This is a genomic window from Sunxiuqinia sp. A32 (assembly GCF_052690465.1).
Genome location: NZ_JBQYLI010000010.1, coordinates 57,672 through 173,014, shown reverse-complemented (window position 1 = coordinate 173,014; position 115,343 = coordinate 57,672). Strand labels below are relative to the sequence as shown.

The 115,343-nt window shown below is 37.5% G+C and carries 105 protein-coding genes and 1 tRNA gene (1 of these 106 only partly in view); 36 read left to right on the top strand and 70 right to left on the bottom strand.

Translation table 11 applies throughout. From position 1 onward, the window contains the following. Positions 1 to 441, top strand: the 3' portion of a protein-coding gene (locus ACUNWD_RS12250) for a TonB-dependent receptor (RefSeq protein WP_445588102.1). The gene continues 1,896 nt to the left of window position 1, outside the view; the window shows 441 of its 2,337 coding nt (coding positions 1,897–2,337); its start codon lies off the left edge, out of view; its stop codon occupies positions 439 to 441. 94 nt (positions 442 to 535) lie between these two features. On the opposite strand, the gene ACUNWD_RS12245 is transcribed toward ACUNWD_RS12250, so the two are convergent. From ACUNWD_RS12245 to ACUNWD_RS12225, 5 genes are all read right to left on the bottom strand, one after another. Beyond that, a complete protein-coding gene (locus tag ACUNWD_RS12245) occupies positions 536 to 1,240 on the bottom strand; it encodes a head GIN domain-containing protein (protein ID WP_445588101.1) in 705 nt (234 codons plus the stop codon). A gap of 32 nt (positions 1,241 to 1,272) precedes the next feature. After that, on the bottom strand, positions 1,273 to 1,992 hold the full coding sequence (locus ACUNWD_RS12240) for a head GIN domain-containing protein (protein ID WP_445588100.1): 720 nt from the start codon (positions 1,990 to 1,992) through the stop codon (positions 1,273 to 1,275). A gap of 176 nt (positions 1,993 to 2,168) precedes the next feature. Further along, a complete protein-coding gene (locus ACUNWD_RS12235) occupies positions 2,169 to 2,660 on the bottom strand; it encodes a Spy/CpxP family protein refolding chaperone (RefSeq protein WP_445588099.1) in 492 nt (163 codons plus the stop codon). Between the two features lie 103 nt (positions 2,661 to 2,763). Beyond that, on the bottom strand, positions 2,764 to 3,204 hold the full coding sequence (locus tag ACUNWD_RS12230) for a type III pantothenate kinase (RefSeq protein WP_445588098.1): 441 nt from the start codon (positions 3,202 to 3,204) through the stop codon (positions 2,764 to 2,766). A gap of 23 nt (positions 3,205 to 3,227) precedes the next feature. After that, on the bottom strand, positions 3,228 to 3,530 hold the full coding sequence (locus ACUNWD_RS12225) for a type III pantothenate kinase (protein WP_445588097.1): 303 nt from the start codon (positions 3,528 to 3,530) through the stop codon (positions 3,228 to 3,230). A gap of 195 nt (positions 3,531 to 3,725) precedes the next feature. On the opposite strand from ACUNWD_RS12225, the gene ACUNWD_RS12220 reads away from it, so the two are divergent. From ACUNWD_RS12220 to ACUNWD_RS12210, 3 genes are all read left to right on the top strand, one after another. Further along, the gene (locus tag ACUNWD_RS12220) at positions 3,726 to 4,232 is read left to right on the top strand and encodes a response regulator (RefSeq protein WP_445588096.1); all 507 of its coding nucleotides are present in this window, start codon (positions 3,726 to 3,728) and stop codon (positions 4,230 to 4,232) included. 259 nt (positions 4,233 to 4,491) lie between these two features. After that, positions 4,492 to 4,845, top strand: a complete 354-nt coding sequence (locus ACUNWD_RS12215; protein WP_445588095.1) for a carboxypeptidase-like regulatory domain-containing protein — start codon at positions 4,492 to 4,494, stop codon at positions 4,843 to 4,845. Positions 4,846 to 5,086: 241 nt separating this feature from the next. After that, positions 5,087 to 5,545: a toxin-antitoxin system YwqK family antitoxin gene (locus ACUNWD_RS12210; protein ID WP_445588094.1), complete on the top strand. Its 459-nt coding sequence runs from the start codon at positions 5,087 to 5,089 to the stop codon at positions 5,543 to 5,545. Between the two features lie 71 nt (positions 5,546 to 5,616). On the opposite strand, the gene atpG is transcribed toward ACUNWD_RS12210, so the two are convergent. The 18 genes from atpG to pyrH form a co-directional block, all read right to left on the bottom strand. Next, positions 5,617 to 6,501 carry an ATP synthase F1 subunit gamma gene (gene atpG, locus ACUNWD_RS12205; RefSeq protein WP_445588093.1) on the bottom strand — a complete coding sequence of 295 codons (885 nt, stop codon included), beginning with the start codon at positions 6,499 to 6,501 and terminating at the stop codon, positions 5,617 to 5,619. A 46-nt stretch (positions 6,502 to 6,547) separates the two neighbouring features. Then, entirely contained in the window at positions 6,548 to 8,125 is a 1,578-nt protein-coding gene (gene atpA / locus ACUNWD_RS12200) for a F0F1 ATP synthase subunit alpha (RefSeq protein WP_445588092.1), read from the bottom strand. A gap of 11 nt (positions 8,126 to 8,136) precedes the next feature. Next, positions 8,137 to 8,688: an ATP synthase F1 subunit delta gene (atpH, locus tag ACUNWD_RS12195; protein ID WP_445588091.1), complete on the bottom strand. Its 552-nt coding sequence runs from the start codon at positions 8,686 to 8,688 to the stop codon at positions 8,137 to 8,139. A 3-nt stretch (positions 8,689 to 8,691) separates the two neighbouring features. Next, entirely contained in the window at positions 8,692 to 9,186 is a 495-nt protein-coding gene (locus ACUNWD_RS12190; protein WP_445588090.1) for a F0F1 ATP synthase subunit B, read from the bottom strand. A gap of 74 nt (positions 9,187 to 9,260) precedes the next feature. Continuing rightward, positions 9,261 to 9,524 carry an ATP synthase F0 subunit C gene (gene atpE, locus ACUNWD_RS12185; protein ID WP_445588089.1) on the bottom strand — a complete coding sequence of 88 codons (264 nt, stop codon included), beginning with the start codon at positions 9,522 to 9,524 and terminating at the stop codon, positions 9,261 to 9,263. A 24-nt stretch (positions 9,525 to 9,548) separates the two neighbouring features. Beyond that, positions 9,549 to 10,667, bottom strand: coding sequence for a F0F1 ATP synthase subunit A (gene atpB, locus ACUNWD_RS12180; RefSeq protein WP_445588088.1), 1,119 nt, complete (start codon positions 10,665 to 10,667; stop codon positions 9,549 to 9,551). A gap of 69 nt (positions 10,668 to 10,736) precedes the next feature. Further along, positions 10,737 to 11,129: a hypothetical protein gene (locus tag ACUNWD_RS12175; RefSeq protein WP_445588087.1), complete on the bottom strand. Its 393-nt coding sequence runs from the start codon at positions 11,127 to 11,129 to the stop codon at positions 10,737 to 10,739. Further along, positions 11,126 to 11,350: an AtpZ/AtpI family protein gene (locus tag ACUNWD_RS12170; protein ID WP_445588086.1), complete on the bottom strand. Its 225-nt coding sequence runs from the start codon at positions 11,348 to 11,350 to the stop codon at positions 11,126 to 11,128. The genes ACUNWD_RS12175 and ACUNWD_RS12170 overlap by 4 nt, the downstream gene beginning before the upstream one ends. Beyond that, positions 11,319 to 11,702, bottom strand: coding sequence for a bactofilin family protein (locus ACUNWD_RS12165; protein ID WP_445588085.1), 384 nt, complete (start codon positions 11,700 to 11,702; stop codon positions 11,319 to 11,321). The genes ACUNWD_RS12170 and ACUNWD_RS12165 overlap by 32 nt, the downstream gene beginning before the upstream one ends. Positions 11,703 to 11,826: 124 nt before the next feature. Continuing rightward, a complete protein-coding gene (locus ACUNWD_RS12160; protein ID WP_445588084.1) occupies positions 11,827 to 12,294 on the bottom strand; it encodes a MaoC family dehydratase in 468 nt (155 codons plus the stop codon). Positions 12,295 to 12,314: 20 nt separating this feature from the next. After that, the gene (locus ACUNWD_RS12155; RefSeq protein ID WP_445588083.1) at positions 12,315 to 13,310 is read right to left on the bottom strand and encodes a beta-ketoacyl-ACP synthase III; all 996 of its coding nucleotides are present in this window, start codon (positions 13,308 to 13,310) and stop codon (positions 12,315 to 12,317) included. 248 nt (positions 13,311 to 13,558) lie between these two features. After that, on the bottom strand, positions 13,559 to 13,744 hold the full coding sequence (rpmF, locus tag ACUNWD_RS12150; RefSeq protein ID WP_445588082.1) for a 50S ribosomal protein L32: 186 nt from the start codon (positions 13,742 to 13,744) through the stop codon (positions 13,559 to 13,561). Between the two features lie 12 nt (positions 13,745 to 13,756). Continuing rightward, positions 13,757 to 14,290, bottom strand: coding sequence for a YceD family protein (locus ACUNWD_RS12145; RefSeq protein WP_445588081.1), 534 nt, complete (start codon positions 14,288 to 14,290; stop codon positions 13,757 to 13,759). Positions 14,291 to 14,428: 138 nt separating this feature from the next. Next, positions 14,429 to 15,586: a sensor histidine kinase gene (locus ACUNWD_RS12140; RefSeq protein WP_445588080.1), complete on the bottom strand. Its 1,158-nt coding sequence runs from the start codon at positions 15,584 to 15,586 to the stop codon at positions 14,429 to 14,431. 61 nt (positions 15,587 to 15,647) lie between these two features. Further along, a complete protein-coding gene (gene dxs, locus ACUNWD_RS12135; protein ID WP_445588079.1) occupies positions 15,648 to 17,558 on the bottom strand; it encodes a 1-deoxy-D-xylulose-5-phosphate synthase in 1,911 nt (636 codons plus the stop codon). A gap of 129 nt (positions 17,559 to 17,687) precedes the next feature. After that, positions 17,688 to 18,470 (bottom strand): histidinol-phosphatase, encoded by a 783-nt coding sequence (locus tag ACUNWD_RS12130; RefSeq protein ID WP_445588078.1) that lies wholly within the window; start codon positions 18,468 to 18,470, stop codon positions 17,688 to 17,690. Between the two features lie 230 nt (positions 18,471 to 18,700). Continuing rightward, the gene (gene frr / locus ACUNWD_RS12125) at positions 18,701 to 19,264 is read right to left on the bottom strand and encodes a ribosome recycling factor (RefSeq protein ID WP_445588077.1); all 564 of its coding nucleotides are present in this window, start codon (positions 19,262 to 19,264) and stop codon (positions 18,701 to 18,703) included. Positions 19,265 to 19,372: 108 nt separating this feature from the next. Beyond that, positions 19,373 to 20,083 (bottom strand): UMP kinase, encoded by a 711-nt coding sequence (gene pyrH, locus ACUNWD_RS12120; protein ID WP_445588076.1) that lies wholly within the window; start codon positions 20,081 to 20,083, stop codon positions 19,373 to 19,375. 245 nt (positions 20,084 to 20,328) lie between these two features. Between pyrH and ACUNWD_RS12115 the strand changes: the two genes are divergently transcribed. From ACUNWD_RS12115 to ACUNWD_RS12105, 3 genes are all read left to right on the top strand, one after another. Further along, positions 20,329 to 20,511: a DUF4834 family protein gene (locus ACUNWD_RS12115; RefSeq protein ID WP_445588075.1), complete on the top strand. Its 183-nt coding sequence runs from the start codon at positions 20,329 to 20,331 to the stop codon at positions 20,509 to 20,511. Positions 20,512 to 20,539: 28 nt separating this feature from the next. Further along, on the top strand, positions 20,540 to 22,093 hold the full coding sequence (locus ACUNWD_RS12110; RefSeq protein ID WP_445588074.1) for a glycine--tRNA ligase: 1,554 nt from the start codon (positions 20,540 to 20,542) through the stop codon (positions 22,091 to 22,093). Positions 22,094 to 22,535: 442 nt separating this feature from the next. Next, positions 22,536 to 23,009: a hypothetical protein gene (locus ACUNWD_RS12105; RefSeq protein ID WP_445588073.1), complete on the top strand. Its 474-nt coding sequence runs from the start codon at positions 22,536 to 22,538 to the stop codon at positions 23,007 to 23,009. A gap of 57 nt (positions 23,010 to 23,066) precedes the next feature. Here ACUNWD_RS12105 and ACUNWD_RS12100 read toward each other — a convergent pair whose 3' ends face one another. From ACUNWD_RS12100 to ACUNWD_RS12085, 4 genes are read right to left on the bottom strand one after another with little or no spacing between them, the layout of a single operon-like run. Further along, entirely contained in the window at positions 23,067 to 24,005 is a 939-nt protein-coding gene (locus ACUNWD_RS12100) for a Gfo/Idh/MocA family oxidoreductase (protein ID WP_445588072.1), read from the bottom strand. A 1-nt stretch (position 24,006) separates the two neighbouring features. Further along, entirely contained in the window at positions 24,007 to 25,317 is a 1,311-nt protein-coding gene (locus ACUNWD_RS12095; RefSeq protein WP_445588071.1) for a nucleotide sugar dehydrogenase, read from the bottom strand. Then, a complete protein-coding gene (locus tag ACUNWD_RS12090) occupies positions 25,314 to 25,880 on the bottom strand; it encodes an acyltransferase (protein WP_445588070.1) in 567 nt (188 codons plus the stop codon). Before ACUNWD_RS12090 ends, ACUNWD_RS12095 begins: the two co-directional genes overlap by 4 nt. Further along, positions 25,873 to 26,970: a DegT/DnrJ/EryC1/StrS family aminotransferase gene (locus ACUNWD_RS12085; protein WP_445588069.1), complete on the bottom strand. Its 1,098-nt coding sequence runs from the start codon at positions 26,968 to 26,970 to the stop codon at positions 25,873 to 25,875. Before ACUNWD_RS12085 ends, ACUNWD_RS12090 begins: the two co-directional genes overlap by 8 nt. A gap of 197 nt (positions 26,971 to 27,167) precedes the next feature. On the opposite strand from ACUNWD_RS12085, the gene ACUNWD_RS12080 reads away from it, so the two are divergent. The 5 genes from ACUNWD_RS12080 (at position 27,168) to ACUNWD_RS12060 (ending at position 32,383) form a co-directional block, all read left to right on the top strand. After that, positions 27,168 to 28,070 carry a glycosyltransferase gene (locus tag ACUNWD_RS12080; protein ID WP_445588068.1) on the top strand — a complete coding sequence of 301 codons (903 nt, stop codon included), beginning with the start codon at positions 27,168 to 27,170 and terminating at the stop codon, positions 28,068 to 28,070. A 73-nt stretch (positions 28,071 to 28,143) separates the two neighbouring features. Then, positions 28,144 to 28,965, top strand: a complete 822-nt coding sequence (locus ACUNWD_RS12075; protein WP_445588067.1) for a hypothetical protein — start codon at positions 28,144 to 28,146, stop codon at positions 28,963 to 28,965. Further along, a complete protein-coding gene (locus ACUNWD_RS12070; protein ID WP_445588066.1) occupies positions 28,946 to 29,824 on the top strand; it encodes an N-acetylneuraminate synthase family protein in 879 nt (292 codons plus the stop codon). The genes ACUNWD_RS12075 and ACUNWD_RS12070 overlap by 20 nt, the downstream gene beginning before the upstream one ends. Beyond that, positions 29,824 to 30,975, top strand: coding sequence for an HAD-IIIA family hydrolase (locus tag ACUNWD_RS12065; protein WP_445588065.1), 1,152 nt, complete (start codon positions 29,824 to 29,826; stop codon positions 30,973 to 30,975). The genes ACUNWD_RS12070 and ACUNWD_RS12065 overlap by 1 nt, the downstream gene beginning before the upstream one ends. A gap of 268 nt (positions 30,976 to 31,243) precedes the next feature. Continuing rightward, positions 31,244 to 32,383: a class I SAM-dependent methyltransferase gene (locus ACUNWD_RS12060; protein ID WP_445588064.1), complete on the top strand. Its 1,140-nt coding sequence runs from the start codon at positions 31,244 to 31,246 to the stop codon at positions 32,381 to 32,383. 6 nt (positions 32,384 to 32,389) lie between these two features. Here ACUNWD_RS12060 and ACUNWD_RS12055 read toward each other — a convergent pair whose 3' ends face one another. Further along, positions 32,390 to 33,868, bottom strand: a complete 1,479-nt coding sequence (locus ACUNWD_RS12055; RefSeq protein ID WP_445588063.1) for a lipopolysaccharide biosynthesis protein — start codon at positions 33,866 to 33,868, stop codon at positions 32,390 to 32,392. Positions 33,869 to 34,090: 222 nt separating this feature from the next. Between ACUNWD_RS12055 and ACUNWD_RS12050 the strand changes: the two genes are divergently transcribed. The 6 genes from ACUNWD_RS12050 to queA all read left to right on the top strand — a co-directional run bounded on the left by ACUNWD_RS12050 (position 34,091) and on the right by queA (position 40,343). Then, positions 34,091 to 36,466 (top strand): YfhO family protein, encoded by a 2,376-nt coding sequence (locus tag ACUNWD_RS12050; RefSeq protein WP_445588062.1) that lies wholly within the window; start codon positions 34,091 to 34,093, stop codon positions 36,464 to 36,466. Then, positions 36,438 to 37,316: a cell division protein FtsX gene (locus tag ACUNWD_RS12045; protein WP_445588061.1), complete on the top strand. Its 879-nt coding sequence runs from the start codon at positions 36,438 to 36,440 to the stop codon at positions 37,314 to 37,316. Before ACUNWD_RS12050 ends, ACUNWD_RS12045 begins: the two co-directional genes overlap by 29 nt. 117 nt (positions 37,317 to 37,433) lie before the next feature. Then, complete coding sequence (locus ACUNWD_RS12040) at positions 37,434 to 37,691, top strand: DUF3098 domain-containing protein (protein WP_445588060.1); 258 nt, start codon at positions 37,434 to 37,436, stop codon at positions 37,689 to 37,691. After that, positions 37,691 to 38,473, top strand: a complete 783-nt coding sequence (locus ACUNWD_RS12035) for an undecaprenyl-diphosphate phosphatase (RefSeq protein ID WP_445588059.1) — start codon at positions 37,691 to 37,693, stop codon at positions 38,471 to 38,473. Before ACUNWD_RS12040 ends, ACUNWD_RS12035 begins: the two co-directional genes overlap by 1 nt. Positions 38,474 to 38,523: 50 nt before the next feature. Then, complete coding sequence (gene truB / locus ACUNWD_RS12030) at positions 38,524 to 39,237, top strand: tRNA pseudouridine(55) synthase TruB (protein ID WP_445588058.1); 714 nt, start codon at positions 38,524 to 38,526, stop codon at positions 39,235 to 39,237. A gap of 56 nt (positions 39,238 to 39,293) precedes the next feature. Further along, on the top strand, positions 39,294 to 40,343 hold the full coding sequence (gene queA, locus ACUNWD_RS12025; RefSeq protein ID WP_445588057.1) for a tRNA preQ1(34) S-adenosylmethionine ribosyltransferase-isomerase QueA: 1,050 nt from the start codon (positions 39,294 to 39,296) through the stop codon (positions 40,341 to 40,343). A 61-nt stretch (positions 40,344 to 40,404) separates the two neighbouring features. On the opposite strand, the gene ACUNWD_RS12020 is transcribed toward queA, so the two are convergent. After that, on the bottom strand, positions 40,405 to 41,037 hold the full coding sequence (locus ACUNWD_RS12020; RefSeq protein WP_445588056.1) for a YiiX/YebB-like N1pC/P60 family cysteine hydrolase: 633 nt from the start codon (positions 41,035 to 41,037) through the stop codon (positions 40,405 to 40,407). Between the two features lie 15 nt (positions 41,038 to 41,052). Then, entirely contained in the window at positions 41,053 to 41,469 is a 417-nt protein-coding gene (gene arfB, locus ACUNWD_RS12015) for an alternative ribosome rescue aminoacyl-tRNA hydrolase ArfB (protein ID WP_445588055.1), read from the bottom strand. 172 nt (positions 41,470 to 41,641) lie between these two features. Here arfB and ACUNWD_RS12010 point away from each other — a divergent pair, with 172 nt between their 5' ends. Both ACUNWD_RS12010 and ACUNWD_RS12005 read left to right on the top strand, forming a co-directional pair. Further along, positions 41,642 to 42,409, top strand: coding sequence for a TIGR00266 family protein (locus tag ACUNWD_RS12010; protein WP_445588054.1), 768 nt, complete (start codon positions 41,642 to 41,644; stop codon positions 42,407 to 42,409). A gap of 54 nt (positions 42,410 to 42,463) precedes the next feature. Continuing rightward, entirely contained in the window at positions 42,464 to 44,167 is a 1,704-nt protein-coding gene (locus ACUNWD_RS12005) for a PNGase F N-terminal domain-containing protein (protein WP_445588053.1), read from the top strand. A gap of 54 nt (positions 44,168 to 44,221) precedes the next feature. Here ACUNWD_RS12005 and ACUNWD_RS12000 read toward each other — a convergent pair whose 3' ends face one another. From ACUNWD_RS12000 to ACUNWD_RS11955, 10 genes are all read right to left on the bottom strand, one after another. Continuing rightward, a complete protein-coding gene (locus ACUNWD_RS12000; protein ID WP_445588052.1) occupies positions 44,222 to 45,814 on the bottom strand; it encodes a SulP family inorganic anion transporter in 1,593 nt (530 codons plus the stop codon). Between the two features lie 113 nt (positions 45,815 to 45,927). Beyond that, complete coding sequence (gene der / locus ACUNWD_RS11995; protein WP_445588051.1) at positions 45,928 to 47,235, bottom strand: ribosome biogenesis GTPase Der; 1,308 nt, start codon at positions 47,233 to 47,235, stop codon at positions 45,928 to 45,930. 192 nt (positions 47,236 to 47,427) lie between these two features. Then, positions 47,428 to 48,312 carry a GTPase Era gene (gene era / locus ACUNWD_RS11990; RefSeq protein WP_445588050.1) on the bottom strand — a complete coding sequence of 295 codons (885 nt, stop codon included), beginning with the start codon at positions 48,310 to 48,312 and terminating at the stop codon, positions 47,428 to 47,430. A 117-nt stretch (positions 48,313 to 48,429) separates the two neighbouring features. Further along, positions 48,430 to 49,113 (bottom strand): hypothetical protein, encoded by a 684-nt coding sequence (locus ACUNWD_RS11985; protein WP_445588049.1) that lies wholly within the window; start codon positions 49,111 to 49,113, stop codon positions 48,430 to 48,432. Next, on the bottom strand, positions 49,113 to 49,601 hold the full coding sequence (locus ACUNWD_RS11980; RefSeq protein ID WP_445588048.1) for an RNA polymerase sigma factor: 489 nt from the start codon (positions 49,599 to 49,601) through the stop codon (positions 49,113 to 49,115). Before ACUNWD_RS11980 ends, ACUNWD_RS11985 begins: the two co-directional genes overlap by 1 nt. 40 nt (positions 49,602 to 49,641) lie before the next feature. Beyond that, the gene (locus tag ACUNWD_RS11975; RefSeq protein WP_445588047.1) at positions 49,642 to 50,460 is read right to left on the bottom strand and encodes a pseudouridine synthase; all 819 of its coding nucleotides are present in this window, start codon (positions 50,458 to 50,460) and stop codon (positions 49,642 to 49,644) included. A gap of 144 nt (positions 50,461 to 50,604) precedes the next feature. Beyond that, positions 50,605 to 51,360 (bottom strand): carboxypeptidase-like regulatory domain-containing protein, encoded by a 756-nt coding sequence (locus tag ACUNWD_RS11970; RefSeq protein ID WP_445588046.1) that lies wholly within the window; start codon positions 51,358 to 51,360, stop codon positions 50,605 to 50,607. Positions 51,361 to 51,491: 131 nt separating this feature from the next. Continuing rightward, positions 51,492 to 51,596, bottom strand: a complete 105-nt coding sequence (locus ACUNWD_RS11965; protein WP_445588045.1) for a T9SS type A sorting domain-containing protein — start codon at positions 51,594 to 51,596, stop codon at positions 51,492 to 51,494. A gap of 158 nt (positions 51,597 to 51,754) precedes the next feature. Continuing rightward, positions 51,755 to 52,984 carry an LL-diaminopimelate aminotransferase gene (locus ACUNWD_RS11960; RefSeq protein ID WP_445588044.1) on the bottom strand — a complete coding sequence of 410 codons (1,230 nt, stop codon included), beginning with the start codon at positions 52,982 to 52,984 and terminating at the stop codon, positions 51,755 to 51,757. Positions 52,985 to 53,152: 168 nt separating this feature from the next. Further along, positions 53,153 to 55,273 (bottom strand): ATP-binding protein, encoded by a 2,121-nt coding sequence (locus ACUNWD_RS11955; protein WP_445588043.1) that lies wholly within the window; start codon positions 55,271 to 55,273, stop codon positions 53,153 to 53,155. 319 nt (positions 55,274 to 55,592) lie between these two features. Here ACUNWD_RS11955 and dapF point away from each other — a divergent pair, with 319 nt between their 5' ends. The 4 genes from dapF to ACUNWD_RS11935 all read left to right on the top strand — a co-directional run bounded on the left by dapF (position 55,593) and on the right by ACUNWD_RS11935 (position 59,631). Beyond that, complete coding sequence (gene dapF / locus ACUNWD_RS11950; protein ID WP_445588042.1) at positions 55,593 to 56,453, top strand: diaminopimelate epimerase; 861 nt, start codon at positions 55,593 to 55,595, stop codon at positions 56,451 to 56,453. Positions 56,454 to 56,582: 129 nt separating this feature from the next. After that, complete coding sequence (locus ACUNWD_RS11945) at positions 56,583 to 57,845, top strand: diaminopimelate decarboxylase family protein (protein ID WP_445588041.1); 1,263 nt, start codon at positions 56,583 to 56,585, stop codon at positions 57,843 to 57,845. 102 nt (positions 57,846 to 57,947) lie between these two features. Then, positions 57,948 to 59,075, top strand: coding sequence for a glycosyltransferase family 4 protein (locus ACUNWD_RS11940; RefSeq protein ID WP_445588040.1), 1,128 nt, complete (start codon positions 57,948 to 57,950; stop codon positions 59,073 to 59,075). After that, positions 59,068 to 59,631 carry an L-threonylcarbamoyladenylate synthase gene (locus ACUNWD_RS11935; RefSeq protein WP_445588039.1) on the top strand — a complete coding sequence of 188 codons (564 nt, stop codon included), beginning with the start codon at positions 59,068 to 59,070 and terminating at the stop codon, positions 59,629 to 59,631. The genes ACUNWD_RS11940 and ACUNWD_RS11935 overlap by 8 nt, the downstream gene beginning before the upstream one ends. A 49-nt stretch (positions 59,632 to 59,680) precedes the next feature. Here the strand turns inward: ACUNWD_RS11935 and ACUNWD_RS11930 are convergent, their stop codons facing one another. The 4 genes from ACUNWD_RS11930 to ACUNWD_RS11915 form a co-directional block, all read right to left on the bottom strand. After that, positions 59,681 to 60,388 carry a head GIN domain-containing protein gene (locus ACUNWD_RS11930; protein WP_445588038.1) on the bottom strand — a complete coding sequence of 236 codons (708 nt, stop codon included), beginning with the start codon at positions 60,386 to 60,388 and terminating at the stop codon, positions 59,681 to 59,683. 72 nt (positions 60,389 to 60,460) lie between these two features. Continuing rightward, entirely contained in the window at positions 60,461 to 60,994 is a 534-nt protein-coding gene (gene rimM / locus ACUNWD_RS11925) for a ribosome maturation factor RimM (RefSeq protein WP_445588037.1), read from the bottom strand. Between the two features lie 94 nt (positions 60,995 to 61,088). Beyond that, positions 61,089 to 61,715 (bottom strand): 30S ribosomal protein S16, encoded by a 627-nt coding sequence (locus ACUNWD_RS11920; RefSeq protein WP_445588036.1) that lies wholly within the window; start codon positions 61,713 to 61,715, stop codon positions 61,089 to 61,091. A gap of 173 nt (positions 61,716 to 61,888) precedes the next feature. After that, positions 61,889 to 63,085, bottom strand: coding sequence for a phosphoglycerate kinase (locus tag ACUNWD_RS11915; RefSeq protein WP_445588035.1), 1,197 nt, complete (start codon positions 63,083 to 63,085; stop codon positions 61,889 to 61,891). 222 nt (positions 63,086 to 63,307) lie between these two features. Here ACUNWD_RS11915 and holB point away from each other — a divergent pair, with 222 nt between their 5' ends. Continuing rightward, positions 63,308 to 64,432, top strand: a complete 1,125-nt coding sequence (gene holB / locus ACUNWD_RS11910; RefSeq protein WP_445588034.1) for a DNA polymerase III subunit delta' — start codon at positions 63,308 to 63,310, stop codon at positions 64,430 to 64,432. Positions 64,433 to 64,438: 6 nt separating this feature from the next. Here holB and ACUNWD_RS11905 read toward each other — a convergent pair whose 3' ends face one another. Next, on the bottom strand, positions 64,439 to 67,246 hold the full coding sequence (locus ACUNWD_RS11905; protein WP_445588033.1) for a PAS domain S-box protein: 2,808 nt from the start codon (positions 67,244 to 67,246) through the stop codon (positions 64,439 to 64,441). Between the two features lie 225 nt (positions 67,247 to 67,471). On the opposite strand from ACUNWD_RS11905, the gene ACUNWD_RS11900 reads away from it, so the two are divergent. The 7 genes from ACUNWD_RS11900 (at position 67,472) to porX (ending at position 76,873) form a co-directional block, all read left to right on the top strand. Then, positions 67,472 to 68,638 (top strand): PSP1 domain-containing protein, encoded by a 1,167-nt coding sequence (locus ACUNWD_RS11900; protein ID WP_445588032.1) that lies wholly within the window; start codon positions 67,472 to 67,474, stop codon positions 68,636 to 68,638. After that, entirely contained in the window at positions 68,635 to 69,096 is a 462-nt protein-coding gene (locus ACUNWD_RS11895) for a gliding motility lipoprotein GldH (RefSeq protein ID WP_445588031.1), read from the top strand. The genes ACUNWD_RS11900 and ACUNWD_RS11895 overlap by 4 nt, the downstream gene beginning before the upstream one ends. A 6-nt stretch (positions 69,097 to 69,102) precedes the next feature. Continuing rightward, on the top strand, positions 69,103 to 69,843 hold the full coding sequence (trmB, locus tag ACUNWD_RS11890; RefSeq protein WP_445588030.1) for a tRNA (guanosine(46)-N7)-methyltransferase TrmB: 741 nt from the start codon (positions 69,103 to 69,105) through the stop codon (positions 69,841 to 69,843). Positions 69,844 to 69,845: 2 nt separating this feature from the next. After that, on the top strand, positions 69,846 to 70,178 hold the full coding sequence (locus tag ACUNWD_RS11885; protein WP_445588029.1) for an MGMT family protein: 333 nt from the start codon (positions 69,846 to 69,848) through the stop codon (positions 70,176 to 70,178). Positions 70,179 to 70,191: 13 nt separating this feature from the next. After that, positions 70,192 to 71,307, top strand: coding sequence for an Mrp/NBP35 family ATP-binding protein (locus ACUNWD_RS11880; protein WP_445588028.1), 1,116 nt, complete (start codon positions 70,192 to 70,194; stop codon positions 71,305 to 71,307). A gap of 243 nt (positions 71,308 to 71,550) precedes the next feature. Next, positions 71,551 to 75,237 carry a type IX secretion system periplasmic lipoprotein PorW/SprE gene (gene porW / locus ACUNWD_RS11875; RefSeq protein ID WP_445588027.1) on the top strand — a complete coding sequence of 1,229 codons (3,687 nt, stop codon included), beginning with the start codon at positions 71,551 to 71,553 and terminating at the stop codon, positions 75,235 to 75,237. Positions 75,238 to 75,319: 82 nt separating this feature from the next. Continuing rightward, on the top strand, positions 75,320 to 76,873 hold the full coding sequence (gene porX / locus ACUNWD_RS11870; protein WP_445588026.1) for a T9SS response regulator signal transducer PorX: 1,554 nt from the start codon (positions 75,320 to 75,322) through the stop codon (positions 76,871 to 76,873). Here the strand turns inward: porX and ACUNWD_RS11865 are convergent. Together ACUNWD_RS11865 and ACUNWD_RS11860 are read right to left on the bottom strand one after the other, a co-directional pair. Then, entirely contained in the window at positions 76,870 to 77,640 is a 771-nt protein-coding gene (locus ACUNWD_RS11865) for an ABC transporter ATP-binding protein (protein ID WP_445588025.1), read from the bottom strand. The genes porX and ACUNWD_RS11865 overlap by 4 nt on opposite strands. After that, positions 77,637 to 78,377, bottom strand: a complete 741-nt coding sequence (locus tag ACUNWD_RS11860; RefSeq protein WP_445588024.1) for an MlaE family ABC transporter permease — start codon at positions 78,375 to 78,377, stop codon at positions 77,637 to 77,639. The genes ACUNWD_RS11865 and ACUNWD_RS11860 overlap by 4 nt, the downstream gene beginning before the upstream one ends. A gap of 183 nt (positions 78,378 to 78,560) precedes the next feature. Between ACUNWD_RS11860 and ACUNWD_RS11855 the strand changes: the two genes are divergently transcribed. Further along, positions 78,561 to 79,649: a mannose-1-phosphate guanylyltransferase gene (locus tag ACUNWD_RS11855; protein WP_445588023.1), complete on the top strand. Its 1,089-nt coding sequence runs from the start codon at positions 78,561 to 78,563 to the stop codon at positions 79,647 to 79,649. A gap of 54 nt (positions 79,650 to 79,703) precedes the next feature. Here the strand turns inward: ACUNWD_RS11855 and porK (ACUNWD_RS11850) are convergent, their stop codons facing one another. The 8 genes from porK (ACUNWD_RS11850) to topA form a co-directional block, all read right to left on the bottom strand. Then, positions 79,704 to 81,047 carry a type IX secretion system lipoprotein PorK/GldK gene (porK, locus tag ACUNWD_RS11850; protein ID WP_445588022.1) on the bottom strand — a complete coding sequence of 448 codons (1,344 nt, stop codon included), beginning with the start codon at positions 81,045 to 81,047 and terminating at the stop codon, positions 79,704 to 79,706. Between the two features lie 112 nt (positions 81,048 to 81,159). After that, on the bottom strand, positions 81,160 to 82,014 hold the full coding sequence (gene porN / locus ACUNWD_RS11845; RefSeq protein WP_445588021.1) for a type IX secretion system ring protein PorN/GldN: 855 nt from the start codon (positions 82,012 to 82,014) through the stop codon (positions 81,160 to 81,162). A 4-nt stretch (positions 82,015 to 82,018) separates the two neighbouring features. Beyond that, positions 82,019 to 83,632 (bottom strand): type IX secretion system motor protein PorM/GldM, encoded by a 1,614-nt coding sequence (gene porM / locus ACUNWD_RS11840; protein ID WP_445588020.1) that lies wholly within the window; start codon positions 83,630 to 83,632, stop codon positions 82,019 to 82,021. Positions 83,633 to 83,653: 21 nt separating this feature from the next. Beyond that, on the bottom strand, positions 83,654 to 84,622 hold the full coding sequence (gene porL / locus ACUNWD_RS11835; protein ID WP_445588019.1) for a type IX secretion system motor protein PorL/GldL: 969 nt from the start codon (positions 84,620 to 84,622) through the stop codon (positions 83,654 to 83,656). A 20-nt stretch (positions 84,623 to 84,642) separates the two neighbouring features. Beyond that, on the bottom strand, positions 84,643 to 85,980 hold the full coding sequence (porK, locus tag ACUNWD_RS11830; protein ID WP_445588018.1) for a type IX secretion system lipoprotein PorK/GldK: 1,338 nt from the start codon (positions 85,978 to 85,980) through the stop codon (positions 84,643 to 84,645). A 33-nt stretch (positions 85,981 to 86,013) separates the two neighbouring features. Further along, the gene (locus ACUNWD_RS11825; protein WP_445588017.1) at positions 86,014 to 86,967 is read right to left on the bottom strand and encodes a PorP/SprF family type IX secretion system membrane protein; all 954 of its coding nucleotides are present in this window, start codon (positions 86,965 to 86,967) and stop codon (positions 86,014 to 86,016) included. A gap of 119 nt (positions 86,968 to 87,086) precedes the next feature. Next, positions 87,087 to 88,241, bottom strand: a complete 1,155-nt coding sequence (locus ACUNWD_RS11820; RefSeq protein WP_445588016.1) for a formimidoylglutamase — start codon at positions 88,239 to 88,241, stop codon at positions 87,087 to 87,089. 76 nt (positions 88,242 to 88,317) lie between these two features. After that, the gene (gene topA, locus ACUNWD_RS11815; RefSeq protein ID WP_445588015.1) at positions 88,318 to 90,642 is read right to left on the bottom strand and encodes a type I DNA topoisomerase; all 2,325 of its coding nucleotides are present in this window, start codon (positions 90,640 to 90,642) and stop codon (positions 88,318 to 88,320) included. Between the two features lie 320 nt (positions 90,643 to 90,962). Here topA and ACUNWD_RS11810 point away from each other — a divergent pair, with 320 nt between their 5' ends. Then, entirely contained in the window at positions 90,963 to 93,308 is a 2,346-nt protein-coding gene (locus tag ACUNWD_RS11810; protein WP_445588014.1) for a transglycosylase domain-containing protein, read from the top strand. On the opposite strand, the gene ACUNWD_RS11805 is transcribed toward ACUNWD_RS11810, so the two are convergent. Together ACUNWD_RS11805 and ACUNWD_RS11800 are read right to left on the bottom strand one after the other, a co-directional pair. Next, positions 93,305 to 94,198 carry a carbon-nitrogen hydrolase gene (locus tag ACUNWD_RS11805; protein ID WP_445588013.1) on the bottom strand — a complete coding sequence of 298 codons (894 nt, stop codon included), beginning with the start codon at positions 94,196 to 94,198 and terminating at the stop codon, positions 93,305 to 93,307. The two genes, ACUNWD_RS11810 and ACUNWD_RS11805, sit on opposite strands and share 4 nt — an antisense overlap. Before the next feature lie 11 nt (positions 94,199 to 94,209). Continuing rightward, positions 94,210 to 95,238: an agmatine deiminase family protein gene (locus ACUNWD_RS11800; RefSeq protein WP_445588012.1), complete on the bottom strand. Its 1,029-nt coding sequence runs from the start codon at positions 95,236 to 95,238 to the stop codon at positions 94,210 to 94,212. 233 nt (positions 95,239 to 95,471) lie between these two features. Here ACUNWD_RS11800 and ACUNWD_RS11795 point away from each other — a divergent pair, with 233 nt between their 5' ends. Continuing rightward, positions 95,472 to 96,050 (top strand): DUF3332 domain-containing protein, encoded by a 579-nt coding sequence (locus ACUNWD_RS11795; RefSeq protein ID WP_445588011.1) that lies wholly within the window; start codon positions 95,472 to 95,474, stop codon positions 96,048 to 96,050. Between the two features lie 73 nt (positions 96,051 to 96,123). Here ACUNWD_RS11795 and ACUNWD_RS11790 read toward each other — a convergent pair whose 3' ends face one another. The 5 genes from ACUNWD_RS11790 to ACUNWD_RS11770 form a co-directional block, all read right to left on the bottom strand. Next, positions 96,124 to 97,161: a DUF4837 family protein gene (locus tag ACUNWD_RS11790; protein WP_445588010.1), complete on the bottom strand. Its 1,038-nt coding sequence runs from the start codon at positions 97,159 to 97,161 to the stop codon at positions 96,124 to 96,126. Between the two features lie 126 nt (positions 97,162 to 97,287). Then, positions 97,288 to 97,494, bottom strand: coding sequence for a twin-arginine translocase TatA/TatE family subunit (gene tatA / locus ACUNWD_RS11785; RefSeq protein ID WP_445588009.1), 207 nt, complete (start codon positions 97,492 to 97,494; stop codon positions 97,288 to 97,290). Positions 97,495 to 97,544: 50 nt separating this feature from the next. Continuing rightward, positions 97,545 to 98,873 (bottom strand): RIP metalloprotease RseP, encoded by a 1,329-nt coding sequence (gene rseP / locus ACUNWD_RS11780; RefSeq protein WP_445588008.1) that lies wholly within the window; start codon positions 98,871 to 98,873, stop codon positions 97,545 to 97,547. Positions 98,874 to 98,889: 16 nt separating this feature from the next. After that, a complete protein-coding gene (locus ACUNWD_RS11775; RefSeq protein WP_445588007.1) occupies positions 98,890 to 100,053 on the bottom strand; it encodes a 1-deoxy-D-xylulose-5-phosphate reductoisomerase in 1,164 nt (387 codons plus the stop codon). A 9-nt stretch (positions 100,054 to 100,062) separates the two neighbouring features. Next, positions 100,063 to 100,926, bottom strand: a complete 864-nt coding sequence (locus ACUNWD_RS11770) for a M23 family metallopeptidase (protein ID WP_445588006.1) — start codon at positions 100,924 to 100,926, stop codon at positions 100,063 to 100,065. Between the two features lie 211 nt (positions 100,927 to 101,137). On the opposite strand from ACUNWD_RS11770, the gene ACUNWD_RS11765 reads away from it, so the two are divergent. Next, positions 101,138 to 101,210: transfer RNA gene (locus ACUNWD_RS11765), tRNA-Met, on the top strand. A gap of 227 nt (positions 101,211 to 101,437) precedes the next feature. Here the strand turns inward: ACUNWD_RS11765 and ACUNWD_RS11760 are convergent. The 8 genes from ACUNWD_RS11760 to ACUNWD_RS11725 form a co-directional block, all read right to left on the bottom strand. After that, positions 101,438 to 101,599 (bottom strand): hypothetical protein, encoded by a 162-nt coding sequence (locus ACUNWD_RS11760; RefSeq protein ID WP_445588005.1) that lies wholly within the window; start codon positions 101,597 to 101,599, stop codon positions 101,438 to 101,440. Between the two features lie 111 nt (positions 101,600 to 101,710). Continuing rightward, positions 101,711 to 103,951 (bottom strand): GH92 family glycosyl hydrolase, encoded by a 2,241-nt coding sequence (locus ACUNWD_RS11755; protein ID WP_445588004.1) that lies wholly within the window; start codon positions 103,949 to 103,951, stop codon positions 101,711 to 101,713. A 37-nt stretch (positions 103,952 to 103,988) separates the two neighbouring features. After that, the gene (locus ACUNWD_RS11750; protein WP_445588003.1) at positions 103,989 to 104,822 is read right to left on the bottom strand and encodes a sugar phosphate isomerase/epimerase family protein; all 834 of its coding nucleotides are present in this window, start codon (positions 104,820 to 104,822) and stop codon (positions 103,989 to 103,991) included. A gap of 75 nt (positions 104,823 to 104,897) precedes the next feature. Continuing rightward, entirely contained in the window at positions 104,898 to 107,162 is a 2,265-nt protein-coding gene (locus ACUNWD_RS11745) for a GH92 family glycosyl hydrolase (RefSeq protein WP_445588002.1), read from the bottom strand. A gap of 139 nt (positions 107,163 to 107,301) precedes the next feature. After that, positions 107,302 to 108,765, bottom strand: a complete 1,464-nt coding sequence (locus tag ACUNWD_RS11740) for a DUF4998 domain-containing protein (protein WP_445588001.1) — start codon at positions 108,763 to 108,765, stop codon at positions 107,302 to 107,304. 21 nt (positions 108,766 to 108,786) lie between these two features. Continuing rightward, positions 108,787 to 110,028 carry a DUF5000 domain-containing lipoprotein gene (locus ACUNWD_RS11735; protein ID WP_445588000.1) on the bottom strand — a complete coding sequence of 414 codons (1,242 nt, stop codon included), beginning with the start codon at positions 110,026 to 110,028 and terminating at the stop codon, positions 108,787 to 108,789. Between the two features lie 60 nt (positions 110,029 to 110,088). Then, entirely contained in the window at positions 110,089 to 112,023 is a 1,935-nt protein-coding gene (locus ACUNWD_RS11730; protein ID WP_445587999.1) for a RagB/SusD family nutrient uptake outer membrane protein, read from the bottom strand. 12 nt (positions 112,024 to 112,035) lie between these two features. Continuing rightward, complete coding sequence (locus ACUNWD_RS11725) at positions 112,036 to 115,266, bottom strand: SusC/RagA family TonB-linked outer membrane protein (RefSeq protein ID WP_445587998.1); 3,231 nt, start codon at positions 115,264 to 115,266, stop codon at positions 112,036 to 112,038. Between the last annotated feature and the right edge of the window lie 77 nt (positions 115,267 to 115,343).

Here is a 115,343-nt window from a genome sequence, read left to right as displayed (position 1 = left end):
TTTGCGATACAATCAGGATTTACTATTCAGCAAAGTACGTTTGATTCTCCACAGGAATTTGGAGAACGAAGTTTCTTTCGCACTCCTAATTCGTATGGATATTTCAGCTTAAATTATTCTCCAACAATCCGATTTAATGTTTCCCTTACTGGTAATTATACGGGTGAAATGTTGGTGCCATACTTTGGAAATCTGCTGGATGATCCTGAAGTAGGACAACTTAACAAATCGGATCAATTTTTTGATCTTGGGTTGAAAGTAAGTCAGAACCTTAGTCTTTCAAAAAATTTATCACTTCAGTTATATGGGGGTGTGAAAAATATATTTGATTCCTTTCAGGATGATTTTGACTACGGTGTTGAGAGAGATCCGGGATATGTTTACGGACCAATTAATCCGTGCACTATCTATTTTGGGGTGAAGATTGGGAATGTACTGTAAATTATAAGAATATTAGCACCCCGTTCGTATTTAGAATTGGGGTGCTAATATCTATTTCAAAATAAAAAACCCTGCAATTTGCAGGGTCAAATATTTAATATCCTTTTATATCTCCACCACTTGATTCATGAACATCTTTATATTCTGGATTTCCTCTATATCGGATGTCACCGCCACTACTTGCATTTGCTTTTAGGTTTTCCGTCACAAATACGGTAGCATCAGATCCACTGGATACGCGCACTTTGCAATATTTGCTTTCGAGGTTTCCTGCATCAATATCACTTCCACTGGAGGCACTCGCTTCAAAACTATCGGTTTGCCCAGATAATTTTGCATCGGAACCACTACTGGTTTCCAGCCAAATCTCTTTTGCTTTTAAATCGGTTAATTTTACATCAGATCCACTACTCGCATGAATCTTCAATTCGTTGAGATTAAAACTATTCTCAGAATATACATCAGAACCCGCGGACGCATTCAGAGCTTCCAGATCATCAAATGTTACATGTGCTTTTCTTGAATTATTCCATCCCCAGTTAAAATTTCTCTCAAGATAAATGTGCAATACACCATCTCTCACTTCAGTAATAATATCGTCAATAATATCGGGGTCAGCATTGATAACAACTTTTTCAGAATTTCCCTGCGTAAGGTATAAATCAATTCCGCTGCTAACTTTAATTGCGTGGAAAGATTTAACATTTCGAACCTGCTCGTCAGATTTTTCTTGCATTGCAAATGCACTGCTGCCAATAAGAAGGGCTAAAGCAATTGTAAATAGTTTAAATGTTTTCATGGACTTTGTTTTAATTATTTAAGTGTTTGTAGCTATCGTTTTCTTATTTCACCTCCTGAAGAGGTATTTATTTTGACATTTTTTGGAGTTCCAGAATAATAGATTTGTCCACCAGAAGATGCTTCCCCATTAAAGTCTTCGTCAACTTTAATGTAAATATGTGCTCCACTTGAAACATCAGCATCACAGTTTTTTGTTAAAAGCTCAGAGCCTTTCAAGTGTGCACCAGAAGATGCTTTCAGTTTAGCATTTTCAGCTTTTCCTGCGAGTGTGATATGTGATCCGCTTGAAGTCTTTGCGTCGATGTACTTACAGCTCAATTCAATACTTTGTTGACTACCAGTATTTGCACTCAGTTCAATATCTCTGGATTTTAAAACTCCGTCGGTATAAACTAATGATCCGGTAGTTGAATGTAATTGTTCCAGTTGTTCGTAATGCACGAATACTTTTTTCTTTTTAGCCCAACGAATTCGTTCATGGGTATATATTTTCAGAACATCACCAGAGATTTCAGTTTCAATAATATTATGGAGATTTTCATCTGCTTCAATTACAGCAAATGTTTTAGTGTCGGGGATTAAATAAACTTCCAATCCATTTGATGTTTTAATTCTTGAAAAGTTGTCAAGATTACGTTTTTGTCGTTCAACATCACCATTGCCTTTGATGGATGGTCCCAGGAAACAGGACGTTAATAGCAGAGTGATTGTGAGAAATGCAATGAATGGGTGAAAAAGACGTTTTTTCATGGTTTTTTCTTTAAGATAAGACGATGTAATTTTTAATTAGTTACACAAGATATAGGATCACCATGCCAAAATCATGAGTTTTTCGCTAAGTTGTTCTAATCTATCGGCGAATGATTAAAATAAAAAAGGCCGGATGTAATTCCGACCTTAATTTTAGTGTGTGTGCGATCAATTATTTACTCCATTACGCGTTGGTGAGTATCTCGTCGAGGTTGATCTTTGTGCCTGTTCTTTGATATTTCTGCGAAATAGTTCATTTTCAATTTTTGCTCATCAGTTAGCTGACTTTCCATTTCGACTTTGGATTTTACTCTGATTTTTGCCAGTTCGGTTTTTAATTTACCTATTTTCTCAATGCTTGCATAAATCTTAGCGAGGTTTGGCTGTTCTGCTGTTATCAATGTTTGATGGTGTGCTTCAAGTTCACGCAATTCGTCATGAATTGGTTTTGCATCTTTCATACTTTGAAGTCTGATTTTCTTGAAGCTTTCTTTCTGTTCTTCTGTTAATAGCTTTTGGGGCTTTTCTCCATTATGCCCTTTTTTAGAAAATCTTTCCATTCTTGGCCTTCGTTCGTTGTGTTCTTGTTTGTCAATTTGGGCATTTACTGTTGTTATACAAAAAAGCATAAGAACAGATAGACTCATTGTTAAAATTCTTTGTTTCATCGCTTTAATTTTGGGTTCGTAAATTATTGAATTGATTTTTAGACCCAACGTTCTGCCAAGCGTTTAAATTAAAGCATTGATTTTTAAAACTTTTAACAATCTTCTACCCAAAACAAATCTCGCCGATAATTTTCAAACCATCAAGGGTGAGATTCTTCTCCAAACGATGAATTTTGTTGGTTTGTTCTGCAATAGATGCTGAAAGTCCTCCCGTTGCAATTACTGTAATGTTACTATTTAAAGTTTTTTCTGTTTGCACTATTATGTGCTCCACCAATCCGGTAAAGCCAACGATTACTCCAGATTGAATTGCATGAACAGTATTTTTGCCAAGCACCGATGGGGGTGTTTCTAATTTTACATGCGGTAATTGAGCTGTATCTCCTGCAAGAGATTTAATTGCGGTTCTTAATCCGGGGGCAATAGCCACTCCCAAAATTTCCCCTTCTTCTGAAATTGTTGTAAAAGTAAGAGCAGTCCCAAAGTCAATGACCATGCAATTACCTTTACATTTTGCTTGAGCTGCAATGGCATTGGCTACCAAATCCGTTCCTATTTCATAAGGATTTAAAATTTTGAGAGGAAGTTTTTGGTAAATCTAAGAACAACGATTAGAGCTTTTTGATTGGTCAGGTTTGTTATTAGCTCAACAAAATCATTTACGAGTGACGGGACAACACTGCTTATAACTACATTTGATATATCATTTCTACAAACTTTTCCATTGGTAAATAAGGAGCGGAAGATTACTTCATATTCATCGGCTGTTTTTAAGGCATCAGTTTGAATGCGCCAAACATTATTCCATTGTTCATTTTTGTTGATCCCAAAAACAATGTTGGAATTCCCAATATCGATGGCTAATAACATATTAAAAGCTTTTTACAAAGTAAAAGAATCTGAAGTAGCTTGACTAAAAAAATATACAAAAACCTGCATTATGATATACCGAAAAGATGAAAAGTGCCGTTTTTAAATTTAGTTGTGCTATTTTTTACTAAATTTATCATGTTTTAAGAAAGCAGAATCTCGATTTCAGGATATTAAAATATTTATATTTCGATTATGCAAAACAATAAAAACCCATTGATTTTTGTCGTTGAAGACAATCACGTTTATAATAAATTAATCATAAGTTTCCTGAAAACCAACAAGTTTGAGAATGTTGAGGCTTTCTATACAGGAGAGGAAGCATTAGCAGCAATGACTAAGCAACCCAAGATTGTGATTCAGGATTATTTGTTAGAGGGAATGAATGGGATTGAGGTGCTAAAGAAGGCGAAACGCGTTGCTCCTGATGTTGAGTTTATTTTCTTGTCTGGTCAGGATAGTATTGATATTGCTATTAATACTATGAAATATGGAGCATATGATTACATCGTTAAAGATCAGATGGCACTTAAAAAAATGGTGAGTAAAATAAATAAGATTTTATCAGTTACTCAACTAGAAAAAAGTAATAAACGGTATAAAGTTGGAGTAATGTTATTCTTTATTGTGTTAATAATTTTCATTATCACAATGATTACTGTAGCGATAATGTATCCCGAAACATTTGGACTCGGACGTTAGTTGAAAAGACTTAATGTAATGTCATAAAAAAGTTGGCATTACATGCAAAATATAAAAAGGCCTTAGGCAATCATGGTGATGTTTAAGGCTTTTTTAATACCCGTAATAGACAATCCTGACCAGGTTTCAGTAAATGTGTTATTTCTTTCTTGATTATTTGCTCGTTGTATTCTATTGAATTAATCAAACTTTAATTTTATTGTAATTAGCCCCTAATCTTATCACCCTAATTTTACATTGAAATTAAAAATATAGGAAGATGAAAGCCATTTTATTTATCATGTTGTTTGTCGCATTTTCTTCAGTAGTAGATGCTGGCATAGTCGAAAAAAAGTCTTCAGTTGACACTGAAAAAGTAGAAATGACTTCAATTAATGGAAATATTTTGGATGAAGTTACAGCCGAACCATTAGTTGGGGTAAAAGTTGTTTTGGAAGGAACAAATAAGGTAGCATACACAGATTTTGATGGAAATTATCAGTTAGATAATGTGAAAACTGGAAAATATAACTTATCAGCTTCGTATGTTTCTTACCAGGCAAAATCAGTAAAGAACGTTCAGGTGAGTCTCAAAAGTAATCAGGTAAATTTGAAATTGGAAACAAAGAATTAGTTGCCTGATTAAGCATATACTTAAGATTGACAGCCGCTTCTGAGAGCAGGAGCGGCTTTTCCATGTTCAGAAAAAGTTTAATACTTTTAAAATAATTTCTATTATTAATTGGTTCGCGTATGTCAAGACTAGGAGGTGTGTTGAAAATTTAACGATAATTATTTGTTAACTGACAGCTATTGAAGTTAACCTTGGATTAAAATTAGGAGTCGAATTGATTTATATAGAAAAGGAGGTTACAATGAAAAGATTAGTATTTGTTATAGCAGTTTTATTGTTGTTTACAATTCAGGTAAAGGCACAAGATATAAAGAAGGTTGATGGTATTTATTATTCCGATTCCACTCCATATTCTGGTTCCTACGTCCAATATTACGACAACGGAAAAACAATGATGGAAATGAACCTTGTAAATGGTGAAAAGGATGGAGAAGTAAAGGTGTATTTTGAAAATGGAGAACTTCAGGAAATACGGAGTTACAAGCATAATAAGATGCATGGAAAATGGACTATTTATAATGAAAAAAAGCAAAAAGTTGGAGTTGCTAATTATAAGGATGGTTTAAAGCATGGGAAATGGATGGTTTGGGATGATGAAGGAAATTTACTTTATGAAATGAATTATGAAAATGGCGAAAAATCTGGTGTTTGGAAAAAATATAATTCTCAGGGAAAATTAGTTAGTGAACGAACTTTTTAAATAGAGAAATAATTTAAATAGAAAAGGAGCCAAATTAGCTCCTTTTTTTATGAAATGTAAAATCATTTATTTTATCCGTTTAAAGCTTCTGCTCCATTTGTTACTTCAAGAATTTCATTGGTAATTGCAGCCTGACGTGCTTTATTAAATGTCAACGTAAGTTCTTTGATCAAATCTGTCGCATTATCGGTGGCTTTATGCATTGCAGTCATTCTGGCACCGTGTTCTGCTGCATTTGAATCAAGCAATGCTTTGTAAAATTGAATCTTCAGTGATTTTGGGATCAATTCCTTGACAATATACTCCCTTGATGGTTCGTAAATGAAGTTATAATTAATTAGAGTCTTCGGACCTTCTTCCTCCTCAATTTCTACAGGGAGAAATTGCTCAGTAGTACAAATTTGAACAGCAGCATTTTTAAATTGGTTATATACCAATTCAATTCGATCGTATTTTTTTGATACGAAATCGTTCATAATTGCTTCTGCTAATTCCGCTACTGGATCAAACTTCAGATTATCAAATATGTCATTTGCATTTCCCGTAACTCCTAACTTTTTAGATTTCAAATATTTTTCGCCTTGTTTGCCAATTACAAGAAACTCTAGATTTCCCAGTCTTGTTTGCTGTTCGTATTTGGTTAAAGCCAATTCAACTGCAGTTTTTGAAATACTTGAATTAAATGCTCCACACAATCCACGATTTGAACTAATCAATACTAAAAGGACTTTCTCAGCTGCCCTGTTTTGAGTAAAAATTGAGTCTTCAGAATTTTCCAGACTTGCACTTAATGAGCTGAGTATTTCATGTAATTTATCAGCGTAGGGCCGTATTTGCATGATAGCATCCTGAGCTTTTTTTAGCTTCGCAGCAGATACCATTTTCATAGCACTGGTTACCTGTCTGGTTGTTTTTACAGATGAGATTCGGGTTCGTATTTCCTTTAAACTGGCCATTTTTTAATGATTGAGTGATTGAATTACCTATGGAATGAATCAATCTCTATTTAAATCGTTCGGCGACTTCTGCTGCTACTTTTTCAATAGTTTTAGTCGCTTCATCAGAAAGCTTTCCTATTTTAAGTTCGTCGAGAATATTGCGATATTGCATTTCCATTAATTCAATAAAATCTTTTTCAAAAGCTTTTACTTTTTCAACAGGTACATTCCTCAATAACTCATTAGCTCCACAGTAAATAATTGCAATTTGATGTTCGACTTTAATTGGTGCATATTGACCCTGTTTCAGAATTTCCACGTTTTTACGTCCTTTATCGAGTACGCGCATGGTGGCTGCATCCAAATCAGATCCAAATTTTGAGAAAGCCTCCAATTCGCGGAACTGAGCCTGGTCGAGTTTCAACGTACCAGCAATCTTTTTCATCGCTTTTACTTGTGCATTTCCACCAACACGGGATACCGAAATACCCACATTAATAGCCGGACGGACCCCAGAGTTGAATAAGTTGGATTCAAGGAAAATTTGACCATCCGTAATGGAAATTACGTTTGTTGGAATGTATGCAGAAACGTCACTTGCCTGTGTTTCAATAATTGGAAGAGCAGTTAATGAACCACCTCCTTTTACTTTATCTTTTAAACAATCTGGAAGATCGTTCATTTGAGCCGCAATATCGTCAGATGCAATAATTTTAGCAGCACGTTCCAGTAAGCGAGAGTGAAGGTAAAATACGTCTCCTGGATACGCTTCACGACCTGGTGGACGACGAAGCAACAAAGATACCTCACGATATGAAACTGCTTGTTTTGATAAGTCATCAAAAATAATCAGTGCGTCACGACCAGTATCACGGAAATATTCACCAATTGCAGCACCTGCATATGGTGCATAATATTGTAAGGCTGCCGGATCTGAAGCTGTCGCTGACACGATTGTTGTATACTCCATTGCGCCGTAACGTTCCAGGGTGTGGGCAATATTGGCGACAGTGGAACCTTTTTGACCGACAGCTACATAAATACAATAGACTGGCGTGCCCTGTTCAAAATTTTCACGTTGGTTAATAATCGTATCAATAGCTACTGCTGTTTTCCCTGTTTGGCGGTCGCCAATAATTAACTCACGTTGTCCCCGCCCAATAGGAATCATTGCGTCGATTGCCTTAATACCTGTTTGCAATGGCTGGTTTACTGGTTGACGGTAGATTACACCTGGAGCTTTTCGTTCCAAAGGCATTTCGAATTTTTCACCAAGAATTCCTCCTTTACCATCAATTGGTTCACCAATGGTATTTATAACACGTCCCAAAACGCCTTCTCCAACTTCAATCGATGCAATGCGTTGGAGGCGCTTTACAGTATCTCCTTCTTTTATGTGTTCTGAAGGACCCAGTAGTACTGCACCCACGTTATCTTCTTCAAGGTTAAGTACAATTCCTTTCATGCCATCTTCAAACTCAATCATTTCGTTTGATTCGACATTGGAAAGCCCATAAATACGAGCAATGCCATCACCAACCTGGAGCACTGTTCCAACTTCTTCCAATTCGGCTTCCGATTTAAAGCCTTCCAGTTGTTGTTTCAGTATCGCGGATACTTCAGCGGGTTTAATATCAGCCATTGTATTCTTTTTTACTTATTGATTTCGGTTTGTAATAATTGTTCTTTGACCTTACGCAATTGTGTTGCAATGCTGGCATCAATTTGCTGGTCATCAACTCGAAGCACAAATCCTCCAATGAGTTCTTCATTTACTTTTTCATCCAGCTCTACTTTGGTCTTGAAACTGGATTCGAGCTTTTTCTGTACTTGTGCTAAAATATCTTTGTTTAATGGGATTGCACTGGTTATAACAGCAGATTTTACACCTTGATCTTTCCGATATAAATCTAGAAAGTTTCTGCAAATTCCGGGAAGATGTACTTCTCGCTTGTTCTTAGTTATTAATTTTAAGAATTGCAGGGTAAGCTTTTCAATTTTCCCTTTAAAAACAGCTTCGATCAACTTCACTTTTTGAGAAGTCTTAATAACCGGACTTTCTAAAAGTAAATTGAAATCATTGCTATCTTTAGTCAGTTGAACTATAATTTCAACATCAGCTTTAAATGCATCAAGTTGATTCTTTTCTTTAGCCAGGCTGAAGAAAGCTTTTGCGTATCGAACTGTTATTTTACTTTGATCCATAAATTATTTCAATTTCAGATCTTTCAGGAGGTCTTGGACCATATTTTCCTGAACGTTCTTTTCTTTTAATTCCTTTTGGATAATCTTTTCTGCAACCATCACTGAAAGTTCCGTTACTTGCTCTTTCATTTCGTTGATAGCGGCTTTCTTCTCCGCTTCAATTTGTTGTCTTGCAGATTCAACAATCTTTTGCCCTTCTTTCGCAGCCTGAGTTTTTGCTTCAGACAAAATCTTGTCTTTTACCTCCTTGGCTTCTTTCAAAATTACATCTTTCTCTTTACGAGCTTCAGCAATAATTCTTTCATGATCAGACTTTAATCCTTCGACTTCTTTGCGCGCTTTATCAGCAGATGACAGTGCATCTGCAATAGAAACTTCTCGATCTTTTAAAGCATTGAGAATTGGTTTCCATGCAAATTTCTTCAGGATAAAAAGTACCACCCCAAAGATGATTACCATCCAAAATATGGTTCCGTAATCCGGAGTAACAAATCCCATAGTTTTTTCTTTTTTAGTTGATGCTATCCAGCCTCCCGGCAATCCCGGGAGCGGATAGCCAAAATTAAATTTCCTTAAACGAAAATTACTAAAGCACAGATGATCACAGCAAAGAAGGCAACACCTTCGATCAAAGCAGCGGATACGATCATGTTTGAACGGATATCACCGCTGGCTTCTGGTTGGCGTGCAATTGCCTCCATGGCACTGGCACCGATTTTACCGATACCCATACCTGCACCAATTGCTGCTAAACCTGCACCAAGAGCAGCTCCCATTTTACCGAGGGTAGCCCCGGCGGCTGCTTGTAAAATCACTGTTAAAATTGCTGATAACATACGATTGAATTTATTGTGTTAAAACTAGTGATGTTCTGATGTAGCCATCCCAAAATAAAGGGCTGACAATAATGTGAAAACATAAGCCTGAATGAATGAAACCAATACATCAAGCAATAAAATGAAAACCGAAAATGCGACAGAAACCGGACTGATTAATCCTCCTGCTACTGGTCCCATCATACTGGCAAATATGAAGATCAAACTAACAAATACCGTAACTATCATATGCCCGGCCATCATATTTGCAAACAAACGAACCATCAATACAAAGGGTTTGGTAATAACTCCGGATAATTCAACGATTGGCATTAATGGGATAGGGAATTTTAACCACCAAGGTACATCTGGATTATAAATTTCCTTCCAGTAATGTTTATTCCCGTTCAGACTGGTAATTACGAATGTAAATAGTGCTAGTACCATAGTAACAGCTATATTTCCAGTTACATTTGCTCCAAATGGGAAGATGGGAATTAAACCCATGAAGTTGTTTATCAGGATAAAGAAAAAAACCGTTAATAGGAATGGCATGAATTTCTCATATTTTTTATCTCCAATTGCAGGCTTCGCAACTTCGTCTCTTATAAATAGAATAATCGGCTCTACTAAATTTTGCAGTCCTTTTGGTGCTTGCCCTGCGCTTCTTTTTGCTGATTTGGCAACACTAAGGAATATCCATAAAATAAGGATTACGCTGAACATCGCGCCGGCAACTGCCTTTGTGATTGATAAATCAATCGGGAGACCTATGACTTCTCCCTGTTCATTTAATTCTTCGATTTTTCCTGTATTCTCTCCTTCATGCGAAATTCTGAAATGATTATGAACTCCGTCTGCACTATGATGAAAAGCGGAAGACATAAAGAAATTCCAACCAGTATTTTCACTGTATAGAATAATTGGAAGCGGAATGTTGATATGTGTTTCTCCAAATGAAGCAATGTGCCACTCAAAAGCATCCGAAACGTGATGGATTACAAATTCACCGGGGTTGAAACCCTCTTCTTGCATTTCGTGTTTGGCATTTGCTGAATGTTCGTTTGTGGTATGTTCTTCTGCCAGAATTGTTTGTGATGAAAATCCAACGATTAGTAAGACTAACAGAATTGAACTGATTTTTGTAAATATAGTAGGCTTCATAAAGGCTATAGCTGTCAGTATGTTAACTTTTGAAATAGTCTCCCTAAAATACTAAAAATTTCAGAAGATTCAATCTAATTTTTTTGATTTAACTACCCTCGTAATTTCATAAACTTCAAGGACAGAAAAGCAGATATACATAAATAGGAAATTTGCCAGGAACACTTTTGCTTCTTCTCTATTAAAAAGTGCAATCACGATTCCGAAAATCAAATAAACCAACATTTTTAAAAAGCTCGTTCCCATAAAGCGGGGAGCGAACTTCGGCATATCTTTGTCGGCAATTTTTAACAAATAAAAGTGAACAAGGTTTGTTACCAAATAGAAAAAAAGTAGGGCAAATGGCAATGATGAAACGTAATATTCCGGAATAATCTGAGTGTAAAGAACATACCCGCTTAAAAAAAATGTGGATGTTAAAACTGAAGTGCGTAACAAAAAGCGTTTCATTAATGGATTCATGGCAAAAATTTTTTAATCGCGTGATAAATGGCACCAATAACAGCAAGAATCATTAAAACCAGTGTAAATATTGGAAATGACAAATTAAGCCAATCATCAATTTTTATTCCAGCAAATACACCCATGACCATAATTGCTGCCATCTCGAATGCAAGACTGGAATAGCGAATAAATTGGTCAAGATTTCTCTTAGGCTTTTTTAAGTCCTTTTTGTTCTTCATTTTTGGCTTGTTCGCCCATTTGGCACGATCCAGAGAATAACGCTCCAGGTTCGATGCTTATTTTTCCGGTTGTTACTTCACCTTGAACTTTGCTTGAAGCTTTTAGACTAAGTAATTCTGCAACCTGCATTTTACCTTTTACAAAACCAGAGACATCTCCATTTTTACAACGAACTTCTCCATTGATGCTTCCTGATACTCCAACAACAGTTCTTCCTGCGCATTGAAGATTGCCCGTAAGCTCACCATCGATTCGAATGTCACCATCAGAAATAATATCTCCTTTGATTTTTGTACCCTTGCCAATCAGGTTGATTGCCTGGGATTCAGCTTCTGCATAAGTCTTTGCCATGATCTTTTTTTTGTGAAACATCAAATATAGTAAGCTTTCGTTGTAAATAGGAACGAATAAAAATGAATTTTAGTCCACCGAGTGTTAAAAAAAGATAAAAGGCTGGCAACTAACACAACCCTACTTAATTATTGAAATGATACAAGAATACTAGCTCTCCATCGAATGCTGGTTTCTTATTTCCTTCAATTTCCATAGAAACTTTTAACTGAACCTTGCTAATTCCTCGCAGGTTGGTTATTGCTTTTAACCAAACGTGTGTTCTCACATTGCTGTCAACAAGGACGGGTTGGCCAAATTTAAAGCTGTCAATACCGTAATTAACCAGCATCTTGAAGTTTTCAACTTGCACAACTTGTTCCCACATCATCGGAAGCAGGGAAAGCGTCAGGTAGCCATGAGCTATTGTTTTTCCAAATAACCCCTCGGTTTTAGCCCGCTCAGGGTCAGTATGTATCCATTGATGGTCAAGAGTTGCACTGGCAAATTGATTAATTTGTTCTTGTGTAACCGTGTGATAAGCAGAAACACCTAGTTTTTGACCAACATATTTTTCAAAATCCTGATGGCTTTTTATTAGCAGACGGCTCATGTTCGATTTTTTATATTTGTTTAAGAATTATAGGCCCATTTCAAATACACTGATCCCCACGTAAATCCTGCTCCGAAAGCAGCCAGAATAATATTATCCCCTTTTTTCAACTGCTTTTCATAGTCATATAAGCAGAGTGGGATAGTAGCTGCTGTTGTATTTCCGTATTTTTGAATGTTGATCATTACCTGCTCGGAGTCAATTTGCATACGGCGAGCAACAGCATCGATGATACGCATATTTGCCTGGTGAGGAACCAACCAAGCTAAGTTCTCCGGGGTGATGTCGTTCTTCTCCATTATTTCAACAGCGACATCAGCCATTCGTGATACCGCATATTTAAATACAGTTTTGCCATCCTGATGGACAAAATGCTCCCTGTTTTGTATCGTTTCAATTGAAGCAGGTCTTTTAGATCCTCCGGCTTTCATATGCAGATAATGTCTGCCTTTGCCATCCGTGCGATTGATGTGATCCATTACGCCAATTTCTTCTGTTGTTGGTTCCAGAAGAACTGCTCCGGCTCCATCTCCAAAAAGAGGGCACGTGCTTCGGTCTGTATAGTCAGTAATGGCTGACATCATATCAGCACCAACCACAATCACTTTTTTGTATTGACCACTTTCAACAAATTTCGCTCCCGTTGTTAGTGCAAATACAAACCCTGAGCAAGCGGCGCTTAAGTCAAAACTCCAGGCGTTGGTTAAACGGGCCTTTCTACTGATAATATTTGCAGTTGCAGGAAAGGGTCTGTCCGGGGTTATTGTGGCACAGATAACTAAATCGATCTCATCCGGACTGGTATTTGTCTTCTGCAGGAGTTGATTGATAGCTTCGACTCCCATGTCGGAAGTAGCTTTGTCACTTTCTTTTAAGATTCTTCTTTCTTTGATGCCGATACGTTGCATGATCCATTCATCAGAAGTATCGACCATCGTGCTGATCTCTTCGTTTGTTAGCCTGTATTCAGGCAAAAATGCTCCAATACCTGTAATTGCAGCATGAATATTTTGCATAGTCAAAAACTTTTATCAATCAATAAAACAGAACCTTAAACGGAATCTGTAGTTTGTTAATGAACAACTAATATTTCTTAGATAATTAAGGGCGAAAGATAGGATGAAAAATTTGAAGAACAAAGAAATTTTGGGCAAAAGAATCCTCGTAAGTCGTTTTAAAACAATCAATTAAAATGGTCGAAAATTAAACTAAATAGGCAAAAAAAGATCAGAAGCTATAAGCTTCTGATCATCTTATGAGGGTCTTAAACAGTTACGTCTTTTTCAATTGCTAGTTTTCCTCTGTAATAACCACATTCTGGGCAAACAGTGTGATATTTTACAGTGGCGCCACAATTTGAACAAGTTGCCAATGTTGCTGGCGAAGTCTTGTAATGTGTTCTTCTCTTATCCCTTCTGGATTTTGAAATTTTGTGTTTTGGATGTGCCATTTTAAAAAATCTTTATTCGTTATCTAATAATTTTTTCAATTCATCCCATCTTGAATCCGTTTCCTCTGTTGGTTTTTCAAGATAGCTCATGCCGCTAATCTTTTCAAGCATTTCCGGGTTGCAATTACTTTTCCCATTTGGTTTCTCAGGATGAACGTGTTGAATTGGAATAGATAAAATAATAAAATCGTAGATCAATTTCCCAACATTTACCTGATGATCAGTTGGACTTACCCAAATAACATCATCGCCTTCATCAAAAGTTTCTTCTCCATATTTTATGAAGATTTTATTTTCACTTTCAATTGGCTGATCAAATAAATCCAAGCAACGATCGCATTGTATGCCAACCGTTCCTTTGACCTGAAACCATAGTGCCATCAAAGAACTCTGTTTTTCGAGAGTGACTTTAACATCAACATTCCCATCTTCGGCAATCCCGCCGTCGAAATATTCAAAGAACCGTTTTCCTATCTGGAATTCAAATTCATGCTTTCCTTGTCCAAGTCCTTTGAAAGCAATGTTGTATTTAGATAATTGTGTCATTGCTTCGAAAAAAGTGTTGCAAAAGTATAAAAAATAAACAAACAGCGAAAATTTACTGATTTTTTTAACAATGAATATTTTTCAATCTCAAGGTTTCTTTTATTCAGTGAATTATACTTTATAAAATTGTTGAAAAAATCAGGCTTTTGGAATGATGATCCTGAAAGTAGTACCGCGTCCTAATTCAGATTGTTTAATGAATATTTTTCCATTGTGATAATTCTCAACTATACGCTTAGATAATGATAGCCCAAGGCCCCATCCTCGTTTTTTTGTAGTAAAACCTGGTCTGAAAATATTTTTCTGCAGACTTTTATGAATTCCTTTTCCATTATCGCTGATGTCAAGTACAATGTTTCCATTTTTTTCTGATAAATGAAGTCCAATTACACCTTCATTTTCAATTGCATCAATTGCATTTTTGCACAGATTTTCAATAACCCAACTAAACAGAGCAACATTGTGGGGCGCAAAATAATGGTGATCCTGTCCAAAATCGAGTACAAATTTAATTTTCTTGGGTGAGCGGCTTTCGAGATAACTTACGGATGATTTTATCACATCGCGTAGATCATCGGTAACTAATTCCGGAGCAGAGCCAATTTTTGAAAAACGTTCGGTTACTTTCTCTAATCGATTGATGTCTTTCTCAAATTCGGTAATCATTTCCTCTTTTACATCTTGCATTTTTAAAAGTTCGATCCATGCCATTAATGAAGAGATGGGAGTTCCTAGTTGATGAGCGGTTTCTTTTGACATTCCCACCCATACTTGGTTTTGTTCGGCTTTTCGTGAGGCGCTAAATGCCAAATATGATACGGTAATGAAAAGCATGATCACGGCAAATTGTACGATCGGGAATAATCTCAGATTTCGAAGTAAACTGGATTCTCTGTAATATAAATAGTGCGATTCTTCTTCTGATAGTTTAATTTCGATTGGGGCTTCATGTTCTTTCATCTTTTTCAACTCATTCGCAAGAACCTGTTTTTTCCTTTTTACCGGATATTCAATGTTTTTCTCTACTTTGATGCTATCATACTTGTCAGCCACTATAATTGGGATCGATGTGTTTTGCTCAATGATGTTGAGCAAGAAGGACATATTCTCATTGGCGTTAAGTTCTGGTTTTGCCATTCTTTTGGTTGCTTCTGCCCAAATAGAAACATTTTTACGTTCTTCAACAGACATTTTTTGTACCAACCAGTTGGTGTAGCTTAAACTTGCTCCACCAATCAGAATGGCCGATAACAGCAAGATAATTTTCCAACGGCGCTTTTTTGAATAAAGTTCCAAAGTTGTTTCGATTTAGTTCTGGTTGCAAAACGAAGTATAACCGGAAAAAGTATAGCACAAATTACAAATCTGATTTTAGCAAATCAATAGCTGTGTGATAAATTCCTTTTTGATCGAATCCACAATCTCTTTGAAGTTCATCCGGAGTCCCATGTTCGATAAATTGGTCAGGAACGCCTAATCTAACTACTTGTGGATTGTATTGATGATCTGCCATGAATTCTAAAATTGCCGACCCAAATCCTCCTTGTACGACTCCATCTTCAACGGTAATGATTTTTGAAAAGTTTTTGCCGACTTTGTGCAGTAATTCGGAATCCAAGGGTTTTACAAAGCGCATGTCGTAATGAGCAACGCTGTATCCTTCTTTTTCAAGCGATTTAACCGCTCTGGATGTGTGGATTCCTGTTGTTCCAATACTGAGGATTGCAAGATCACTCCCTTCGTTGATTGTTCTGGCTTTGCCAATTTCAATAGCTTCAAATTCTTGTTTCCATTCAATTTTGCATCCGCAACCTCTTGGGTATCTTATTGAAAAAGGTCCCATGTTTTCCTGTTGGGCTGTATACATTAAATTGCGCAATTCAATCTCATCCATAGGCGCAGAGACGATCATATTTGGAATATTCCTCATATAGGCAATGTCAAATACTCCATGGTGGGTTGCTCCATCGGCCCCAACAAGTCCACCTCGATCCAGGCAAAAAACTACATTTAAGTTCTGTGTGGCAACGTCATGTACAACTTGATCATATGATCGTTGCATAAATGTCGAGTATATATTACAGAATGGAATTAAACCTTGTTTGGCCATTCCTGCAGAGAAGGTAACAGCATGTTGTTCCGCAATTCCCACATCAAAGGCCCGATCTGGCATTTTTTCCATCATTATATTGAGGGAACTACCAGTTGGCATAGCAGGTGTTACGCCTACTATTTTATCGTTCATTTCGGCAAGCTCAACCAATGTATTCCCAAAAACGTTTTGAAATTTGGGAGGCTTATTTAATACGCATTCGCAATCAAGTATCTCTCCGGTTTCCTTGTCAAATTTTCCAGGAGCATGATAAACCGTCTGATTCAATTCAGCTTGTTTGAACCCTTTCCCTTTTTTTGTGATCACATGAAGTAGTTTTGGCCCCGGAATATCACGCAAATCCTTTAATACTTTTGCAAGGTAATCAACATCATGACCATCAACAGGTCCAAAATACCGAATGCCCAAGCTTTCAAAAAGGTTTGACTCTTTTAATAATGCAGCCTTTATGGCACCTTCTGTTTTTTGAACAACACGACGGGCTTTTCGACCTAACTTGTAGATTCGTCCAAGCGCATTCCATACATCTTGTTTGAGCCTGTTGTACGGTTTTGATTTGGAAATATTAAGCAAATAATTGCTGACTCCCCCAACGTTGGGGTCGATAGCCATATTGTTGTCGTTCAGGATGATTAGTAAATCTGAATTATTAACGGCAGCATTGTTTAGTCCTTCAAAAGCCATACCACCGGTCATAGACCCATCTCCAATAACAGCTACAATTTTGCGGTCATTCTCTTTTTTCAGAGAAGCTGCAACAGCCATTCCTAATGAAGCAGAAATTGACGTGCTTGCATGTCCAACTCCAAATGTGTCGTATTCACTTTCAGATGGTTTTGGAAAGCCACTGATTCCTTTATATTTCCGATTGGTATGAAAGGTGTCTCGTCTGCCGGTCAATATTTTATGGCCATAAGCCTGATGGCCGACATCCCATACCAATAAATCATAAGGAGTATTATAAGTATAGTGAAGAGCAACTGTAAGTTCAACTACGCCAAGGCTAGCACCAAGGTGGCCCGGATTGTTGGATACCTGCTCAATAATAAATTGTCTCAATTCCTCACATACAAGTGGAAGATCTTCCAATTTTAATTGTCGAAGATCAGATGGGGCATTTATTTTTTTCAGTAAGCTTTCTGCGAAATCTTCCATTAACCGAAAATTAGACGTCAAAGATACAATTTCTGATTTATCTGAGGGTACAACTTTTGTCATACCGTTCCAATCTGTGAAACATATTCGTTGAAAACGCTAATGAATCAAAAATATTTCCCTGCATTCTTATATTCGTAAGGTACCTCTTCTTCGTTGATCAAAGGTGACAATTTCTTCAACTCCAATTTCCCTGAGATAGTCAATAGCTGTTTCATAATGACGCGCAATTTGATCGACTTTGTGAGCATCCGAAGATACAGTTAGTGGAATGTGATAGTAGTGGCAACGTTTAATAATTTCTGGACTGGGAGTGAATTCAGTACAGGGCCTGTCTATTCCACCGGTGTTTAGTTCAACTACCAGGTTGTTATCTTTGATTATTTTAAGGGTGTCTTCAATTAGTTGGTCTTGATTGGTTTCTGGGTAGACGCGGAATTTTTTAATAATATCCATGTGGCCAATCGTGTCAAACAAGCCAGACTTAGCAGCTAGTTGAACTAGTTTGTAATACATTTGATATAGTTCGTCGTTTGACCATTTGCCATAAAGTGATTTGTCGGTATCAAAGTTCCAATCACCAATGAAATGAACAGATCCAATTACGTAGTCGAGTGGAAGTTTGCTGATTGCCTGTCGGATTTCATCTTCATGTTCGGGGAAGTAATCCATTTCGATTCCAAAACGAATGGTTATTTGATCAGCATATTTTTCTTTCAACTCTAATATTTGCATTTCCATTACGGGCAGGTCAATGGTTGAAATCGCCCAGTCAACTGGTTTAAGACAAAAATGATCGCTAAAACCAATCTCATCCAACCCCAATGAAATGGCTTTTTTGATCATTTCTTCGTAAGAATTCTTCCCATCTGAAAGTATGCTGTGCATGTGATAATCTACCAATCCTATCATGAAATGACTTCTTAAGTGTTTTTTTAATTATTTAAGATTAGATAGTTCTGAAAAAAAAGAAAAATCAATCAGGTTAAAAGTAACTTAAAGCGAAGAATTTTGAAAATGATTGAGGTGAAAGATTTTGGGATCTGGCGAATTTTAAGACAAAAAAAAGGCAGCTTCAACAAGCTGCCTCAAAGCCATGAAAACAATTAAACAATGTTCAGAAAACAGAAAACTAGAAACAATTATATCGTTAAAATCTCTTTATTCTTATCCTCAAGTTGCTGTTCAACTTCTTTGCTGAAGTCGTTTGTCATTTCCTGAACGTCTGCTTCTGCATCTTTTTCAAGGTCTTCTGACAAACCATTTTTCAACAACTTTTTTAAAGCATCATTTGCATCTTTTCTTGCACTTCGCAAGCTTACTTTTGCATTTTCGCCTTCCTGACTAACCTGCTTGGTTAGTGATCTTCTTCGTTCTTCAGTAAGTGGCGGAACGTTGATGCGAATGATCTCCCCGTTATTATCGGGATTAAAACCCAGATTTGCATTGATAATTGCTTTTTCAATAGGAGTAATCATTGATTTTTCCCAAGGTTGAATTGCAATTGTTCTTGCATCTGGTGTGCTAATGTTAGAAACCTGATTTAAAGCTGTCATACTACCGTAGTAATCAACCAAAACACCGTCTAACATTCGCGTAGAAGCCTTACCTGCACGTATATGAACTAATTCGTTTTCCAAATGTTCAATGGCAGCTTCCATCTTTTCTTTACAAACATCAAGTATAAATTGTACTTCTTCTTCCATAAATGTGATATGGTCAGTTCATTTTTGTGCTGAGAGCAAATATAGAAAAAATTAAAGAATCCTTAAAATTTCTCAAGTTATTTAGTGAAAAATGCTCTACAATATATTTTAAAGGTGGACTAAAGTTCCAATTTTTTCACCGCTCAAAACCTTTTTTAAATTGCCGGTTTCATCCATATTGAATACAACTATTGGCAGGTTGTTTTCTTTACACATAGTAGTAGCGGTAAGATCCATCACTTTAAGTCCACGATTGTAAATTTCGTCAAAAGAAATGCTGTCAAATTTTTCAGCCGAAGGATCTTTTTCAGGATCTGCAGTATATATTCCATCAACCCGGGTTCCTTTCAGCATGACGTCTGCTTCAATCTCAATTCCTCTTAGCGAAGAACCTGTATCGGTAGTGAAGTATGGGTTTCCGGTTCCTGCCGAAAAAATGACTACTTCGCCTTTTTCAAGCAATTCAACTGCTTTGTCCTTTGAGTAGAATTCACCAACAGGTTCCATTCGGATGGCTGTTAACACTTTTGATTTTATATCTAAAGCTTGAAGGGCGGAATTTAATGCCAGGCTATTAATTACCGTTGCCAGTATTCCCATTTGGTCACCTTTTACCCGGTCAAAGCCTTTTGCCGCTCCGCTTAAGCCCCTGAAAATGTTTCCACCACCTATTACAATTGCCACCTGAACACCCATTTGGGCAATTTCCTTAATTTGGGATGCATATTCCTGCAATCGTTGTTGGTCAATTCCATACTCCTGGCTTCCCATGAGCGATTCACCACTTAATTTTAAAAGTATCCTTTTATATTTTGGCATTACTTTAATTTTTCAGCAAAGGTAAAAATATTCTAAAATTGAATGTGCCCAATTTTTAATTGAGAGTTAAGAAATCAATATTGCTTGTATCGTAATATTTCTTTTTGAGTTTGAGCGATGTGTGTTTTGTAATTAATTGCTAATTTTACAGCCGCTGATTTTCAATCGTTATGGTTAAAATAAATGTATTACTTTTTTTAGCGAACTTCTTTCGCACTTTATTGATAATTGTCGCAATTTATTATTTGATACGATTTGTCACTAAAGTACTGATTCCTTTGTTTACCAATCAGCCAAATTCTCAAGGAAATTTTCAACGTCAAGAGAAGCAAAGAGAAGGTGATGTGACAATAGAATCTGACCGAAGAAAAGATTCCCACTTTTCGAAAGATGAAGGTGAATATGTTGACTTTGAAGAAATAGATTAATCCCGAAAATAGAATTAAACCAAAAATTATGTCGCAGGAAGATATTTTCAAGAAGCTGGTAGCTCATTGTAAAGAATATGGATATGTGTTTCAATCGAGTGAAATTTATGATGGGCTTGGAGCAGTTTACGACTATGGACAGAATGGAGTTGAATTAAAAAATAATATCAAAAAATATTGGTGGGATAGCATGGTGCTGCTTCATGAAAATGTTGTTGGGATTGACTCTGCTATTTTTATGCACCCTATTATTTGGAAAGCTTCCGGCCACGTTGATGCATTTAATGATCCTCTAATTGATAATAAAGATTCAAAAAAGAGATATCGTGCAGATGTGTTGATTGAAGAACAATTGGCGAAGTTTGAGGAAAAGATGATTAAGGAAGTTGCCAAAGCACAAAAACGTTTTGGAGATTCGTTCGATGAAAAGCAATTTCGTGAAACTAATCCTAGGGTATTGGCAAACCAACAAAAATGGGATGATTTGCATGAGCGGTTTTCAAAAGCATTGAATGACAGTAATCTTGAAGAGCTAAAGCAGATCATTATTGATCAGGAGATTGCATGTCCAATCAGTGGAAGTCGAAACTGGACAGATGTTCGCCAGTTTAATTTGATGTTTGCAACTGAAATGGGATCAACAGCTGACGGAGCACTAAAAGTTTACCTTCGTCCTGAAACAGCTCAGGGAATTTTTGTCAATTACCTAAACGTGCAAAAAACCGGTCGCATGAAGTTGCCATTTGGTATTGCTCAAATTGGTAAAGCTTTTCGTAATGAAATCGTGGCACGTCAATTTATTTTCCGTATGCGTGAATTCGAGCAAATGGAAATGCAGTTTTTTGTAAAGCCAGGGACTGAACTAGACTGGTTTAACAAATGGAAAGAAACACGAATGAGCTGGCACCGTGCTCTTGGTTTTGGTGATGACAACTACCGTTTCCATGAACACGAGAAATTGGCACACTACGCCAACGCTGCTGTTGATGTAGAATATAAATTCCCATTTGGTTTTAAGGAAGTTGAGGGAATTCACTCACGTACTGATTTTGACCTTTCGCAGCATCAGGAATTCTCAGGTAAGAAGATTCAGTATTTTGATCCGGAAGAAGGTAAATCATATGTTCCATTTGTAGTGGAAACATCGATTGGTGTTGATCGTATGTTCTTGCAGGTTATGGCTGCCAGTTATTGTGAAGAAGAAGTGACCAGTTCAAATGGGAAAGTGGATACGAGAGTTGTACTGAAATTGCCTGCTCAATTGGCACCAATTAAATTGGCCGTAATGCCATTGGTGAAAAAAGATGGCCTGCCAGAGAAAGCACGTGAGATTATCGATGACTTGAAATTTGATTTCAAATGTCAGTACGACGAGAAGGATTCGATTGGTAAGCGTTATCGCCGGATGGATGCCATTGGTACTCCATTTTGTGTAACTGTCGATCACCAAACATTGGAAGATCAAACAGTGACTATTCGTTTCCGTGATTCCATGGAGCAGGATAGAGTCGCAATTTCTGAATTGAAGGGAATTGTTTCAGATCAAATTGGATTTAAAAAGTTATTTGCAAACCTGGCATAATTTTAAATTTCAAAAAATATACTTCAAAGGCTTCCGAAAGGAAGCCTTTTTTTGTCTGTATTGTGTGTTTTAGTTTTAATTTGAAAGTCTTTTGTCTTTGATTATCGACATTTTTCGAAATATTCCATCTGTCCAGATACTATTCTAAAAAATGAAATTTGGTTAAATGGCTGTTCGTTAGGTGTGTGTGGTTGAAGCTTTGTGTTTTATGTTGTAGAAAATATTCTTGAAAAATTATAAGATAATAATTGTTTTAAGTCAATTCTTAAATGTTTTTAATCGTTTTTTATAGAAAATTTCGTTTGTAATGTCATTTTGCTTTCAATTTGAAAGTTGGTTTTTTTTAACAAAAGAAAAACCTGTTTTTTGTCAGGATATTGTATTTCCCTCTGGCATACTTTTGCCGATGTCATAAACAATCAAACAATTTAAAATAAGCATCATGAATAAAAAACAATTTTACACAGGACTGTTATTAGTTGCATTTATTGTTCTTTTTTCTTCCGTAAATGCTGGCAATAACCTCGTTTTCAACGACGATTATAAAATCTCTCCAAAAGAAGTTCAAACAAAAGGAGAAGCAATTCAAAAGACATGGGAAATCACCTATGGCGAGTCCAAAAGGCCTGTTTTGGTTACTCTCAATGAAACAAGAAATGGAATGGAGTACATTGTGCGTAACAGTTATTTTGAGGTAAAATACGTGAATGGGAAAAACGGATTTGGTATCAAGCAAATGAAACCTTCAGAGATACAAGTTCCTGAGAATCTTTGTTCACAAGTACTAAAAATTGAAGGGCTAGCCAGTCAAAAAATTATTAGTAATACTGCTATTGAGGAAAGTAAAGTGCTGGACATGATTGCAAGCTTTTTACCCGACTTGATCAATGACCAATACAAGAATATTTTAAACTAGCATAGTAATAATCAGTATCAATTTAAATAGCCGTTCTGTTGTTTCAGAGCGGCTTTTTTAATTGCTTAACAATGGATGAAAATCTCCAATCTTTCCAAGAGGTTTTGAATTTCGAATTTCATGGGTTAATAAAATACAAGGCTTAGCTTCCTCTATTCCGAATCCATTGACAGAAAGGATGTTCTGATAGGTTTGAGTATGCAAGTCAGTAAAGCCACCACTAAATTCAATTTCTTCATTTTCAATATTTATAGATCGGTAGGTGCGCATTCCGTTTCCTTTGGCTTCGTTTGGAATATCGTTATAGTCAAGGCTAAGGTACCATCGAACGTTTGCATTTTTCAATTGCAGGAAGCCGGCAGCTTTATCTTTTTCAAAAAGATGGACCTTGCTTTGTCGTGCTTCACCAAAAATCCAGCTTAGCATATCGAAAAAATGAATACCAATGTTTGTTGCTATTCCCCCTGACTTTTTCACATCACCTTTCCAGCTTTTAAAATACCACTTTCCACGAGAGGTGATGTAAGTGAGATCAACATCGTAAATTTTATCTTTTGGAGCATTCAATATCTTTTCACGCAAGGCAATGATGGACGGGTGAAGCCTTAACTGAAGGACATTAAAAACTTTTTTGCCTGTTTCTTTTTCCGTTTTTTCCAGAATCTCAATTTCATTTGGATATAAAACTAAAGGCTTTTCGCAGATTGCCGAAGTTTGATTATTCAGCGCAAGTTGAATATGTTCAGCATGTAAAAAATTAGGAGAGCAAATAGTTGTATAATCAACAGGCTGGTTGCTGCTTCGCTGCTCTTTGAGATAGTATTCGAAAGTATCTTTATTCAGGAAAAATTCAGCGTTTGGGAAATAGCTATCGATCCGGCCCATTACGTCAAATTGATCGAAAGCAACCTGTAAATTGTTTCCAGTTTCTTTAATGGCTTTTAAATGCCTTTCTGCAATGTACCCGGCAGCTCCAATAAGGGCAAAATTCTTCATGTTACAGTTTGTATACTTTTTCTGATGAATCCTTAATCACATTTCGCAGGTCAACGATCAACTTCGAGTTTTCCAGTATAAAGTCAGCTTCAAATTGATCATGATTTGTACTGATGGCCACGCAATCCATTTCTTTGAGCAAGTCTGCGGAGTAGCTCGAAGATTTGAAAACCAATCCTCCTTCAGTTTTTGTTTTGTCAACATACGGATCTGAATAGAAAACTTCTCCTCCCTTATTTGCAACTTCATCCATTATTTTCAAAGTGGGGGACTCTCTGGTATCATCAATATTTGGCTTGTAAGTGATTCCCAGGAAAAGGATTTTACTCCCATTAATCGATTTTTTATGCCGATTTAATGCTGAAGTAATTTTAATGGTCATGCGGTGTGCCATCATATTATTGATGTGTCCGGCAGTATGGATCATGCTTAAATCGAATCCAAATTTTTTAGCGATGTGTTCCAGGTAGAATGGGTCTAATGGAATGCAGTGCCCTCCAACTCCAGGGCCTGGGTAGAATGCTTGAAAACCATATGGTTTGGTATTGGCAGCATCAATGACTTCCCAAATGTTGATATCCATTTTTCCACATAACAGTGCAAGCTCGTTCACCAAACTAATGTTGACTAGCCGATACGTGTTTTCCAGGATTTTCACCATTTCTGCTACCCGAGGAGAACTAACCGTGTGAATTGAGTCGATTGCTTTTTGATAGATTGCTTTGCCAATTTCCAAACCGTCGTTGGTTAGTGCTCCCAGTACTTTTGGCGTATTGCGAGTATTGTACTCTTTATTTCCCGGGTCAACTCGTTCAGGAGAGAAGGCCAGCCAAAAATCTGCTCCCTCTTTTAGTCCCGATTTTTCGGTGAGAATAGGAAGAATGAAATGCTCGGTTGTGGTAGGGTAGGTAGTGCTTTCAAGGCATACAAACGTTCCTGTTTTCATGTACTTGCCAATTTCTTCACAAGCTTCGTGAATATGTTTCATTTCTGGCTTTTTGAAAACATCCAGAGGCGTAGGCACGCAAATCAGAATTGCATCGCAATTCGCCAATTCCCTATAATCAGATGATACTTCCAGTTTCCCGTTTGCTATAACTTCTTCTAATTCTTCATCCTTTAAATCACCAATATAATTTTCAGCACTTTTTATCTTTGAAATTTTTTCTTCCGATTTGTCGAACCCAACAACACGAACTCCGGCGAGTGCGAAATTAACTGCCAGCGGGAGTCCAACATAACCTAATCCGATTATTCCAACCTGTATGTCTGATTGGTCAATCTTTTGAAGTATTTGTTCTTTTAAATTCATGCTTCAATTATTTCAAGTTGGTCATTTTTGAATTGATACTTTTCACCGGTTTCCGGACAAACCAAGCTTTCATCCAAAACTGCTCCTGATTTGCTGACCCAGCCTTTTTGTTTGGCAGGAACACCCACCATTAAAGCAAAAGGTTTGACGTTTTCAATAATCACTGCACCTGCTCCGATAAATGCATATTCCCCAATTGTGACTCCGCAAACGATCGTTGCATTTGCACCAATTGTAGTGCCTTTTTTTACAAGTGTTTTCTGGAATTCATCCTTTCTTTCGATAAATGATCGGGGTGTGTTGACATTGGTGAAAACACAGCTGGGACCGCAGAATACGTCGTCTTCCAAGACGACAGAATCGTAGATGCTAACGTTGTTTTGTATTTTTACTCGGTTACCAATTTTTGCTTTTCCACCAACAAATGTGTTCTGCCCTAAAATACAGTTTTCCCCAATTTTAGCACCACTCATTACATGGCTGAAATGCCAAATTTTCGTTCCAATTCCGATTGAAACCGGCTCGTCAATGCAAGCAGTCTGATGTTTGAAATACTTACTCATGAGTAAAATAGGTTTTGATAGCACCAGCTACCGTTTCAATTTCTTTTTCGGTAATCAGTCCGTGTATAGGTAACGAAAGAACTGTTTCGGAAAGTTCATCAGCTATCGGGAATTTCTCAGTAGGATCAATATCATTTTTAAACGCTTCCTGTTTTGGAAGTGGTATTGGATAATGTACTATGCTTGAAATATTTTGCTTTTGCAATGCATTTTTCAACCCGTCCCGGTTTTTTGTCCGAATAGTATATTGAGCCCATGTGCTGGTTTTTTCTGGGATGATTTGTGGAGTCTCGACCAGGCTTTTCAGTATGTGACTGTAGAGTTTTGCGGCCCGATTTCGAACAGCCAGTTCTTCATTGAAATACTTCAGTTTCACCCTTAAAATAGCAGCTTGCAAAGTGTCCATCCTTCCATTAATTCCAATGTATTTATGGGCATAGCGTTTTTCCTGTCCGTGCCCTCGAAGCATTTTAATTTTTTCTGCTAACTCATCATCATTCGTAAAAAGGGCGCCTCCATCACCATAACACCCTAAAGGTTTCGCAGGGAAGAAACTAGTAGTTCCAACTTCTGTGAGATTACCTGAGAACTTACCAAAATACGACGCCCCAAATGATTGAGCACCGTCTTCAATTACCCAAAGTCCGTGTTTTTTTGCGATGGAATTGATTTCGGCAAAATTGGCACACTGTCCGAATAATGAAACTGCGATAATTCCTTTTGTTTTCGAGGTAATTTTTTCTTCAATTTTGGATGCATCAATGTTGAAATCAGACAAAGAAACGTCAACGAAGACAGGTTTCGCTTTATAGAAGCTAATCATGGATGCTGACGCAATGTAACTAAAAGCGGGACAGATAATTTCATCACCGGGTTTGATGTCGTAGGCCATTAGTGACAGAAGTAGTGCATCGGTTCCGGAACTGCAACATATGGCGTTTTTCACTCCAGTATAATTGGCCAATTCTTCTTCTAGTAGATTGATTTCACTTCCGTTAATAAACGAAGACGAATTGATTATGGATTGAATCGCAGAATCAATTTCTTTTTTATAAGCTAAGTATTGTTTTTTGAGATCGCAAAATTCCATAACGGGCTTGTCAATACTACAAATGTAAAAAATCCTTCGAAGGATATTAGCATGCAGACTACATCTGCAAACAAATAACGAAAAATTGCTTTAATCTGTATGTAGCTTTGTAATTAAGTGGCATTTGTTTGAAATAATTGTTGAAAGCTGTTTCTGAAAGGATTTGGAGTGTTACATTTGTGGAGCAACTCTGAAAAATGATTTCAGCCATAATTTCGACATATAATCGCGAACGTTTTCTAAACGGTCTTTTTGAATCTATTTTGAACCAATCAATTTCAAAAGATGATTATGAGATTGTGATCGTCAATAACAATTCGACAGATCGTACCGAGCAGATTTGCTGGCAGTTTATGGCGGATCATCCGGACGTAAAGTGTTCTTATTTTGTAGAAACGAAGCAAGGACTTTCGTATGGGCGAAACCGAGGAATAGAAGAATCAAATGGAGATTTGGTTACATTTTTGGATGATGATGCCATAATCGCTCCGGACTTTTTTGAAAAGACCAATCATTTTTTTGACGCATATCCGACCGTAAATGCGATGGGTGGCAGGATTTTACTTCGGTATATGGAAGAAAAACCAGCATGGTACAATCCTTTTATTGCCCCTATTTTAGGTTATTTTAATCCGGGAGACAAGCAAAAGGTTTTCTCCAATAACTATTTTCGTGGTTCCAATATGTCATTTCGAAAAGTTGTATTTGAGAAACACGGAGGCTTTGATGTGCGTTTAGGACGAAAGGCAGCTAGTTTGTATGGAAATGAAGAGAAAGAATTATTCTATCGTTTCAAGGAAAACGGTGAAGTGATGTGGTATGTTCCCGAAGCAGTTGTTTATCATTTGGTGCCAATTGAGCGCACAACTGATGAATTTGTGCGTCGGCAAGCCATAGGAATTGGCAAAAGCGAGCGAATTCGCACCTTGTCACTCGGAAAAGCAAAATGGTATTTCAGTGTTTTTAAAGAACTGTTAAAATGGGCAGCCAGTTTTGGAATCGCCGCATTTTATTTGGTAACATTCCGGTATGCAGCCTCTCGAATCATCGTAAAATTTAGAGCTTGGGTTTCTAAGGGTTTGATTTTTAGATATGATTAGAATTTTATTATACATACAAAATTGCATAGTTCTGTTCATGCAGATATTAGGGTCGCTATTAAAGATTATACTGATGTCTAGAAAGACAAAAATCAGTCAAATTCAAATAGGCGAGCAAGATGAAGTTGTTATTTTAGGGAATGGACCATCCTTGAAGAAAATGATTTCTGAATATCCTGATTTTCTGGATGGGAAGGATTTGGTTTGTGTAAATCATTTCCCCACAACCGATGAATATCAGAAGTTGAAACCAAAATATTTAATCGCATCGGCAGAGGATTTATTCTTAGAAGATATCGATCAACGATTTATTGACAAAAGCAAAAGGTTGTTTGATAATATTAATAAGAAGACAGATTGGCCCTTAATTTTTTTGTTTCCTGCAAAAGCAAAAAAATATAAGCGTTGGCAGGAGCAGATTAAAAATAATAAAAACATAACTGTATATTACTACAATACAACACCAATTGAAGGCTTGGCACCCGTAAGAAATTTCCTTTTTAATTTGAAAGCAGGAATGGTAAGGCCTCATAATATAATGATTCCATCCATGTTTGTGATGACTTGGTTGGGATATAAAAAAATATACATCTGGGGAGCTGACCATTCATGGTTGAAAGATATATCGGTAACCGAAAATAATGAGGCGTTGATAAATGAAAAGCATTTTTATGATGAAAATGAATCTAAATCACTTCCATTAGTTTGGAAGAAGAATAAAAATAGGAGACTTCACGAGATTTTGTATAAATTCATGACTGCTTTCAAAGGTTATTTTACTGTTCAAGAATATGCTGAATCAAAACAAGTTGATATATTGAATTGTACTAAAGGATCATTTATTGATGCGTTTAATAGAATAGACTTAGAAGACTATGAAAAATCTAAAATATGAGAAGCCTAAAGTTGTAGCAGAGATTGGATGCAATCACAAAGGCGATTTAGATATTGCTAAAGAACTCATTGTTACAGCAAGCTTGTGTGGCGCAGATTATGCGAAATTTCAGAAAAGAAATCCGAAGGAACTTTTAAGTGCTGAGCAATATCAGGCTCCACATCCTAATGTGATGCATGCTTATGGGAAAACTTATGGTGAACATCGCGAATTTTTGGAATTTACCATTGAGCAACATGCCGAATTAAAATCTTTCTGTGAATCGAAAAATATAGGCTATGCGACTTCAGTTTGGGATGTTACTTCTGCCAAAGAAATTATTTCTTTAAATCCGGATTTGATTAAGATACCATCAGCTTGTAATAACCATGAGGAGTTATTGAGATTATTATTGGATTCATATAATGGTGAAATCCACGTTTCACTTGGGATGACTACAAAGGATGAGGAGAACAGGATTATTGAAATATTTGAGGAAAGTGGAGCTGCTTTGGAAAGACTCGTTCTTTATAGCTGTACCTCAGGGTATCCGGTGCCATTTGAATCTGTGTTTTTAAGAGAGATTGAACGGCTGTGTGACCAGTATGAAGAACGTGTAAAGGCTGTTGGTTTTTCTGGCCATCATCTTGGGATTGCCATTGATATAGCGGCTTATACTTTGGGTGCAAATTGGATTGAACGCCATTTTACTAAAGACCGTACGTGGAAAGGTACAGACCACGCGGCATCATTGGAACCAGGAGGTTTACAGAAGTTGGTTCGTGATTTAAATGTTACATACAAAGCTCTACAATATAAAAACACGGATATTTTGGAAATCGAAAAGCCTCAACGTGAAAAACTTAAGTATAGAAAATAATGGGTGTAATTGCGTTTGTCCCTGCTCGATCAGGGAGTAAGGGAATTAAGAATAAAAACATAAAGGAGTTCAATTCAAAGCCTTTAATATACTGGGTTTTGAAGGCTCTGCAGGATTGCAATTCAGTTGATCAGATTTATTTGGCAACGGATGGAGACGAGATAGCCACTATCGCTACTAAATTTGGTTTTGATAAGCTCTCAATTTTTTATAGGAATCCCGAGAATGCCTCTGATAGTGCCTCGACCGAATCCGTGATGTTAGAGTTTTTGCAAAAGAAAACAATTCAATCCGAAGATACTTTTATATTGGTTCAGGCGACTTCCCCGTTCACAACTGCTGCAGATTTTGAGCAAGCTTTAGTGCTATTTGAGAAGGATGCTTCTGATAGTTTGCTTTCAGTAGCCCGCCAAAAACGATTTTATTGGAGTAAAGATGGTTCTCCAATAAATTATAACTATAAAGAGCGACCACGCAGACAAGATTTTGAGGGAACATTGCTCGAAAATGGGGCATTCTACATTTCAAAAGTTGACACTATTTTGAAATCAAAAAATCGGTTAAGTGGAGAAATTAGCCTTTACGAAATGCCAGCATACACAAGCTTAGAACTGGACGAAGAGGAAGATTGGTTAATAGGAGAAATCCTGATGAAAAAATATCACCCGGATTCTTTATCCGTTAAGGGTTCAAAAATAGAATTATTGTTGTCAGATGTTGATGGCGTACTTACAGATGCAGGGATGTATTATTCTGAAAAAGGTGATGAGATAAAAAAGTTTTCAACTTATGATGGAATGGCTTTTAAATTATTAAAAGATGCAGGTATAAAAGTTGGAATTATTACTTCCGAAGATTGTGATTTAAACAGAAGAAGAGCTGAAAAATTGAAACTGGATTATCACTTTCATGGGATCAAGAATAAATTGGAAGTGGTTGAAAGTTTGATCAAAGAGATCGGAATATCAATAGATCAGGTTGCATACATTGGTGATGATTTGAACGATATTGAAGTGCTTCAGAAAGTTGGTATTGCAGCATGCCCCGCAAATGCTCAGAAAGAAGTGAAATCGGTTGCAGGCATTATACACTTAGGTGTTGCAGGAGGTAAAGGAGTAGTCAGATGCATGTATGATAGGTTTTTTGGTTAGGTGAGATTTTGTTTGTACCATTTTACTTACAAGAATATGATTTCACCGCGGATGACTTTGCTCCTAAAAAGATTAGTTATTATTTCCATATGAGTGATGAGAAGACTTCGGTTATCTGTCCGGATGAAAAATAAGTGAAGTGCTTCGTCTAACAAATATTTACAATTTTTTTACTGAGAGTGTAGTTGTATTAAATCGCATTAAATAATAAAGAACAATTTTACGAATGATAATATTCGAATAGTTTTTGAATTCTAATATATGAGATATGGCGTTAATTGAGAAACTAAAATTACTATTAGTGGAATTAAAAAACAGGATACTGCTGTTTAAGAGTTACAAGGCTCAAATGAGTCCGGAATTATTATACTTATATCAATATCAGAATGAGAAATTGAATAGGTATGATTTAATTGTAAGGTATTTGATGATTGATTATTTGTTGGGAAAAAATGATTCTGGGAGAGATCTTTATATAAAAATGCAAATGAGCAGGGCAGGGGGAAATAAAAAGTTTGAATTAGATTTCCTAAATAAGGAAAAGGGGCTTAAAGATTTGGTCGTTACGATGCAGCAAGAAGGCTATAGAGACAAATCACCCATAATATCCAATAAAGATAATAGGTTGTTTGATGGGGCGCATAGACTGGCAGCCGCATTGTATTTCAAAGTTCCTACAGTAACTGTTGTCCGGTCACAGGATTCTAACCCCAGTTATGGGATGGAATTTTTTGCAAAATATTTTGATGATAATGAAATCAGGCTAATTCAACAAACAGAAAAAAAAATACTTGATGAAATAAAGCCCAAGGAAGTATTGACAGAGATTCTCAATTCACAGAAGCAGGAGTTTGGCAGGGGGATTTTTTACCAATCATTTGAGGAAATTGACATTGTTGGACAACGCCCTACGGAAGAAAGGTTTAAAATTTACGGACTTGCACAGTATCTTACACCATCAATGAAAGTATTAGATATTGGCAGTAATTGCGGCTTCTTTGCTACATACATATCAAGGCATGTGAAATATGTAGAAGGTTTGGAAATTAATCAGTCGTTAGTTGATATCTCTAATATGACAAAATTACTTTTGGGTAGGAAGAATATAAATTTTCAGCAAGGTGATTTTAGTAAAGCGAAGTTTAATAATACTTATGATTTTATATTGTCATTCGCTGTCCATTACTGGATTGGCCTTGATATTGAAACTTACGCACGAAGATTATGGAACATGCTTAATGCGAATGGATATGTGTTGTTTGAGTCGCAAAATATTGAAGTGCAAGATGTTGATTGGGATGAAAAAATTGCATCTTTCTTGGGGGGTGGATTTGTTGAAATTGAGTCAGGATCATTGTGTGATGATAATAAAATAAAAAGGAAATTTTCACTTTTGAAGAAAATCTAACGTTTGTTAAGATTTTAATTTTCTGATAATTACAGCAAGCTGATCATTTACTTGATCTGAGATTTTAAAAATTACAACACCTAATCCAAAAACAATTCCAACGACTGAACTTCTTAGAATAGTATCAATAATCCAATTTAACTGCTCAGGAATCAGATAAGTGGATGAATATGCGGCAACCGTAATTAAAATTAGTTTGAGATGTTGACTATTGTACGGAAATAAGTTCATTTTCCTTTTCAGGTAGAGGATTCGTATTATAGTGTAGACAACCATCGAAATTAAAGATGCCAATGCAGCCCCATTAATTCCCATGATAGGAATTAGAATTAGGTTGGTGATAATAGTCAAGATTATTAGTATACCAAGCTGGAGTGCCAGTATCTTGTATTTTTCAGAAGTTCCTAATATTTGTAAACTTACTCCTGAAGAAACAGCAATCAGGTTTCCCAGTGAGATATATAAAATAACCATTTCGCCACCGGTATACTCAGCTGGTAATATCTGAAAAATATTGTGCAGATTTGCAATCAATAATATAAACAAGATGCATCCGGCAACGGATTGATTAATGCTGCTTTGATAGTATATACTATTAATTGTTTTTAGATCGTTTTCTTTCCATGAGTCAGCCAGAATAGGTGAGGATATCTTTGCAAGTGCTCGACTTGGTATCAATATGATGGTGCCGAAGAAGAAGCTAATGGAGTATATTCCAGTATTATTCAAGTCAAGAAACCCATTAACCATTATTTTGTCAATACTTTGTAAAGCAACTCCACTTAATCCACCAATAATACCAAAAGCGGCAACTGAAATCATTTCATTGCGAAGTGATTTGCTGATAAATTGAAGTTGTGGTTTTAGGCTGAATTGTCCTCGTACGATTAATAAAATTGCCAGATATATTGCAGGGAAACATAGAGCAAAAGTATATCCCATTACATATTGAGGAAAGTTTATCCATTTAAGAAAATAAGCTCCAAGTAACAAAAGGTTGATGAGTCGATAGGCAAAATCACTTAGTAAAGTACCTGTTGTTGCATCATACATTACTTTATTGTAATTGTCGAGCAATAAAAAGAAACTTCTGAAAAAGATTAGAGGTACTAAAAACCAGATATATTCAACAAGCAGAGGTGATTTTTCTATATTATTTTCAATTAAATATGGCTTTAAAATGAAAAAGAATGCAAGGGCTAAAAGGAATCCAATAGTTCCAACCATAACCGTGATAAATGCATATCCATTATGGTTTTTATCTGCATTTCGAAAATATGGAAATAGTCTGATCGTAACAGTTGCAAATCCCAAACTTGAAAATTGCGCATAAATAGCAGAAATGGCCACAAGAATGTTGATTAGCCCATATTCTTCAGTGGAAAGAAGCATGGGCATAATCAATGCTGAATTTAAAAAGCCAACGGCAACTCCAAGATACGAATAGACAGATCCCTTAATTGTTTGCTTTTGAATGATGCCCATACTTTTTAATTAGCATATGATTTAAAATGGTTTATTTTTGTAGTTAAACTGTAAAAGTAATCATTTAACTGCATTCTTTTTATGAAGAAATCTTCGTCATCCAATAAATTGATTTCATATCTAATTCCGATAGTTCTATTCTTGGTAATTTCTTTGAGTTATATGTCCCCAGTGTTAAATGGGAAGAAACTGCAGGCTCATGATGTGTCAAACTTTAAAGGGATGTCTAAAGAAATTCAAGATTTCAGAGATTCAACAGGAGAAGAAACTTTATGGACGAATAGCATGTTTGGTGGAATGCCGGCCTATTTAATAAGCGCAAAGTTTCCTGGGAATATACTTGCTAAAATTCAAAAATCAGTCAATTTCATCCCTGTGTCTGTACGATTACTGATGTTGCACTTTGTGTTCTTCTATGTTCTCTGTTTGGTTTTAGGAATCAATCCATGGGTGAGTTTTGCTGGTGGAGTCGCGTACAGTTTTTTCTCTGTTCTTTTCATTTTATTAGTTGGAGGGCATATTACCAAAGTGCATACATTGGCCTACATGTCACTGGTAGTGGCTGGAGTTATCATCTCGTATAAGAAGAAACCTATTGGTGGGAGTGTTCTTGCGGGAATAGGCATAGGGTGGATGATAAGTGCAAATCACCCTCAGATGACTTACTATGCAGGCATTATGGTTGCAATACTTGCTATTACCTATTTTGTTTTTGCAGTAAAAGATAAATTATTGATGCCATTTTTAAAAACCTCAGGCCTTCTTATAGTTGCAGCTATTCTGGCTTTAGGCGCTAATTATAGTAGACTTTACACAACAGTTGAATATGGTAAATATTCCACTCGAGGAAAGTCTGAGCTCACTCCTACGGATGACAAAACTGATGGTCTTGATAAGAGTTATATCCTATCCTATAGTTACGATTTTGGGGAAGCAATGACAGCATTTATCCCACGTTTTAAAGGTGGGGGAATGAGCGAGCCTTTAGGTGAAAAGTCAGAAGTTTACCAATTTTTAGAGAAAAGTAATGGGAAAGCTTCAGCTAAGCGGATCAGCCAAAATCTACCTTTATATTGGGGAAGTCAGCCAATCTCAAATGCTCCTTTCTATTTTGGAGCAGTATTAATTTTTCTTTTTGTGTTTGGTTTATTTACGGTTAAGAGTAGGGATAAATGGTGGATTGCTGCCGTTGTGCTCATATCATTTCTAATGTCATTGGGGAAGAATTTTCCTTTATTAAGTGATTTCCTAATCGATTATTTGCCAGGTTATAACAAATTCAGGGATGTAAAGAATATTATTGTGATCCAGCAATTTGCGATGGCATTGTTGGGAGTTTTAGCTGTAAAAGAACTTCTAAAGAAAGAGATGGACAAGCAGCAATTGCTTAAGGGACTGAAATATTCATTTATTATTACAGGTGGACTTGCCCTAATTTTTGTTCTGATTCCGGGCTTGGCTGGAAATTTTCAGGGCGAATCGGATGCGCAGTTAGTTCGGGCGGGCTGGCCTGCACAATTAATAGATGCATTAATGGTTGACCGAAAAATGGTATTAAGGGCAGATGCACTGCGTTCGTTTATTTTTGTAGCTCTTTCTGCAGGAACAATTTGGTTGTTTATTACAAAGAAAATTAAAGCTCAATACGCGCTGATATTATGGGTGGTTTTGTTATTGGCAGATATGTGGCCAATTAATAAGAAGTACTTGAATAATGATAATTTTACTTCACAAAAGAAAATTGAAAATCCATTTACTCCAACCACCGCCAACCTTGAAATTTTAAAAGATACTGATCCTGATTATCGGGTGTTGAATTTAGCCGGCAATCCATTTAGCGATCCGATGACTTCTTATTTTCACAAGTCAATTGGCGGTTATCATGGCGCAAAAATGGAACGTTATCAGGAGGTGATCGAACATTGCATTTCACCTGAAATGATGCAAATTGGCCAGCGGCTTCAAAAACTTACCAGTGAAAGTAGTCTTGACTCTGTGTTTATAGGCTTGAACGTATTGAATATGCTTAATACAAGATATGCAATTTATAATCCAAAGGCTGCACCATTGACGAATACCCGTGCCTTGGGAAATGCATGGTTTGTTGATCAGGTTCGTTGGGTTGAAAATGCTGACGCGGAAATAGCTGCATTGGATAATTTTGATCCTGCAAAAACTGCTATTATTGATAAACGATTTGATTCAATTGTTGATGGGACTAAATTATTTGCCGACGAAGGTTCATCTATTCGGTTAGAAACATATCAGCCAAATTATTTGGTTTACGAAGCTGATGTAAAAGGAAACGAAACACTGGCTGTTTTCTCGGAAATATATTATCCGAAGGGTTGGGATGCTTTCATTGATGGGGAAAAGGTTGAACATGTTCGTGTTAATTACATTTTAAGGGCCCTGCCTGTTCCTCAAGGAAAACATAAGATTGAGTTTAAATTTCAACCACAATCATATATTTTAGGGAATAAAATCTCATTGGCCAGTTCCATCATTTTATTACTGGCAGCTTTGGCTGTTGGTTTTGTAGAAATACGTAAAAAATTACAAAAACAGGATGAAGAAGAAGCGACCAGCAAGGCTTAAAAGACGTCTTTTTAAATCATATCTTACCACAACGGTCAGTATAACTCTTGTACTGTTCCTGGTAGGTGTGATGTCTTTGTTGTTGTTGAATGCAGGTCGATTATCAGAATACGTAAGAGAGCATGTTGGCTTTACCTTAATGTTGCAAGATCATGTTAGAGAGGTTGAGGTGCTTCGGTTACAAAAAACATTGAATGCTAGCCGGTATGTAAAATCTACTGAGTATGTTGATAAGGACAAAGCAGCTGCACAATTAACCAATGATTTGGGCGAAGATTTTATAGGTTTTCTTGGCTTTAATCCTTTGTTTTCGTCCATTGAAGTTCGATTACATTCCGAATACATGAATCCAGACAGTTTATCTGTTCTTGAAAAGAACTTTCTAGAATATCCCCAAGTGAAAGAAGTTTACTATCAAAGAGACCTGGTGGATATTATTCATGAGAACGTCCAAAAGATTAGTTTGTTATTAATCGTATTTTCAGCATTGCTCTTATTTATTTTTTCAACGTTAATTAATAATACCATACGAATATCAATATACTCTCAGCGGTTTATCATTAATACAATGAAACTGGTTGGGGCAACACGGGGATTTATTCGGCGACCATTTATTCTGAAAAGTATGCTTTTTGGAGCTTTGGGAGGTCTCATTGCCAATAGTGCTCTCATTATATTAGTAATATCTTATCAACGAGAGTTTCAGGGCATATTGGATATAGAACAAGTTGAAACCATTGGATTGACTTTTTCTGTCGTTTTTGCCTTTGGATTGTTAATTACCTGGATTTCGACACATTTGTCAGTTAATAGATTTCTGAGATTAAGATTTGAAGAATTGTTTTATTGATGATGTGAATCAGGAAAATATAATAATAAAAGATTAACGGATAGTTGATGGTGACTTTGCATTTAATTTTCTGATTATTTTCAAAATATTAACTTTACCCAAAATTATTAGACAGCGATGGCAAAAAAACTTAAGGAATCAGATAATCAGGTCTTTGCATTAGGTAAAGAGAATTATAAACTCTTGCTGATTGGTTTTGCAATTATTGTAGTTGGATTTATCTTAATGGTAGGTGGTAAAAGTGAAGATCCATCGGTTTTTAATCCTGAGATTTTTAGTTTTCGCAGGATAACTCTTGCACCGATGGTAGTGCTGTTTGGCTTTTTGTTTGAGATTTACGCCATTATGAAGAAACCCAAATCCGAAGATAATTAATGAATGCTCTACAAGCCCTTATTTTGGGCATTTTACAGGGACTCACCGAATTTTTACCAGTTAGTTCCAGCGGTCATTTGGAGATAGGTCATACTCTGCTGGGAGTAGAAGGACATAATAATCTGTTGTTTGCTGTTGTAGTGCATGGAGCTACAGTGTTAAGCACGCTCGTTGTTTTTCGAAAAGATATTGTTCAGCTGATAAAAGGATTGTTTGAATTCCGTTGGAATGAGGAGACTAAATACATCTCGTTTTTATTGGTTTCAGCGATTCCCGTTTTAATTTTTGGGCTATTCTTTAAGGAACAGATAGAAAGTCTTTATACAGGTAATCTTTTCATGGTTGGTTTGATGTTATTGGTAACTGCTTTGTTGTTGGCATTTACTTTTTTTGCAAAAAAAGGTAAGTCGGAAATCAAATATAAAGATGCCATTATTATCGGGATTGCTCAGGCACTTGCTGTAATGCCGGGTATTTCCAGAAGTGGTTCAACCATTGCAACTGGTTTGTTGCTAGGCAAGAAGAAAAAGGAAATGGCTCGCTTTTCTTTTTTAATGGTTTTAATTCCGATTATTGGTGCAAATTTTTTAGATCTGATCGGTACTGACTTTCAAGCTGAGGAAAGCCTCGGTATTGTACCGCTGAGTATCGGATTTATTGCGGCTTTTGCATCTGGATTACTTGCCTGCCAATGGATGATTAACATCGTAAATAAAGGAAAATTAATTTATTTCGCTGCTTATTGTCTTGTTATCGGCTTAATTGCTATCTTTGCCGCCTGAAAAACGAACGGCTAATCTCAAGCAAACCTTTTATTTAAAATCTTTTCTGAATGGCGGAATTGCCAAAGAATTTTGACTTTCAACAAGGAGAAGTGTTGCTCTTTGATAAAGAGCTTGATTGGACTTCTTTTGATTTGGTGCAAAAAGTACGTAACAATTTGTGTCGTGCCATGGGTGTCAAGAAGTTGAAAGTTGGCCATGCCGGAACATTAGATCCCAAAGCAACAGGATTGATGATCTTATGCACAGGGAAAGCGACCAAACAAATTGAAAGTTTTCAGGCAGGGGAAAAGGAATATATAGCCACTTTAAAGTTAGGTGCAACAACTCCATCTTTTGATTTGGAAACCGAAGAAGAACAACACTCATCAACAGAAAATGTTACTGAAGAGTTGGTCAATGCTATTTTAGAGGGTTTTAAAGGAGAGATAGATCAAGTTCCACCAATCTTTAGCGCAGTTAAAGTTGATGGGCAGCGGGCATATACACATGCACGAAAAGGAGAGGAAATCGAATTAAAATCGCGAAAAATTACAATTTCAGAGTTGGAATTATTGACATATTCTCAATCTCAGGTAACTATTCGCGTTGTTTGCAGTAAAGGTACATACATACGTTCATTAGCCCGTGACATTGGCCAAAAACTTGAATGTGGTGCTTATTTAATAGGCCTACGACGTACTAGAATCGGGAATTTCAGGATAGATGATGCCTTTTCTGTAGATTATTTTCTAAAAAATATCAATCAATTTGTAACCAATTGAATATTCCCCCGTAAAAGGGGACTTTGAATTAACGTACCGTAATAATTGTTCTTTTTATGAAACTATCGAAGTTCAGATACAAATTACCGGAAGATCAGATTGCACTTCATCCATCAGATAATAGAGATGAATCAAAGTTGATGGTGTTGAACCGCGAAACCCGCGAGATTGAGCACAAAATGTTTAAGGATGTTGTTGATTATTTCGACGATCAAGATGTGATGGTGTTTAATGATACCAAAGTTTTTCCGGCACGTTTGTATGGGAATAAGGAAAAGACAGGTGCTGAGATTGAAGTTTTCCTGCTTCGCGAGTTAAATCGTGAACAGCGTCTTTGGGATGTATTGGTGGACCCTGCTCGTAAAATCAGAATTGGGAATAAATTGTACTTTGGAGACGATGATTTATTAGTTGCTGAAGTAATTGATAATACCACTTCACGTGGACGTACTTTGAGATTTTTGTTTGATGGTCCTTATGATGAATTTAAGAAAACGCTGTATAGTTTGGGAGAAACGCCTCTTCCGAAATTTATCCAACGTCCGGTTGAACCGTCTGATAAAGATCGTTATCAAACAATTTTTGCAAAACACGAAGGTGCTGTTGCTGCACCGACTGCAGGATTGCATTTTAGTCGTGAGTTGCTGAAAAGACTTGAAATTATTGGTGTTGACTTTAGCTATGTGACATTGCATGTTGGCTTGGGTAATTTTAGAAGTGTTGACGTTGAAGATTTAACCAAGCACAAAATGGATTCAGAGCAGATCTGGATTAATGAAACAGCCTGCGATGTGGTAAATAATGCAAAAAATATAAAAAGGAATGTTTGTGCTGTTGGAACCACTGTTATGCGTACTTTGGAAAGTTCGGTTTCAACTCAAGGACATTTAAAACCTTTTGAAGGCTGGACCAATAAATTTATTTTCCCTCCTTATGAGTTCAGTGTAGCTAACCGGATGATTACAAACTTTCATCTTCCACTTTCAACCTTATTGATGATGGTTGCAGCTTTTGGAGGATATGATTTTGTGATGGATGCCTATAAGCAGGCAATCAAAGAAGGTTACCGATTTGGAACATACGGTGATGCAATGTTGATAATATAAAAGAGATATATCCTACTATGATAAGAGCTGTTCTGTACTAATACGGAGCAGCTCTTTTATTTTAATGCAGATCTCCAATACAGATAAGTTTCTCTGAGGCAGCCATTCCATTGGGATTGCACCCCATTAACCCTTCAGGAATCTCCAATCCTAAATTTTTATAATAATCGATCCATCCTTCAGCAAAATTTCCTGATTCCGGATCAATAAATGTCATCGGGTTCATTTCGAATATGGAGTCTTTGGAAAATGCATTAAAAACAAATTCGGAGCAATAGTGAGTTGAATCGTTTAAAATATAGCTGAAGTTATAGGGTTTACCCAGCATGGAGTTTGCTTTTGCGATTGCATCTGGAATGGTAAATTGATATTCATCTTTTAAGCGATAAACGACAACCCTTGTTGAGTCTTCATTCGGATGCCTGAACGCTTCAAGAGTAACTTTACAGGTTCCTCCATTTGGGCTGGCATGCAATACAGAGGGGGCATTTTCTATGAACTGTAAAATCCCAACATGGCTGAAATGTGTTGCAGAGTCAGTTTGAGTAACCTGATCAATTACTTTGGAAAGCTTGGTGTCAAAGGCTTCCCTAAATAGGATGTCTCCGTTTTTCAGTTGAATATTTTCATCTCTATTGCAGGATGCAGTTACTATTATTGTGAGTATCATAAATGTTCGTAGCGTATTTTTCATTTCACAAATGATGTATTAGTGGTCAATTCTTCCTCTGCGTGACTTTTTCTCTGCGAGTCGTTTTTTCGATTGAATTCGTTTTTCAATGGAAGCTCTTGTTGGGCGGGTGGATTTCCTTTTTTTTACTGGTTTGAGAGCTTTCGCAAGTAATGTGTAAAGCTTTTCAATAGCAATTTCTTTATTGCGAAATTGTGACCGTTCTTCCTGAGAGACAATTAAAAGTAGCCCATCACTGGTAAGTTTTGTTTCAAGCTTTTTTAGTAAGATTTCTTTTTGACGATCGGTTAGTAAGGTTGAATCTTTGATGTTAAAACGCAACTCAACCCGTGAATTAACTTTGTTTACATTTTGCCCACCAGGTCCACTACTTCTGGAAGTCTGAAAAACAAACTCATTACTTAAATCGGATATATGTTGTTGGAAAGACTCCATGACAGGCAAAGTTAAATTAATTTGATTAAAAGAATTCTCTCCTCGTTGAACATGGCACTGTTTTTTACATATCACGGATGTTTACCTCCAAACATCGGTGGTTTATCGAAAACTGAGACTTTTCTTTCGTCATTTTAATAACTTTATATCCGAAAAATTTAAACTAGAAAATATGCAATCACACGAAATTGATTACAAAATTATTGGGCACGATGTTCAGTTGGTAGAAGTGGAGCTTGATCCGGGCGAGATCGTAATAGCTGAGGCAGGTGCCATGTTGTACATGGAAGATGGAATTAGCTTTGAAGCCAAATTAGGTGACGGCTCCAATCCCAGAGCTGGATTCTTCGATAAACTTCTTTCTGCCGGATCTCGATTGATTACTGGCGAATCACTTTTTCTTACTCATTTTGCCAATCAAGGATGGGGGAAAAAGCATGTTGCTTTCTCTGCTCCTTATCCGGGAACAATCATTCCAATGGATTTGGCTCAGATGGGTGGCCGGATTATCGTTCAAAAAGATGCGTTTCTTTGTGCTGCGCTTGGAACGAAAATCTCAATTACTTTTAATAAACGCTTAGGGGCCGGCTTCTTTGGAGGTGAAGGGTTCATTATGCAGGAGTTGAGAGGAGATGGAAATGCTTTTATTCATGCCGGTGGGACAATGATAGAGCGCCAATTAAATAATGAGGTACTTCGGGTTGATACCGGGTGTATTGTTGCTTATGAACCCAGCATTGATTTTAGTGTAGAACAGGCTGGCGGATTACGTTCGATGTTGTTTGGCGGAGAAGGTATCTTTCTTGCAACATTGCGAGGTACGGGAAAAGTATGGCTACAATCCATGCCTATTCGCAAGCTGATCCGTGAACTTAGCCCTGCTGGAGGGAACCAGCGTAAAGAAGCAGGAGGTTTGTTGAATCAATTTTTACAAGACTAAATAGATTGTCGGTTTGTTGAAAATACAAGCCGACATTTTTTTAATTATATCTATATGAAATTACTTTCAACTTCTTTGATATTCATATTGTTACTTCAGCAAAGCGTAAGCTTTGGTCAGGAATCAACGAATGGTAGTGCCTATAAAATAACATACGCATCTATACGGAATGGAGAGCCAGTTTCTAAGTCAGAGTTTACTATTCAATATGCTGATGGTGTGACCTTTCTTTCAAAAACTGAAGATAAAATCCGAAATTTTATAGATTATAATCATAGGCAAACAACAACAATTATTGAGTTTGAGAATGAGCTTTATAAAACGCAGATTGATTTTGATTCGTTGCCAGCACCTACGTTTTCGGATCAGGAAGAAACAATACTTGGATATCATTGCAAGTATGCGACTTTCTTTTCGTTTTCAAACAAAATTGAAGTTTGGTATTCGAATGATAGCGGAGCAAAAGGTTCCCCCTATTCGGCTTACTTACCAACTACTGATGCCTTGGTTTTAAAAGTTTCAATTAACGGAACTCGCACGATTGTAGCTCAGAAGATTGAAAAGATTGATGAAAGTAGGCTTCCTGATTATCCTTATGACGAAGCAGAAGAAATATCTGCAAGCAAGATGGAAGAGCTTAAAATAAAATCAAGATATACCACAATAAAGGTGTTTGAAGATGAAATCATCAATTTTGATCCTTCTATTGAAATTCCGTTGGAAGAGGATTTGGTTGCAGATAAAACATTTCATTTTTCTAAGGGAAGTGTAATCCTAAAGAAAATCAAGTTGCCAGAGGTGTGGGAAAAAGGGAGTCAGGTTTTTGCAAAATTGACAAGTTGGTCGAATGGAGATGCCTATGATCGTACCGGATCGATATTTATTTTGCCAGCAAGCTCCCCAAAAACTTCAATGTTGGATGCACTCCTAAAAGGGCTGGATCAACTGCCTGTATTTACCGACAATGAGGATTCAAATTATCAAGGAATAATTAGTACTCCAGAATATGAGACTCCAATTGAAATCATGCGCTTTTTCACTTCTTTTGGAATCAGACATTTTAATACTCGCAGAGTTATTGAGAATTACCCCTGGGAAATTGAGGCAACTTATAAAGAAGAGGTTACCAATTTGATTCCTTCCAATCAACATGATATATGGCTTGGAGTGTTTATCGGGAATTATGACAAGGGTGGTCACAAAGTCGATCTGGAACTTGATTTTTATCCATCCTTTGGTGATGAATCAGATAATCATTGGGTTCAGCCATTGTTTTACACAGTCAATATTATGGAAATGTCTGGTCAAAACTATGGACGGTTATTTCGCAATGATACACTTTCTGTCGCATTTGACGTGCCTGCGGGAATTGAAGGACTTCAGCTTTTGTATACAACTACCGGTCATGGTGGTTGGGGCGGTGGAGATGAGTTCAATCAAAAACTCAATCAAATTTTTATTGATGGAGAAGAGGTTTTTCAACTGATACCCTGGCGAACGGATTGTGCAACTTACCGGTTATATAATCCGGCATCCGGGAATTTTGGGAATGGCATTTCATCAAGTGATTTGAGTCGGTCGAATTGGTGTCCGGCAACTTTAACTCCTCCAGAAGTGATTCCTTTACCCGATCTTGCAGCAGGAAAGCACATTCTCAAAGTAGTGATTGATCAGGGAGAAGACGAGGGCAACAGTTTTAATCACTGGAGTGTTTCGGGAATACTTACAGGGAAAAACACCTTGCCATTAGCAGAATAAGAAAATTAGAAAGCCCGGTGATGAACCGGGCTTAACCAATACCCGTAAATACTATTAAGGAGTTTTCCCCAATAAATGCTTATAGTTGTCAATGGCGACAAAATAATTTGGATCTTCTACAATATTCACATCACAAATCCTTTCTGCTTTTTTAATAAGCTTCGTGCAATCTTTACTTAGATGTCGTAAGTGAATAGTTTTGCCTTCTTTTTGATAGCGCTCTGCTAATTTATTAATTGCTTCAATCGCTGATTGATCCATGATTCTTGATTCTTTGAAATCAATAATAACTTCATTGGGATCATTCTGAATATCAAATTTGGAGTTAAAAAGTGTTGTGGAACCAAAGAACAATGGTCCGTATATTTCATAGTGTTTAATTCCATGTTCATCAATTCGCTTTCTTGCACGAATACGAATGGCATTTTCCCAAGCAAAAACCAGTGCTGCTACAATAACCCCAGCGAGTACTGCAATCGCTAAATCAAAGATGACTGTCATTACAGTAACCAGTATGATTACAATTAAATCGGCTAGTGGAATTTTATTCATTACGTTGAAGGTACTCCATGCAAAAGTGCCGATTACCACCATAAACATGACGCCAACCAACGCTGCAATTGGAATCATTTCAATGTAGGCTGAGGCAAACAAGATGAAAGCCAGCAAGGAAACTGCAGCAACAATTCCAGATAAACGGTTTCTACCACCAGATTTTATGTTGATAATGCTCTGTCCAATCATGGCGCAACCACCCATTCCGCCAAAAAATCCGTTAAGCATATTTGCTGCTCCCTGAGCCACACATTCGCGATTGCCGCTTCCCCTGGTTTCTGTAAGTTCGTCTACCAGGTTGAGGGTCATTAGTGATTCAATTAACCCAACGGATGCAAGGATGAGTGCATATGGAAAGATAAATTTCAGTGTTTCAAGGTTGAAAGGAATGATTGGTATATTGAATGTTGGCAAGCCGGCTTTAATTCCGGTTCCTCCACCAGCCTGAATGAAGCTTTTAACCGTTTCGGTCTCTATTCCTCCGAAAATGACAATGCCTGAAATAACGAGGATACCAACTAAAGCTGCTGGAATAGCCTTACTAATTTTTGGAAGAATGAGCATGATTGCCATCGTGCCAAATACCAGAGCAAGCATTGTGAAAAGTTGGCTGCCGGATAGCCATTCGCCACCCATTTTAAACATGTTAAGCTGAGACAGGAAAATGACGATTGCCAAACCGTTAACAAAACCCATCATCACAGAGTGGGGCACTAGTCGAATAAATTTCCCTAAACGGAAGAACCCAGCACTCATTTGAATGATTCCAACTAGGATAAGAGTAGCAAACAAGTATTGTAATCCCATCATCTCGCTTGCACCTGCAAGTTCATTTCCTTGCTTAACCAGGCTTACCATTACAACTGCCATTGCTCCTGTTGCTCCTGAGATCATTCCCGGACGTCCTCCTAAAATGGATGTAACCAGCCCCATCATGAATGCACCGTAAAGACCAATAATTGGAGAAACTCCTGCAACAAAGGCAAAAGCCACGGCTTCAGGAACCAAGGCTAATGAAACAGTTAGCCCGGATAATATATCATCTTTAACACTTCCTTGCTTCTTGTCAATAAATTTAAACTCAAACTTCATTTTGCACCTCTTTAATAAGCGTGCAAAAATAGGTTTAAATTCACAGAACATGCTCTACGGCATATCGATCTGCTCTATGTTAATGATGGTTTAATGTTGGTGATGAGCAGAATTTATTTTTTTCTAAAGAAAATTTGAAGAGGAACTCCTGAAAAGTTAAAGTTATCTCTGATTTGATTTTCAATATACCGTCGATACGGATCTTTAATGTATTGCGGTAAGTTGGCAAACAGTGCGAATGAGGGCGTTGGACTAGGTAGCTGGGTTACGTACTTAATCTTAATGTATTTTCCTTTAACTGATGGCGGTGGATATTTTTCAATTGCATTTAGCAGTAAGTCATTTAGCGCGGAAGTTTTCAGTTTTTGCTTCCGGTTTTCGTAAACTTCAACGGCTGTTTCCAATGCTTTGAAAATTCGTTGTTTGGTTAATGCTGACATGAAAATGATTGGAACATCAACAAAAGGAGCAATGCGTTCTTGTATTTGTTCTGTGAATTTCTTCACTGAAGCATTGTCTTTTTCAATCAAGTCCCATTTATTCACTAAAATGACTACTCCTTTTTTATTGCGAATCATCAGGTTGAAGATATTCACATCCTGGCTCTCAACTCCGCGAGTAGCATCAATCAGCAGCATGCAAACGTCAGATTCCTCAATCGTTCGAACTGAACGTAAAACGGAATAAAACTCCAAATCTTCATGAACTTTGGCTTTTTTACGCAAGCCTGCAGTGTCTACCAAATAAAAGTCGTGTCCGAATTTATTGTATCGGGTGTTTATCGCGTCACGGGTAGTTCCGGCAACGTCAGTAACAATATTTCGTTCAACTCCTATGAGGGCATTAATGAAAGAAGATTTCCCAACATTGGGACGACCAACAACCGCAAAGTGTGGTATGTTTTCTTCAACTTCTTCTTTATCTTTTTTTGGAAAACTTTTGACAACCGCATCCAATAGCTCGCCGGTACCACCTCCCGTCATTGCAGAAATACAATACAATTCGCCAAGCCCTAAGCTGTAGAATTCATGTGAATCAATGATTCTTGCGTGATTGTCCACCTTATTTACTGCCAGAAATACTGGTTTTTTACTTCTTCTCAGAATATTTGCCACTTCCTGATCCAAATCAGTCACTCCACCTTCCACGTCAACAGCAAATAAAATAACATCAGCTTCGTCAATCGCAAGAGCAACCTGTTTGCGGATTTCTTCTTCAAAAATATCATCCGAATTAACTACGTAACCTCCAGTGTCAATCACTGAAAAATCAACACCGTTCCATACCGATTTACCGTAATTACGATCACGGGTTACACCAGATGTTTCATTAACAATAGCTTTCCGGCTCTCAACCAATCTATTAAAAAGGGTTGATTTTCCTACATTGGGTCTTCCTACTATGGCGACTATATTGCTCATTTCTTTTTGTTTTAAAATGTGTTCCGAGTTGAGGGGTCACTTTTCCCTCTTTATACTCTTCTAAATTTTCTTTGTGGTTGCGGGTTACAAATTTTGGGTTGAAAGTACCGTTTTCTGCAAGCTCATCTATATTCCAATCTTCATCTGCAGATACAAAAAACTAATAACTCATACCTAGCAACTGCTGACTAATTAATGCTTGTCGTATCCAAAATTATCAAGCATCCGATCTTTATCACGCCAGTCTTTTGCAACTTTCACATACATTTGCAAAAAGACTTTCTTTTGGAAAAACTCTTCCATGTCTTTGCGGGCTTGGGTACCAACCTTCTTTAATGCTGTTCCCTGGTGCCCTATAATTATTCCTTTTTGGCTATCTCGTGCCACATGAATTACACATCTCAGGTTTAATAATTTTTCTTCTTCTTTAAATTCTTCCACTTCTACTTCTACCGAATAAGGAACTTCCTTTTGATAGTATAGTAATATCTTCTCCCGGATAATTTCAGTAACAAAGAAACGTTCGTTTCGGTCTGTCAATTCGTCTTTTGGAAAATATGGTGGAGCCTCTGGAAGTAGCTCAATAATGCGGTCGAAAATTGGGGCAACATTGAATCTTTCAGTGGCAGAAACAGCAAATACATGTGCAGCAGGCAACAGGTCTTTCCAGTATTCATACAACTTCATTACATCGCCTTGATTTGATAAATCAATTTTGTTGATCAATACAATGACCGGTGCATTTGACTTACGTATTTTTTCAAGATATTCTTGATTTTTATCAGCCTGCTCAACGACATCAGTAACATATAAAATGACATCTGCATCAACCAAAGCAGTATTTACATACTTCATCATCGATTCCTGAAGTTTGTAATTTGGTTTCAAAATCCCCGGAGTATCCGAGTAGACAATTTGAAAATCGTCTCCACTCACGATCCCTTTAATACGGTGGCGGGTGGTCTGCATCTTCTTGGTAATGATGGATAACCGCTCGCCAACCAAGGCATTCATGATGGTAGATTTACCTACATTGGGGTTCCCGATAATATTTACAAATCCTGATTTGTGTGCCATTTCTATTTTCTTCCTTTCTTAAAAAGCGGTGCAAAGATAATAATATCCTTGTCTTCCTGAAAATCAAAGAATTAATTTTCAAAATAATTAAGATTGGGCGAGATTGAAATTGATAATTTACTCAATTTCATTGAGCTCTTGCAGGGTAGTTTCCAGTTTTAGAATGTAGTTTCCATATAATTTTCTGAATCCCCACCGAAATATTAAAAACAGAACACTGGTAAAAGCGATTAAAATTAAGATACCTATTAGGAGGGTATTTCTTACCTGTGAATCGCTTAGGTCATTTAAGTTGCCACCTTGTTGTTGAGCTGCCATTTCGTATCCATTGAACATCCCGGTTACAAAGCTAACCCCTGATACCAACAATAAAACCACAATCGCCAGGTAGAACAGTTTTTGGTATGAATGAAGAATTCGAACAATTCCTTCAAGCACGTTTTGTAAATTATTGCTTTGAGAGTAATTCTTCTTAACGGAATAATACTGCAAATTAAAGTAGATGAAAGTTCCAAAGATAAATAATGCATTAATTGCATCAGTCAGGTATATCCATGTGGGTATTTCAAAATCCTTATTTTGAGCGAGGTAGGGAGTTAGGAATAGATCATCTATCAGGAAAAATAGCGTCAATGCAATCAACACTCCATATCCAATTTTGATATTACGATCAATGCGCTCAATTAGGTTTTTGGTGCGCTTTCTCAGCATATCATAAATAGCTTTTTCTCCCAACTGGTGACGGTTCGCATCACTGGATGAATATTTGTTCCAAGCCGATTTTAAATCTTTCAGTTCCATTATTCTCCGGTGTTCATGAATTTCTTCAATTTTTTCTTAATCCGGTTCATTTTTACACGTACATAGTTTTGTGTAATTCCCGTGATCTCTGCAATTTCTTCGTACTTTTTATTCTCTAGAAACAACAATACAATAGACTTTTCGATACCACTTAATTGTGATATGGCTTTATGGAGCAGCTTAATTTGTTCTTCAGTTTCGCTGTCATATTCTTCTTCAGGTAATTGAAAGTTCCCAATTTCAATACCTGATTGATCAGGTTGTCGTTTTGTCTTTTTGAAGCTTGTAATTGCCGTGTTCAGCGCCACCCGGTACATCCATGTCGAAAATTTTGATTCACTTCTAAACGAAGGGAACGACTTCCACAATTGAGCAAGTATTTCCTGGAATAAGTCGCGACGGTCCTCTTCCGAATCACAATAAATGGAACATACCTTGTGAATGATCCCTTGATTCTCTGATATGATTTGAACAAACTCCTTTTCCAAAACTACTTGGTATTAGTCTGCTTTTTTCAAATTCATTACATCAACTCATTTTCAGATACCCAATTTCGGCCTCAGAAAGAAAACGCCATTTGCCTCGTGGGAGTTTTTTCTTAGTCAATCCAGCAAAGAATACACGGTCAAGACGAATAACTTTATACCCCAGATGTGCAAAAATACGTCTCACAATCCGATTCTTTCCTGAGTGAATTTCTATTCCAACCTGTTTTTTGTCGTTTTCATCTACAAAACTAATCGCATCAGCTGCAATGAATCCATCTTCCAATTCAATACCCTTCATTACTTGTTCCAGATCTGATTGTTTGAATTCGGAATTTAGAAAAACATGATATATTTTTTTCTTTTCGTAGCTTGGGTGAGTGAGCTTTTTGGCAAGTTCTCCATCGTTTGTAAAAAGTAGCAACCCGGTAGTGTCTTTGTCGAGTCTGCCAACAGGATAAATACGTTCCTCGCCGGCATGTTTAACCAATTGCATCACTGTTTTTTCAGCATGAGGGTCATCAACAGTAGTTACAAAACCTTTCGGTTTATTCAGCAAGACGTATACTTTTTTCTCTGAGCTTAAAACTTGTTTGCGATAAATGACTTCATCTTTTGGGGTGACTTTATATCCGAGGCTGGTAATCACTTCTCCATTCACAGTTATTTCGCCATCCTGAATAAGGTTGTCTGCTTCCCGGCGAGAGCAAATGCCCGCATTTGCAATCACCTTATTAAGCCTGATTTCCCGATCAGACTTTTTTAAAACTGATAGTTTCTTATTTTCTGAACGAGGTTCATTGCTTTTTGATTCATCGCTTTTAAACTGACCGCGTCCTTTTGGGTTGAATTTCTTTTCCATAGTATTTATAAATCATCGCAAAGGTCGGAAAAAGAATTCACATTGATTAATGGATTTTCAGAATTTCAGATTACAGAGAGTGTAGTGCTGGATTCTAAGCTCAAGCTTATCGCCAAAATTTCAATTATTTATAATTTGCGAGTACTATTCATCCTTCTTGAAAAGTTCATATTCACGAAGAATGGCTTCACGAACCTGATATTCATTATTCGTTTGATTGAGGATGCCTTTGGAGTTGAAAAATATCATAAAAGAATCGGCCTTCGCTTCATCTAAACCTGTTAAGCCCATTACGATATCCTTACTGTAGTATTGAGATAGAAATTCCCAGCGTTTTTCGGAGACAATAGCTTTTCTGGCTTCTCGTTTTTCTTTCTCTTTTCGGCTAACGTGGTATTGAATAAAGGAGGCTGGTGAGAAAATAGCAGCATACCATGGAGGCTTGGTATTGAAAGCGTCACCCCGAAGTTCCGGATCAATATCTACAGGTTTTCCGGTTCCAACTCCTTCCATGTTCACTTTCTGGCTAGCTTCACCGGTTACTTCCACTTCCCGAATTGCATACCGAATTGGACGTGCCCAGATGACAAAAATACTATCGGCAGGATGGCTGGGCGGAATGTGTATATATTCTCTCATAAAGCCCATGGCGGAAATTCCCAGGCTGTCAACATTCAGCATTTCCATTGAAAAATATCCTCTGGAATCGGTTGTGGTTCCACCGTGATTTCTCATATTCACAACATGTGCGTATGGAACCGGAAGTCCATCTTCTTTGCTAACAACCTGTCCTTTTAGGCGGATTAGAATGGGGTCAATATCTGCTAAATCCTGCGCCTGAAGCTTTAGAATAGGAGCAGCGAATAAACAGATTAATATGAATAGCAATGATTTTCTCATGGTTGAGAAACAAAAATAGCGAATTCGGTTAATTAAAATACTATTGCTAACAAAGCTTAACCGCTTTTAACAGTTTTTGGAATTTTCGTGCTCGCTGCGTATTTCTTCCAAAATTTTCAATTCGGATTTAGTTATTGAATTATAATGTTCCTAGTTGTTACTGATTCTTCGGTTTGCAATCTAAGAAAATAGATTCCGCTTTGGAGACCTTCCCTACAAGTATTAACTAAATGCATTTCTGCGGAGTAAATTGCACATGAAAGAAAGGAAGAGAGGGGAATGTTGAAATGTTGATGTTAGATGGAGTAATTTCACCCCTGGGGTTTTGTATAAAATGAAAAAGCACCTGCTTTTGCAGATGCTTCTCTTAACTTTTTATCTGTTTTTAATACAACTAGCTCAAATTCTTAATTCGGTCCATTGCTTCAATTACATTGTCGCGATCTGCAAAGGCTGAGAAACGGAAATAACCTTCACCAGCAGGGCCAAAACCTGAACCTGGTGTTCCAACTACATTTGCTTCATTCAAAACTTTATCGAAAAAGTTCCAGGAACTCATATCGCCTTTGGTTTTCACCCATACATAAGGAGCATTTACACCACCATAAACAGTGTAGCCAATTTCGGCAAGACTTTCGCGCATGATACGTGCGTTTTCCAGATAATATGCAATTACTTCTTCAATTTCTTTTTTGCCTTCAGGAGTGTAAACTGCAGCGGCAGCTTTTTGCACTGGGTAAGAAACGCCGTTAAATTTAGTTGAATGGCGACGAAGCCACAGTTTTTTTACTGAATGTGCATTTCCTTCGCTGTCGAAAGCTTTTACTTCTTCAGGAATAACGGTGTAAGCACAGCGAGTTCCTGTAAAGCCAGCAGTTTTTGAGAAGCTACGGAATTCGATTGCCACTTCTTTTGCTCCTTCAATTTCGTATATAGAACGTGGGATTCCATCTTCAACAATGAATGCTTCATAAGCGGCATCAAACAAGATAATGCTTTTGTTTTCGCGTGCGTAGTTGACCCATTTTGTCAATTCTTCCTTGCTTGCCACTGTTCCTGTTGGATTGTTTGGGTAACAAAGGAAAATTAAATCAGGGCGTTCAGTTGGTAATTCTGGAGTAAAACCATTTTCTTCGGTACAAGGCATGTAGATAATACCGTCGTAGTAACCGTTCGATTTGCAAGTTCCAGTTTTTCCAGACATTACAGTAGTGTCAGAATATACTGGGTAAACCGGGTCGCAAATAGCGATTTTATTCGTAGCTCCAAAAATTTCCTGGATGTTTCCGGTGTCACATTTTGAACCATCCGATACGATAATATCGTCGGCTGGAATATCAATACCGTTGGCTTGATAGGCATTTTCAGCAATTGCCTTGCGCAGGAATTCATACCCTTGTTCAGGTCCATAACCTTTAAAAGTTTCAGCTTTTCCTTGTTCGTCAACTCCATCATGAAATGCTTTCAAAATAGTAGGTGCCAATGGTTGTGTCACGTCACCAATTCCCATTTTGATGATTTTTTTATCTGGGTTCGCAGCAGCAAATTCACTAACTCTTCTACCAATTTCCGGGAATAAATATCCCGCCTGCAATTTCAGGTAATGCTCATTAATCAATGCCATTTCTATTTTCTTTTTAATATGAATGAACTTCTAATAATTTGTCGAATTTTGCGACTACAAAGTTATAAAATTGCATTACTTTCAATTGACTAACATTAAATTTTAGCAGAATATTAGGACAATGTGAAATCTTAAGGAGTATTTTAAAGCGAACTTTTATGCTTTTGATTAAAGCACTTCAATAGGAATTGAAAAACTAAAGGTGGAGCCTATGCCTAATTTTGAAACCAATTTTATTTCTCCACCCAGCATTTCAATATAGGCTTTAGAAATTGCCAATCCCAATCCGGATCCACCTTTTTTTATTGAGATTGTTTTTTCTCCTTGGCGGAATCGGTCGAAGATAACTCTATGGTATTTTTTGTCAATACCTATGCCCGTATCCGTAACATGAAAAAGTAATTCCTTTTGATTAATTATCGAATAGCTAATGCCTACAGTTCCTTGTTCAGTGAATTTTATAGCATTGGAAATCAGATTTTCTATGATTTGTCTCAATTTAGTTTCATCAGTTTTTATGGTGGTGTCTGAATTGATATCAGATGGGATGATATCAAGTTTTATGTTCTTATCGTTTGGCAGGGTAATTACTATATTTTCATATATATCGGTAATGAGTTCTTTGACTTTGAATTTCGTGAAGTTCGGTTTAATCAAGCCACTATCAATTTTAGAAATCTCGATTATGTCTTTGATTACGGAAAGCAAATAATGACTGCTTTTGTGGATAATCTTTATGTAGGAATCTCTTTGTTCGGAGCTTAACTCCGGCTCTTTTAACAACTCGGTGAAGCCGAGAATACCGTTCATTGGGGTCCGTATTTCGTGCGATAGATTTGCTAAAAACGATGATTTGAGCTTATCACTTTCTTCCGCCTTTGCTTTTGCAATAATAAGTTCCTCTTGCCATTTTTGTTTGTTTAAAAGTTTCCATACTGAACTCATCAATAAAACTAACTGTTTAGCATCTCCCGGATCATATTCAGTTTCTTTATTTGCCAAAAATAGGAGTGCCTCTAACTGTTCATCGTCTTTTACAGGGATGATGAGTGTGTGTGATAACTTAAAACGGCTGAATGGACAATTGGTGTAATCTTCGGATATGCATTGAAGGCAGTTGTCGATCTGAAAGGCTTGTTTCTTAATGATTATATCACTGCATATTCCTAAATCATCTAACTTATAGCTATTGTTTACAGCCCATTCCAGTTGTTTATCGTTGTCGTGCATTCGATGACTTAACAGGTTGAAGGATTCACTTTCTACGTCATATTTAAATAATATTACCAGCTTGCTTTCGGTTAGTTTCACCGCCTCGTCTAAGGTGTAGTTTAGTAATTCTTCAATTGTATTGGTTGTTCTTCTCGAAATTTCGAATAAACTTTCAAGGCGCGCTTCATTTTTTTTAGAAAGGGATATCGCTATTTTCTTTTCATTCAATTCCTTGTTGAGTTCTTCAGTGCGTTTCTTAACTTGTTTCTTTAGAATAATTGTATAGTTGTAGAATAACAGAAGGATGGTTGCGAAGACTACAGCAAGAATGAGAATATACTTTGTATACTTTTTAAAAAAGTTTGGAGCAGCAATACGGTTAATATTTACCCATTTATTGAATATTTTTTGTTTCTCATCTTCGCTTATGGTGCTTAAAACTGAGTTTATTATTTGGGCTAATTCAGCATATTCTTTTCGAAAAGCAAAGCTAAGGTGCCAGATAAAATCCAATTCTTTTCCAATGCTAAGGTTGCTAATACCATATTTCTGAACCAAATAACTTGCAGACATCAAGTCAATAATTGTCCCATCAGAGTTTCCGAGAGAGGTTTGAATTAGGGCTGTTAAATCGTCGTCGTATTCAGTGATATTGTTTTTGTGGAAGGTATTTTTCACATAGTCTTGAGTGATGTAACCTTTCACAGAGGCCAGCTTCATTTGGAGTATTTCTTCGGTGGAAAGATTATCTGCAAAATCATCTCGAACAAGAATAACCAGCGGGACTTTTAAAAATACATCTGTGAATACAAAATGCTCATATCTTTCCTCAGTCGCTTGCATGGCTCCAACAAAATCAACCTCTCCATCTAATAGCCCGGTATAAATCTCATTCCAGTTTTTATAGAAAACTCTTTTAAACTTTACATCCAATTCTTCTTCGAAAATTTTGATATAATCTGCGACAATTCCTTTGTGGATTCCATCATCATCAATAAAATCACCTGGAGGCCAGGATGGATTCGGTGCGTATTTTAAGTTGTCTTTATGTTCATTCAACCAATTATACTGATCCATAGTGAGAATTGAATCAGTTTTGGATGATTGTCCAATTGCAACTAGCTGAATGAGGCACAAAAGAAGTGTGCTGATTTTTTTAATCATATGATTACATCAAAATACGCAATAAATTAAGAATTTTTATTTTATATTCCACCATTAATTTTCTGTCCTTGGATAATACACATTTATCGGGAGTTAAATTTTTAACTGTTTTTCCTCAATTTTTCAGAGTGCTTTTTTCTTTTAATTTTCAGGATTATTCTGACACGCGAAATACTATTTTTTGACAGAAACAGTTATTACTTTTGTTAAAATACCCAAACAAAAACTTCATATGAAAAACTTCTTTGTTAAATCACACGGACTTGGCAACGATTATATCACGATGAATAGCCAGGATATCAGCTTCGAAATGAATGTTGAGAATATTAAAACCATTTGCGATGTGCATTACGGCATTGGTTCTGATGGTATTCTTTTGCTGGTTGATTCTGATAAGGCCGATTTTGGGTTGAGAATCTTGAATCCGGATGGTTCTGAGGCGGAGAAAAGTGGGAATGGCTTACGCATTTTTTCAAAGTATTTATACGATTACGGATTTGCAAAAAGTAAATCATTTAGCATTGATACATTGGGAGGAGTGGTTTATGCAGAGGTCATTGAGACGGAGAATGAAAAAGCTCGTATGATAAAAGTGGATATGGGAAAGGCAATTTTTGAATCGGTGAAAGTACCCGTAAATAGTATATTGCCTGAGTGTTTGGATGAAGAGCTTCAATTGGATGGCATTAGTTATTTAATTAATTGTGTATCGGTAGGAAATCCGCACTGCATTGTTTTGAAAGATGAATTGTCGATTGAAGAGATTATGCAATATGGTTCGCAAATTGAAAATCACCCAATATTTCCCAATCGCATCAATGTGCAGTTTGCCAAAGTTTTGTCACCCAATGAAGTGGAAATATTGATTTGGGAGCGCGGTGCCGGTTATACGCTGGCTTCCGGAAGTTCGTCAAGTGCCGTGGCTGCAATGATGGTGAGAAAGGGTTTGACAGAAAGAAATGTCACGATGAAAATGCCCGGGGGAGAATTGAAACTTCAAATTGCTGATAATTGGGAGATTCAAATGACTGGGGAGGTTCGTGAAATAGCTTCCGGATATTTGAGCAGTGAATTGTTGGCTGATTTGAAATAGAAAGGAAATTTTGGCTGTTACCTGGTATTCATCAAATCTCTGTTAAGAGCGGGGCTTCTTTATAAAGATTTATTCTAAATAATCTGTTCAAAATGGTATCTTTGCAAAGCAAAAATTCAAAAAGAACATATGTTGGCGAAAAACTTACCTTTTAATAAGGAAAAACTGGAAGAGATTTGTAGTAACCATCCAACTCCTTTTCATATATACGATGAAAAAGGCATGATTGAGAATGCCAAAAAGTTTAATGAAGCTTTTTCATGGAATGAAGGTTTCAGAGAATTTTATGCCATTAAGGCTGCACCAAATCCATTTTTGATGAAACTATTACGGAATCAGGGATTTGGTATTGACTGTAGTTCGATGGCAGAATTGTTATTGGCAGAGCAGGTTGGAATGCGCGGTGAGGAAATCATGTTCACTTCAAACGACACACCTGCGGAGGAATATCAGAAGGCGATGGAGCTGGGAGCTATTATCAATCTGGATGATATTAAGCATATTGAATATCTGGAAGAGCATGCTGGTTTACCTGAGTTAATCAGTTTTAGGTACAATCCCGGAGCATTGAAAGGTGGAAATATTATCATCGGTAATCCGGAAGATTCAAAGTATGGATTTACCCGGGAACAAATGTTTGAAGGCTATAAAATCGCAAAGGAGAAAGGAGTGAAGCGTTTTGGTATTCATACCATGGTTGCTTCCAACGAACTGGATCCGGATTATTTTATAGAGACTGCTGAAATTATTTTTGATTTAATTCTGGATATTTCAAAAGAGCTGGATATAAAATTTGAATTTGCCAATCTAGGTGGAGGAATTGGAATTCCTTATAAAAGTGAGCATAAACCGGTTGATCTAAATAGGGTAAGCGAAGGAATTAAAAACCTTTACGAAAAGCTAATTGTAGCCAATGGTTTGCATCCGTTAAAAATATATTTTGAATCGGGGCGTGCCATTACCGGACCTTATGGATATTTGGTATCGAAAGTTCTTCATATTAAAGAAACGTATAAAAAATATGCAGGGTTGGACTCTTGCATGGCAAACTTGATGAGGCCGGCATTGTACGGAGCTTACCACCACATTACAGTGATGGGGAAGGAAGATCAGGCACACAAGTTTTTATATGATGTTACCGGTTCATTATGCGAGAATAATGATAAGTTCGCAATTAATCGGTTATTGCCGGAAATTCATCCAGATGATTTAGTTGTAATTCATGATACTGGTGCTCATGGGCATTCAATGGGATTTAATTATAACGGAAAACTTCGTTCTGCTGAATTACTTCTCCGGGAAAATGGCGAAGTAGTTGAAATACGACGTGCCGAAACTTATGATGATTTGTTTGGCACCCTGGATTTTGACACAGCTGCTAATTTTGAATAGAAAATACTTTTATGAATATTTGAGCTGGAAATATGATTATTTCCAGCTTTTTTTGTTAAGTAAGATGATGATCGGCTGATTCTGATTTTGTAAATTTGTTTTATGATTAAAAAACTTTCTATTGGTTTTGATGCAAAAAGAGCATTTGTAAATGCTGCTGGATTAGGTAATTATAGTCGTAATACGTTAAAGTCGTTAGCTGAGTTTTACCCGCAAAATCAATATGTTTTTTTCACCCCAAAAGTTGATCATAATCGGTTTTTGTTACCCCAAAGTTCGGTCGTTGTATTGCCAAATAACTTTTGGTGGCGGGCACTTAAACCATTTTGGAGAACTTACAAGATATCTGAACTGGCAGAAAAGGCCAAGCTGGATATTTATCATGGACTAAGTCATGAGTTGCCAATTGGTATTCAAAAGACAGGTATTAAAAGTGTTGTTACCATTCACGATTTGATTTTCGTACGCTTTCCTGAATTGTATAAGGCTACTGACCGAAAGATTTACTATAAAAAATTTAATCATGCTTGTAAAATCGCTGATCGTATAATTGCCATCAGTGAGCAAAGTAAGAATGATATTATTGATTATTTTGATATTGATCCATGTAAAATAAGGGTCGTTTATCAGGCTGTGAATCCAATTTTTTATCAGCGGAATGAGTTGGAACAGTTAAAAGTCACTAAAGAAAAATACGGTTTGCCTGATGAATTCATGTTGACAGTGGGAACGATTGAGGCACGAAAGAATCTGAGAACAACGCTGGAAGCCATGAATTCGGGTGATATAAAGCTGCCTCTGGTAGTCGTTGGAAAGCCAACAAAATATTTGGAAACAATTAAGCCTTTTGTGCATAAATTAGGCGATCAACTTATACTTTTGCATCAGGTAAATGATCTGGATTTAAGCCGAATTTACCGAATGGCAAAGCTGATGATTTATGTATCTATTTTTGAGGGGTTCGGACTTCCAATTGCTGAAGCGCAGGCTTCTGGATGTCCGGTTATTACTTCGGGAGTGAGCAGTATGCCAGAGGCGGGGGGAGATGCCGCACGATACGTTTCGCCAAATAGTATAAGTGAGATTGCGTATAGCATAAAGCTACTTTTGGAAGATGAATCTTATCGGAAGGATCTGATCAATAAAGGGTTTGAAAATGCGAAGCGATTTACTTATGAGACTTATTCGAGTAATTTAATGGAAGTATATAAAGAATTGTGTGATGAATGATGATATTGTAAAAGCGTTGGAAGTACTGCATCAGGGGGGAGTGATTCTTTACCCAACGGATACTATTTGGGGACTGGGTTGCGATGCGTTAAATGAAGAAGCTGTTAAAAGAATTTACAAAATCAAACAGCGTGAGGATAGTAAAAGCATGTTGGTATTGATGGAAAACATGAATCTGCTGGAGCGTTATGTCGAAGAAGTCCCTGAGATTGCCTACGATTTGATTGAGCTCTCAGAAAAACCGATGACAATAATTTATCCAGGAGCCAAGAACCTTGCTAAAAATCTGATAGCTGAAGATGGAAGTATCGGAATCCGGGTATCTTCTGAGGACTTTACAAGAAGATTGATTCAGCGCTTTAAAAAGCCAATTGTTTCTACTTCAGCAAATATAAGCGGGCAGCCATCGCCGGGTAACTTTTCTGAGATTAGTCAGGATATAATTGATGCGGTAGATTTTGTCGTTAAATATCGTCAGGATGACCATACACCAACCAATCCATCCAGTATTGTCAAACTTGGCGTTGGCGGAGAAATTCAAATCCTTAGAAAATAAAAAGGCCTCCCCAAAAGGGGAAGCCAAGCTCTTTGTGTTTTCTCGTTGACTAATATTCTCTAACCTTTCCGGAGCCGACAACAGATTGATCGATTCGTGGATTTCCTTTGTATTTTACATCGCCAGAGCCGGCAACTTTTACACTTAAGTTTTCAGTAGTGTGTACATTCGCATTTCCCGAGCCAGCTATTCGAACGCTCACATCTCTGGCCTCAAAATCAATTCCTTTAAAATCACCGGAACCCGAAATGTTAACGCTCAAGTCATCCGCTGTTCCATTTCCCGAAATTTCAATGTCACCACTTCCTGAAATGGCAGCTTTCACCCTTTCTGCTTTTAGGTCAGGTAAATAAATATCTCCACTGCCACTTACTGCAAGATTTAATATTCTGCTTTCGATATCACCTTCACTAACAATGTCACCACTGCCAGAAAGTGCCAGACCATCAATTTCAGGGATGGTTATAAAAATATCAATTTGTCCTGGGTTGAAATCTTTCCAGAAGTAGTTCTTTGTTGCAAACCGGATGATCAATTCCCGGCCTTTTACTTCAGTGATTATTTCCTCCAATACAGATGATTTTGCAACTACTTCGACATACTGTTTTTTGCCTTGATCCAAGTGAAGTTTAGCAGGGATTCGTAGCGAAATTTCAGTAAAAGCTTCAACTTCACGTTCGTCGCTTTCGGCTTTTACTTGATATGATATCGTTAAAAACGCCAAAAGAGTAATGAGTGTAATTAATTTTGTTTTCATGGGACTATGTATTTTCATTGTTTGATTCTAAAAGTATAGACACCGTTTCTACGGAAACGTTGCATCAAAAGGTCATAAATCATCGAAAATACCATCCGGACATTGAAGTTCAATCTCTTTCTGATCTTCATCAAATCGAATAAGGAAATCTTCATTGAATGGAATTAAGACTTCCTGTCCTTCAAAATGAACGGTCAATAATAAATTGCCGGCATAATCATCTACTTGTTCAATTTCACCTATTTTCCCTTTTAATGAGTCAATAAGTGTAAATCCAATTAAATGATGCAATGTCATCTCATCTTCCTCAAATATCAGATCGGAATTCAGTAAGTATGCAGAACTGCCACAAAATTTTCGGGCGATTTCTTCACTATCAATCCAATCTAATTTTACCAATACAGCCTCGGCCGATCGGCTTCTAATTCCATCTTTTGTGAGAAAGAATGGCACCAGTAATCCATCAATTTCCAGGAAAATGGTTGGATACGCTTCGAGACTCTCTGTGTAGTCATCTTCGAGTTGGAGTACCATTTCGCCACGCACGCCATGAGGTTTCTGCAGGTATCCAATTTTTTGACAATCGTTTTTAGGTATACTTTCCATAGTAACAAAAATAAAAAAAGCGATAGACAATTCTATCGCTTTCTGATCGTATCTGTATTAAGAGTGTTTTCCTAACAAGCAGTGCCGATCCGACTTATTCAGCCTTTTTTTCTTCTTCAGATGCTTCTTCGCTTGCAGTTTCTTCTGCAGCAGGAGCTTCCTCAGTTGCAGGAGCTTCAGCTTCAACCACTTCTTCTGCTACCTCTTCGGTGGCTTCTTCAGCAGCTTCCTCAGCAACTTCAGCTTCCGCTTCAGCAGCTAATTCTGAATTCCTTTTTGCAATTGCTTCGGCTCTTTCAGCGTTGATTTTAGCTTCAGCTTCCAAACGACTCTTTCTGTCAGCTTCGCTTTCATTCGCCAAACGGTCTTTTTTAGCTTGAATTTTTGATTCTTTATCAGTCAACCAAGCTTGGAAACGACGTTCTGCTTCATCTTCGTCGAAAGCACCTTTTGCAACCCCACCCAGAAGGTGTTTTTTGTACATTACACCTTTGTAAGATAAAATAGCTCTTACTGTGTCAGTTGGTTGGGCACCTTTGTTCAGCCAGTCTAAAGCTTTATCAAAATCAAGATCGATCGTAGCAGGATTTGTGTTCGGGTTGTATACCCCAATCCTTTCAATGTAACGACCATCTCGTGGTGCCCTGCTATCAGCTATCACTATGTGATAGAAAGCTAATCTTTTGCGACCCTGTCGCTGTAATCTGATTTTTGCTGGCATTGAATTTTAATTTAATTTGTTAAAAATGTGGCGCAAAGATAAAATTTTATTTTTGAAATCAATAGTAAAATGGCAAATGGTTAATCGTGAATAATATGAATCGTGTAAATACAAAGAAAAAGTCCGAAGAATAATCTCCGGACTTTTAAATATTATATGTTGTGGATGGTTGTTTATTCGCCACGAACTGCAGCAACACCTGGTAATGTTTTTCCTTCCAGATATTCCAATAACGCACCACCAGCAGTTGAAATGTAAGATACTCCGGGAGCAATACCAAATTGGTTAACAGCTGCAACTGAATCGCCACCTCCAACTAGTGAGAATGCGCCTTTCTTGGTTGCTTCAACAATAGCTGCACCAATAGCTTTTGTTCCTACAGAAAATGTTTCCATTTCGAAAACACCAACGGGACCATTCCAAAGAATTGTTCCTGAGTTTTCAATAACTTCTTTCATCTGTGCAATACTTTCAGGACCTGCATCTAAACCTTGCCACCCCTCAGGGATGTCGTTTGCAGCAGAAATCTTAGTGTTGGCATCGTTGCTAAAAGCATCAGCAGCAACTACGTCAGTAGCAATAATCAGTTTTACACCTTTTTCTTTGGCCAGTTTTTCAATTTTTTTCGCTGTTTCAATGAAATCGTCTTCGCAAATTGAACCTCCAACTTTTCCACCGTTAGCTTTTACAAAAGTGTAAGTCATTCCACCACCTAAAATCAGGTTGTCCACTTTGTCAAGCATGTTTTCAATGATGGTAATTTTTGAAGAAACTTTTGCTCCACCCATAATTGCAGTTAATGGGCGTTGTGGGTTTTTAACAACTTTATCTAAACTTTCAACTTCGCTTTCAATCAAGTAGCCAAACATTTTATCGTTCGGGAAAAATTTAGCGATTACAGCAGTTGAAGCGTGTGCACGGTGGGCAGTACCAAATGCATCGTTAATCCAGCAATCACCATTTTCTGCTAATTTAGCTGCAAAATCTTCATCACCAGCAGTTTCTTCCTTGTAGAAACGCAAGTTTTCCAAAATTAAAACTTCACCTGGCTTGATTTCATTAGACATCTTTTTTACTTCGTCGCCAATGCAATCCGGAGCAATTTTTACAGTTGCACCTCCAAGTAACTCTGATAAATGTCCAACTAATGGTTTTAATGAGAATTTATCTTCTGGTCCGCTTTTTGGACGTCCTAAGTGAGACATGATAATTGGAGAACCACCTTTTTCAATCACTTTTTTAATGGTTGGCAAAGCAGCACGCATACGAGTATCGTCAGTAATTTCGAAGTTTTCGTTTAAAGGAACATTGAAATCCACACGGATCAATGCTTTTTTTCCAGCGAAATCATAAGTTTCAATTGTCTGCATAATTGTTTTTTTTAGTTTCGTAAAAATCGATCCCAAAGATAAGAAAAAGATCATTTTATGTTTCCAGCAATTCGTCTAAAAATCATTTATTAATGAATAAGTAAAATTCAGTTGTGAAATGTTTTTGTGCTATCTGAAAGCTACATACGTTGAAAACTATTTTTTAGGAAATAGGTGATTGGACAATGGAATTACTATTTTTGCTATTCACAAAATTAGCTTATGTTTTTTAAAGACGTTATTGGGCAACAAGCCACTAAAAAGCGATTAATTCAGTCGGTTGATGAACAGCGAATCAGTCATGCTCAATTGTTCGCAGGTCCTGAAGGTTCAGGGAGTTTGTCGCTCGCCTTGGCTTATGCTCAGTATGTTTCATGCTTAAACAAGCAAAATGGTGATTCATGCGGCACTTGCATTTCGTGCAAAAAATATCAGAAGCTAATTCATCCCGATCTACACTTTGTTTTTCCAGTTGTGAAAACTCCAAAGTTCAAAGAACCTGTAAGCGATAATTTTTTGGAGGAGTGGCGTCGAAAGGTATCTGGCCATTCTTATTTTAACCTGGAAGATTGGTTTAATTTTATTGGTGTTGAAAATGCACAGGGGCTCATTTATGCTCATCAGAGTGAAGAAATTATTCGAAAGCTCAATTTAAAATCATTTGAATCCGAGTACAAGGTCATGATCATTTGGATGCCGGAGAAAATGCATGTGGCATGTGCCAATAAGCTACTCAAAATGATAGAGGAGCCACCTGTTAAAACATTGTTCCTGCTGGTCACAGAAAATGAAGAAGAGATTATTTCAACCATACGGTCCCGTTGTCAATTAATAAAAATTCCTTCTATTCAGGCTGACGAAATGAAAGCAGCTTTAAGTAAATTGCCTGAAGCTGAGGGGCGTGATGTTGAAAACCTGGTTCACCTCAGCAAAGGTAATTATAGGAAAGCTTTGAATCTGCTGGTTCCCGATGAGCAAACCCGCTATAATTTGGATCTCTTTAAGGAATTGATGCGATTTTCCTATGGAAGAAAGTTTCTTGATTTATTTCAGTGGGTAAATGAGGTTTCCGGAATTGGTCGCGAGCGTCAAAAAGTATTTTTACAATATGCTTTGGGATTGGTCCGTGAGAACTTTGTAAATAATCTGAAAAATAGAGAATTGATTTTTATGGATGAAGAGGAGCAAGCTTTTTCATCTCGTTTTTCGCCATTCATTAACGAACGAAATATCATGCCCATTAGTGATGAGTTAGAGCGAGCTTTTCAGCATATTGCAATGAATGGAAATCCACGGATTATTTTTACGGATCTGTCATTGAAAATTGTCAAGCTTATAAGAAAATAGATCGTTCTATTTTCGAGGGGTTCCGATATATTTATGCACTAATTTTAGTAAGGATTTTATATTAATTGGTTTTGAGATGTAGTCGTCGCATTTTGCATCTAAACATTTTTGTTTTTCATCTTGCATGGCGTATGCCGTTTGGGCAATGACAGGGCCGTTGTATCCGAGATTTCTAATTTGCTTTACTGCTTCCAGCCCATTCATTATTGGCATATTAATGTCAACTAATATTAGATCTGGCTCATTTTCTGTAACTTCTTCAACAAGCGAAAGACCGTTCGTGAAATGGTGAATCTCGGCTCCAGTTGGATTTAATATTTCCCGAAGAAATACGAACGAAGGAAAATCATCTTCTGCAATAAATATAGTTTTAGCACTTAATTTTTCAGGTCTACTGGCTGTGGAAGTTGATTGCTTTTCTTTAATCTCAATAGAAGGGTCATAGGAAAATTCAAAATAGAAAGTGGTTCCAATTTGTTCCTTGGTTTTAAACCAGATTTTACCGTCAAGTAAATCAATAATACCTTTGGTGATACTCAAACCAAGTCCAGTGCCATGTTTGGGTAGTTGATTTTCGACTTGCAGGAAGCGATTAAAAATTAGATCGCAATATTTTTTAGGTATTCCAACTCCGGTGTCTTTCACAAAGAAAATGATTTTATGATTGGCCTCATCAACTTCTTTTATGCCAAATTCGACTTTGCCTTCGATGGTGTTTTTGAATGCATTGGTGATTAAATTATCAAACAGTTGCTTTAACCGAATCTGATCGGAAAGCATATGGATATTTTTGTATATAATATCCTGAATAAGATTGAATTTGAGTTCCGGATTCTTATTTCGGAGCTTGCTTTCGTCATGATAATTATAGACTTCTTCCAAAAATGAAAAGACGTTTATTTTGACTTTTTCAATTTTAAGCTGATTGGATTCTATTTTCGAAATGTCAATGATGTCGTCAATAATTCGTAATAAATGCTGACCTGCAACTTGAATCAGGTCGCTAAACCTCTCTCTTTTGCTTTCTGTGAGGTCCTGATCCGTGAGCAGACTGGAAAATCCAATGATACTATTCATCGGTGTCCGGATTTCATGTGACATGTTTGCCAGAAAGGCAGATTTTAGATGATCACTTTCTTCGGCTTTTTGTTTGGCTAGTTTTAGTTCGGTGTTAGCTTTTCGTAACTTACTTAGAGTGGCTTTGAGTTCAAGATTACTTTCTACCAATTGGGTTTGAAGTATCTTCTGTTCTGTAAGATTATTCAATATGAGCAGTAAGTCGTCTCCGATTTGTGACCACTGGATCTGTACAAACTTTCGTTGATTGTTTTTGCAGGTTATGGTGACCTCAAATGGTTTTTGTGAATAATCTTCGATTGATACTTTTTTCAATTCTTCTTTCCACCTTTTGGTCACTTCCTGTCGATAACCCGGATCGGGGTATGCTAATAGCCACCAGTCCTCCACATGTTTAATGTCATCCGTGGTGTATCCAAAAGCGCGCACGAATTCTTTATTCAAATACTCAATTTTTCCATGCTGGTCATTAATGGCAATAGCCACTGGAGAATTGTCAACAAGATTTCGTAAGCCTTCCTGACTTATTTTTAGTTCGTCTGCTATTCGGGTTCGTTCAGTAATATCCGTCAGTGAGCCAACGATTGCAACGGTCTTTCCTTCTTTTACAACGGGAGCTTCTCTTACTTCAACTCTTACAAGTGCACCATTTTTATGGATTAGTTCCACTTCATACGGCTCTTGCACCTCCCCGGTTTCTATGGCTTTGTTGGTTAGTAGCAATCCTTTTTCATTGATAGGATTATCCGAAGCAAGCGAGGTCCATTTAACCAATGCCTCTTCTGGTTTATATCCAATTATCTTTTCTATTTGTGGACTAAAATATGTGATGACGTGATCAGGTGTATGCGAATAAAATGCATTTGTACTATGGTCGATAATATTGCTAAGTTGTTCTTCTCTTTTTTTTATTATTTCCCGATTTTCTTTTTGTTCGGTAATATCAAGAATTGAGCAAATCATCCCATCAAATTTGCCACTTCTGGTAATTGGAATTAGCCAGCCGCTTTGGTAGGTGTATCTATTGCTAAGGGTTTTTACTTTGGCTTCGTATTCTATCGGTTTTAATTCTTCTTTGGCTTTTATGTAGAATTCTTTAAACTCCTTTATCGTTTCTTCTGAGAAATCTTTCAAGACACTTTTCCCCATCATTTCTGATTTTGCAGCTCCCGTTATCGCAGTCATTCCGGTATTCACATAATGGATAATGTCATTTTTATCCGAAACCCAAACGCCTTCTTTCACGGTTTCAATAAGGTCTTTGAAAAAGTTTTTATTTTTTTTGAATTTATCTTCTGTGATATGCGATGCGGTAGAGTCAACGAAAGTAACTGAAAAATAACCTTTTTTAGATGAAAAGGCGTTGACTAAAAAATATTTTCCAATTTCAGCGGAGTAGTTCTCGTACTCAAGAGGAAGACCCGTTTTTGCAACATCTCCGTATTTTTTAATCCAATAATCTTCAACACCAGGTAAGACTTCGCGGACGGATTTTCCTTTAATTTTAGTTTTTTTTAATCCTGTAAGCTTTTCAAATGCTGCATTAACGTCTAAAAATATATAGTCAATTGGTTGTCCTGTTTCGTCGTAAATCATTTTGTGATATGCATAGCCTGCAGTCATCTCTTGTGTTAGCATTTGGAGATCTCTTTTGTAGGTTTCAAGCTCACTTTTTAACCTTACAAACTCTTTTTCATTATTAGGTTCTTTTATAGGATTATTTTCAGAAGCATCCATGTTCATTCAATTATGAAAATACAATTTAAGTTATTTTTATAAATTTTTATGTTTCTAAGAAGGTGTTTCACAAAAGAATAGATAATCCTAAATGAAGGAAGAATCATATTTCGCGAAACATGTTCAATAATCTCCCCAATAAGGCAACAGCTTCTTTGTTTGTCGGCATTATTGATTATTTTTGTACACGTTTCTTGCTGGCTGACAATAAAAACAGTCAGTAATATGAATAATAATATGGATGAAAATTTATCAATCGACCGGGGATGTTGCAGGAAACAGTCAGGAACTTGCTCCAAATTGGAGGTTTATGATTGGCTGGAGGATGTAATTAATCTTTCCAATCAGGATGATATTGTAGAGGTTCGATTTAAAAATACACGAAAAGACTATTTCCGAAATGTTAACAACCTGAAGTTAAAGTCAGGAGATATTGTTGCAGTTGAGGCAAGTCCGGGACATGATATTGGGATCGTTACCCTGGTTGGTGATCTGGTTAAATTACAGCTGAAAAAACACAAGGCTACTCTCATCAATGGTGAGCTTCGAAAAATATATCGGAAAGCAAAATCTGTTGATATTGATAAGTGGAAGGAAGCAATGAGCCTTGAGCACAATACCATGATTAAGTCCAGGCAAATTACCACAGAATTGGGGCTTGATATGAAAATTGGAGATGTTGAGTATCAGGGAGATCGCACCAAGGCAATCTTTTATTATATCGCTGATGAGCGAGTTGATTTCCGGCAGTTAATTAAGGTGCTTGCTGAAACTTTCCGTATCCGGATTGAAATGAAACAAATTGGCGCCCGTCAGGAAGCTGGTCGTATTGGAGGCATTGGTCCTTGTGGCAGGGAGTTGTGCTGTGCAACCTGGATTGGAAGTTTTGTTTCGGTAACTACTAATGCTGCGCGTTATCAGGAGATATCGCTAAATCCGCAGAAGTTGGCTGGTCAATGTGGAAAATTGAAATGTTGTTTGAATTTTGAAGTTGATTCGTACATTGATGCACAAAAGGACTTCCCTCCTCAGAATATACCATTGGAAACACAGAATGGGAGATACTTCTTCCAAAAGGCTGATATCTTTAGTCGGACTTTGTTTTATGTGCAGGAAAATGGTGGTCCGGGATCACCAATTGCCATATCAGTAGATAGAGCGAAGGAAGTTATTCGACTAAATAAACGAGGTAAAAAGGTTGAAAAACTGGTTACGAATGATCATGAATCTTTAACTCCAAAAGCGAAGGAGTTTGAAGATGTCCTTTCGCAAGATAGTCTAACACGTTTTGATGAGCCACGCAGGGCGAGAAAGAAAAAACGCTATGTGAAGAAAAATGTTAACCGGGGGCAAAACCAAGGGAGCCGTAATCAAAAATCAAACAATAAATGAAACGGTTTCTAGTTATTTTGTTGTTGGCAACAATAATATTTAGTTGCGATGATAACCGGATTTTTGAGGATTACCATACAATTGACACAAAAGGTTGGCACAAAGATTCGATTCAGGTTTTTGAGGTTGAAGCAAGCGATGCTCAGCAGAATCACAATGTATATATCAATATTCGAAACAAAGGGAATTACCCGAATAGTAATCTGTGGCTTTTTTTGACAATAGATTCTCCTGATGGAGAAAGCTTGACTGATACTGTCGAGTTTGTCCTGGCAGAACCAAGTGGTAAATGGACAGGAAGCGGAATTGGTGATTTATTTGATAATCAATTTCCATATCGGCAAAATGTTTATTTTCCAGAAGCAGGGACTTACCGCTTTTCTATTCAGCAAGGTATGCGTACTGAATTGCTGGAAGGAATTCATGATGTTGGCTTAAGAATTGAGAAACAAAATTAGAACGAAGTGGGAAAGAATAAACTGGCCAAGTTCGCCGAGATGGCGTCATACGAGCACGTTGTTCAGGCACCTTATCATCAAATTGAAAATAATGACCACCCATTAAAAGGTAACTGGTCCTTAGATTTCTTTAAAAACAACAATCCGATAGTATTGGAATTAGGCTGTGGGAAAGGCGAGTATGCAGTCTCACTGGCGGAGCATTTTCCAAACGTGAATTTTGTTGGAGTTGACATCAAAGGTGCACGCATGTGGAAAGGATCAAAACTTGCTTTTGAGAGAGGATTAAAGAATGTTGGTTTTCTGCGAACTAACATCGAAATTGTTGATAAATTTTTTGCGGAGAATGAGGTAAATGAGATTTGGCTTACCTTTCCAGATCCTCAAATGAAAAAGACCCGCAAGCGACTAACCGCAACCAATTTTATGGAAATCTATCGGTTGTTGCTTGCAAAAGGTGGAAAAATACATTTAAAAACGGATAGCAATTTTCAGTATCAATATACATTGGAGATGGTCAAGGAAAATGGTTTTAAAATATTAGCCAATACTGACGATCTTTATCATTCCCCTTTATTGGATGAGCTACTTTCCATTCAAACATTCTATGAAAAGCAGTGGCGAGAGCGGGGAATAGATATCAAGTATCTTTCGTTTCAGTTAGATCAAGATGAACCGTTCAGGGAGCCTGATGTGAAAATTGAAAAAGATCCTTACCGTAGTTTTGGAAGGACCGCTAGAGAATAACAATGGATGACTTTTTTGAAAGAGTATACCAGGTAGCTTGCCAAATTCCGGTTGGACGAGTAACCAGTTATGGAGCCATTGCGAGATATTTGGGGACAACCCGTTCTGCCAGAATGGTAGGTTGGGCAATGAACAAATCATCAACTTATAAAGTTTATGTTCCAGCTCATCGGGTGTTGAACTCAAAGGGAATTTTAACCGGCAAACACTACTTTGGAAACACCAATGTGATGCAAGAACTTCTTGAGAATGAAGGTGTCAAAGTTCAAAACGATCAGGTAGTTGATTTTGAAAGATTGTTTTGGGATCCAACAAAAGAATTAGAACTTGAATAAAAATTAAATAATTATGGCTGATATACCGCGTAAATTAATTGTTCCAAAAAATGTAACAGATGCGTTAAGAGAAGTGACCTTCCCTGGGGGCAATGAAAATATTGTTGATCTGGATATGGTTCAGGAAATCAGAATTGCAGGTAAAAAAATAAGCTTTTCCCTGGTTTTCCAACGATCGGATGATCCAAATATTGAAGTTGTAAGAAAGGCGTGTGTTGCTGCTATTGAGAAAAACCTTGGTGAAGAAGCTGAAATTAGGGGAAACATAACGATAAAGGCCATTCATCAGATGGAGCGACCAATTTTACCAGGCGTGAAAAATATTATCGCTGTTGCATCAGGGAAAGGTGGAGTTGGTAAATCTACCGTTGCTGTGAATTTAGCGGTTGCATTGGCTAAGTCGGGAGCAAAAGTGGGACTAATTGATGCCGATATTTATGGTCCGTCAATTCCTAAAATGTTTGGTGCAGAAGATATTCGACCTGCCGGAGATAAGATTGACGGTCGAGAAGTAATTTTGCCTGTTGAGCAGTATGGAGTTAAAATTCTTTCTATTGGATTTTTTGTTGCAGTTGAAGATGCTTTGGTCTGGAGAGGGCCAATGGCATCAAATGCGTTGAAGCAATTAATAACAGATGGGCATTGGGGAGAATTGGATTACTTGCTAATTGACTTACCCCCTGGCACCAGTGATATTCATCTTACTTTGGTGCAAACTGTTCCTGTTACCGGTGCGGTGATAGTATCAACTCCTCAGGATGTTGCATTGGCAGATGTGATCAAAGGAGTGAATATGTTTAAAAGCAAATCGGTTGATGTTCCAGTTTTAGGATTGGTTGAAAATATGGCTTGGTTTACACCAGAGGAACTTCCTGAAAATAAGTACTACATTTTCGGGAAAGAGGGAGCTAAAAATATGGCTGAAAAATTGGGGCTACCATTACTCGGACAAATTCCAATTGTTCAGGGAATTCGTGAAGGTGGAGATGAAGGATCTCCAGCTGCTTTGGATGAAAATTCAGCAATAGGTCAGGCTTTTAAAGAATTGGCTGCGAATACGATCAAGTATGTTGAACTCAGAAATAAAGAGATAGATCCGACTAAAAAAGTAAAAGTGAGCAGAAAATAACAAGCCTGCCAACAATTTATCTTTGTTTTCGGGATAATCAAAAGCTTGTACATTCATTATATAAGTTGATTTTTGTAATATTGTACACTTTTAATCAAAGCCAGTTGGCTTTTCGTTAAAAGCAAATTTTTATGCTTAAAATATTCATTTCAAACTTGCGTTGGAATATTCGATTTTTAGTGTAAAAACAAACAATATTATTTAGATTATTCTGTTTATCCTACAGTGTTAAAATGAACTGGATTGAGTAAAAAAAATATATACCACTTTCTTTTTCTTGTCACCCTGTATCTTTTGTCTGGTTGTTCGACAGAAAAAAATACACGATTGAGTCGGACGTACCATAATGTTACTTCGCATTACAATATCTATTTTAATGGTAAAGAGAGTCTAAAAGAAGGGCTTAATCGGATTGACAGAGCAGTTGAGGATGACTACACCAAGCTTTTGCCAATTTATAAATCGAGTGATCCCAGTACTGGACAGGCTGCAACTTCGGAAATGGAAACAGCGGTATTGAAAGCGTCCAAGTTGATAAAACTCCACTCAATTACCAAAAAACCTAAACGTAAGAAACGGAGAACTGAAGTATACAAACGATTTGCCAGTAAGGAAGAATATAACAAATGGATTGATGATGGCTATTTGTTGATGGGGCAGGCCTATTTCTACATGAAAAACTACATCTCTGCAGTTGAGAATTTTTCGTATGTAGTTAGAAAGTTTACTGAAGAAGATACGAAGCAGGAAGCTTATGTGTGGTTAATTCGCTCGTATACAGAAATGCAGCGATACAATGAAGCACTAGAGATCATTCAAAGTATCGATGCTGATGAAGATTTCCCTAAAAAACTTAATCAAGACTTTGCGTTGGCAGTTGCTGATTTTCATATACGGTTGCGTGAATATGAAGAGGCTATTCCTTACATGAAAAGTGCCTTAAAAGGTAGTTTCATGGATAAGAATAAAGCTCGTTACAAATATATTCTTGCCCAATTATACCAGGAAACTGGAAATGAATTATTGGCTTCGGAAACTTTCAGAGAAGTAGCCAGAATGAATCCTCCTTATATCATGGCATTTAATGCGCGGATTAATGCCGCAGGAACATTCACCGGTGATGGAGATATTGAAAAGTTGCAGAAGGAACTGCGTAAAATGCTTCGTGATGACAAGAATTTTGAGTTCAGAGATCAGATTTATTTTGCCCTTGCTAATATTTACATGGCTGAAAATAATAAAACATTGGCCATCGATCATTACATAAAATCTGCTTCAGCCAGTAATGTAAATGTTTTTCAACGGGCACTAACCTGTCTGACACTGGCTGATATTTATTTTGAAGAGCTAAATTATAAAGGAGCGCAAAGTTACTACGATAGTGCAATGGTCGTTATAGACGAGACTTATCCAAATTATAAAGATATCCAGGATCGGTACCAGAGTTTAACACGTTTGGTTGAGAATATTTACACTGTTGAACGCGAAGATAGCTTGCAACGAATAGCGCTGCTTTCAGACGCTGAAAGAAATCAGTTGGTTGGTCAATGGATTCAGCAAGCGCTTGATGAAGAGCAACGGCAAAGACAATTGGAAGCAAATCAAATGCGAAACAGTAGTTTTTTCCGAATGAACCAGTCTCGATTGGGACTTAGTCGAAACCAGCAAGGAGCTGGTTGGTATTTTTATAATCCAACAACGGTTGCCTACGGAAAAGTTGAATTTGAGCAAATTTGGGGACGAAGAAAGCTGGAAGATGATTGGAGAAGAAGCGTGAAAGGAACAGCTTCTGAGCTTGAACTTGCAGAATTGGAAGCTGAAGAAGAGGGTGCTGAGCCTAAAGAAAAGCGAGTAGAAGACCCAAAGGATAAAGAATATTATTTGCAGGATGTTCCTCTTACAGATGAAGAAATGGCTGAATCTCATAATCAGATTCGAGATGCTTTATTTAATGCAGGAAGAATATTTAAGCAAGATTATAATAATTATGAACGCTCAATTGAGTCGTACGAAGAGCTTAATAAAAGGTATCCGGGAAATATATATGAGCTTTCGGCTTATTTTGAACTTTGGGATCTCTATAAGCGAGTAAACAACATGGATAAGGCAAATTATTATCGCAATTTGGTTGTAACTAATTTCCCTGAAAGTAAATACGCAAAATACCTGGTCAATCCGAATTATTTCATCGAGCTGGAAGCTAGAAAAGATAGTTTGAATAACTTATATCAACAAGCATTTTATAATTATAAACGAGGAAGTTATAAGGAAGCTGGCGAGCTGGTGGAACAAATGAAAACCATGGATCCAGATAGTTTGATTCTGCCGAAAATTTCATTCATAAGTGCGATTGCCGAAGGAACACAAACCGATTGGCAGCAGTTTGGCAGGTTGCTAACAGCTCATGTCAGGGAATTTCCGAAAAGCGAAACCAAGCCATTGGCCGAAGAGATTCTTCATTTAATTGAAGATAGTACCTTGGCTGATTATCAGAAATTGATTGAGATTGGCTATTTGAATGAAACGATTCAAAACGAGGAATTGCAACCTGAGAACTTAGCGGAAAATGACGAGTTTGGAGGAAAGTTTTCTTATGATGAAGACTTGTTGCACTACTTTGTTATTGCATATCCTCGTGCGGCAGGTTTAGATATAAATCGCCTTAAATTCGATATTGCGAACTATAATATAGATCACTATACACAGATAGATTTTGACATTGAAACACAAAATCTAAATAATGAAATGTCATTGGTTGTCGTACGAGCTCTGGAAGACAAGGAACAGGCGTTGATTTATTTCCGCTCTATCATTCGAAAGCGTGAAGTCTTTGAAACCCTGCAGGGAATTGAGTACATAAATTTTGTCACCTCTTCCTATAATTTCCGTGAGATTGTTGCTGATCAGAGTTATATTGAATATCTCAAGTTCTTCATTAAAAATTACAGTCGATTTATCAGTAGCGACTTCCCTGACGATGAATTGGAAGATCCAGAAGAATTGATGGCAAAGGCAAGGGACGAGGAAGAAAAGCTTGAAGAAAGAGGATCGTTTGTGGTTGTTAAACCGGATGCAAATAAGGAAGTTTTTGAAAAGGATTACGATGCTTCACAAAACTTTGTAATTGCAGTTAATGATCCGAATTTTGACCTGCGATTGTTGATGACTGATTTTACAAACTTTAACCGCGAACGATTTGCTGATGAAAATTTGACCATGCAGCAGCGGATGTCTGGAGGTTATAAATTATTGGTGGTGAAATCGATGAGTGATATTCGTCAGGGCATGGATTATTTTAGTCAGGTAGTTGCCACTCGCCGTTTGTACAAACAGTTGGAAACTAGAAGTTATCGGAACTTCATCATTAGTGATAATAACCTCGAGAAACTTATTCAGGAGGAAAATATTGACGTTTACATTGACTTTTTCAGGAAATATTATATCAGTGGGGATTATACAAAGAGTAGCCAAAGTACGATTGAAGCTTCTAAGCAAACAGACAACAGGATTGAAACTGCTCCAAAGCCAGTAGTTGAAGAAGAACCAGCATATCAGGGTGCTTTTAAAACGGCAATTGAAGGTAATCACCGGTTCATCATGTTATTGCCTCAAACTGGCTATGATAAGGAAAATTTGAAAAGATTAATCCTGGCTTTCAATCAGCAAAATTTTGCTTCACAATCTCTTCAATTAAATGAATTGTCGTTTGATAGTCAAACTGTTTTGTTATCAATTTCCGGACTCACATCTGTAGATGCTGCAATGCAATATTTGAGAACAATTGTCCGCAACGAAGAAATATATTCTCCTCTTATGGAGTTGAACTATCGTAACTTTGTAATTTCAGAAGATAATTATGCTATCTTCCTTGAAAATAAGGATATTAGCAATTATATTGAGTTTTACAAAGCCTATTATCTGAAACCCTGATCCCGTTAATTTTTGTTAAGGGGATACTTACTGGGAATAATTTTTGTTAGCTTAATAAGGCAGGTTTTAAAAGAAGAAAAGCATGAAGAAAATCCGTATACTTTGGACTGATGATGAAATTGATTTATTAAGAGGGCATATAATTTTCCTTGAAGAAAAGGGATATGATGTTACAACTGCATACAATGGTGATGATGCCATTGAATTGGTGAAATCACACCATTTTGATATTATTTTTCTTGACGAAAACATGCCAGGAAAAACAGGGTTGGAAACTTTGGATGTAATTAAAGCACTGAAACCAAATGTTCCAGTTGTAATGATTACCAAAAGTGAAGAAGAGGATATTATGGATCAGGCGATTGGATCAAAAATGGCTGATTATTTAATTAAGCCGGTAAATCCAAAACAAATACTCTTGTCAATTAAGAAGAATGTCGATCAACGGGCATTGGTTACTCGTAAAACTACTTCTGCTTACCAAGCCGAATTTGCCAAAATTGGAATGCGTTTGAACGAACGTCTAAATTTCGATGAGTGGAAGGATATATATAGGAAGCTGGTTTTTTGGGAGCTTGAATTGAGTGAATCGGAGGACTCTGCAATGGACCAGATTCTTCAAATGCAAAAATCCGAAGCAAATAAAGCATTTGCAAGGTTTATAAAAAGTGAATATCTGGATTGGTTCAAAAAGGACAATGTTGAGCGTCCAATGCTTTCTCCAGACCTGTTTCGACAACGAATTTTCCCGATTTTAGATAAAGGCGAGAAAGTTTTTGTGTTGGTCATTGACAACCTGCGCTACGACCAGTTTCGGGTGCTTAATTCGGTGATGAGTCAATATTTTTTGAGTGAGGAGGATTTATATTTTAGTATTCTACCAACTGCTACCATGTATGCGCGTAATGCAATATTTTCTGGACTAATGCCTGGTGAAATAGCCAAAATACATCCAGAACTTTGGGAGGATGATGACAATGAAGGAAATAAAAACCGGCACGAGAGAGAGCTTATGCAAGCTCAATTGACGCGCTATGGCCGAAAGGAAAAATTATTCTTTGAGAAAATAAGTAACCTTCGCTCAGGAAAAAAGTTGATTGATAATCTGGGAAATATTTTAAAGAATGATCTGTCTGTTATGGTTTTCAATTTTGTTGATATGATTTCACATGCTCGAACCGAAATGGATATGATCAAAGAATTGGCAGGGGATGAGAAAGCTTATCGTTCATTGACACTTAGTTGGTTTAACAATTCGTCTTTATTGGAGTTGATGAAGGGATTAGCTGAGAATAATGTGAAAGTTGTATTGACTACAGATCATGGAACAATTCGGGTGGACAATGCTTTAAAAGTGATTGGAGACCGTGAGACCAATACCAACTTAAGATACAAAATAGGTAGAAACCTAAATTACAACGCGAAACATGTTTTTGAGGTAACGAATCCAGAGAAAGCTCATTTGCCAGGAAGAAATGTGAGTTCAAGTTTCATATTTGCGATGAATGGTGACTTTTTTGCATACCCGAATAATTATAATCACTACGTGCAGTATTACAGAGATACATTTCAGCACGGAGGAATTTCGTTGGAAGAAATGATCATACCTTTTATAGTAATGACACCAAAGCGCTAATCTTCTTGTTCTATTTTCTCATCACGAATTTTTTGATACTGTTTGTTGGCAAACACAAACTCTTGTAGTTTATTGTTTTTAGCATGGAGGATTTCGTGTTTAGATCCTTCCCAACACATTTCACCTTCACTGATGAATAGAATTTTGTCTCCAATCTCCATTACCGAATTCATATCATGAGTGTTGATAATCGTCGTGATGTTATATTCTACTGTAATTTCATGGATCAATTCATCAATCACCAACGCAGTTTCCGGGTCCAACCCTGAGTTTGGTTCATCACAAAAAAGATATTTAGGATTGAGTACAATTCCTCTGGCAATGGCCACGCGTTTTTGCATACCACCTGAGATTTCCGAAGGAAAGAGTTTGTGAGCCTCTCGGTGGATGTTTACGCGATCGAGACAAAAATCAACACGCTTCTGTTTTTCTTCTACAGTTTGCCTTGTAAACATGTCAAGCGGAAAGCGAATATTTTCTTCAACAGAAAGAGAATCGAATAAAGCACCGCCCTGAAAAACCATTCCCATTTCGCGACGCAAAAGTTTGCGTTCTTTCATTTTCATCTTCGTGAAATTTCGGTCATCATACATGATGGTACCCTCATCGACTTCGTGCAGGCCAACAATGGATTTTAGCAAAACAGTTTTCCCGGAACCACTTCGTCCAATGATGAGATTGGTTTGTCCTTTTAAAAAGTTGGTTGAGATATTATTCAGGACTTTTTTATGGTCGAAAGACTTTGATATATTTTCGGTGGAAATCATTTAAAAAGGAGTTGAGTTAAAATAAGATCGAATACAAGGATCATTATGTTTGTATTTACCACAGCTTTTGTGCTGGCTGTACCTACTTCAAACGCTCCGCCTTGAACAAAGTAACCAAAGTAAGCCGGGATACTAGCAACCAGGAATCCAAAGAATAAGGTCTTGATCATAGAGAATGTTACATAGTAGGGAGTAAAAAGGTATTGAATACCATTTATATAATCGGGAGCAGTAACAGCACCCACAGCCGGACCTACAATTAAACCTCCAATCAAACCGAAAAATACGCTCAACACAAATAGGAAGGGGAAAATAAAGACTACCGCAACAATTTTCGGCAAGATCAGATAACTGGCAGGATTAACGCCCATAATTTCCAGGGAGTCGATCTGTTCAGTTACTCGCATGCTGCCAATTTCTGATGTAATATTGGAGCCAATTTTTCCAGCCATAATTAAGCCCAGAATAGTTGACGAGAACTCCAAAATCAGAGTATCCCTGTTTCCGAGCCCGATTAAGTAACTTGGGAAAAGTGGATTGGAGAGATTATATGCTACCTGAAGAGTAATAATTCCACCCATAAAAATGGAAATAATCACTACAATACCTACCGAATTAATTCCAAGACTCTCAATTTCATAGAAGAGTTTCTTCAAATAAACCCGATGCCTTTCAGGTCTCGAAAATACCTGATATAACAAGGCAAAATACCTTCCTGCGTGATAGAAAAAATTCATTCTTGTATTTTTTCTAAAGTTACAAATTATAATTAAGCTGAAAAGTTCAAAATTCAGAGATCATATTTTTATAAACCCTTTTCATTTTTGCATGTTCCATTATCAATGAACAATATAAATGTGCTTCTTTATTCAATTCAAAAAAGGTATATTTGAGAATACGAGTATTGAAAAAAATAATCTATGAAAAATAATTTCTGTGTAATAATGGCTGGTGGCATTGGTAGTCGATTTTGGCCACTTAGTAAAAGTTCGATGCCCAAACAATTCCTCGATATTGTTGGGACAGGAAGAACTTTCATTCAAATGACATATGATCGATTTACGCGAGTTTGTCCACCTGAGAATTTTTATGTAGTTACCAGTATTGATTATAAGGAACTGGTTTTAGAGCAGCTTCCGGAATTGTCAGAAGAACAAGTCTTGTGTGAGCCTCTGCGCAGGAATACAGCTCCCTGTGTTGCCTATGCAAGTTATGTGATAAAAAAGCGAAATCCGAATGCCAATATGATCGTTGCTCCTTCTGATCATCTTATTACAAAGGAAGATGAATTTGTTCGTCAGATTGAAAATGGGCTGGATTTTGTTTCCAATAATAATGTTTTGCTCACCTTAGGAATTATGCCTAGCAGGCCTGAAACCGGCTATGGGTATATTCAAATTAATGGTAAAAGCTCGTATGGTTCGCTCGATAATTTGTATCAGGTAAAAACATTTACAGAGAAACCTGATTTGAAAATGGCAGAGATATTTCTTGAAAGTGGAGAGTTTTTCTGGAATTCAGGGATTTTCATATGGTCGCTAAGTAGTATTTTGGAATCATTTGGCCAGCATTTGGAAGAGGTTGATAATCTGTTTAAGAAAGGAGAAAATTTATATGGAACTCCTGATGAGCAGCACTTCATCAAAAAGACATATTCAGAATGTCAGAATATTTCCATCGATTATGGAATTATGGAGAAAGCTGAAAATGTATATGTTCTTTGCTCCGATTTTGGATGGAGTGATTTGGGAACATGGGGATCTCTGTATGAAAACAGAGCTAAAGATGAAACCCAAAACTCGGTTCGAGGAGAAAATGTTTTGATGTATGATTCATCGGGATGTATTGTCAACATGCCGGATGATAAATTAGTTGTTTTGCAAGGATTGGAGGATTATATTGTTGTTGATGCTGATAATACTTTACTGATTTGTAAAAAGCAAGATGAGCAACAAATTCGCCAATTTGTAAGCGATGTAAAGATGCATAAAGGTGACAAATATGTATAAAGGCGATTAAATAAAGTGAAATTATATAAGCTCTTTCGTTTTGAAAGGGCTTTTTTATTGATGAAATTCGTCTTTAAAAGAAGTGCGAACACAACGGAATCCAATATAAGACTTTGCTGAATCCTGATATTCATAACTTCTGGTTCCATTCCTTAGGAAGTAAGCAATATCTTTCCACGAACCTCCACGAATAACCTTACGTTTCAATACAGGTGGATCATCTGGTTTTGCTTCATATTCAACTGTTGGATTGAAATCACTAACGCTGTTATAAGCAGATTCATAGAAAGCAGTACTTGTCCATTCGGAGACATTACCAGCCATGTCGTATAGCAATACGTCATTCGGATCAAATGAACCAACTTTTATGGTTGTACAGCCTCTGTTATTATCTGCTACATAGTTTCCTCTACGAGGTTTAAAATTGGCGACAAAGCACCCGTAATCGCTTGTTGTATAATAGCTTCCCCATGGATACAAAGTTCTTTCATGTTTTCCCCTTGCAGCATATTCCCATTCAGCCTCGGTTGGCAAACGATAATCGTGCAGTTCCGGTAATTGTAGTAAGGATTGATATTCATTCATTTCCTTGGTTCGCCAATGGCAAAATGATCGGGCCTGTTCCCAGGTAATCCCTACGACAGGGTAGTCGTCAAAGCCAGGGTGCCAAAAGTATTTAGATGTTAAGGGTTCGTTGTAAGAATAAGTGAAATCTCTTACCCAGCATAACGTGTCGGGATATACAGGTGTATTTTCCTGCATGATGAAAGACGAACGATTAGCAATTGGAATCTCTTCTCCATCTTTTGTAACTACTGAACCTTCATATTTTTGAGTTTCGAAGTTGTAGCTATTTGCTCGTTTGGCTGCCTGTTTGTAGTCAACCCAATGGTAACTGTAGAACAATTTTCGGGAGTCAACTACCCGTTGGTGATAAAATCGCTCAGCCTCCGGAACGTACAGATCCTCCAAAGCGTCTTGGAAATCTTTCTTGTCCCATTCAATGGGATCCATCCAATTTAACTTGGGGATATCATAGTAATTACCTTTTCCATCTTCAGTAACCATGTATTCGGGAAAGGTTTCAGATAGAATCTGGCGTGCAATTGAATCTCTTACCCAATATACAAATTGACGATATTCATTGTTGGTAATCTCGGTATCATCCATCCAGAATGATTCAACGGAAATTCTTTTGACAGCATTGAATTCTTGTTGAAGTTCATCATCTTCCGGACCCATCTCATAACTGCCTCTTTCTATGTAGGACATCCCGTAAGGAGTAGGCTCATAAAAAGGTTCTTTTTCAGCACCTTCAATGTATTGCCTCATCACATCATTTCTACAAGAAGAAAGGATGAGTATCAGGGAAATAAATATGAACGTACTTTTAATCATACCAGTTCTGGGAGCTCTTCTAATCTAACGTTACTATATAGTTGATATTGCGATTTAAACTGAAAAAGCCTTACGAGAAACCTCATAAGGCTTTATATCGATTATATCTTCATTAATACTCCCAAAGGTCCTGTTCCCAGTTAAAAATTTTCTGCTCAATGCGTTTAGATTCGAGCATCGCATCTCTTCCACTTAAATACTGACTGATTGCACGGTTGTTATATACATTTGATTCTTTCACCACGTAGCTGTTGAACTTACGCTTGATGAATAAATCATCAAAAGACATATTTTGTGCAGTATTGTTAGGATTGAAAACTGAGTTCGTAGCTAATAAATCACGTACTTCCGGATAATAAACCCAGAAGACAAGTTGACGTTGAGCATTTTCTAAATTAACATCTTCTTCACGGTAATATTCCCGGATTGGACATATACCGATGATGCGGACATTCATGGTTGAAGTTTGTTTGTCAAAAACCCATTCTTCTTTTACCATAAATTGTTTGACCTCCTCGGGACGAATTTCACCAACAATTACCTTATCTTCAAATTCACCAGTATCGAAATTCCTTACTTTTCGAGTACGGGTAGTTGCGCCAAAAGCTTCTTTTACCTGTGGGAAAGTCATTGGAACTTTAAACTCATCATCGGTTCTTGCATCATAAGCAGTAATCAGACCATCTTCTACTCCTTTTAGTAGTAAAGAGACCAGATTATATCTATCTTCCATCGGTACTGTTGGGAAGTACAGAGTCTGATTTATCTTTTCCCGAAGGTCAATTACCCTCCAAATTTTTCTCGACCACATAACATCAGCTTCCCGAATATAAGGTAATGGCATAGGTTTACGATTACTTATGTCGGTTCTCCTGAATGCACCATCAATAATTTGAGCTTTAGCCTCCATCTTGGGAGCTGCTAACGCACAAATTACAATACCTATAAATACGAATACCTTTTTCATCTTTTTATCGGATTTTAAAACTTATGGGAGATAAAGGACGATCAGAATTATCATCTCCATGAGCTACAATATTATCAATATATATAATACTCCCCTGTGTTAAGGCTCTAAATTGAGTTTTTTGATCTGCAGTAAATCTGTTTGAATTGGAACTCCAGGTTTTTACATATCCACCAGCTCCAGTAAAAGTAATATCAAACTGAGTTACTACGAATTTTAGATCAAAGTCAAAGTCAACCAACGCCGCAAAAATACCATCTTCAGCTAGCAGATCTTCTTTCTGCATAACACCACCATTTTTTCCGCCAATTGTAGCAATTGGGTCAGGTACTTCCTTCACCCTGAATGACATGGACCCCATGTCTTTAACATCTCCATTAAATTTGGCTTTCACATAAACACGGGTATTACGTCCGTTAAGATCAACTTTTTGAGGATAAACTGTGTAGCCTTGTCCGTCAGCGGCTATACGCCCGTTAGACATGGTTACTTGAAGGTTTTCTGAAGGAACACCGGGAACGGATACACTTACCGGGTTAGCAACACCCATGTAAAATACATTCATTTTGGTGGGAGAAATAGTGACACTAGGCTTACTAACCTGATATTCTTCTTCAAAATCATACGTGTTAAAACCACCTTCTGGTGTTTTATACTTAATGATTCCACCCCAACTGAATGATCCAGATTCACTTGCAGGAACTCGATAGATTCCTTTACCATCAACAATTTCTAATGCTTGTCCATTCACAATTATCTCTGGTTGTTGTGTTGTATCTTCTGCAGCCAAAAATACCTCAGCTTCATAGTAGTCACCTTCCAGTACGTATGATGATTTTGCGATCACTCTTGCTCCAAGCTTATTGAATTTGAATGATCCTGCATCAATCTGACTATACAAATAGGTGAGTACGTTTGTCTCAGCATTTTGAATGTCAATTTGTAATTTAGAAAGTAGAGTGATAACTGCAATTAGCGGTTTATTTTCAAAATTCTGGATCTCCCAGGTTTTCTTATCTGCTCCTTCTTTAAGCTTTGTTCTTGGATCAGAAGTATCTAGTGCTTGAGCAACAGTTTCCCGAGCTGGCACTTCTTCATCCATAATAGCTAATAAGGATTCTTTATACGCATCGATGCTGTTTTTAAGATCTTCGCCTTTTTTCAACCTGATCATTATTTCAGAAGGAACATTCAATTCATCATCTTTCTTAATAATAATTGTATCTCCATCTAAATTAACGACATAAGATCTGTCATTCGTAAGCTTGGCATCCTCCTCCTCACTCAGGTTCGTTCCTCCAGATGCCATTACTAATTCTTCTTTTATACGGGTAATTTTATTAATAATACTATCCGTCATTTCTTGTACTTGATCAGACTTGTCTTTCCACTCTTGTACTTTTTGCTTATTCTCTTCATAAGCTTGAGCAAAATCAGCATAAATCTGATTATTCTTCTTTTCTACACTTTTAAAGGTTTGGATCAAGCTGGAATCAACCACCCTGAAAGCATCCAGAACCTCGGAAGCTACATTTAATGCCATCATTGCTAATAGCACTAAATACATCATGTTTATCATTTTTTGCCTCGGAGTTTCCGGGCAATTTTTTACTCCCATAATCCTAGTTCAGTGTGGTTTTTACTTTTTCTTATAATTCATGGCACCCAACATATTTCCATAAATGGAATTTAATGCCTCAAGATGCTTATTTAGTTCTTCAGCGTTTTCTTTATATTTTTTCATTTCCTCAACGGAAGAAGAAATAATCTGATTCATTTGTCCCATTTCTGCAAAAAATTTCTGAGATGATTGCAGCTGATTGGTTGTTTCTTTTAACTGATTTTCGTAAGATGAGTTTAAATCTTGTAGATTCTTATTCAGTTTGGTCAGATTATCTCCATAACCTTTTGAATGGGTATCAATTACTTCAAAGCTTTGGTCGACAGATGTCGCAATGCGCTTATAGGAATCAACAAGCTTGCTGCTAGTATCACTCAATCTGGCAGTGAATTCTGTTCCAGACTCAGAAAGCTTGTTAAGCATTTCACTACTTTTACTAGCTAATTGATTTGCTGTTGTTTCGTAAGAATCAACCAGGACACCAACTGATTTATTAATGTTATCATTCGCCTGGTTATTAACTTCAGCGAATGAATTCATTGATTCTGCAGCTGAATTTAGGTTTTTGACGTACATGTCGGTTGCCAACGTGGCTGTTGATATATCGCTAATGCTTGATGCAGTATTGCTCAAATCCGTAAGCCCTTTCGAAACTTTAGTAAGCAAGTCTGGCGAAATCTCAGCTTTTTTCAAAAGCTCATCAAACTTACTGGTTGGCAATTCTTCTTCCTCTTCCATCAAAGCATAATCTTCCTTTAATTGAGGATATACTTTCGACCATTCTGGAAGTTCCAAAGGTGGTTCAAAGGCTGAAATAAAGAAAATGAACGCCTCCGTACACAAACCAATAATAAGAATTGGACCGGAATATGCCCAGTGTTGCAATTTAAACAAGGCACCTAACAAGACAATTGAGGCCCCGAGGTTGTAAACGTAGCCAGTGAAGACTTTCCATCGCTTACTTTGTATGATTTCACCAATATTCATTTGCTTATGATTTAGGTTTTTTAAAATTCATTTCCAAATGATGCGCGAACACATCTAAATCCGATATATGCTTTTGCGGTATCTTGATATTCAAAACTTCTGGTAGAAACTTGCACGAATGATGCAATATCTTTCCAGCTTCCTCCACGGATTACTTTCCGTTTCATCGCTGGAGGATCATCTGGTTTTGCGTTATATTCAAAGTTTGGATTAAAATCGTTCATGTACATGTAGGTTGATTCGTCAAAGGCAGATATGGTCCATTCTGCAACGTTACCCGCCATGTCATACAATCCAAAACCATTGGGTTCGTATGAGCCAACTTCCATAGTTGCCATACCTCCATCTTCGACGTAATTCCCTCTTAAAGGCTTAAAGTTTGCAAGAAATTCTCCTTCATCATTTCGAGTATAGTAGCCACCCCAAGGGTACATTGATAGTTGTGTTTCTCCAAGTGACGCATATTCCCATTCAACTTCAGTTGGAAGACGATAATCCTGCAGGGTCGCTTCTTTTCTGTCATTCAAATATTCATTGTGAAGTTTGGTGCGCCAGTGACAAAATGATTTTGCCTGTTTCCATGTTATACCAACAGCAGGGTAGTCATCAAATCCAGGATGCCAGAAATAACGGGTTGCCCAAGGTTCATTATACGAATATGTGAAATCTCTAATCCAACAGAGCGTATCTGGATAAATATTTACATGATCACCAAAAATGAAAGAAGAACGATTTTCAATTTGACTCTCCACTCCATTTTCATCATAAACAACTCCGTCATAACTTTGAGTTTCGTAGTTGTACATGTTTCTTCTTTTTGCAGCTTGTTGGAAATCGATCCAGTAATAACTATAAAATAGTTTTCGTGCATCAATTTCTTTTTTGTTAAAGAAACGTTCGTTTTCAGGAATATACAATTCTTCCAGTGCATCAACGTAATCAGGGTTGTCCCATTCAAGCTTTTCATCCCAATTAATCCTTGGAGGGTCAACCGGATTTCCATCTCTGTCTTCGCTTATCATGAATTCAGGATACTGCTCGCCAATTAAAGTACGGGCAATTGAATCTCTAACCCACATGACGAATTGACGGTATTCGTTATTGGTAATTTCAGTATCATCCATCCAAAATGCATCAACAGAAACAGTTTTCTTTGGGGTTGAAGACCAGGTAGCATCCTGATCATTGGGACCAACATTGAAGCTTCCCCGATGGACAAAGGTCATTCCATATGGGGCAGGCTCAAACCATTTTCCGCGTCCAGGTACTCCTGTAAGCTCACCATTTCCGGATTTACTACAACTTGAAAATGAAAAGACTGTTGCAATAATTATTCCTAAAAACAATATTTTTCTCATAGCTGCGCTGTATGTTTCTTACAAGTGTTTAGGTTATAAAAACCGTATACTTTTATATTTTTTTTGTCCGCTCTTGCCAAGATTCATCGAATACTGCAGGAATATTTCCTGCGATCCGAAACTGTATCTTCCCAAGGCGGAAGTTGTTACATCATATCCAAAACCTACTTTGAGGCCGTTTATTAATTCAACCCCAAGTAGAACAGAGATTGCATCCTGAGGGCGATATGTTAAACCACCCCAAAATCGATCATCATAAACGACGTCCAGGTTAAAATCATATTGGGTACTAGCCATGTCTGATTTAACTATTATGGACGGTTGCAACTGAAATAACGGGTCTGGCAATATAATATTGTATCCACCATATAAATAGTAATGGCGTCTTAGATATGTAGTTGCCAAATCCGAGAACTCAATTAACGACTGATTAAGGTGCGTAACCGAAAAACCAGCAAAATATTCTTTAGACCTTAAATATAAGCCAAAACCTGCATCAAATGCAACTTGGCTGACATCTGCTTCGGCCAGCAGCGGGTCATTATTATCATATAATCCGGTGCCTCCCTGTGTTGTAGTAGGAAATTCCCACCCCGCTGAATAAGATTTATTAAAAATCCCAAAAGAAAGACCCATTCCCAACTCTCCAATACCAGTAGTTACATGATATGCATAATTCAAGTTAATAAGAACGTTTTTTTCTAATCCCAGTTCATCACTGATAATATTAAATCCAACTCCACTATTGCTTCCAAATAATTTTGCAGCTGTTTCGACACTGAAAACCAATGTCTTTGGAGCTCCCTCAATTCCACTCCACTGGTACCTGTTCAGGATAAGTCCTGAGATGGCATCATTGCTACCTGCATATCCGGGGTTAACGGTTAAATGAGCAAACTTGCTAAACCCAAATTGTGGGTCTTGTTGCCCAATTGCCGCTAAGTTAGATAATATTAACAAAAATAAAAAGCAAAATATTTTTTTCATAAATGGGCTTTTCAAGCCTCCTTCAGGCTCTTTCCAGCTCTTCAATTTATTTTTTCTCGCCGGAATATATTTATTGTTCCTATCGTTTGTAAAGTTTCTCAACGAACCCAATTTGATTTTTATTTTACCAGCCTGTTTAATTTTCTGATATTTCTCCACCACCGATCGGGAATCTCATTTCTTGCTGTTAGCTCGTAATCTTCTTGTGTGCAGGGAATTATTTCTTCAAAACTTCCTTGTTCATCTGTTATTTGCATCCACCAACGTCCGGTCTTTCTACTTTGATAAAAAGTTATTGGCAGATCGATATCCTCAAGCTCAACCAGAAAATGGTTAAAATTATCTTCATTTCCTGGAGGCGTTTCATCAATTCGCGAATGCATTCCTTCTAAAAAATGCCAGATGATCTGCGCCATCAATTTCGCACCTATTTCCTGTGGGTCAAGGTTCGGTATTAAATTGAAGAAACCAGCTATTTTCATTGAGTTTGATAGTCCGGCGTAGCGAGCAAGTTGGCAAGCTTCTTCTGCATAAAGACCATTTGGCGAAGCAAAATACTGGCCGGGGGCTTCAATTTGCCTAACGGCATTTAAATCAAAACTAAGCAAGTTTGCTTGCCGCAGGTATGGCTCTATATCAATCATGTTATAGCGCAACAGACCTAATCTCACGGTTTCTGAAAGCAATCCACCGGCGTGATCTAACTCAAGACTATCTGTAAAGTAGTTTTGATATCCCAGTGTAGTTTGAGAAAACAGATTAGGATGCTTTTCAAAAATCAGATTCAGGTAATTTTCAGAGGTAATGCTTTTTGAACCTTTTTGGTAGTCAAACTTTGGATCGATGTTTACCAGGCTAAATGTTTTATCTTCAAAAGCTTTTGCCAATCCAATAGTTAAATCCTGGCTGCCGCCGATTACAATTACAACTTTACCGTTTTGAATTAATTCTTCACAAACGTCTTTCAACGCAAAATAACTGTCATTAGCTGTTTGTCCTAATACAAGATTTCCCAAATCAAGTAACTTGAATCTGGGATCAATCCGATTCAAACTATAGAGGTGTTCTCTGACTTTGTCAGGAGCATCTGCACTACCTTTTTCGATTGAATTTCTGTCTTCTCCAATGCCAATAATGACGACTTCTGCTTTTTCAATCGATAGTTTAGCGTGATTTTTTTCAACAACTGATAATAGTGAAAATTTTTTTTGAGCCCAGGGGGCAAGTTTAATCTTCGGTAAATCAACAGGTTTGAAGTAAAATTCAAGATCCATGAGGCCTATAATTTATATACCATGAAATTAAGCTTTTCAATAAAAAAGGCAAACAATCTTTTGTCTGCCTTTAAAATTATTTTTTTCGACCTTTTTTAGGTTTCGGGCCTTCCTCAATTATCTTCATACAATCAGCCAATTCCATCTTCTCTGCTTCAGTTCCTTTTGGAATTTTATAGTTTTTCTTTTTGAATGAAATGTACGGTCCCCATCGTCCATTTAAGATTCGAAGTTCGGGCTCTTCATCAAAGGTTTTTATTAGAGCATTTCTATCTTTTTCTCTTTTTGCCTCAATTAATTCAATAGCTCTTCCCAATTCAATGGTATAAGGATCATCGACTCCTTTTTCAAGGGAAACAAATTTACTATCATGACGAACGTAGGGGCCAAATCGACCAATTGCCACTGTCACGGTTTTTCCTTCGTATTCACCTACTTGGCGCGGAAGTTTAAACAAGTCTAAAGCTTCTTCTAAAGTGATTGTTTCCAAATGTTGTCCATTTCGCAAGCTTGCAAATTGTGGTTTCTCTCCTTCTTCGGTGGTTTCACCAAGCTGAGCGATTGGGCCATAACGAGCAATTTTAACGTAAACTGGCAAGTTCGTTTTTGGATCTGTTCCCAAGTGACGTTCTCCGGTTGTACGTTCAGAAACCTCTAATGCATTTTCTACATTTTTATGGAATGGACGATAAAATTCATCAATCATATCATTCCAGATCCGCTCACCAATTGCAATTTCGTCAAATTCAACTTCCACTTTTGCAGTGAAGTTGAGATCCATGATTTTATCAAAATATTTAATCAGGAAATCATTGACCACCATGCCAATATCGGTTGGGAAAAGTTTTGACTTTTCAGCTCCAGTTATTTCAGTCTTCGTTTTATCGTCAAGCTGATTGTTGATTAGACTTAGCTGAACAAAATTACGCTCAATGCCCGGGCGATCCTCTTTAACCACATACCCCCTGTTTTGCACGGTTGTAATAATTGGAGCATAAGTAGAAGGACGTCCAATACCTTGTTCTTCCAGTTTTTTTACAAGGCTTGCCTCCGTGTAACGTGGTGGCTTTTGTGTAAAACGCTCAGTTGCTTCAATATTACTGGTTTGCAGTTGCTGATTCACTTTTAAAGGAGGTAAAAGCGTTTTTCCGTTACCATTATCTTCTTCGTTATCATTTGATTCCAGGTAGACTTTTAGGAATCCATCAAATTTGATGATTTCACCGGTAGCCTGAAATTTTTCTTTCGTGCTCGAAATATTGATAGTTACAGTAGTTCTTTCCAATTCTGCATCGCTCATTTGAGATGCAATCGTTCTTTTCCAAATCAGATCGTAAAGACGCTTTTCCTGAGAACTTCCACCAATTTCTTCCTGATCTAAATAGGTTGGACGAATGGCTTCGTGAGCTTCCTGTGCTCCTTTGGCTTTGGTCTTATATTGGCGTGTTTTTGAATACTCTTCTCCATGAAGAGAAATTATTTTCGACTTGGCAGTGTTAATTGCAAGCGACGACAGGTTTACCGAATCGGTACGCATGTATGTGATCTTACCAGCTTCGTATAAACGCTGAGCAACAGACATGGTTTGTGATACGGAGAATCCGAGTTTGCGACTCGCTTCTTGTTGTAAAGTAGAAGTGATGAATGGTGCTGCAGGAGTCCGCTTTGACGGTCTCTTTACAATATCAGCAATGCTGAATTCGGCATTCTTACATTTTTCAAGAAATTCCCGAGCTTCTTTCTTGGTCTCAAATCGCTTATTTAACTCTGCTTTTAATTCAGTGATGTTTCCTTTTTCATCGGGAACCAAGAATATGGCAGAAACCCTGAAGCTTGAAGTGCTAACGAAATTGATTATCTCACGTTCGCGTTCAACTATTAAACGAACAGCAACCGATTGCACCCGGCCAGCAGATAAGGATGGTTTTACTTTCTTCCAAAGTACAGGTGAAACTTCAAAACCAACAATACGGTCCAATATGCGTCTTGCTTGTTGTGCATTAACAAGGTTCGTGTCAATTGGTCGTGGCGTTTGAATAGCCTTTAATATTGCTTCTTTTGTAATCTCGTGAAAGACAATGCGTTTAGTTTTTTTTGGGTCCAGTTTTAAAACTTCCTGCAAATGCCAGGCAATCGCTTCTCCCTCACGGTCTTCATCGGATGCGATCCATACAGTCTTTGCATCCTTTGCCAATTTCTTTAATTCAGTGACAATTTTTTTCTTATCCGGGGAGACAATGTATTTGGGCTGAAACTTATTTTCAATGTCAATACCGAAATCTTTCTTCTCGAGGTCTCTGATGTGCCCCATGCTTGAAGTGACCACATAATCTTTCCCTAAAAATCGCTCAATGGTCTTCGCTTTGGCCGGGGACTCAACAATAACCAGATTCTCGTGCATAAAACCTCCTGTTTTTCTAAAAATTTCTGCAAATAAAAGAAAATGACAGGCTAAGTTCAAATTTTTAAATGAATATTTTCAATTTCATATTTATTTGATAATGATTATTTTATTGTGTTTGGGCTTCCTGCGATCCATTTTACTGGTCGAAAAAAATGGAGCATCAAAAAGTCGTATAAATCTGTGCATAGGCTTATTAATGTATAGTAGTATGTCAATTTTGTGTTGGAAGATATAGCAAAAATTGATTGTTTATTTTGAAGAAATAATAATACTAAACCTTTCGTTATATTTGTCGCAGGATAAAAAAAGACGTCCGAATGGAACAAAAGAAAAACAATCAGAAAAAATACAACCTAATTTTCTGGGGAATATACCTGTTAGGTTTTACCGTGGTTTTTTTAATATTCTTCTTAATTGCCAAAGGTAAGTTGGGAGAGATGCCCTCATTTACGGAGTTGGAAAATCCGAAAAGCTTATTGGCTTCGGGTGTAATTTCTCGTGACGGTAGAGAACTGGGTAGATATTTTAAGGAAAATCGCAGTTATGTAGAATATGACGAATTGAGTCAGGAGTTGATTGATGCATTGATTGCAACAGAAGATGTTCGTTTTTATCAGCATTCTGGAATTGATTTGCGGGGTTTGTTGCGTGTTGCAAAAGGTGTAGTTACCGGAGACAGTGGTTCTGGTGGTGGAAGTACAATTAGTCAGCAATTAGCAAAAATGTTATTTCCCCGAGAGGGATTTTCTAGCGCCACTGATCTTGTTCTTCGAAAATTTAAAGAATGGGTAATTGCGGTGAAACTTGAAAAAAGTTATACCAAGGAGGAAATCCTAACCATGTATTTGAATAAATATGACTTCCTGAATCTCGCGGTTGGAATAAAATCTGCATCCAGAATATATTTTAATACAGAACCGGATTCATTAAAACTTCATGAAGTGGCTATGTTGGTTGGAATGGCTAAAAATTCATCACTGTTTAATCCATTGCGGAGGCCTGAGTTGACAAAACAGCGTAGAAATGTGGTGTTGGCTCAGATGAAAAAATACGGTTATATCAATCAGCAAGTTTATGATTCTGTAAGTGCTTTGCCTTTGGGGTTAGATTATCAAAAGGAAGATTTCAAATCTGGGTTGGCGCCATATTTTAGAGAATATCTGCGTGTTACTATGGGGGCTGATAAACCTGACAGAACAAAGTATGCATCCTGGCAGCAAATTAAATTTGAGGAGGACTCGGTAGAGTGGGAGACCAATCCTTTGTTTGGTTGGTGTAAAAAGAATTTTAAACCCGACGGAACAAATTATGATTTATATGAGGATGGTTTAAAAATTTGTACCACCATTGATTCACGAATGCAACAGTATGCAGAAGAGGCCGTTCAAAACCATCTAAAACTTGATTTACAGCCGTCGTTTCAGAGGCATTTGGAGAACTTGGAAAATGCTCCTTTTTCTGACGATATGAGTGAGGAAGATGTGGAAGATCTATTGGACCGTTCCATTCGTCAAAGTGAACGATATAGGGTGTTACGTTTGAAAGGTTTAGATTTTGACCAAATCAAAAAGAATTTTCAGCAACCAACGGAGATGAATATTTTCACCTGGCAAGGAGATCGGGATACAATTATGGCTCCTTTAGATTCTATCAGGCATTATCTAAGTTATTTCCATTCATCATTTATGGCGATGGATCTGGCTACAGGGCAGGTTCGTGCGTATGTGGGAGGACCAAATTATCGTCACTTTATGTACGATATGGTGAAAGGTGGAAAACGGCAGGTAGGATCGACAGTCAAGCCATTCCTGTATACACTGGCAATGCAAAATGGTCTGTCTCCCTGCACAAAAGTTCCTAATGTGAAGCAACAATTTATCTTACCGGATGGATCGATTTGGGAAGCAAAAAATGCTACTCCAGGAGAGATGGATGGTAAGATGGTGACGCTTAAGTGGGGGCTGGCGAATTCCGTAAATCAGATTTCAGCTTGGGTGATGAAGCAGTATAATCCGCAATCGGTTGTTAATGTGATGGAAAGGATGGGTGTTTACAGTCGGATTGATCCGGTTCCTTCTATGTTTCTTGGAACGTCAGACATTACACTTTATGAGATGGTTGGAGCCTATGGAACCTTTGCAAACAAAGGTGTTTATACCCAACCAATATTTGTGACCCGAATTGAAGACCGGCATGGAAATATTATCGCAAGGTTCAGACCTGAACGTCACGATGCGATTGACGATAAAACTGCTTATTTAATGATTAACCTGATGAGAGGTGTTATTGATGGTGGCTCCGGAGGAAGGGTGAGATGGCATCCGGTTTATGGAGGAATTACAGGACCTATTGCAGGAAAAACAGGTACCACTCAAAACCATTCAGATGGTTGGTTTATGGGAATTACCCCTCAGTTGGTTGCCGGTGCCTGGACCGGAGCTGATCTGAGAAGTATCCATTTTGATGATATTACTACCGGGCAGGGAGCAAATATGGCACTTCCCATCTGGGGGCGTTTCATGAAAAAAGTATATGCAGACGAAACGTTGGAGTATAAACCAGATCATGAATTTGAAAAACCAATCAATTTCATCATGGATTTGGATTGCGATGAGCAGGAAGATTCCGGCCAAAAACCAACACAGTTCGAAGATTTCTTTTAATCTTCCAGAAAACGTCTGGTAATATTCGTATAGTCTTCAATTCTACGATCACGGAAGAATGGCCATATGCGCCTTACGTCTTCCGAGCGAGTCATGTTGATGGGAATCACGAGGTTTTCATTGTTTTCGTTGCTGCCAATAGCTATAAGTTCACCTTGTGGTCCTGTTGCAAAACTATTTCCCCAAAATTGGATTCCCTCAGAAATGTTCGATGGGTCAGGTTCATGTCCAACTCGGTTTACGCTTATTACCGGTACACCGTTTGCTACCGCATGTGAGCGCTGAATAGTTACCCACGCATTTAACTGACGGTCTTTTTCATCTTGATCATCTCGAGGATCCCAACCAATGGCAGTCGGGTAAATTAGCAATTCTGCACCCGCCATTGCCATAAGCCGAGCTGCCTCCGGATACCATTGATCCCAGCAAACCAACACACCCAGTTTCCCAATGGAAGTTTGGATGGGCTGAAATCCGAGATCTCCTGGTGTAAAGTAAAATTTCTCATAAAATCCGGGATCGTCCGGAATATGCATCTTCCTGTATTTCCCGGCAATACTTCCATCTTTTTCAAAAACAACCGCAGTGTTGTGGTAAATTCCGCTAGCTCTTTTTTCAAAAAGAGAAGTTACTAGTACGATCCCAAGTTTTTTCGCCAGTTTGCTATAAAATTTTGTAGAGGGACCCGGAATCTTTTCAGCCAGATCAAAAAGATTAACATCTTCCGTTTGACAAAAATATAGGGTGTTGTGTAGTTCCTGTAATACTACTAATTCAGCTCCTTTATCGGCACAATCAGTAATGTTTTTTTTCAGTGTCTCCAGGTTTTTTTCAAGATCGCTGGAGTTTTGTTGCTGAACCAATCCTACTTTTATTTCGTTTTTGCTCATTGTCAATTTATTTAAAGAATACCTTCAGGGAATTGCATGCTTATACAGTGAATAGACCCGTGTTGTTTAATTAACGGACGACTATCAATTGGTATAATTTCACGGTCGGGAAATATTTTTTCAAGTGTTTCGATTGCAACAGAGTCTTTTTCATCCATGTAAACGGGTAAGAGTACAGCCTTGTTCAAAATCAGAAAGTTAGCATAGGTTGCTGGTAGTCTGTTTCCATTCTCGTCAACTATGGCTTTTGGGAATGGCAGGGGAACTAAATTAAACTGCTGATCATTTTGATCTGTAAGTTGTTTGAGTTCAGTTTCCATGTTTTTTAGCGACTCATAGTGCTTATCTTCCGGATCATCACATTTTATATAAGCTATCGTATTTTCATTGCAGAATCTAGCTAATGTATCAATATGGCTATCTGTATCATCACCCTCCAAAAAACCATTCTTCAACCATAAAACCTTCTTTGCATGCAATGCTTGTTGAAGCATAAATTCCACTTCACTTTTACTTAGATGCTCGTTGCGGTTTGGAGATAATAAGCATTCTTCTGTTGTCAGTATCACTCCATTTCCGTTCGTTTCAATAGAACCTCCCTCCAAAGTAAAATATGACCAATCTTTCCAAAGGATATCTTTCTGGAATAGTTTAGTTTTTTGAAGTCTCGTATTTATTTGATTATCATAGTTTGCCGGAAATTTCATTCCCCATCCATTGAATCGGAAGTTCAGCAAGGAAGGATTTCCGTTTTCGAAGATGCTTAAAGCCCCATGGTCGCGAGCCCAGGTGTCATTGATGGGGGATTCATGTATTAATATTCTATCATTCTTTTCAAGAAGGAATGCGGGTAGCAACTTCCGATTTCGGCAGACAACTAATAACTTCTCCCGGACAATAATCTCTTGTGCAATTTTCTCATACACAGGGATTACCTCCTCCAAAATGTCTTTCCAGTCAGTTTCTGAGTCAGGCCAGGTTAACTGTATGCCACTTTGCAAATGCCATTCCCCTGGGAAATATGATAGCTCTTTTGTCATGGCTCAAAAATAAGTAAAATAGGAATTAATGATTCCAAGTTTTCAGCAAAAGAAATTTTACATGTGTTGATTTTTATAATGCACAAAATCAATAAAATGAAAAAATAGTTTAATGTTCGTATACAGCAGCTAACTAATATTTTATTGTTATGTAACGAACCATTCATTTATAAAGACTGTTTCACAAATATAATTTTCCAATCAAGTTACTTCACAATTTAAAAATTACGACTATGAAAAAATTTAAAATGCTATTTGGTGCAATATTTTTGTCCATCGTCCTGTTGTTTCAGGCTTGTATTGGTAGTTTTAAACTTACCCATTCCGTTTATGACTGGAACATGAATGTTGGCGATAAATTTGTAAATGAATTGGTATTCTTGGTGTGTAATATCGTTCCGGTATATAGTGTCGCTGTATTTGTTGATTCAGTCGTTCTAAATTCAATTGAGTTTTGGACAAACGATAATCCGATGGGAATGAAAGATGGTGAGAAACATCAAAAAACAGTTGAGATCGACGGGAAAAAATATCGTTTAACCAGTGAGAAATACAAAATGACCATTGAGGATTTGTCAGGAAAAGATGCAAGTACTGAATTCGTATTTAATGAAGAAGATAGTTCATGGTATCTCAAAAAAGGCAAAAAATTTCAAAAATTGGTTGAAGTTGTTCAGAATGACGAGGGGAAAATAACTTCATATAATATGTACTTTCCTGATGGCACAAGTATGGAGGTTCAAAGTGGCTTTGACCCGGTTGCGGTAAAAACACAGATCTCATACGGCCAGACAATGGCATTGCAGGAATAATGACACAATGTATAAATATAAAAGCGGAATAGGTTAATCTATTCCGCTTTTATATTTACGAACAAGGGAGAGCTTAGTTTCCCATGTTTATTTGGCTGTTTATTTTGTCATTTTTAGCTTGGTCTGGGAGTTCCAGTGAGTGGATCATAGCTTCAACCTGACGTAAATAATCTCTTTTGTCGAAACGAGGAGCGTAAACATATCCATCAATCATTACAATACGGTTGTTGGCAGCGTCTAAAACTGATAGATTAATATATGGACCACCCATAAAGTCATTTTCTACTTTCCACAATCCACGGATTTCAGTAGCGTAGTTGTTTTTAAACTTGAAAACATTGAAAATGGGAGGAAGCTGATGCTCGGTTGTCATGTAGCTACCTGTTGTTGGGCCTTCAACATATTCTTTTAAAATTGAATCACGTTTACTCAGCAAGTAGTTTTTCGTGAACGTACTGTCTGATGTGTATGGAAATGAGCTAATAATGATTCCCTGGCTAATGTCGGGAGTTTCGTAACGCACCCAGGCAAAATCTTTCTCTTGCTTTGTTACTTTAAACCCGGGAGGCATGTTTAGCTTAATCTTAAATTGATCAGATACTATATTTTTTGCAGCTTTGTCGTGATATTTTTTGTAATTAATCATCAACCTGTCACGCTCTGCTTTTAATAGATAAGCTACGATTCGATCGGAATTTTTTGTAAATAAATCAACAAAGTCGTCTTGTGACTTAGCCTTAATGTTTATAACTGCCTGAGGCCATGCCCAGATATCTTTTTTTAGCTCAACTTTTGAGGTGTCGACAGTAGATGAAATTGTAACATTAATGATGTTCCTACTGGTTTTAAAAATATCTTTAAAAGCTGCTGGCGGTACATCAATCAGGTCGAAGATTGGTTCATCTTGCGGCAGGCCTAATTGAGGTTGAGCGAGAACTTCACGCAATTTACTTCCCGGTGTACTTTCCCATATTGTTTTAGGAATTACAATTACTAACTCACCGGATTTTCCGGTAATCTTTTTGCGCATATTAGTTGAATCATTCACGCATGAATTAAACAAGGTGAAGGTCAAAAGAACTAAAAAACTTAAGTATAGTATTCGTTTCATAATGTGGGTTTTCGAGTGATTATATGCATGTTCTGCAAAAACCTTACCAGTTTTATTTTGAGCATTCAATAAGATAAAAAAATCCCGACATTAAATGGCGGGATTTTGTATGAAGTCTTAAAAAAATTACTTGTTTATTTTTTCAGTGTCTTTTTTTTCAGCTGTTTGATCGTCATCATCTTCGTTGGTCGCCTTCTTGAATTCCTTCATTCCTTTTCCCAAACCTTTCATCAACTCAGGGATTTTACGGCCACCAAAAAGTAACAGGACAATGACTAATATGATAATGATTTCCTGAGGACCAAACATTCCGGCAATAATCGATAAGTACATAGTTCTAAGTTTAATGGTTTCTACAAAAATAGAAAAATTTTATTCGCTTCTTAATTAAAGAGTTTAATAATATCATTTGCATTGGCAAAAAGAACCAAGGCTAATAAAATTACCATTCCGGTAATTTGCGCATATTCCAAAAATTTATCTCCCGGCTTACGGCCACTTACCATTTCATATAATAAGAATGTAACGTGTCCTCCATCGAGTGCAGGTATTGGCAACAAATTCATCACTGCTAAGATAATAGATAGAAAAGCAGTCATGTTCCAAAATGAATACCAATCCCATGCTCCGGGGAAAATATTACCGATCGCAATAAATCCTCCCAATGATTCGTAAGCTTTTGTTTTTGGAGAGAATATCAACTTAAATTGTTTCAGATAGTCCTGAATTGTGGTAAATCCTCTTTTTATTCCAGCAGGAATTGATTCGACGAAGCCGTATTCAATGGTCTTGAATTCGAAGTCGTTAAATAGTTTGGCACTTGGGCCAACACCTATCTTGCCATCCTCGCTAACCGCAATGTTGAAAGATTTTTGTTCTCCATTTCTTTCAACTAAAATCTCAATATTATTTCCTGAATTAGCAAGCAGCTCATTCTGAAACTCATCGTAATATTCGAATTCTTTTCCATTTACAGTTAGAAGCTGATCACCTTTTTCGAGTCCTGCAGCTTTTGCTGGAGATTTTTTACTAAAACGATCTATTTCGAAATTGAACGGGGTCCGAACCGACATAACGCTCTTGCTTTTTATCAATAGCGCTAAATCTTCATCGGATATTTCAACATCAATTTGTTTTCCATCACGCTCAACCTGAATCGCTTTTGCATTATCAAGGATAACCGTTGGAATAACTTTGTAGAAATTTTCAACTTCCATGTTGTCAACGGAAATAATTTTATCTCCGTTCTGAAGCCCGATTTTTTCTCCGGTTTCATTTACAACAATTCCATATGTTGCATTGGCAGTTGGTAAATATTCTTCACCCCATGCATACAGTACACCTATGTATATAATAAATGCAAAAATGAAATTCATCATTACGCCGCCAATCATGATTAAGAGTCGCTGGTAGGGCTTTTTTGACCGAAATTCCCATGGTTGAGGAGGTAGCTTCATTGCTTCCTTATCCATCGATTCATCAATCATTCCTGATATTTTTACATATCCGCCAAGTGGCAACCAACCAATACCGTATTCTGTTTCTCCTTTTTTTGTTTTGAAAAGGGGGAACCATGGATCAAAGAAAAGATAAAACTTTTCGACTCGCGTTTTAAAAATACGAGCAAATGCAAAATGTCCAAATTCGTGAAGGATTACTAATATTGATAAACTCAGTAGTAGCTGAGCGGCTTTTATAAGTACTTGTTCCATTCTTCTCTAATGTCTTTTATTTAATTCGTTGTTTGATGAACGAATTTGTTAACAATCGTGTCTCTTTGTCGGTTTGAATATAATCTTCCAAAACCGGATTTTTAATAAAACTTACTTTCTGCATGCTTTCTTCAATGATATAAGGCATTTCTGCAAAACGAATCTTTTCTTTAAGAAAAGCCTGAACAACTACTTCGTTTGCAGCATTCAGGATGCATGGCATATTACCGCCTTGATTTAAAGCTTCGAAAGCGAGTGCAAGGTTACGAAAAATTTTTGTATTAGGCTGTTCAAAAGTCAATTTTGGGTAGTCCATAAAATTGAACCGATCGAAAGTTGATTTCAACCGTTGTGGAAAATTTAGCGCATACTGTATTGGCAGCTTCATGTCTGGAAGTCCCATTTGGGCTTTCATCGATCCGTCACCAAATTGAACTATGGAATGAATGATGCTTTGCGGGTGTACAACGACATCAATTTGTTCAGGTTTCAAATCAAACAGCCATTTCGCTTCAATAACTTCAAATCCTTTATTCATCATTGATGCAGAGTCAATGGTTATTTTTGCACCCATATCCCAGTTTGGATGCTTCAATGCATCTTCCCTGGTGACCCGTTCAAGCTGTTTCTGGCTATATCCTCGAAATGGGCCACCCGAAGCCGTAAGGTAAATTTTTTCAATTTCATTCATGTGCTCTCCTGCCAAACATTGAAATATGGCAGAATGTTCCGAGTCTACTGGGAAAATGTTGACTTTATTTTTTACAGCCTCCCGTGTAATAATCTCACCAGCCACCACTAGGGTTTCCTTATTTGCCAAGGCGATGTGTTTACCAGCCTTAATTGCATTTAGGGTTGGTAATAATCCGGAATAACCTACCATTGCAGTTAGTACGATGTCGACAGTGTCTAGTTGCACAACCTGGTTGAGTGCATCTTTGCCTGCAAATATCTTGATAGGTTCGTTTTTTAAAATCTCTTTTAAATCTTTAGCCCTGCACTCATTTGCAACAACAACCATATTGGGTTGAAATTTCTTTGCTTGTTCTGCAAGTAATTCAATGCTGTTGTTGGCAGTAAGAATTTCCACTTCAAAATGATCTGGGTTTTGAGCAATGACTTCCAGTGCCTGGGTGCCTATAGATCCCGTAGAACCAAGAATTGCAATTCTCTTTTTCATAGAAGGGGTTTAAAAATCAATATATTTTTCCGGATCTAGGGCAATGCCTTTGTGCCATAGTTCAAAGTGCAAATGTGGTCCAGTCGTTAACTCTCCGCTATTTCCCATCAATGCAATAGCTTCTCCGGCCTTCACCTGATCTCCTGTAGTTTTCAATAATTCAGAATTGTGCTTGTAAACTGACACCAGATCATTACTGTGTTGAACGTATATAACCTGACCGGTATTGATCGTATATCCAGAAAAAATTACAGTCCCGTCAAGCACCGATGAAATTCGGGAATTTGGAAGACCTACAACATCAACAGCAAGGTGATCGGTTGTTTTGTCAAATTTTTCTGAGATCATTCCTTTTATCGGTGTGAAAAAATGAATGCTGGCAATATTCTTTTTTTGCGGGTCTTCTTTTTGGATGGACAGGTCAATTTGCTCCTCCAGTAATTTTTGTCTAAAAATTGAGTCGTGGTTGTACTCCTGGAAATCGATACTCCCTGAACGTAAGCTGGTGTCGACTACAAAATCAGGTTCCTGAGGTACTTCTCCTTCAATCAATGCTTGAATTTTCTGTAGATAATTGTCCCTGATTTGAATTTGTTCTTCCAGTGAGTCGACCAGAATTGCATTGTGAATAATTTTAGTTCTGACCTCACCTGTAGGATAACCAGGAATCATTTCTCGAATTGGAGTATAAATAATCAGAAGAACAGTAATGGCAATAAGCAGCAGGCTTCCAAAGCCAGTGATGGTAAAAACTTTTAATCGACTCAGCTTTGTACTCCAAACAGATTGAAAGGTTGAGTCATTATAAATGATTAGCCGATACCGGTTTTTAAGTTTCTGTATGATTTTTTTCTTTTTCTCTTCTTTTCCCATGGATACTGATTGGAGCGAACAAAATTAGTAAGAAATAGACAACAGCCTACCCGAAGCGTTGAAATTAATACTTTTTAACGGATGAATAAATTTTAAAAAAGATATGATTTCTTTTGCGTATCGAAAAACAAGCATTATATTTGCAACCGCATTTGAGAAATGACATTCTAAATGCAACGTTCAAAAAGACACAAATTTTGTAAAGATATATTGCGGGATGGAGCAGTTGGTAGCTCGTTGGGCTCATAACCCAAAGGTCGTCGGTTCAAGTCCGGCTCCCGCTACTTCGAAAGCCGATTTGAAAAAAATCGGCTTTTTTTTGTTTTAAAAAGCCGCAATAGTACTTATTGTTTAAACACCTTCATCAAAATAATCCTACATCCTGGTTTCATTTCAACAGAACCAGCAAGAACGGAGTGAATCTACCTGATCTTGGATTTGCGGAATCAGGCCAAGAAAATTTAATCTGATATTAGACGGGATTGAATCAATAAGCAAAATCGATTTTCGGTTAGTATCCGACATTCGGATTGGAGCTGATTATAAAAAGCTGTACCGCATTCTTCTCCTGCTTATTGATGGTGGAATAAAAGATTTCAAAAAAGAGCGTAAAGAAATGCTTTTCAAATTCATCGAATCCACATTCATTTTCTCTGGCATCAGGTTCTTCCATTCTTTTTTTGCAGTTTCTGCTGAACAAGAAACAAGCAAAAAAACGGCAGCAATTAATTTCCAAAATACAATTCGCTTCAAATTAAACTTCCTCTTTAAAAATCAAAGTATTTTATTCGACGCCCCAGAACCTGTTTGCCTTTGACCCCATTTCAAAAACCAGTTTGCCTCCATTTTCAATAACTTTATGCGAAATCCAGGGTGTATTCAATTCTTTACCGTTTAATGTAGCCGACTGAATATATTTGTTTTCATCAGAAGCATTCTCTGCTTCAATTTCAAATGTTTTCCCATTTTCCAAGCTAACCGACACATGCTTAAACATCGGACTTCCAATCGAATATTCAGGAATACCAGGAGTAACCGGATAAAATCCCATTGCCGAAAAGACGACAAACGCTGACATTCCGCCACCATCTTCATCACCCGGAATCCCCATCAGGTCGTTTCTAAACCATTCTTTAAGGAGTTTTCGTACGCTTTTTTGCGTTTTCCAGGGTTGGCCTGCATAATTGTACAAGTAGGGGATATGCAATGAAGGCTCGTTGGCCATTGTAAACTGCCCCACATTTCCGGTTTGATCGGGTAACTGAGCGTAAAAACCATATTTACTACGTCCAAGCGATTCAGTAAATGTTCGATCCAGGGCTTCTACAAATTTGTCGTCGCCTCCCATCATATTAATCAAGTCCGGAATATTGTGTTGAACATCCCAGCGGTAAGTCCAACCATTGTTTTCTCCGTAATAATCTCGAGCTCCCATACCCCCAGAGAATTTGTAATCAAAAGGTTCAATGAATTCTCCACCTTTGTCCTTGGGGTGAAAGAACTTTGTCTTCTCATTAAACAGGTTGCAGTAGTTATAGGAAGCTTGTTTGAAATAGGCAGCATCGTCTTTTTTTCCTAACTCTTCTGCAATTTGCGACAGACACCATTCATCATACGAAGTTCCCAAAGTCACTGCAACAGGTTGGCGTTTTTCTCCTGAATTTACCTCAGGAACGGTTTCTTTTTCTCCCTCGTGCAAAGCCGGAATATATCCGTGCTCTTTGTAAAACGCATCCAGTTCTCCGGCTGGTCTTCCTGACCATGGAGCAAGTGTCTTTTCAGTGATAGCACCTTTACAAGCCAGGTAAGCTTTTTCAAGGTCGAAATTTTTTAAACCTTTCCGGTAGGCATCGATTACCGAAGCCACTCCATGGTTTGAATTCATGCGGCGGCTGTCGCCTGTAATTTCGGGAAAGGTTGGCCACCAGAAATGATCCATTTGTTCCGACATCAGTACAAACGAATTTAGAATATCTTCTTCTTTCTTCGAATCAATTAAGACATTCAGCGGATGATGGGCACGGTAGGAATCCCAGATCCAGTCGTCGGTATAAAACGGACGTCCGTTATCGTTGTGCACTTTCCCGTCGAAAGCGCTGTAATAGCGACCGCCTTCCGAAATACAAACCGGACGTTCGAAACAGCGATACAACGAGGTGTAGAATACTGTTTGTTCATCATCAGTGCCACCTTCGATTTTTATTTTTCCCAATGCGTCGTTCCAAACATTGCTGCCAATTTTATGAAGCTCGGCTACTGATTTTCCGCTAACTTCGCGCTCCATGTTAGCTTCAGCTTGCTTACTATCGATAAACGAAATTCCGTACTTCACTCCGAGTTTTTTTGTTCCGGCCGGATAGCTGAGCACCAAACAAGCATTTCTCCCTTCGGCATTTGTGGCCTCTTCTAGTTTTCGGTCGTTTAACTTCGATACCTTTTGTGGCACTTCATCGGGCACCAGGTACACGTATGCTTTGGTGTTGCTTCCTATCGTTTGGTAGCCGCTTAAGCCTTTGCCATCCCACGTTAAGTTTCCATTTCCTGAACTCAATATAAGAAAAGCCGGAGCATCTTTTTCAAACTGAAGTTCGTAGGCTGCCGATTGATGCGACAAACCAAAATCAACCTGAATCTGCTGTTCATCCAAATAGACAGAATAGGAATAAGGTGTAAGTTTTTCCTGATCGTAACTGTAACTAATTACCGGCCTTAACTGCTTTTCATTTCCCTGAAACGGGCTTAACCTAAACGCTGAACTTCCACGATGACTAGTAACAACCAGCGGGAGAGCGTGTATTTCTATATTGGTATAATCACCCCGTTCGGGGTACACCCGTAGCAAACTATTGGGCAAATGGATGGTAGGGAATGTTGGAACCAAAAGGTGGCTGATATTTCCCATGTAGGGGTTCACAAAATCCACTGGTTGTTTTGCATTTTCATTGGTGGTGCCTTCACTTTTAACACTCGAAAATGAAAAAACTGCAACGCTTATAAGCAATACTTTTTTTAAAATAGGTATCATTGGTTTCAATTTAAATTTGTAAAGGTAGCTGCTCTTCCTATTTCTGGGTAGCCGCAATTACACCACGAATATAGCCAATTGACTCTGCAATTCCCATGAACGGGTTGTCCATATTCCTCTCATGCTCCAGACTTAGCATTCCGGTGTATTTTACTTTTCGAAGCATTTTAACCACGCCCGGAATATCTATAATTCCACGGCCAACCTCAACAGAATAACCATTGCCGGTGTTACCTGTCACATCTTTTAAATGCACATCAAAAACACGCGAATGGTACTTTTTAATGTCTTTAACCACATCGTTTCCGTTACGCGTATCATGGCCAATATCCAGGCACATTCCAATTCTTGGGTCCAAATCTTTTACATGGTCCCACACATCTTTTGCATCAGGATATTTATTGATGTCTGGCCCGTGCAAGTGGATGGCGATATTGAAACCATACTCTTTCACTTTCTTATCTACGTAGGGCAACAAATCATACTCTGGCACTGCAACAATAAGCTTTACACCTACCTTTTTTGCGTACTCAAAAGCCCGGTCAACTTCAACTTCATATTTCATGTAAAGAGGACCAACGGCATAGCTTCGAATTCCGTTATCCTCCAGTTTTTTCAGAAAAGAATCTATTTCATCCTGAGAGCTTTTAAGCGGTAAATGAAAATCTTTTATACACAGGTCGTGTACGTCTGCACGCTTCATCGTTTCAATGGTTTTATCAATGTCGAATTTTGCAAACGTGTAGCCTGCCATTGCGATATCAAACAATTCTTTTGTCTCGGGTGCCGGCTGTGGAGCTGGCTTTCTTTGTGCCATTGCTACATTGCCGACCAACATTACAACAATTAAAATAACTGCTAATTTTTTCATTTTCTAATTTTTTGCAAGATGCCAACAATCAATATTTTGCAGCTGGCCTATCTTTGTGTTTTGTATAATAGTCATTTAAAGTTCTGATTTTGGCCGGTCTTCGTTAGCTGCACCAAAATTGTAATTGGGCGAACTTCCCATCACAAACGACAGTACTCCACCGGCCATAATATCCTGATGATTAATGTAGCTTTTAGAGTAGGTCTGTCCATTCAACTCAACCGACTGGATGTAAATATTTTCTTTGCTGTTTTTTTTCGCCTGAACAGTGAAAGTTTTGCCTTCGGGAAGATTTATTTTGGCTTCGTCGAACAAGGGACTTCCAAAAACATAAATGCCATTTGAAGGATTTACCGGGTAAAAACCAAGTGACGACATTATGTACCATGCCGACATTTGTCCGCAATCTTCGTTGCCAATTAATCCATCAGGCTTATTGGTATAAAACTCGTTAAGAATGTAGCGAATCTTCTCCGCTGTTTTCCATTGTTGTCCAGCATAGGCATAAAGGTAAGCGATATGGTGACAAGGTTCATTTCCCTGTGCGTACATCCCAATTAATCCGGTTATATCAATAGAAGCATGTTCTCCCATGTCGCCGGTAATCGTAAATAAGGAATCGAGTTTTTCGGTGAATTGCTCATCGCTACCAAATAGTTCGATTAAACCTTCCGGATCTTGTGGAACCAAAAACGTATACTGCCAGCCGTTTCCTTCCGAGAAATCGCCCACCATGTGCACCGACTCCATGGGATCGTAAGGTGTTGCCCATGATTCATCAGACATTCTGGGGTGAACAAAACCGGTACTTTTATTAAAATAACTTTTATAGGTTTCGGATCTTTCAAAAAAGTATTTAAAGTCTTCTTCTTTCCCAAGCCCCTTTGCCATTTGTGCAACACTTCGGTCGTCTATTGCATTTTCAAAAGCTACCGAAGTTGCTTCACGAGCTTTAGTCCGTGGAATAAAACCATATTCCATTAGTGGGGCAATACCGCGTTGAGACTGAAAAGTTCCTGATGCTTTCAAAGCTTCAAAAGCCATTTCTTCGTCAAAACCATCAAATCCTTTTTGCCAGGCATCTACTACCACAGGGGCTGCACTGTACCCCAACATAGCATTGGTTTCATTTCCCATGAGATGCCATTGCGGCAATTTGCCTTGCTGTTGGTAAATTGCCAACATGGAGTTTATAAAATCGTTTACTCTTTCCGGCTGAACAATTGTCAACAGCTCATGCTCTGTCCGATAAGTGTCCCACAACGAGAAAACAGAATAATTTTCGAAGCCAGGATTATTGTACACTTCTTTGTCTATACCTCTGTAACTTCCATCGGCATCGTTAAATAAAACAGGTGCGATAAACGAATGGTACATCGCAGTATAAAAAATCTCTTTTAAAGCCGGATCAGCAGTTTTAATTTCAATCTTTGAAACTTCATGATCCCATTTATCCTCCGCCTGTTTGGCTATTTTGTTAAAATCCCAGTCGGGTGTTTCGGCATTTATATTGGACAGTGCATTTTCTGAGCTTACCGGCGAAATGCCCACTTTAAAAATCACTTCTCTTGGGTAACCTGCAAAGGAAATAACTCCTTTCGCTCCCTGTGCTTTTATAACATTTTCACCAGCTGGTGTCGTATTATCGTAAACCTCCAGTTTCTCGATCTCCTGATTGCTTTTTAGGGTAAACCAAATGCGCTGGTCTTTCGCCCAACCTTTTGAAAAGCGGTAACCTTGGATGGTAAATGCATCAACCTTTTTCAGGTAGGTGTTGGTTGATTTGTCGCCGTTTCCTTCTTTTAAATCAATAACTACGTGATTATTATTTTCTGAAGGGAAGGTGTATTTATGAACACCCACTCTTTCAGTGGCTGTTAGTTCAATCTTTATTCTGTATTTATCCAGAAGAAGAGAGTAATATCCGGGTTTCACTACCTCGTTATCATGACTGTAATATGAAGCATATGCATCGCTTATATCATCTTGTTGCCCCCTTTTTAAGCTCGCATCTCCGGTAACGGGCATCATTAAAATATCTCCCAAATCAGATCCACCGGTTCCGCTTAGGTGGGTATGGGAAAAACCAATTACGATACTATCTGAGTAATGATACCCGGAACACCAGTCCCAGCCTTTAAAAATATTATTTGGCCCCAGTTGAACGCCTCCAAAAGGTACACTCGCACCCACAAAAACATGTCCATGGCCACCAGACCCAATAATCGGGTTGATGTGTTTGGCAATATTATCCGTATTTTTTCGCGATTGGGAACACATACACAATGCAGGTAGTAAAAACATTATCAATGCAAATTCCTTTAAACTCTCTTTTCTCATTATGATTATTTACTTGGGTTAAAAGTTTTCTAAACAGATTCAATTAACCATAGAAAAATAAAACTTCCTGAATGCAGAACAGCATTTCAGGAAGTTCTTTATGTTTTATCTAATAAAATTATTATTGATTGTGATTTACCTACAGATCATCTCCGTACAATGAAATCTCACCAATGTTTACACAGTTGGTATTTTGCCAGTTAGGATATTTAACTAGAATACGGATGAAGCGTACTTTTTCTCCTATTTCATTAGTGTCGAAAGTAAAACCTTCGTTCCAGGCGTCTTCATCTACAGAGTTTTTAGTTCCATATTTGGCTCCAGATGGCTTTTTAATCTCAAAATCGCCAAGTTTATGCCAGTCTTCCTGCCAGTTATAAATTCCGCCTTCCGGCGAAGCCTCCACAAAGTTTTCGGCTTTACTATTGGTGTTACTTACCAAATCAACATAATTTGCATCGTCTTTACTGAGATAATCCGCCGGATTTTTTTGCTCAACATAGGTGGTTGTATAGTAGCTTTGGTATTCAGCCTCTGATGTAAAATCGTCCTGTGTTTTTAATTCATCTACTCCCCACACCTCAATAAAACGTACGCTATGTCCGGTAAAAGGACTGTTATCGGTTCTTGGCCAAATTTTAAATTGGTACAATGTGGCTAATTTTCCCATATCAATCGTAAACTTATTTGGGAACCTAAACTCAATACCTTCGCCAGATGCATTAGTGTAGTCAACCGTATGCAAGACGGTTCCATCTTGTCCATTATTACGGATCCCTCCATCGAAAATGGCAGAAAGAGGTCTTCCGTTATTTACAGATGTATTATCTCCTGGTTTATCACTCGTACTAAAGTTGGCTTTATCAATTTCGCGCTGAAATTTAGGCATCACGTATGCAACTTTTGCAGTGGCGAATGTATCAAGCCCATTTTCAGGTAAATAGGATGAATAGATATTAATTGTATCTCTGGTTGACAGACCACTTATTAAGGTTGTATTATCCTCATTTGGAACCTGAAGTTTAATGATATCTCCATCGAGTTCATACTCTACAACAGAATAAACCAATTCTTTATTACTCACTTTGTTCCATTCAATTTTCATTTCTGAAGTCTCAAGTTTTGAAATCCCTTCAACTCCTCTTTTACGGATGTTTTCAGTATAGAGATCCCCTAAAACAGAAGCGGTAATTTCTCTCGACATTGAGATATTGCCTTGATCATCCTGCATTTCAAACTCAAAAACATAGTCGTTTTCTTCCATATTCTCGATTATTGTTTCCGCCCATATTTTGCCGGTTGAATCCGCTACTGCATCCAAGGGTACCTCAACACTCCTATCGCGTTCATCCCAGTATATTACTGTTTTTGTTGTTCTGGGATCGTTACCTACAAGCCATTTAAACTTAATTCGATAATTACCAGGAAAAGCGATCATAGAATCTACTTTACCTATGTATACTGTTTCGCCTTCCTCCAGATATTTCTCGTGTAAATAATTTTGATCCTCGCAAGAAAAAATAAACAAGGACAAAACAATGATAACTGCAGTAAGAAAATATCCTTTATTTCTATATGAATATTTCAATTTTATATTTTTCATTTTATAATATTTTGTTTGTGACTATTCATTCGCAGCACCTCTTGCGTCTCCAAAAACAGATATTTCTGCAGCATGCATTGCTGTCGTTTTAGCCCATGTTTCTTTAACGACAAACCTCAGATAGCGAATATTTGTAGCATTTTCATTAAAATCGAAGTTGAACCCAGCTTTCGACGCAGCCAAATCCTCTTCGGTGTTTGTACCAACTCTACTTCCGGAAGGCTTAACAACTTCACATTCTGATAACAGTTTCCAGTCCTGTTTCCACTGATCCATATCTGCATAATATTCATCATCGATCTCGTGTGTTAATGAATCTGTTCCATAAACGTCGAATAGCCTCAAATTGTGCTGACTATAAGCATATGAATACCGTTCCCAAAGAACGAACCTAGAAAGATTTCCTGTTACACCTAGATCAACAGTGAAAAACTGAGGAACAGAATAGCCTGCAGAAGGATCGGTATGCCAGATTACATCGGTTGTTCCATCCCATAAATTTGTAACTGGGCGGTTACTCCTTGTTGATATATTGTCTCCATTCAGGTGTCCGTCTGCAAAGAACTCTTTGTCGAATTCCTCTTCATACAAAGGAGAAATTTCAACTTTCACGGTATCCGAATTATTCTCATATTTATCGACCAAGCTTAAAGCGAACAAACGTTTATCGGTAGTAAAGCCGTGTAAACTTTTTGTTCCATGCGCAGCTGATGTATAATAAATATCCTGTAGTTCTATATCTCCTTCGTCATTGGCTGCAAGAAAAGAAATACCAACAAGAACCTCTGCCGGGTTCTCCCACGTTATTCTAGTTCCTCCATAGGTAGGAGTTACTACAAATGATTCCAATATTGCTTTCATTGGCGAAGGCAGCGGAGTAAAACTAGTTTCGTAAGACTCTGATAAATTTTCACTATGGTCAGCAACATAAAGAGACACTTTCATCTCGGTAGTATCACTTAACCCTTCAATTTTCAAGCTCGAATTATAAACAGAAGAATTAACCGAACATTTTTTGCCATCATTTTCATACTCACAACGGACATAAGAGATGTCCACTTCTTTTGGTAAATCATAGGAAACAAGACCACCTCCGTATTCAGGGGTTATGACAACATTAGAAAGTCCGGACGGCGGGATATTATCTGTAGGTATTTGCCCTACAGAGGCTTCGTCGCACGAAATAGTGCCCATAACAATGAGACATAGCAAGGAAACTGCTATACCGACATTCTTTATATTATTAAAATATGCTTTATTCATTTGTTTGTCGTTTTAAATAATAAACATTCAGTAAGCAATGTACATTGCTTAAAATTTTCATTACCAACCAGGGTTTTGAACAAGGTTACTATTAACTGTAAGTGTATTATTCTTAATAGGCCAGAGATAGTTTCGGTATGAGAATCCTCTACTGGTAAGGTACACAGTTCTTTGGTAATAATCTTCATTCGTTGTTCCCTGATAGTCCCAACCACGAACGGGTTCATTTAACACGTCCATTGCGTCTCCCCAACGACGTAAATCGAAAGTACGTTGCCCTTCGAATGCTAACTCAATAAGGCGTTCACGCTTTATAATCTCACGCATTCCTTCTTGTGTATCTGGTTTGTTCTGGAATTCGGCTTCTGCCATTTGCCATGTTTCGCGAACTCCTTTTAATCCTGCGCGAGCACGAATTTTATCAACCATTTCATACACTTCATCCGTTGGTGTATCGTATGTTTCATTTAATGCTTCAGCATACAACAAATATAAATCAGCTAAACGATAGATTGGAATGGAGAAGCGATAAGGGCTAGGAGATGGAGATTGTGTAGGGATGCGGTAACTCACTTGTTTTTTTACAAAGTACCCGGTTGAAATATGGGCCTTTTCGTAAATAAACCCATGAGCTTCACCACTTTTATTATAGATGATAAATGGATTTTCTTCATCGTTGTTAATTAATTCATAAACACCCCTGTCAAAGCCTAGATTGGCGTAGAACCGAGGTTCTCTATAATAGTTCAAATTAGCTGTTACACCTTCTTTTTCTACATAGTAGTTATGAAAACTCCCGGTATCTTCTCTTGTAACAAAACGGTCTTCATAGTTCCATGTAGGATCTTCGTCGATAGGCAATCCATTATTTGTATAAAACAATTCAGCCATTTTCATTGTAGCACATATCTCAGCAAGAGAACCTCCTCCATTATCGTAGTCATAAAACATTGGGGTACAACGATTCTGAAAATCATTATTGCTCCTTGTGCAGGGCCAAATAATTTCCGGGTTTAAATTAACCCGCTCGCTGGCAACGCCTCGCAAGGTATATTTTAACGCTGTTGTATCCGACATTTTGTCAAATCCCGGCTCAAAACGGAATAAATCATGACCAGCAAGCTCGCATGTATTGATTGCATTTTTTATTGCAATGGCCGCTTTTTCCCACCTTGCTTTTATGTCAGAATTACTACCATCGCCACCAATTAAGGCAACTCCGTTGTTATCTAGAAAACCATCGTAGTAGCTAAATGATCCGTTAAAGAGAGGACTTGCTGCCCAAACCAGTGCTTTTGCTTTTATTGTTAACGCAATAGGGACTGTCATTCGTCCTGCTTCCTGGCTTAAATCATCTACTTGTAATGGCAAATTTTCAATCGCATCATCAATCGTTCTGGTAATAAAGCTAACAACACTGTCAACCGGTTGACGATACACTTTTACTTGGTCGGGATTTGCACTTACCTCAAGACTCTCTTCTATAATTGGGATTGGACCATAAAGTTGCATTAAAAACAGATGATAATATGCCTTCAATACTTTTACTTCTGCTTTCCAACTATCTCTTTCCCAGTCTTGTAGATCGGGGACATTGTCGATATTGTTAATAAAAATATTGCAATTACGAATACTTGTCCATAGGTTTTTACCACCTCTTTCCCCATCCCAATAGTTTTGAAAGGGAAAAGAACTGTTTTGAAAACCTCGTGCAATATATCCACCATGCGAATTTTTAAACAGGTTTATATCTTCATCCCACCAATAATCGTCACCACCAAGATTGCCGGGATAATTTCCAGCGTCTGCGAAATTAGGTAATCCATTATAACAGGTATAAAAGAACTTTTCAGAATTCACTCTATTTGAAAAAACTGTTTCCATAGTTGCAGTACCGTCGGGGACCACATCTAAAAAATCAGAACAATTAGTAAAAATTACACTTGTTCCAATAATAAAGACTATTGCTTTAAAATATTTTTTTAAATTCTCCATCTGATATATTTTTTAAAAATCAATAGTTGCTCCTAAGTTAATAACACGCTGTAAGGGGTAAGCTAAACCATTTCCACCCATTTCCGGATCCCATAATTTAAAAGCAGAGAACACTGCCAAGTTGCTTCCTGATGCATAAATGCGGATATTACTTAACCTACACTTTTCAACAAAACTTTTAGGAACCGTATATCCTAACTCTACTGTTTTCAATCGTAAAAAGGAACCATCTCGCATAAACCATGTGTTCCGTTTGTTATTATTATTTATTGTTGACTCTGATAACCGTGGCCACAAAGCGAAAATATCTCTATTGTCTTCTGACCAATGACTATCAGCATAAACCTGTAGCATTGCACGTGTTGTAGTAAAACCGTCTACTCCGTTGGTAACAAATGGTGCTGTGGCATTAGGATCAATCCAGAACGATGATCTTGCAGACCCCTGGAAGAAACAAGAAAAGTCAATCTTTCCAAATCCAAGAGAAAGACCAAATCCATAATTTATTTCTGGAGTTGTTGGATAGCCAATTGGTACTTGGTCTTTTTCATCAATTATCATGTCCCCGTTAATATCTTTGTATTTAATATCTCCAGCCAAGTAATTGTCAAATTGCGTTGGTGCATTTGCCACTTCCTCCTCATCAATAAACAAACGTTCTGCAACATATCCCCATTGTTGTGATACACTTTGACCAACATGAGAACGCCATGGAGTATCTTTATAATCAGGTTCCTCAAATACTTTGTACTCACTTGTAGCATAAGTAAAGTTTCCTCTCAAGATCATCCATAATTTAGAAGAAAATGATTTTGTATAATCAACCGAAAACTCACAACCATGGCTGGCAGCTTCGCCAATATTTGCACTTGGTGTTACCTCTAATCCCATTGTTGTTGGTATGTCTGAACGACGTTGCAAAATATTACTACGGTATTCATGGAAGAAATCTGCTTGGATTTCAAATTCATTCCAAAGATTTAACTCTGCTCCAAAATTCGTCTTGCGACTTATTTCCCAGGTTATATTCGGATCGGAGTAGCGATTTATTGATATCCCAGCACGTGAAAAACCATAATCATAACCGGCAGTATAGCCTCTGTCACCGTTGTTCATATTAATTTCAGACATATAGAAAAAGCGGTCATTACTACTACCAATCTGGTCGTTACCCACCAATCCGTAAGTTGCTTTTAATTTCAACTTTGTAATTGTCTCTTTATATGGCAACATAAAACCTTCATTGGATACCATCCACCCCAACCCGGCAGATGGGAAAAATCCCCAACGATGCCCAGAATCAAAACGTTCAGAACCATTATACCCAAAATTTGCCTCAACAAAATAGCGATCATCATAGCCGTAAGTAAGACGTCCGGCAAGCCCTAGATTTCGGTATGGTAATGATAACTGAAGGTTGTTGGATATTCCATCATGCTTTTCACGCAATGTAAAAACCAATAAACCGGAAATAGAATTCTTTTCTTTTATTTTCTTTTTGTAGTTAACAGCACCTTCTACGTACATAGTACTTACCAACTCCCTTGTGCCTGGTTGATAATTCAAATAATCCGTTCCACCATCAGGGTTTAGGTTGGTAAGCACGTAATCATCAGGATCTGGTGTTTCTGCCACATTATACCAGAAAGGGTTATACTGCCTTTTTATCTCCAACAAGGAATACCGGCTTATATTGAATAAACCTCGAACAGACAATCCTTCGGTTAGAAAATCTAGATCTTGATTTACCTCAAACTGAGCGTACATGTTTGATCGATCTTTCGATTTATATCCTTTAACCATTTCGGCATATGGATTCAAATAATTTCCGGTATCGTAATTGCCAAAGAGGATATTTTTGGTATAGATATTAGCTTCATCAGGCTCATAATAAGGCAAAAAATAAACCGGACTCGCATTAAGCACTTTCTTATACAAATCACTACCACTAACTAAGGGACCACTATATGTGTCAAAATCACCATTTAACCTTACGGTGATTTTTGTAGTTTGAGAAAGAAATACATTTACATTTGAACGTAACGAATACTTATCGGCACTAATATTATTATCGTAATTCTGGCGAGAATCATTTTTCAATATACCTTTATCGTTTGTATACTTTGCAGCAATGTAATAATTGGCAACTTTACCACCACCACTAATATTTAGGTTATAACGCTGATTAAATGTTCCGTTTTTAAACAACATATCATCCCAATCAACCTGCGGATACCTTAGTGGATCGATGCCTCTCTCTGTATAATCAATCTTCTTTTTACTATACGGTAAATTTATATCACCACGGGTAACCACTGCTTCATTATGCAGTTTCATAAAATTTATAGGATCTACAAAATCCAACTCTTCCGTAGGTTGAGAAAAAGCTCTTTCCATTCTAAAAGATATCTTAGCCTTACCTTCTCGACCTTCTTTGGTGGTAACCAAAATTACTCCATTAGCACCGCGCGCACCATAAAGAGCTGTAGCATTCGCATCTTTCATAATCGAAAAACTACCAATATCATCAGGAGTTAAACGAGAAAGTTCTCCTGTACTCATTTCTACTCCATCAATTAAAATAAGTGGATCCTTTTTACCTGTTCCAAATGTGGTAACTCCTCGAATAAAGAATTGAGCATTGTCAGCATCTGGTTCACCTGTTGTTTGGTAAGAAATCATACCAGCAATACGCCCGGCAAAAGCAGACGTAAGGTTACTGGATGGGATTTTCAAATCTTTCGGAGAAATGGTAGAGATTGAAGAAATTACACTTTCTTTCTTCTGTTTTCCGAAGGCAACTACAGTTACCTCGTCCAACTCGTCGGTTTTATCCTGCAATGTAACTACCAGGTCTTTCTGTCCAGTGTACTTTACCTCCTGTTTTTCCATACCTATAAATGAAAACACGAGTTTATCTCCGATTTCGGCTTCAATCGTAAAATCACCATCAGCATCGGAAATAGCACCACCATAAGTACCTTCGATAATTACGTTAGCCCCCGGAAGTGGGTCGCCATTTTTATCAACAATCCGTCCTTTAATTGTTTGAGGTTGTAGACTTTCTGCTTTCTCAGGAATTAAATTCCGAATGGGGTCACTGAAAAACTTGTTCCAGTTATTCCCCGCAATTACATCAACGTGGGATAAAAAGATAAAGGAAAAAATTCCAATAGCTTTTAGAGCAAACAAACGCGTTGATTGCATCTTCACATGAGAACAATACGGTCTGATTTTTTTCATAAAAAATAGTTTGAGTTTAATTTAGTGCCTCAGATATTTTACCTTAGCATTATTCGAAGTGTTAATTTTGAATAGTC

Coding starts and splice junctions, on each gene's coding strand:
- ACUNWD_RS12070 (WP_445588066.1), top strand. CDS start 28,946: ATGAAAAATCTAAAATATGAGAAGCCTAAAGTTGTAGCAGAGATTGGA.
- ACUNWD_RS12040 (WP_445588060.1), top strand. CDS start 37,434: ATGGCAAAAAAACTTAAGGAATCAGATAATCAGGTCTTTGCATTAGGT.
- ACUNWD_RS11730 (WP_445587999.1), bottom strand. CDS start 112,023: ATGGAGAATTTAAAAAAATATTTTAAAGCAATAGTCTTTATTATTGGA.
- ACUNWD_RS12155 (WP_445588083.1), bottom strand. CDS start 13,310: ATGCAAAATATTCATGCTGCAATTACAGGTATTGGAGCATTTTTGCCT.
- tatA (WP_445588009.1), bottom strand. CDS start 97,494: ATGTACTTATCGATTATTGCCGGAATGTTTGGTCCTCAGGAAATCATT.
- ACUNWD_RS11880 (WP_445588028.1), top strand. CDS start 70,192: ATGGCTGATATACCGCGTAAATTAATTGTTCCAAAAAATGTAACAGAT.
- ACUNWD_RS11915 (WP_445588035.1), bottom strand. CDS start 63,085: ATGCAGACAATTGAAACTTATGATTTCGCTGGAAAAAAAGCATTGATC.
- ACUNWD_RS12020 (WP_445588056.1), bottom strand. CDS start 41,037: ATGAAAAATACGCTACGAACATTTATGATACTCACAATAATAGTAACT.
- ACUNWD_RS12110 (WP_445588074.1), top strand. CDS start 20,540: ATGTCGCAGGAAGATATTTTCAAGAAGCTGGTAGCTCATTGTAAAGAA.
- ACUNWD_RS12130 (WP_445588078.1), bottom strand. CDS start 18,470: ATGATAGGATTGGTAGATTATCACATGCACAGCATACTTTCAGATGGG.
- ACUNWD_RS11935 (WP_445588039.1), top strand. CDS start 59,068: ATGAATGATGATATTGTAAAAGCGTTGGAAGTACTGCATCAGGGGGGA.
- ACUNWD_RS11725 (WP_445587998.1), bottom strand. CDS start 115,266: ATGAAAAAAATCAGACCGTATTGTTCTCATGTGAAGATGCAATCAACG.
- ACUNWD_RS11930 (WP_445588038.1), bottom strand. CDS start 60,388: ATGAAAACAAAATTAATTACACTCATTACTCTTTTGGCGTTTTTAACG.
- ACUNWD_RS11795 (WP_445588011.1), top strand. CDS start 95,472: ATGAAAAAATTTAAAATGCTATTTGGTGCAATATTTTTGTCCATCGTC.
- topA (WP_445588015.1), bottom strand. CDS start 90,642: ATGCACGAGAATCTGGTTATTGTTGAGTCCCCGGCCAAAGCGAAGACC.
- ACUNWD_RS12075 (WP_445588067.1), top strand. CDS start 28,144: ATGTCTAGAAAGACAAAAATCAGTCAAATTCAAATAGGCGAGCAAGAT.
- atpE (WP_445588089.1), bottom strand. CDS start 9,524: ATGTTATCAGCAATTTTAACAGTGATTTTACAAGCAGCCGCCGGGGCT.
- rimM (WP_445588037.1), bottom strand. CDS start 60,994: ATGGAAAGTATACCTAAAAACGATTGTCAAAAAATTGGATACCTGCAG.
- ACUNWD_RS11970 (WP_445588046.1), bottom strand. CDS start 51,360: ATGAGAAAATCATTGCTATTCATATTAATCTGTTTATTCGCTGCTCCT.
- ACUNWD_RS12100 (WP_445588072.1), bottom strand. CDS start 24,005: ATGAAGAATTTTGCCCTTATTGGAGCTGCCGGGTACATTGCAGAAAGG.
- dapF (WP_445588042.1), top strand. CDS start 55,593: ATGAAAAACTTCTTTGTTAAATCACACGGACTTGGCAACGATTATATC.
- pyrH (WP_445588076.1), bottom strand. CDS start 20,083: ATGCCAAAATATAAAAGGATACTTTTAAAATTAAGTGGTGAATCGCTC.
- ACUNWD_RS12080 (WP_445588068.1), top strand. CDS start 27,168: ATGATTTCAGCCATAATTTCGACATATAATCGCGAACGTTTTCTAAAC.
- rseP (WP_445588008.1), bottom strand. CDS start 98,873: ATGGAACAAGTACTTATAAAAGCCGCTCAGCTACTACTGAGTTTATCA.
- ACUNWD_RS12055 (WP_445588063.1), bottom strand. CDS start 33,868: ATGGGCATCATTCAAAAGCAAACAATTAAGGGATCTGTCTATTCGTAT.
- ACUNWD_RS11905 (WP_445588033.1), bottom strand. CDS start 67,246: ATGGATGCTTCTGAAAATAATCCTATAAAAGAACCTAATAATGAAAAA.
- ACUNWD_RS12210 (WP_445588094.1), top strand. CDS start 5,087: ATGAAAAGATTAGTATTTGTTATAGCAGTTTTATTGTTGTTTACAATT.
- ACUNWD_RS12085 (WP_445588069.1), bottom strand. CDS start 26,970: ATGGAATTTTGCGATCTCAAAAAACAATACTTAGCTTATAAAAAAGAA.
- ACUNWD_RS11920 (WP_445588036.1), bottom strand. CDS start 61,715: ATGCCAGCAAAAATCAGATTACAGCGACAGGGTCGCAAAAGATTAGCT.
- ACUNWD_RS12065 (WP_445588065.1), top strand. CDS start 29,824: ATGGGTGTAATTGCGTTTGTCCCTGCTCGATCAGGGAGTAAGGGAATT.
- ACUNWD_RS11750 (WP_445588003.1), bottom strand. CDS start 104,822: ATGAAAAAATTAGCAGTTATTTTAATTGTTGTAATGTTGGTCGGCAAT.
- rpmF (WP_445588082.1), bottom strand. CDS start 13,744: ATGGCACATCCAAAACACAAAATTTCAAAATCCAGAAGGGATAAGAGA.
- ACUNWD_RS11940 (WP_445588040.1), top strand. CDS start 57,948: ATGATTAAAAAACTTTCTATTGGTTTTGATGCAAAAAGAGCATTTGTA.
- ACUNWD_RS11800 (WP_445588012.1), bottom strand. CDS start 95,238: ATGACAAAAGAGCTATCATATTTCCCAGGGGAATGGCATTTGCAAAGT.
- porX (WP_445588026.1), top strand. CDS start 75,320: ATGAAGAAAATCCGTATACTTTGGACTGATGATGAAATTGATTTATTA.
- ACUNWD_RS11945 (WP_445588041.1), top strand. CDS start 56,583: ATGTTGGCGAAAAACTTACCTTTTAATAAGGAAAAACTGGAAGAGATT.
- ACUNWD_RS12060 (WP_445588064.1), top strand. CDS start 31,244: ATGGCGTTAATTGAGAAACTAAAATTACTATTAGTGGAATTAAAAAAC.
- porL (WP_445588019.1), bottom strand. CDS start 84,622: ATGAATATTGGTGAAATCATACAAAGTAAGCGATGGAAAGTCTTCACT.
- atpG (WP_445588093.1), bottom strand. CDS start 6,501: ATGGCCAGTTTAAAGGAAATACGAACCCGAATCTCATCTGTAAAAACA.
- atpH (WP_445588091.1), bottom strand. CDS start 8,688: ATGGATCAAAGTAAAATAACAGTTCGATACGCAAAAGCTTTCTTCAGC.
- arfB (WP_445588055.1), bottom strand. CDS start 41,469: ATGGAGTCTTTCCAACAACATATATCCGATTTAAGTAATGAGTTTGTT.
- ACUNWD_RS12145 (WP_445588081.1), bottom strand. CDS start 14,290: ATGACACAATTATCTAAATACAACATTGCTTTCAAAGGACTTGGACAA.
- ACUNWD_RS12000 (WP_445588052.1), bottom strand. CDS start 45,814: ATGAAGTTTGAGTTTAAATTTATTGACAAGAAGCAAGGAAGTGTTAAA.
- atpB (WP_445588088.1), bottom strand. CDS start 10,667: ATGAAGCCTACTATATTTACAAAAATCAGTTCAATTCTGTTAGTCTTA.
- ACUNWD_RS12190 (WP_445588090.1), bottom strand. CDS start 9,186: ATGGGATTTGTTACTCCGGATTACGGAACCATATTTTGGATGGTAATC.
- ACUNWD_RS11810 (WP_445588014.1), top strand. CDS start 90,963: ATGGAACAAAAGAAAAACAATCAGAAAAAATACAACCTAATTTTCTGG.
- ACUNWD_RS11740 (WP_445588001.1), bottom strand. CDS start 108,765: ATGAAAAATATAAAATTGAAATATTCATATAGAAATAAAGGATATTTT.
- ACUNWD_RS12165 (WP_445588085.1), bottom strand. CDS start 11,702: ATGGCAAAGACTTATGCAGAAGCTGAATCCCAGGCAATCAACCTGATT.
- porN (WP_445588021.1), bottom strand. CDS start 82,014: ATGAAAAAGGTATTCGTATTTATAGGTATTGTAATTTGTGCGTTAGCA.
- ACUNWD_RS11770 (WP_445588006.1), bottom strand. CDS start 100,926: ATGGGAAAAGAAGAGAAAAAGAAAAAAATCATACAGAAACTTAAAAAC.
- ACUNWD_RS12245 (WP_445588101.1), bottom strand. CDS start 1,240: ATGAAAACATTTAAACTATTTACAATTGCTTTAGCCCTTCTTATTGGC.
- ACUNWD_RS11745 (WP_445588002.1), bottom strand. CDS start 107,162: ATGAGAAAAGAGAGTTTAAAGGAATTTGCATTGATAATGTTTTTACTA.
- ACUNWD_RS11895 (WP_445588031.1), top strand. CDS start 68,635: ATGAAACGGTTTCTAGTTATTTTGTTGTTGGCAACAATAATATTTAGT.
- dxs (WP_445588079.1), bottom strand. CDS start 17,558: ATGGAAGATTTCGCAGAAAGCTTACTGAAAAAAATAAATGCCCCATCT.
- ACUNWD_RS11955 (WP_445588043.1), bottom strand. CDS start 55,273: ATGGATCAGTATAATTGGTTGAATGAACATAAAGACAACTTAAAATAC.
- ACUNWD_RS12160 (WP_445588084.1), bottom strand. CDS start 12,294: ATGAGCCGTCTGCTAATAAAAAGCCATCAGGATTTTGAAAAATATGTT.
- ACUNWD_RS12090 (WP_445588070.1), bottom strand. CDS start 25,880: ATGAGTAAGTATTTCAAACATCAGACTGCTTGCATTGACGAGCCGGTT.
- ACUNWD_RS12235 (WP_445588099.1), bottom strand. CDS start 2,660: ATGAAACAAAGAATTTTAACAATGAGTCTATCTGTTCTTATGCTTTTT.
- ACUNWD_RS11985 (WP_445588049.1), bottom strand. CDS start 49,113: ATGGAACTGAAAGATTTAAAATCGGCTTGGAACAAATATTCATCCAGT.
- era (WP_445588050.1), bottom strand. CDS start 48,312: ATGGCACACAAATCAGGATTTGTAAATATTATCGGGAACCCCAATGTA.
- ACUNWD_RS11975 (WP_445588047.1), bottom strand. CDS start 50,460: ATGGAAAAGAAATTCAACCCAAAAGGACGCGGTCAGTTTAAAAGCGAT.
- ACUNWD_RS12170 (WP_445588086.1), bottom strand. CDS start 11,350: ATGAAGAACAAAAAGGACTTAAAAAAGCCTAAGAGAAATCTTGACCAA.
- ACUNWD_RS11855 (WP_445588023.1), top strand. CDS start 78,561: ATGAAAAATAATTTCTGTGTAATAATGGCTGGTGGCATTGGTAGTCGA.
- ACUNWD_RS12105 (WP_445588073.1), top strand. CDS start 22,536: ATGAATAAAAAACAATTTTACACAGGACTGTTATTAGTTGCATTTATT.
- ACUNWD_RS12240 (WP_445588100.1), bottom strand. CDS start 1,992: ATGAAAAAACGTCTTTTTCACCCATTCATTGCATTTCTCACAATCACT.
- ACUNWD_RS12215 (WP_445588095.1), top strand. CDS start 4,492: ATGAAAGCCATTTTATTTATCATGTTGTTTGTCGCATTTTCTTCAGTA.
- ACUNWD_RS12225 (WP_445588097.1), bottom strand. CDS start 3,530: ATGTTATTAGCCATCGATATTGGGAATTCCAACATTGTTTTTGGGATC.
- ACUNWD_RS11960 (WP_445588044.1), bottom strand. CDS start 52,984: ATGGCATTGATTAATGAGCATTACCTGAAATTGCAGGCGGGATATTTA.
- porM (WP_445588020.1), bottom strand. CDS start 83,632: ATGGGAGTAAAAAATTGCCCGGAAACTCCGAGGCAAAAAATGATAAAC.
- ACUNWD_RS11755 (WP_445588004.1), bottom strand. CDS start 103,951: ATGATACCTATTTTAAAAAAAGTATTGCTTATAAGCGTTGCAGTTTTT.
- ACUNWD_RS11775 (WP_445588007.1), bottom strand. CDS start 100,053: ATGAAAAAGAGAATTGCAATTCTTGGTTCTACGGGATCTATAGGCACC.
- ACUNWD_RS11790 (WP_445588010.1), bottom strand. CDS start 97,161: ATGAAACGAATACTATACTTAAGTTTTTTAGTTCTTTTGACCTTCACC.
- ACUNWD_RS11760 (WP_445588005.1), bottom strand. CDS start 101,599: ATGGAAGAACCTGATGCCAGAGAAAATGAATGTGGATTCGATGAATTT.
- ACUNWD_RS11900 (WP_445588032.1), top strand. CDS start 67,472: ATGAATAATAATATGGATGAAAATTTATCAATCGACCGGGGATGTTGC.
- ACUNWD_RS12220 (WP_445588096.1), top strand. CDS start 3,726: ATGCAAAACAATAAAAACCCATTGATTTTTGTCGTTGAAGACAATCAC.
- ACUNWD_RS11965 (WP_445588045.1), bottom strand. CDS start 51,596: ATGCATTTAGTTAATACTTGTAGGGAAGGTCTCCAAAGCGGAATCTAT.
- ACUNWD_RS12175 (WP_445588087.1), bottom strand. CDS start 11,129: ATGAATCCATTAATGAAACGCTTTTTGTTACGCACTTCAGTTTTAACA.
- porK (WP_445588018.1), bottom strand. CDS start 85,980: ATGAGAAAAATATTGTTTTTAGGAATAATTATTGCAACAGTCTTTTCA.
- ACUNWD_RS11860 (WP_445588024.1), bottom strand. CDS start 78,377: ATGAATTTTTTCTATCACGCAGGAAGGTATTTTGCCTTGTTATATCAG.
- atpA (WP_445588092.1), bottom strand. CDS start 8,125: ATGGCTGATATTAAACCCGCTGAAGTATCCGCGATACTGAAACAACAA.
- holB (WP_445588034.1), top strand. CDS start 63,308: ATGTTTTTTAAAGACGTTATTGGGCAACAAGCCACTAAAAAGCGATTA.
- ACUNWD_RS11885 (WP_445588029.1), top strand. CDS start 69,846: ATGGATGACTTTTTTGAAAGAGTATACCAGGTAGCTTGCCAAATTCCG.
- ACUNWD_RS11865 (WP_445588025.1), bottom strand. CDS start 77,640: ATGATTTCCACCGAAAATATATCAAAGTCTTTCGACCATAAAAAAGTC.
- queA (WP_445588057.1), top strand. CDS start 39,294: ATGAAACTATCGAAGTTCAGATACAAATTACCGGAAGATCAGATTGCA.
- truB (WP_445588058.1), top strand. CDS start 38,524: ATGGCGGAATTGCCAAAGAATTTTGACTTTCAACAAGGAGAAGTGTTG.
- ACUNWD_RS12005 (WP_445588053.1), top strand. CDS start 42,464: ATGAAATTACTTTCAACTTCTTTGATATTCATATTGTTACTTCAGCAA.
- ACUNWD_RS12050 (WP_445588062.1), top strand. CDS start 34,091: ATGTCTAAAGAAATTCAAGATTTCAGAGATTCAACAGGAGAAGAAACT.
- ACUNWD_RS12035 (WP_445588059.1), top strand. CDS start 37,691: ATGAATGCTCTACAAGCCCTTATTTTGGGCATTTTACAGGGACTCACC.
- ACUNWD_RS12095 (WP_445588071.1), bottom strand. CDS start 25,317: ATGAATTTAAAAGAACAAATACTTCAAAAGATTGACCAATCAGACATA.
- ACUNWD_RS11825 (WP_445588017.1), bottom strand. CDS start 86,967: ATGAAAAAAATATTTTGCTTTTTATTTTTGTTAATATTATCTAACTTA.
- ACUNWD_RS12045 (WP_445588061.1), top strand. CDS start 36,438: ATGAAGAAGAAGCGACCAGCAAGGCTTAAAAGACGTCTTTTTAAATCA.
- der (WP_445588051.1), bottom strand. CDS start 47,235: ATGAGCAATATAGTCGCCATAGTAGGAAGACCCAATGTAGGAAAATCA.
- ACUNWD_RS11805 (WP_445588013.1), bottom strand. CDS start 94,198: ATGAGCAAAAACGAAATAAAAGTAGGATTGGTTCAGCAACAAAACTCC.
- ACUNWD_RS12010 (WP_445588054.1), top strand. CDS start 41,642: ATGCAATCACACGAAATTGATTACAAAATTATTGGGCACGATGTTCAG.
- porK (WP_445588022.1), bottom strand. CDS start 81,047: ATGATTAAAAGTACGTTCATATTTATTTCCCTGATACTCATCCTTTCT.
- frr (WP_445588077.1), bottom strand. CDS start 19,264: ATGGAAGAAGAAGTACAATTTATACTTGATGTTTGTAAAGAAAAGATG.
- ACUNWD_RS11735 (WP_445588000.1), bottom strand. CDS start 110,028: ATGAATAAAGCATATTTTAATAATATAAAGAATGTCGGTATAGCAGTT.
- ACUNWD_RS11820 (WP_445588016.1), bottom strand. CDS start 88,241: ATGGATCTTGAATTTTACTTCAAACCTGTTGATTTACCGAAGATTAAA.